Origin of the sequence: Magnetospirillum gryphiswaldense MSR-1 v2, from assembly GCF_000513295.1 — a bacterium.
Taxonomy (GTDB): domain Bacteria; phylum Pseudomonadota; class Alphaproteobacteria; order Rhodospirillales; family Magnetospirillaceae; genus Magnetospirillum; species Magnetospirillum gryphiswaldense.
The window spans coordinates 1759332-1873613 of record NC_023065.1 but is presented as its reverse complement, the minus strand read 5'-3'; the positions used below and the strand labels follow the sequence as shown (position 1 = coordinate 1873613).

The 114282-nt window shown below is 63.6% G+C and carries 102 protein-coding genes, 1 tRNA gene and 1 pseudogene (1 of these 104 cut by a window edge); 63 read left to right on the top strand and 41 right to left on the bottom strand.

Going from position 1 to position 114282, the window contains the following annotated elements:
• From cbiQ to MGMSRV2_RS08755, 22 genes are all read left to right on the top strand, one after another.
• Positions 1 to 286, top strand: the 3' portion of a protein-coding gene (gene cbiQ, locus MGMSRV2_RS08860; RefSeq protein ID WP_024080007.1) for a cobalt ECF transporter T component CbiQ. 440 nt of this gene lie to the left of the window's left edge; only the last 286 of its 726 coding nucleotides appear in the window; the start codon falls outside the window, past its left edge; the stop codon is at positions 284 to 286.
• Positions 277 to 1116: an energy-coupling factor ABC transporter ATP-binding protein gene (locus MGMSRV2_RS08855; RefSeq protein WP_242410729.1), complete on the top strand. Its 840-nt coding sequence runs from the start codon at positions 277 to 279 to the stop codon at positions 1114 to 1116. Before cbiQ ends, MGMSRV2_RS08855 begins: the two co-directional genes overlap by 10 nt.
• Positions 1117 to 1236: 120 nt before the next feature.
• Positions 1237 to 1476 carry a hypothetical protein gene (locus MGMSRV2_RS08850; RefSeq protein WP_024080005.1) on the top strand — a complete coding sequence of 80 codons (240 nt, stop codon included), beginning with the start codon at positions 1237 to 1239 and terminating at the stop codon, positions 1474 to 1476.
• Between the two features lie 149 nt (positions 1477 to 1625).
• Complete coding sequence (locus MGMSRV2_RS08845) at positions 1626 to 2276, top strand: HugZ family pyridoxamine 5'-phosphate oxidase (RefSeq protein ID WP_024080004.1); 651 nt, start codon at positions 1626 to 1628, stop codon at positions 2274 to 2276.
• A gap of 191 nt (positions 2277 to 2467) precedes the next feature.
• Complete coding sequence (locus MGMSRV2_RS08840; RefSeq protein ID WP_024080003.1) at positions 2468 to 4300, top strand: phosphoenolpyruvate carboxykinase (GTP); 1833 nt, start codon at positions 2468 to 2470, stop codon at positions 4298 to 4300.
• A gap of 165 nt (positions 4301 to 4465) precedes the next feature.
• On the top strand, positions 4466 to 5863 hold the full coding sequence (ahcY, locus tag MGMSRV2_RS08835; RefSeq protein ID WP_024080002.1) for an adenosylhomocysteinase: 1398 nt from the start codon (positions 4466 to 4468) through the stop codon (positions 5861 to 5863).
• A gap of 213 nt (positions 5864 to 6076) precedes the next feature.
• Positions 6077 to 6490 (top strand): GAF domain-containing protein, encoded by a 414-nt coding sequence (locus MGMSRV2_RS08830; protein ID WP_041633538.1) that lies wholly within the window; start codon positions 6077 to 6079, stop codon positions 6488 to 6490.
• Between the two features lie 63 nt (positions 6491 to 6553).
• Positions 6554 to 6856 (top strand): 50S ribosomal protein L21, encoded by a 303-nt coding sequence (rplU, locus tag MGMSRV2_RS08825; protein WP_024080000.1) that lies wholly within the window; start codon positions 6554 to 6556, stop codon positions 6854 to 6856.
• A 25-nt stretch (positions 6857 to 6881) separates the two neighbouring features.
• Complete coding sequence (rpmA, locus tag MGMSRV2_RS08820; RefSeq protein WP_024079999.1) at positions 6882 to 7151, top strand: 50S ribosomal protein L27; 270 nt, start codon at positions 6882 to 6884, stop codon at positions 7149 to 7151.
• 82 nt (positions 7152 to 7233) lie between these two features.
• On the top strand, positions 7234 to 8505 hold the full coding sequence (gene obgE / locus MGMSRV2_RS08815) for a GTPase ObgE (protein ID WP_024079998.1): 1272 nt from the start codon (positions 7234 to 7236) through the stop codon (positions 8503 to 8505).
• Entirely contained in the window at positions 8462 to 9601 is a 1140-nt protein-coding gene (gene proB, locus MGMSRV2_RS08810; RefSeq protein ID WP_242410728.1) for a glutamate 5-kinase, read from the top strand. Before obgE ends, proB begins: the two co-directional genes overlap by 44 nt.
• Positions 9602 to 9653: 52 nt before the next feature.
• Positions 9654 to 10916, top strand: a complete 1263-nt coding sequence (locus MGMSRV2_RS08805) for a glutamate-5-semialdehyde dehydrogenase (protein ID WP_024079996.1) — start codon at positions 9654 to 9656, stop codon at positions 10914 to 10916.
• A 3-nt stretch (positions 10917 to 10919) separates the two neighbouring features.
• Positions 10920 to 11528 carry a nicotinate-nucleotide adenylyltransferase gene (locus MGMSRV2_RS08800; protein WP_024079995.1) on the top strand — a complete coding sequence of 203 codons (609 nt, stop codon included), beginning with the start codon at positions 10920 to 10922 and terminating at the stop codon, positions 11526 to 11528.
• Between the two features lie 58 nt (positions 11529 to 11586).
• Positions 11587 to 11901 (top strand): ribosome silencing factor, encoded by a 315-nt coding sequence (rsfS, locus tag MGMSRV2_RS08795; RefSeq protein WP_325012892.1) that lies wholly within the window; start codon positions 11587 to 11589, stop codon positions 11899 to 11901.
• A 9-nt stretch (positions 11902 to 11910) separates the two neighbouring features.
• Positions 11911 to 12369, top strand: coding sequence for a 23S rRNA (pseudouridine(1915)-N(3))-methyltransferase RlmH (gene rlmH / locus MGMSRV2_RS08790; RefSeq protein WP_024079993.1), 459 nt, complete (start codon positions 11911 to 11913; stop codon positions 12367 to 12369).
• An 81-nt stretch (positions 12370 to 12450) separates the two neighbouring features.
• Positions 12451 to 12957, top strand: coding sequence for a hypothetical protein (locus MGMSRV2_RS08785; protein WP_234016320.1), 507 nt, complete (start codon positions 12451 to 12453; stop codon positions 12955 to 12957).
• Positions 12958 to 12973: 16 nt separating this feature from the next.
• Entirely contained in the window at positions 12974 to 13945 is a 972-nt protein-coding gene (locus MGMSRV2_RS08780; protein ID WP_024079991.1) for a LysR family transcriptional regulator, read from the top strand.
• A 141-nt stretch (positions 13946 to 14086) separates the two neighbouring features.
• Complete coding sequence (locus tag MGMSRV2_RS08775) at positions 14087 to 14545, top strand: formate dehydrogenase subunit gamma (protein WP_024079990.1); 459 nt, start codon at positions 14087 to 14089, stop codon at positions 14543 to 14545.
• Positions 14542 to 16077, top strand: a complete 1536-nt coding sequence (locus MGMSRV2_RS08770) for a formate dehydrogenase beta subunit (RefSeq protein WP_024079989.1) — start codon at positions 14542 to 14544, stop codon at positions 16075 to 16077. Before MGMSRV2_RS08775 ends, MGMSRV2_RS08770 begins: the two co-directional genes overlap by 4 nt.
• Before the next feature lie 15 nt (positions 16078 to 16092).
• Positions 16093 to 18879, top strand: a complete 2787-nt coding sequence (gene fdhF / locus MGMSRV2_RS08765) for a formate dehydrogenase subunit alpha (protein WP_024079988.1) — start codon at positions 16093 to 16095, stop codon at positions 18877 to 18879.
• A gap of 9 nt (positions 18880 to 18888) precedes the next feature.
• Positions 18889 to 19719 carry a formate dehydrogenase accessory sulfurtransferase FdhD gene (gene fdhD / locus MGMSRV2_RS08760; RefSeq protein WP_024079987.1) on the top strand — a complete coding sequence of 277 codons (831 nt, stop codon included), beginning with the start codon at positions 18889 to 18891 and terminating at the stop codon, positions 19717 to 19719.
• A gap of 42 nt (positions 19720 to 19761) precedes the next feature.
• A complete protein-coding gene (locus MGMSRV2_RS08755) occupies positions 19762 to 21420 on the top strand; it encodes an OFA family MFS transporter (protein ID WP_024079986.1) in 1659 nt (552 codons plus the stop codon).
• Positions 21421 to 21473: 53 nt separating this feature from the next.
• Here the strand turns inward: MGMSRV2_RS08755 and MGMSRV2_RS08750 are convergent, their stop codons facing one another.
• Positions 21474 to 24245: an ATP-dependent DNA helicase gene (locus tag MGMSRV2_RS08750; protein WP_024079985.1), complete on the bottom strand. Its 2772-nt coding sequence runs from the start codon at positions 24243 to 24245 to the stop codon at positions 21474 to 21476.
• A 101-nt stretch (positions 24246 to 24346) separates the two neighbouring features.
• On the opposite strand from MGMSRV2_RS08750, the gene MGMSRV2_RS08745 reads away from it, so the two are divergent.
• Both MGMSRV2_RS08745 and MGMSRV2_RS08740 read left to right on the top strand, forming a co-directional pair.
• Positions 24347 to 25138: a substrate-binding domain-containing protein gene (locus tag MGMSRV2_RS08745; RefSeq protein ID WP_024079984.1), complete on the top strand. Its 792-nt coding sequence runs from the start codon at positions 24347 to 24349 to the stop codon at positions 25136 to 25138.
• A 7-nt stretch (positions 25139 to 25145) separates the two neighbouring features.
• Positions 25146 to 27908, top strand: coding sequence for a hybrid sensor histidine kinase/response regulator (locus tag MGMSRV2_RS08740; protein ID WP_024079983.1), 2763 nt, complete (start codon positions 25146 to 25148; stop codon positions 27906 to 27908).
• An 83-nt stretch (positions 27909 to 27991) separates the two neighbouring features.
• Here the strand turns inward: MGMSRV2_RS08740 and MGMSRV2_RS08735 are convergent, their stop codons facing one another.
• Positions 27992 to 28366, bottom strand: a complete 375-nt coding sequence (locus MGMSRV2_RS08735) for a c-type cytochrome domain-containing protein (protein WP_024079982.1) — start codon at positions 28364 to 28366, stop codon at positions 27992 to 27994.
• Between the two features lie 238 nt (positions 28367 to 28604).
• Here MGMSRV2_RS08735 and trpB point away from each other — a divergent pair, with 238 nt between their 5' ends.
• From trpB to MGMSRV2_RS08710, 5 genes are all read left to right on the top strand, one after another.
• Positions 28605 to 29825 carry a tryptophan synthase subunit beta gene (gene trpB, locus MGMSRV2_RS08730; protein ID WP_024079981.1) on the top strand — a complete coding sequence of 407 codons (1221 nt, stop codon included), beginning with the start codon at positions 28605 to 28607 and terminating at the stop codon, positions 29823 to 29825.
• A complete protein-coding gene (trpA, locus tag MGMSRV2_RS08725) occupies positions 29825 to 30637 on the top strand; it encodes a tryptophan synthase subunit alpha (protein ID WP_024079980.1) in 813 nt (270 codons plus the stop codon). Before trpB ends, trpA begins: the two co-directional genes overlap by 1 nt.
• Positions 30638 to 30760: 123 nt before the next feature.
• Positions 30761 to 31681: an acetyl-CoA carboxylase, carboxyltransferase subunit beta gene (accD, locus tag MGMSRV2_RS08720; RefSeq protein WP_024079979.1), complete on the top strand. Its 921-nt coding sequence runs from the start codon at positions 30761 to 30763 to the stop codon at positions 31679 to 31681.
• 1 nt (position 31682) lies between these two features.
• Positions 31683 to 32987: a bifunctional folylpolyglutamate synthase/dihydrofolate synthase gene (locus tag MGMSRV2_RS08715; RefSeq protein WP_024079978.1), complete on the top strand. Its 1305-nt coding sequence runs from the start codon at positions 31683 to 31685 to the stop codon at positions 32985 to 32987.
• A 13-nt stretch (positions 32988 to 33000) separates the two neighbouring features.
• Positions 33001 to 33198: a YqaE/Pmp3 family membrane protein gene (locus MGMSRV2_RS08710; RefSeq protein ID WP_024079977.1), complete on the top strand. Its 198-nt coding sequence runs from the start codon at positions 33001 to 33003 to the stop codon at positions 33196 to 33198.
• A gap of 28 nt (positions 33199 to 33226) precedes the next feature.
• On the opposite strand, the gene MGMSRV2_RS08705 is transcribed toward MGMSRV2_RS08710, so the two are convergent.
• Genes MGMSRV2_RS08705 through MGMSRV2_RS08675 form a run of 7 tightly spaced genes read right to left on the bottom strand, consistent with a single transcriptional unit; the run spans position 33227 to position 39736 of the window.
• A complete protein-coding gene (locus MGMSRV2_RS08705) occupies positions 33227 to 34552 on the bottom strand; it encodes a class I SAM-dependent RNA methyltransferase (RefSeq protein WP_024079976.1) in 1326 nt (441 codons plus the stop codon).
• Entirely contained in the window at positions 34549 to 35133 is a 585-nt protein-coding gene (locus tag MGMSRV2_RS08700) for an ABC-type transport auxiliary lipoprotein family protein (protein WP_024079975.1), read from the bottom strand. The genes MGMSRV2_RS08705 and MGMSRV2_RS08700 overlap by 4 nt, the downstream gene beginning before the upstream one ends.
• Positions 35134 to 35147: 14 nt before the next feature.
• The gene (locus tag MGMSRV2_RS08695; RefSeq protein ID WP_024079974.1) at positions 35148 to 36098 is read right to left on the bottom strand and encodes an MlaD family protein; all 951 of its coding nucleotides are present in this window, start codon (positions 36096 to 36098) and stop codon (positions 35148 to 35150) included.
• Entirely contained in the window at positions 36095 to 36931 is an 837-nt protein-coding gene (locus tag MGMSRV2_RS08690; RefSeq protein WP_024079973.1) for an ABC transporter ATP-binding protein, read from the bottom strand. Before MGMSRV2_RS08690 ends, MGMSRV2_RS08695 begins: the two co-directional genes overlap by 4 nt.
• Complete coding sequence (locus MGMSRV2_RS08685; RefSeq protein ID WP_024079972.1) at positions 36928 to 37731, bottom strand: MlaE family ABC transporter permease; 804 nt, start codon at positions 37729 to 37731, stop codon at positions 36928 to 36930. The genes MGMSRV2_RS08690 and MGMSRV2_RS08685 overlap by 4 nt, the downstream gene beginning before the upstream one ends.
• Positions 37731 to 38057, bottom strand: coding sequence for an STAS domain-containing protein (locus MGMSRV2_RS08680; RefSeq protein WP_024079971.1), 327 nt, complete (start codon positions 38055 to 38057; stop codon positions 37731 to 37733). The genes MGMSRV2_RS08685 and MGMSRV2_RS08680 overlap by 1 nt, the downstream gene beginning before the upstream one ends.
• Positions 38054 to 39736 (bottom strand): SpoIIE family protein phosphatase, encoded by a 1683-nt coding sequence (locus tag MGMSRV2_RS08675; protein WP_024079970.1) that lies wholly within the window; start codon positions 39734 to 39736, stop codon positions 38054 to 38056. Before MGMSRV2_RS08675 ends, MGMSRV2_RS08680 begins: the two co-directional genes overlap by 4 nt.
• Positions 39737 to 39925: 189 nt before the next feature.
• Here MGMSRV2_RS08675 and MGMSRV2_RS08670 point away from each other — a divergent pair, with 189 nt between their 5' ends.
• Positions 39926 to 41803, top strand: coding sequence for a bifunctional diguanylate cyclase/phosphodiesterase (locus tag MGMSRV2_RS08670; RefSeq protein WP_024079969.1), 1878 nt, complete (start codon positions 39926 to 39928; stop codon positions 41801 to 41803).
• Here MGMSRV2_RS08670 and MGMSRV2_RS08665 read toward each other — a convergent pair whose 3' ends face one another.
• The 6 genes from MGMSRV2_RS08665 to MGMSRV2_RS08640 form a co-directional block, all read right to left on the bottom strand.
• Positions 41804 to 43435: a tetratricopeptide repeat protein gene (locus MGMSRV2_RS08665; RefSeq protein ID WP_024079968.1), complete on the bottom strand. Its 1632-nt coding sequence runs from the start codon at positions 43433 to 43435 to the stop codon at positions 41804 to 41806.
• A 97-nt stretch (positions 43436 to 43532) separates the two neighbouring features.
• Positions 43533 to 43934 carry a hypothetical protein gene (locus MGMSRV2_RS08660; RefSeq protein ID WP_024079967.1) on the bottom strand — a complete coding sequence of 134 codons (402 nt, stop codon included), beginning with the start codon at positions 43932 to 43934 and terminating at the stop codon, positions 43533 to 43535.
• Positions 43935 to 44023: 89 nt separating this feature from the next.
• Positions 44024 to 44491, bottom strand: a complete 468-nt coding sequence (rpsI, locus tag MGMSRV2_RS08655) for a 30S ribosomal protein S9 (protein WP_024079966.1) — start codon at positions 44489 to 44491, stop codon at positions 44024 to 44026.
• 2 nt (positions 44492 to 44493) lie between these two features.
• The gene (gene rplM, locus MGMSRV2_RS08650; protein WP_024079965.1) at positions 44494 to 44952 is read right to left on the bottom strand and encodes a 50S ribosomal protein L13; all 459 of its coding nucleotides are present in this window, start codon (positions 44950 to 44952) and stop codon (positions 44494 to 44496) included.
• Between the two features lie 218 nt (positions 44953 to 45170).
• On the bottom strand, positions 45171 to 45806 hold the full coding sequence (locus MGMSRV2_RS08645) for a cation efflux transmembrane domain-containing protein (RefSeq protein WP_024079964.1): 636 nt from the start codon (positions 45804 to 45806) through the stop codon (positions 45171 to 45173).
• A gap of 4 nt (positions 45807 to 45810) precedes the next feature.
• Positions 45811 to 46326 (bottom strand): nucleoside 2-deoxyribosyltransferase, encoded by a 516-nt coding sequence (locus MGMSRV2_RS08640; protein WP_024079963.1) that lies wholly within the window; start codon positions 46324 to 46326, stop codon positions 45811 to 45813.
• A gap of 167 nt (positions 46327 to 46493) precedes the next feature.
• Here MGMSRV2_RS08640 and MGMSRV2_RS08635 point away from each other — a divergent pair, with 167 nt between their 5' ends.
• From MGMSRV2_RS08635 to MGMSRV2_RS08600, 8 genes are all read left to right on the top strand, one after another.
• Positions 46494 to 47231: a hypothetical protein gene (locus MGMSRV2_RS08635; protein ID WP_024079962.1), complete on the top strand. Its 738-nt coding sequence runs from the start codon at positions 46494 to 46496 to the stop codon at positions 47229 to 47231.
• A 10-nt stretch (positions 47232 to 47241) separates the two neighbouring features.
• Positions 47242 to 47481 carry a hypothetical protein gene (locus MGMSRV2_RS08630; RefSeq protein WP_024079961.1) on the top strand — a complete coding sequence of 80 codons (240 nt, stop codon included), beginning with the start codon at positions 47242 to 47244 and terminating at the stop codon, positions 47479 to 47481.
• A gap of 31 nt (positions 47482 to 47512) precedes the next feature.
• A complete protein-coding gene (locus tag MGMSRV2_RS08625; protein ID WP_024079960.1) occupies positions 47513 to 47968 on the top strand; it encodes a hypothetical protein in 456 nt (151 codons plus the stop codon).
• Positions 47969 to 48079: 111 nt separating this feature from the next.
• Positions 48080 to 48156 (top strand) — tRNA-Arg (locus MGMSRV2_RS08620).
• A gap of 109 nt (positions 48157 to 48265) precedes the next feature.
• On the top strand, positions 48266 to 49741 hold the full coding sequence (locus MGMSRV2_RS08615; protein WP_024079959.1) for a TolC family protein: 1476 nt from the start codon (positions 48266 to 48268) through the stop codon (positions 49739 to 49741).
• The gene (locus MGMSRV2_RS08610; protein WP_024079958.1) at positions 49716 to 51749 is read left to right on the top strand and encodes an ATP-binding cassette domain-containing protein; all 2034 of its coding nucleotides are present in this window, start codon (positions 49716 to 49718) and stop codon (positions 51747 to 51749) included. The genes MGMSRV2_RS08615 and MGMSRV2_RS08610 overlap by 26 nt, the downstream gene beginning before the upstream one ends.
• A gap of 3 nt (positions 51750 to 51752) precedes the next feature.
• On the top strand, positions 51753 to 53105 hold the full coding sequence (locus MGMSRV2_RS08605; protein WP_024079957.1) for an HlyD family type I secretion periplasmic adaptor subunit: 1353 nt from the start codon (positions 51753 to 51755) through the stop codon (positions 53103 to 53105).
• Positions 53106 to 53132: 27 nt separating this feature from the next.
• Positions 53133 to 56837: a cadherin-like domain-containing protein gene (locus MGMSRV2_RS08600; protein WP_024079956.1), complete on the top strand. Its 3705-nt coding sequence runs from the start codon at positions 53133 to 53135 to the stop codon at positions 56835 to 56837.
• 59 nt (positions 56838 to 56896) lie between these two features.
• Here the strand turns inward: MGMSRV2_RS08600 and irrA are convergent, their stop codons facing one another.
• Both irrA and MGMSRV2_RS08590 read right to left on the bottom strand, forming a co-directional pair.
• Positions 56897 to 57298, bottom strand: coding sequence for an iron response transcriptional regulator IrrA (gene irrA, locus MGMSRV2_RS08595; RefSeq protein WP_024079955.1), 402 nt, complete (start codon positions 57296 to 57298; stop codon positions 56897 to 56899).
• 21 nt (positions 57299 to 57319) lie between these two features.
• A complete protein-coding gene (locus MGMSRV2_RS08590; RefSeq protein ID WP_024079954.1) occupies positions 57320 to 57946 on the bottom strand; it encodes a hypothetical protein in 627 nt (208 codons plus the stop codon).
• 184 nt (positions 57947 to 58130) lie between these two features.
• Here MGMSRV2_RS08590 and MGMSRV2_RS08585 point away from each other — a divergent pair, with 184 nt between their 5' ends.
• A complete protein-coding gene (locus MGMSRV2_RS08585) occupies positions 58131 to 58562 on the top strand; it encodes a bacteriohemerythrin (RefSeq protein WP_024079953.1) in 432 nt (143 codons plus the stop codon).
• Here the strand turns inward: MGMSRV2_RS08585 and MGMSRV2_RS08580 are convergent.
• A complete protein-coding gene (locus MGMSRV2_RS08580) occupies positions 58559 to 58960 on the bottom strand; it encodes a hypothetical protein (RefSeq protein WP_024079952.1) in 402 nt (133 codons plus the stop codon). The genes MGMSRV2_RS08585 and MGMSRV2_RS08580 overlap by 4 nt on opposite strands.
• A gap of 209 nt (positions 58961 to 59169) precedes the next feature.
• Between MGMSRV2_RS08580 and MGMSRV2_RS08575 the strand changes: the two genes are divergently transcribed.
• The 4 genes from MGMSRV2_RS08575 (at position 59170) to MGMSRV2_RS08560 (ending at position 63725) form a co-directional block, all read left to right on the top strand.
• A complete protein-coding gene (locus MGMSRV2_RS08575) occupies positions 59170 to 59619 on the top strand; it encodes a c-type cytochrome (RefSeq protein ID WP_024079951.1) in 450 nt (149 codons plus the stop codon).
• 16 nt (positions 59620 to 59635) lie between these two features.
• Positions 59636 to 60973 (top strand): cbb3-type cytochrome c oxidase subunit I, encoded by a 1338-nt coding sequence (locus MGMSRV2_RS08570; protein ID WP_024079950.1) that lies wholly within the window; start codon positions 59636 to 59638, stop codon positions 60971 to 60973.
• A gap of 65 nt (positions 60974 to 61038) precedes the next feature.
• Complete coding sequence (locus MGMSRV2_RS08565; protein WP_024079949.1) at positions 61039 to 61821, top strand: CbbQ/NirQ/NorQ/GpvN family protein; 783 nt, start codon at positions 61039 to 61041, stop codon at positions 61819 to 61821.
• A gap of 5 nt (positions 61822 to 61826) precedes the next feature.
• Positions 61827 to 63725 carry a nitric oxide reductase activation protein NorD gene (locus MGMSRV2_RS08560; protein ID WP_024079948.1) on the top strand — a complete coding sequence of 633 codons (1899 nt, stop codon included), beginning with the start codon at positions 61827 to 61829 and terminating at the stop codon, positions 63723 to 63725.
• 30 nt (positions 63726 to 63755) lie between these two features.
• Here MGMSRV2_RS08560 and sseA read toward each other — a convergent pair whose 3' ends face one another.
• From sseA to MGMSRV2_RS08525, 7 genes are all read right to left on the bottom strand, one after another.
• A complete protein-coding gene (gene sseA, locus MGMSRV2_RS08555) occupies positions 63756 to 64613 on the bottom strand; it encodes a 3-mercaptopyruvate sulfurtransferase (protein WP_024079947.1) in 858 nt (285 codons plus the stop codon).
• Positions 64614 to 64632: 19 nt separating this feature from the next.
• Positions 64633 to 65637 carry a cysteine synthase A gene (locus MGMSRV2_RS08550; protein ID WP_024079946.1) on the bottom strand — a complete coding sequence of 335 codons (1005 nt, stop codon included), beginning with the start codon at positions 65635 to 65637 and terminating at the stop codon, positions 64633 to 64635.
• A gap of 130 nt (positions 65638 to 65767) precedes the next feature.
• Positions 65768 to 66379, bottom strand: a complete 612-nt coding sequence (locus MGMSRV2_RS08545; protein ID WP_024079945.1) for an NUDIX domain-containing protein — start codon at positions 66377 to 66379, stop codon at positions 65768 to 65770.
• Between the two features lies 1 nt (position 66380).
• Positions 66381 to 66851, bottom strand: a complete 471-nt coding sequence (locus tag MGMSRV2_RS08540; RefSeq protein WP_041634252.1) for a CopD family protein — start codon at positions 66849 to 66851, stop codon at positions 66381 to 66383.
• A gap of 11 nt (positions 66852 to 66862) precedes the next feature.
• Complete coding sequence (gene parA, locus MGMSRV2_RS08535) at positions 66863 to 67504, bottom strand: ParA family partition ATPase (protein WP_024079943.1); 642 nt, start codon at positions 67502 to 67504, stop codon at positions 66863 to 66865.
• Positions 67505 to 67577: 73 nt separating this feature from the next.
• Positions 67578 to 69158: a glycosyltransferase 87 family protein gene (locus MGMSRV2_RS08530; protein ID WP_024079942.1), complete on the bottom strand. Its 1581-nt coding sequence runs from the start codon at positions 69156 to 69158 to the stop codon at positions 67578 to 67580.
• The gene (locus MGMSRV2_RS08525; protein WP_024079941.1) at positions 69155 to 69844 is read right to left on the bottom strand and encodes a class I SAM-dependent methyltransferase; all 690 of its coding nucleotides are present in this window, start codon (positions 69842 to 69844) and stop codon (positions 69155 to 69157) included. The genes MGMSRV2_RS08530 and MGMSRV2_RS08525 overlap by 4 nt, the downstream gene beginning before the upstream one ends.
• Positions 69845 to 69967: 123 nt before the next feature.
• Between MGMSRV2_RS08525 and MGMSRV2_RS08520 the strand changes: the two genes are divergently transcribed.
• Positions 69968 to 70765 carry an undecaprenyl-diphosphate phosphatase gene (locus MGMSRV2_RS08520; RefSeq protein WP_024079940.1) on the top strand — a complete coding sequence of 266 codons (798 nt, stop codon included), beginning with the start codon at positions 69968 to 69970 and terminating at the stop codon, positions 70763 to 70765.
• Here MGMSRV2_RS08520 and MGMSRV2_RS08515 read toward each other — a convergent pair.
• From MGMSRV2_RS08515 to MGMSRV2_RS08500, 4 genes are all read right to left on the bottom strand, one after another.
• Positions 70762 to 71379, bottom strand: coding sequence for a VOC family protein (locus MGMSRV2_RS08515; RefSeq protein ID WP_024079939.1), 618 nt, complete (start codon positions 71377 to 71379; stop codon positions 70762 to 70764). The genes MGMSRV2_RS08520 and MGMSRV2_RS08515 overlap by 4 nt on opposite strands.
• Positions 71363 to 72324, bottom strand: a protein-coding gene (locus MGMSRV2_RS08510) for an IS630 family transposase (protein ID WP_144084247.1) whose coding sequence is annotated in 2 segments (ribosomal slippage) — positions 71363 to 71976 and positions 71976 to 72324 — 963 coding nt in all. Because the reading frame shifts where the segments join, the coding sequence is not laid out codon by codon here. Before MGMSRV2_RS08510 ends, MGMSRV2_RS08515 begins: the two co-directional genes overlap by 17 nt.
• Before the next feature lie 185 nt (positions 72325 to 72509).
• Positions 72510 to 74192 (bottom strand): cation acetate symporter, encoded by a 1683-nt coding sequence (locus MGMSRV2_RS08505; protein WP_024079938.1) that lies wholly within the window; start codon positions 74190 to 74192, stop codon positions 72510 to 72512.
• Complete coding sequence (locus tag MGMSRV2_RS08500) at positions 74192 to 74521, bottom strand: DUF485 domain-containing protein (RefSeq protein WP_024079937.1); 330 nt, start codon at positions 74519 to 74521, stop codon at positions 74192 to 74194. Before MGMSRV2_RS08500 ends, MGMSRV2_RS08505 begins: the two co-directional genes overlap by 1 nt.
• Before the next feature lie 482 nt (positions 74522 to 75003).
• Between MGMSRV2_RS08500 and MGMSRV2_RS08495 the strand changes: the two genes are divergently transcribed.
• The 4 genes from MGMSRV2_RS08495 to MGMSRV2_RS08480 are packed head-to-tail and all read left to right on the top strand — an operon-like array spanning position 75004 to position 78781.
• Positions 75004 to 76443 (top strand): DUF294 nucleotidyltransferase-like domain-containing protein, encoded by a 1440-nt coding sequence (locus MGMSRV2_RS08495; protein WP_024079935.1) that lies wholly within the window; start codon positions 75004 to 75006, stop codon positions 76441 to 76443.
• 3 nt (positions 76444 to 76446) lie between these two features.
• Entirely contained in the window at positions 76447 to 77250 is an 804-nt protein-coding gene (gene thiD / locus MGMSRV2_RS08490; RefSeq protein WP_024079934.1) for a bifunctional hydroxymethylpyrimidine kinase/phosphomethylpyrimidine kinase, read from the top strand.
• Positions 77251 to 77255: 5 nt separating this feature from the next.
• Entirely contained in the window at positions 77256 to 77978 is a 723-nt protein-coding gene (locus MGMSRV2_RS08485; RefSeq protein ID WP_041633534.1) for a glycosyltransferase family 25 protein, read from the top strand.
• A gap of 14 nt (positions 77979 to 77992) precedes the next feature.
• Entirely contained in the window at positions 77993 to 78781 is a 789-nt protein-coding gene (locus tag MGMSRV2_RS08480) for a PhzF family phenazine biosynthesis protein (RefSeq protein WP_024079932.1), read from the top strand.
• Here MGMSRV2_RS08480 and MGMSRV2_RS08475 read toward each other — a convergent pair.
• Positions 78759 to 79514, bottom strand: a complete 756-nt coding sequence (locus tag MGMSRV2_RS08475) for a YkgJ family cysteine cluster protein (protein WP_024079931.1) — start codon at positions 79512 to 79514, stop codon at positions 78759 to 78761. The two genes, MGMSRV2_RS08480 and MGMSRV2_RS08475, sit on opposite strands and share 23 nt — an antisense overlap.
• Positions 79515 to 79654: 140 nt before the next feature.
• Between MGMSRV2_RS08475 and MGMSRV2_RS08470 the strand changes: the two genes are divergently transcribed.
• The 10 genes from MGMSRV2_RS08470 (at position 79655) to fumC (ending at position 95482) form a co-directional block, all read left to right on the top strand.
• Positions 79655 to 81508, top strand: a complete 1854-nt coding sequence (locus tag MGMSRV2_RS08470; RefSeq protein WP_024079930.1) for an SLC13 family permease — start codon at positions 79655 to 79657, stop codon at positions 81506 to 81508.
• Positions 81509 to 81574: 66 nt separating this feature from the next.
• Positions 81575 to 82747 carry a phosphoserine transaminase gene (locus MGMSRV2_RS08465; protein WP_024079929.1) on the top strand — a complete coding sequence of 391 codons (1173 nt, stop codon included), beginning with the start codon at positions 81575 to 81577 and terminating at the stop codon, positions 82745 to 82747.
• 28 nt (positions 82748 to 82775) lie between these two features.
• On the top strand, positions 82776 to 84353 hold the full coding sequence (serA, locus tag MGMSRV2_RS08460; RefSeq protein ID WP_024079928.1) for a phosphoglycerate dehydrogenase: 1578 nt from the start codon (positions 82776 to 82778) through the stop codon (positions 84351 to 84353).
• Positions 84354 to 84544: 191 nt separating this feature from the next.
• The gene (locus MGMSRV2_RS08455) at positions 84545 to 85933 is read left to right on the top strand and encodes a methyl-accepting chemotaxis protein (protein WP_024079927.1); all 1389 of its coding nucleotides are present in this window, start codon (positions 84545 to 84547) and stop codon (positions 85931 to 85933) included.
• A 113-nt stretch (positions 85934 to 86046) separates the two neighbouring features.
• On the top strand, positions 86047 to 87177 hold the full coding sequence (locus MGMSRV2_RS08450) for an ATP phosphoribosyltransferase regulatory subunit (protein WP_024079926.1): 1131 nt from the start codon (positions 86047 to 86049) through the stop codon (positions 87175 to 87177).
• 12 nt (positions 87178 to 87189) lie between these two features.
• A complete protein-coding gene (locus MGMSRV2_RS08445) occupies positions 87190 to 88479 on the top strand; it encodes an adenylosuccinate synthase (protein ID WP_024079925.1) in 1290 nt (429 codons plus the stop codon).
• An 85-nt stretch (positions 88480 to 88564) separates the two neighbouring features.
• The gene (locus tag MGMSRV2_RS08440) at positions 88565 to 90613 is read left to right on the top strand and encodes a protein kinase family protein (RefSeq protein ID WP_024079924.1); all 2049 of its coding nucleotides are present in this window, start codon (positions 88565 to 88567) and stop codon (positions 90611 to 90613) included.
• A 6-nt stretch (positions 90614 to 90619) separates the two neighbouring features.
• Positions 90620 to 91114, top strand: coding sequence for a hypothetical protein (locus MGMSRV2_RS08435; RefSeq protein WP_024079923.1), 495 nt, complete (start codon positions 90620 to 90622; stop codon positions 91112 to 91114).
• Positions 91115 to 91379: 265 nt separating this feature from the next.
• Positions 91380 to 94082, top strand: coding sequence for an aconitate hydratase AcnA (gene acnA, locus MGMSRV2_RS08430; protein ID WP_024079921.1), 2703 nt, complete (start codon positions 91380 to 91382; stop codon positions 94080 to 94082).
• A complete protein-coding gene (gene fumC / locus MGMSRV2_RS08425; protein WP_024079920.1) occupies positions 94079 to 95482 on the top strand; it encodes a class II fumarate hydratase in 1404 nt (467 codons plus the stop codon). The genes acnA and fumC overlap by 4 nt, the downstream gene beginning before the upstream one ends.
• Here fumC and MGMSRV2_RS08420 read toward each other — a convergent pair.
• The 4 genes from MGMSRV2_RS08420 to MGMSRV2_RS22390 all read right to left on the bottom strand — a co-directional run bounded on the left by MGMSRV2_RS08420 (position 95471) and on the right by MGMSRV2_RS22390 (position 99576).
• Positions 95471 to 95983: an isoprenylcysteine carboxyl methyltransferase family protein gene (locus tag MGMSRV2_RS08420; RefSeq protein ID WP_024079919.1), complete on the bottom strand. Its 513-nt coding sequence runs from the start codon at positions 95981 to 95983 to the stop codon at positions 95471 to 95473. The genes fumC and MGMSRV2_RS08420 overlap by 12 nt on opposite strands.
• A complete protein-coding gene (locus tag MGMSRV2_RS08415; protein WP_024079918.1) occupies positions 95980 to 97032 on the bottom strand; it encodes a type III polyketide synthase in 1053 nt (350 codons plus the stop codon). Before MGMSRV2_RS08415 ends, MGMSRV2_RS08420 begins: the two co-directional genes overlap by 4 nt.
• 75 nt (positions 97033 to 97107) lie before the next feature.
• The gene (locus tag MGMSRV2_RS08410; RefSeq protein WP_024079917.1) at positions 97108 to 99195 is read right to left on the bottom strand and encodes a catalase; all 2088 of its coding nucleotides are present in this window, start codon (positions 99193 to 99195) and stop codon (positions 97108 to 97110) included.
• Between the two features lie 90 nt (positions 99196 to 99285).
• Positions 99286 to 99576, bottom strand: coding sequence for a ferritin family protein (locus MGMSRV2_RS22390; protein ID WP_024079915.1), 291 nt, complete (start codon positions 99574 to 99576; stop codon positions 99286 to 99288).
• 205 nt (positions 99577 to 99781) lie between these two features.
• On the opposite strand from MGMSRV2_RS22390, the gene MGMSRV2_RS08400 reads away from it, so the two are divergent.
• Positions 99782 to 100144 carry a phasin family protein gene (locus MGMSRV2_RS08400; RefSeq protein WP_024079914.1) on the top strand — a complete coding sequence of 121 codons (363 nt, stop codon included), beginning with the start codon at positions 99782 to 99784 and terminating at the stop codon, positions 100142 to 100144.
• Positions 100145 to 100270: 126 nt separating this feature from the next.
• Here MGMSRV2_RS08400 and MGMSRV2_RS08395 read toward each other — a convergent pair whose 3' ends face one another.
• The 6 genes and pseudogenes from MGMSRV2_RS08395 to MGMSRV2_RS08370 all read right to left on the bottom strand — a co-directional run bounded on the left by MGMSRV2_RS08395 (position 100271) and on the right by MGMSRV2_RS08370 (position 105264).
• Entirely contained in the window at positions 100271 to 101446 is a 1176-nt protein-coding gene (locus MGMSRV2_RS08395) for a sensor histidine kinase (protein ID WP_024079913.1), read from the bottom strand.
• Positions 101443 to 101715 carry a circadian clock KaiB family protein gene (locus tag MGMSRV2_RS08390; protein WP_024079912.1) on the bottom strand — a complete coding sequence of 91 codons (273 nt, stop codon included), beginning with the start codon at positions 101713 to 101715 and terminating at the stop codon, positions 101443 to 101445. Before MGMSRV2_RS08390 ends, MGMSRV2_RS08395 begins: the two co-directional genes overlap by 4 nt.
• A 7-nt stretch (positions 101716 to 101722) precedes the next feature.
• A complete protein-coding gene (kaiC, locus tag MGMSRV2_RS08385) occupies positions 101723 to 103393 on the bottom strand; it encodes a circadian clock protein KaiC (RefSeq protein ID WP_024079911.1) in 1671 nt (556 codons plus the stop codon).
• 36 nt (positions 103394 to 103429) lie between these two features.
• Positions 103430 to 103981: pseudogene (locus tag MGMSRV2_RS21685) on the bottom strand (methyl-accepting chemotaxis protein); the annotation flags it as partial.
• 94 nt (positions 103982 to 104075) lie between these two features.
• Complete coding sequence (locus tag MGMSRV2_RS21680) at positions 104076 to 104492, bottom strand: hypothetical protein (protein WP_024079908.1); 417 nt, start codon at positions 104490 to 104492, stop codon at positions 104076 to 104078.
• A gap of 115 nt (positions 104493 to 104607) precedes the next feature.
• Positions 104608 to 105264, bottom strand: coding sequence for a response regulator transcription factor (locus tag MGMSRV2_RS08370; protein WP_024079907.1), 657 nt, complete (start codon positions 105262 to 105264; stop codon positions 104608 to 104610).
• A gap of 324 nt (positions 105265 to 105588) precedes the next feature.
• On the opposite strand from MGMSRV2_RS08370, the gene MGMSRV2_RS08365 reads away from it, so the two are divergent.
• From MGMSRV2_RS08365 to MGMSRV2_RS08355, 3 genes are read left to right on the top strand one after another with little or no spacing between them, the layout of a single operon-like run.
• Positions 105589 to 108441, top strand: coding sequence for a VIT domain-containing protein (locus tag MGMSRV2_RS08365; protein ID WP_024079906.1), 2853 nt, complete (start codon positions 105589 to 105591; stop codon positions 108439 to 108441).
• A gap of 18 nt (positions 108442 to 108459) precedes the next feature.
• Positions 108460 to 108876, top strand: coding sequence for a hypothetical protein (locus MGMSRV2_RS08360; protein ID WP_024079905.1), 417 nt, complete (start codon positions 108460 to 108462; stop codon positions 108874 to 108876).
• 12 nt (positions 108877 to 108888) lie between these two features.
• Positions 108889 to 109188 (top strand): hypothetical protein, encoded by a 300-nt coding sequence (locus tag MGMSRV2_RS08355; protein ID WP_144084282.1) that lies wholly within the window; start codon positions 108889 to 108891, stop codon positions 109186 to 109188.
• 108 nt (positions 109189 to 109296) lie between these two features.
• Here MGMSRV2_RS08355 and MGMSRV2_RS08350 read toward each other — a convergent pair whose 3' ends face one another.
• A complete protein-coding gene (locus MGMSRV2_RS08350) occupies positions 109297 to 113610 on the bottom strand; it encodes a chemotaxis protein CheB (protein WP_024079903.1) in 4314 nt (1437 codons plus the stop codon).
• 230 nt (positions 113611 to 113840) lie between these two features.
• Between MGMSRV2_RS08350 and MGMSRV2_RS08345 the strand changes: the two genes are divergently transcribed.
• The gene (locus tag MGMSRV2_RS08345) at positions 113841 to 114206 is read left to right on the top strand and encodes a response regulator (RefSeq protein ID WP_024079902.1); all 366 of its coding nucleotides are present in this window, start codon (positions 113841 to 113843) and stop codon (positions 114204 to 114206) included.
• Positions 114207 to 114282: the final 76 nt, after the last annotated feature.

Sequence of the window (114282 nt, the reverse complement as noted above, 5' to 3'; positions counted from 1 at the left end):
CTTCATTTTCATTTTGCTGGATACGGCTTCGGCCATGCATGCCAGTCAGATGGCCCGGCTGGGTGGGCAAAGCTGGCGCACCCGCATCCGCTCCGCCGGTCTGCTGGCGGCGGCGTTGCTGCCGCGTGCGCTGGATCAGGCGCGGCGGTTGGAGGTGGGATTGCTGGCCCGCGGCTATGACGGCAGCTTACGGACCCTGGCCCCGGCTCCGGCCCCGCGCTTGCGGCGGCTGGCCCTGATCGGCGGCGGGTTGGCGGCGTTGGCGGGGGTAGGCCTGTGGATGTGATCCTGGAAGCACGCAGCCTGGTCCACGCCTATGCCGGTGGCGTCGAGGCGTTGTCGGATTTGTGTCTGACGGTTCCGCGCGGTCAGCGTCTGGCCATTCTCGGCCCCAATGGCGCCGGCAAGACCACCTTGCTGATGCATCTCAACGGCACCTTGCGGCCCAGTGCCGGTCAGGTTCTGCTGGATGGCCAGAAGGTGGGCTATGGCCGTGCCGACCTCAACCGCTGGCGCCGCCGCGTCGGTCTGGTGTTGCAGGAGCCCGACGATCAGTTGTTCGCCGCCAATGTGGCCGAGGATGTGTCGTTCGGCCCCCTGAACCTGGGATTACCCGAGGCCGAGGCGGCCCAGCGGGTGGCCGAGGCGCTGGAATCCTTACGCATTTCCCACTTGGCCGACCGTCCCACCCACATGCTGTCGTTCGGGCAGAAAAAGCGGGTGGCCATCGCCGGTGCCGTGGCCATGCGGCCCGAGGTGTTGTTGCTGGACGAGCCGTCGGCGGGGCTGGATGCCATGGGCACCGCCCATCTGTTGGCCGCGCTCGACAGGTTGCAGGCCATGGGCACCACCTTGGTCTTCACTACCCACGATGTTGATCTGGCCTGGGCTTGGTCGGACGCGGTGGCTCTGTTCCATCAGGGGCGGGTCATCGGCCAGGGAACGGCGGAACAGATCCTGGGCGATGCCGATACCCTGGCCCAGGTCCATCTGAAGCCGCCCTTCGCTCTTGCTTTGGGGTTGAAGGCGCGGCAAATGGGCTGGCTGGACTTTGACCAGGATTTGCCGCGCAGTCGCGCCGATAGCTTGGCTCTGCTCGACCGATTGGGCCGGTAGGTCTCCGTCATTCATACCATTGTAATATATCATTGCGCTGTGCGTTACGTCCGGCGTGAATGGTGTTTTCATTCTCACGCTACATTGGTTCCATTCTAAATCAACCGAATGGAATGAGGCATGAGGGCACTGCGCATTCACTGGACCCAAGCGGAAACCACGGCAGGGCATCACGACACCGTGTCGGTTCCCGATCGGCCCGAGGTCGATCGCGATGAGGCATTGGATCAAGTGTTCGCGCGGATTGCCGCGGCTTTGCCGGACCTTTCCGCTCGTCAGGAATCAATCCAAAGGGATGGGCGTGTCGAGGTCGCCTCCAGCGACATGGTCCTGCTGTTTCGCTGGTTGAACGGTCGCTGACCAGACGCCGCCGGCTCTTTTTCCCGCCCCACGAAAGAGCCGGTGGTCGGGGGCCCCCTTTCCCGCTTCGGCGGGAAAGGGGGGTGACCTTTGCCGGTCACGGCCAGCTCTGCCATGATGACGCCCACGACCAATGTCACGGATGCATCATGGATCAGGCCGCCGCGCAAGACTTGCCCCAGGACAACAAGCTGGCATCGCGCCGGGTGGTGCGGGCGTGCCGCAAGGCAGTCTTGTCCACCTTGCTGGCCGAAGGCGGCGCCCCCTATGGATCGTTGGTGACGGTAGCCCTGGATCACGACCTGTCGCCGATCCTGCTGTTGTCGGCCATGTCCGACCACAGTCGCAACATCGCTGGCGATGCTCGGGTGTCACTGTTGTTCGATGGCACCGATGGCCATCCCAATCCGCAGACCGGACCGCGCGTCACCGTGATGGGGCGGGCTGAGAAAACCGGTGACCCGCGTTTGCGGGCGCGTTTTCTGGCGCGTCATCCGGGGGCGGCCCTTTATGCGGAGTTCGCCGATTTCAGCTTCTGGCGGGTGGTGCCGGAGCGGGCTCACTTTGTCGGCGGTTTCGGGCGGGCGGTATGGTTGCCGGCACCTTTCGGCATCGATCCGACGGTGGCGGCCGCCTTTGCCGTCGCCCCCGAGCCCGCTGGGATCGTCGGGTGGGATTTGGATGGGGTTGATGTGATACGCGGTGATGTGTCGATGCGTATCTCTTTTGACCGTCCCGTCGAAAGTCCGGCAAGCGCGCACAACGCCTGGGAAAACTTGCAATTTCAAGGCCAGAAATGAGCATTCCTCAGGGCAGACATGACAGCAATATTATTGCGTCCTGACCGAGAGGCGAGTATCTTCCCCACCTCTTCAGGCGGTGGTGCGGCCTTATAGCGCCATGCGGGGATGACCCTACAACGCCCGGTCCGGCGGTTCGGACTGGCGATCAGGGCGACTTCCCTAAAAAAAGGGACGGAGAAAGGCAGATTATGAGCAATATCGGTATCCCCGGCGGAACGACGATCAATGCCGGCCTGCTGGCATGGATCGACGAGATGGCGAAGCTGTGCAAACCCGACAGCATTCACATCTGCGATGGTTCCCAGGCGGAATACGATGCCCTGTGCGCCCAGATGGTGGCCGCGGGCACCATGATCAAATTGAACGAGGCCAAGCGCCCCAATTCCTATCTGTGCCGTTCCGACCCGCGCGACGTTGCCCGTGTCGAAGACCGCACCTTCATCTGCTCGGTCTCCAAGGCTGATGCCGGCCCCACCAATAATTGGATGGCCCCGGACGAGATGAAGGTCCGCATGACCAAGCTGTATGACGGCTGCATGAAGGGCCGCACCATGTATGTGGTGCCGTTCTCCATGGGGCCGTTGGGCTCGGATATCGCTCATATCGGCGTGCAGATCACCGATTCGGCCTATGCTGTCGTCAACATGAAGATCATGACCCGTATGGGTCAAAAGGTGCTGGACCTGATCGGCAAGGACGGCGAGTTCGTCAAGTGCCTGCATTCGATCGGCGCCCCGCTGGCCGCCGGTCAGGCTGACGTGCAGTGGCCGTGCAACCCGGACAACATCACCATCAGCCATTTCCCGGAAGAGCGTGCCATCTGGTCGTACGGCTCGGGCTACGGCGGCAACGCGCTGTTGGGCAAGAAGTGCTTCGCGCTCCGCATCGCCTCGACCATGGCCCGCGACGAAGGCTGGCTGGCCGAACACATGCTGATCGTCGGTGTCGAGAATCCGCAGGGTGAAAAGACCTATGTGGGCGCCGCCTTCCCGTCGGCTTGCGGCAAGACCAACTTCGCCATGCTGCAGCCGCCCAAGGGCTTCGACGGCTGGAAGATCTGGACCGTGGGCGACGACATCGCCTGGATCAAGCCCGGTGCCGATGGCAAGTTCTACGCCATCAACCCGGAGGCCGGCTTCTTCGGCGTCGCCCCCGGCACCGGTGCGTCGACCAATGCCAACGCCATGGCCGCTTGCGCTTCCAACTCCATCTTCACCAATGTCGGCCTGACCGATGACGGCGACGTGTGGTGGGAAGGCATGACCGACGAAAAGCCGGCCCATCTGATCGACTGGAAGGGCCGCGACTGGACCCCGGATTCGACCGAACCGGCGGCCCACCCCAATGCCCGCTTCACCGCTCCGGTGTCGCAGTGCCCGTCGGTGGACCCGGATTGGGAAAACCCGGCCGGCGTGCCCATCTCGGCCTTCATCTTCGGCGGTCGTCTGTCCAAGACCATGCCGCTGGTCTACCAGTCGTTCAACTGGGCGCATGGCGTCTATCTGGCCGCCACCATGGGCTCGGAAGCCACCGCCGCCGCAGTCGGCCAGGCCGCCATCCGCCGCGATCCCTTCGCCATGCTGCCGTTCTGCGGCTACAACATGGCCGATTACTTCAGCCACTGGCTGTCCATGGGCCGCAAGGTCGCCAACCCGCCGCCGATCTTCCGCGTCAATTGGTTCCGTAAGGATGCCAACGGCAAGTTCATGTGGCCGGGTTTCGGCGACAACATGCGCGTGCTCAAGTGGATCGTCGACCGTGTCCATGGCCGCGCCCAGGGCGTGGAAAGCCCGTTCGGTCATGTGCCGACCTTCGACGACATCGAATGGAAGGGCTTGGACTATCCCAAGGACAAGTTCCAGGAACTGATGTCCATCGACCGCGAACAAGGTGTGGTCGAGGCGCGCAGCCAGGAGGAACTGTTCGACAAGTTCCTGCATCGCCTGCCGGGCGAGTTCCTGGCCCTGCGCGAATTGCTGAAGGCCCGCCTGTGGCGTTCGCCGGAAAAGTGGGAACTGTAAAAGGTTCCGCCGTGATCAAGACCCCCGCCGGCAACGGCGGGGGTTTTTGTTTGCGTGGGTTAAATCTCATACTGACATAAAGATATCTTTATATGGTGTTGCCTTTTGCCAGGGCTCCTGCTAAAAGCGTGACCATGTAAACCCAGCGAAAGGCAAAAGACCGTCATGACTGATTATAAGGTTGCCGATATCGGCTTGGCCGCTTGGGGCCGCAAGGAACTGGACATCGCCGAATCCGAGATGCCCGGCCTGATGGCCACCCGCGAAGAATTCGGCCCCAGCCAGCCGTTGAAGGGTGCCCGCATCGCCGGTTCCCTGCACATGACCATTCAGACCGGCGTGCTGATCGAGACCTTGCAGGCGCTGGGCGCCGACATCCGCTGGGCGTCGTGCAACATCTTCTCGACCCAGGACCACGCCGCCGCCGCCATCGCCGAAGCGGGCATCCCGGTGTTCGCCGTCAAGGGCGAGAGCTTGGAAGAATACTGGGACTACACCCATCGCATCTTCGAATGGGCCGATGGCGGTTGCCCCAACATGATCCTGGATGATGGCGGCGACGCGACTTTGCTGATCCATCTGGGCATGCGCGCCGAAAAGGACCTTTCGGTCCTGGCCAACCCCACCTGCGAGGAAGAAGAGGTTCTGTTCGCTTCCATCAAGAAGAAGCTGGAAACCGATCCGACCTTCTATACCCGCAACGGCGTTGCCATCCGTGGCGTCACCGAGGAAACCACCACCGGCGTGCATCGCCTGTACGAGATGGAAAAGAAGGGCACCTTGTTGTGGCCGGCCATCAACGTCAACGATTCGGTGACCAAGTCCAAGTTCGACAACAAGTATGGTTGCCGTGAGAGCTTGGTCGACGGCATCCGCCGCGCCACCGACGTCATGCTGGCCGGCAAGGTCGCCGTGGTCGCCGGCTTCGGCGACGTGGGCAAGGGCTCGGCCGAATCTTTGGCGTCCCAGGGCTGCCGCGTCATCGTCACCGAAATCGACCCCATCTGCGCTCTTCAGGCCTGCATGGAAGGCTATGAGGTGTTGACCATGGAAGAAGCCGCGCCGCGCGGCGACATCTTCGTCACCACCACCGGCAATGTGGACGTGATCACCGTCGATCACATGCGCGCCATGAAGGATCGCGCCATCGTCTGCAATATCGGCCACTTCGACAGCGAAATTCAGGTCGCCGGCCTGAAGAACTTCAAGTGGAACAACATCAAGCCGCAGGTCGATGAAATCGGTTTCCCCGATGGCAAGCGCATCCTGCTGCTGGCCGAAGGCCGTCTGGTCAATCTGGGCTGCGCCACCGGTCACCCCAGCTTCGTCATGTCGGCGTCGTTCACCAACCAGGTGCTGGCCCAGATCGAATTGTTCGCCAACAACGCTGACGGCAAGTATGCCAAGAGCGTATATGTGCTGCCCAAGCACCTGGACGAAAAGGTCGCCGCTCTGCATCTGGCCAAGCTGGGCGCCAGCCTGACCAAGCTGAACGCCAAGCAGTCCGAATACATTGGCGTCGCGGTGGAAGGCCCGTTCAAGCCGGAAACCTATCGCTACTGATCGGTCGCAGCGGTTTACCGCAATCAGCCCCCCCCCGTTTCGGGCGGGGGTTTTGCTTTGTGCCGCGGCTTGCGTGTCGCGTTATCGATATATACCATGCGCATATGTCGATACGGTGAGTTAACCATGTCTCGTGTGGCCCGTCTGTCCTGGTTGCTGCGGTCGTCTTTTGCCCATGTACGGCGGTCTCCTGGCTGTGCGGATCTGGCGCGCATGGCGGTGGCCGCGTATGATCCTGTCAGTGATGTGGTTTCGGCCCGCTGTCATGCGGGGCAAGGGCACGAGGTGCTGGACAGTCACGAATTTGTGCTGGCGGAGATGCCCAGTCTGAGCTTGTTGGCGTCGGGGCGGCAGCCCCGGGTGATCCATGACCTGCCCCAGGGGCAGGCGGCGACACCACATATGTTGGCCATGCGGGCGGCGGGACTGCGCTCAAGCTTGACCATGCCGTTGCTGGAATGCGATGAATTGCGCGGCTTTTTGTTCCTGAACGCGCGGGTCAGCCATTTCTTCAACGAGGCGAGATTGCTGCGTCTTGAGCCATTCATGGCCACCTTGCCGGGCCTGATTTTGCGTGAGATGATTCGTGAGTTTGAAGGCTTGACTCTGGCTTCGTCCCGAGTATAGTTGCGCCCTCTCGCGCCGGGTATTTCTTGGCGCGCAAGTTCATTTTTGCGGTAGGAAGTCGTGATGTTCGCAGTCATTCAGACCGGCGGTAAGCAGTACAAGGTCGCCAACGGCGACGTGATCCGCGTCGAAAAGCTGGCCGGTGAGGCCGGTGGTTCGGTTGTGCTTGACCAGGTGCTGATGGTCGGCGAAAAGATCGGTGCCCCGCTGGTGGACGGCGCCAAGGTTGTCGCCGAAGTGGTCGCCCAGGCCCGTGGCCCCAAGCTGATCGTGTTCAAGAAGCGCCGCCGTCAAAGCTCGCGCCGCAAGAACGGCCATCGCCAGGATATCACCATCCTGCGCATCACCGACATCACCGCCGGCTGATCCGGTCTGAGTAAGGAGTAATACCATGGCTCATAAAAAGGCTGGTGGCTCGTCCCGCAACGGTCGCGATTCTGACGGCCAGCGACTGGGCGTAAAGAAGTTTGGCGGCGAAGTCGTGATCCCGGGCAACATCCTGGTCCGTCAGCGCGGCACCAAGTTCTATCCCGGCGCCAATGTCGGCATGGGCAAGGATCACACCTTGTTCGCCAAGGAAACCGGCAAGGTCGTGTTCCGTCACAAGGCCGAAGGCCGCACCTTCGTGTGCGTCGAGCCGCTGCCGGAAGCCGCTGAATAATCAGCCGTTTCCTGCGCACGGGTTTTAGATCAGGGGAACGGTCCGCCGTTCCCCTTTTCGTATTTGCACATCAAGGTCAGCCATGAAGTTTCTCGATCAGGCCAAAATCTTCATCAAAAGCGGCGACGGCGGGGCCGGCGCGGTCAGCTTCCGGCGCGAGAAGCACATGGAGTTCGGCGGCCCCGACGGTGGTGACGGCGGACGCGGCGGCGATGTCATCGTTGAATGCGTGGCCAACCTCAACACCCTGATCGATTACCGTTATCAGCAGCACTTCAAGGCGGCCAAGGGCGACCATGGCATGGGCCAGCAGCGCACCGGTGGCAAGGGCGACGACATCATCTTGAAGGTGCCGGTGGGCACCCAGATCCTGGATGAGGAACGCGACATGGTGGTCGCCGACCTGACCGAGGTCGGCCAGCGCCTGGTCTTGCTCAGGGGCGGCGACGGCGGTTTCGGCAATCTGCATTACAAGACCAGCACCAACCAGGCGCCGCGCCGTGGCGATCCCGGCTGGCCGGGCAAGGAAATGTGGGTGTGGCTGAAGCTGAAGCTGATCGCGGATGCTGGCCTTGTCGGCCTGCCCAATGCCGGCAAGTCGACCTTTTTGGCCGCGGTGTCCCGTGCCCGGCCCAAGATCGCCGATTATCCCTTCACCACCCTGCATCCCAATCTGGGCGTGGTCTATTACGGCCAGGAAGAATTCATCGTCGCCGACATCCCCGGTCTGATCGAGGGCGCTCATGAAGGCGCCGGTATCGGCGACCGTTTCTTGGGCCATATCGAACGCTGCCGGGTTTTGCTGCATCTGGTCGATGGCACCCAGGACGACGTGGCCGAAGCTTATCGCGTGGTGCGCGGCGAGTTGGAAGCCTATGGCGGCGGGCTGGAAAGCAAGCCGGAAGTGGTGGCGCTCAACAAGTGCGACTCGCTGTTGGCCGAGGACATCAAGGACAAGCTGGAAGCGCTGGAGGCCGAATGCGGCCACAAGGTCTATCCGCTGTCCGGCGTCTCGGGTATCGGCCTGAAGGAAATTCTTGGCACCTTGTTGCAGCACATCAAGGATTCCAAGGCGGAAGATCCGGGCGTGGTCCAGGCCTCCAACGCCATCGGCGCCGGCAAGCGCGGCCAGGAAGGCTTCTTCCGTCGCCGCAAGGATGCCGAAGACCCCGATGCCCAGTTCGAGGAAGGCTATTGGGGCGCCAACGGCGAATGGATCTGGTACGAGGACGACGAGGACGAGGAAGAAGTCGCGGCTGAAGTGGACGACGATTCCGTCGATGACGAAGACGAGATCATCGACGAAGAAGATGAAGACGACGAAGATGACGGTGACGACCAACCCAATCAATGAGGCCCGCCGGCTGATCGTCAAGATCGGCTCCAGCCTGCTGGTGGACGAGGCCAGCGGCCATATCCGCCGCGCCTGGATGGACAGCTTGTGCGACGACGTCGCCCGGCTGCGGGCGCGCGGCCAAGAGGTGATCCTGGTGTCGTCGGGGGCGGTGGCGGTGGGCCGTCGCCATCTCGGCCTGACACCGCCGTTGCGGCTGGAAGAAAAGCAGGCGGCGGCGGCGACCGGGCAAATCCGGCTGGCCCATGCCTATCAGGAAGCGTTGGAGCGTCACGGCATCACCGTCGCCCAGGTCTTGTTGACCCTGGCCGATTCCGAGGACCGCCGGCGCTTCCTTAATGCCCGCAACACTTTGGATACCTTGCTGCGCCTGGGCGCGGTGCCGGTGATCAACGAAAACGACACGGTGGCCACCACCGAAATCCGTTTCGGCGATAATGACCGGCTGGCGGCGCGGGTGGCGCAGATGAGCGGCGCCGATGCCTTGGTGCTGTTTTCCGACATCGACGGGTTGTACACCGCCGATCCGCGCAAGAACCCCGATGCCCGTTTCCTGGCCGAAGTCACCGAGATCACCCCGGACATCGAGGCCATGGCCGGCGATCCCGGCTCCAGCGTCGGCACCGGCGGCATGGTCACCAAGCTGGTGGCGGCCAAGATCTGCCTGTCGGCGGGCTGCCGCATGGCCATCTGCAAGGGTGAGCCGCTGCATCCGCTGACCGCCCTGGAAAACGGCGCCCGCGTCACCTGGTTCCTGCCGTCCGCCGGGCCGATGACGGCGCGCAAGCAATGGATCGCCGGTTCCATGTCGCCCATGGGCAGCCTGCATCTGGATGACGGCGCCGCGCGGGCCTTGGCCTCGGGCAAAAGCCTGCTGCCGGCAGGCATCCGCGCCATCGACGGCGAGTTCGACCGCGGCGATTGCGTTTTGGTGCGCGATGGGGCAGGGCGGGTGATCGGGCGTGGCCTGTCGGCCTATGCCGCCGACGATGCCCGTGCCATCATGGGCCGCAAATCCGCCGACATCGAAAGCGTGCTGGGCTATCGCGGTCGTGACGAAATCATCCATCGCGACGATCTGGTGATGGAGGGGTGACCCCTATGAGGTTCAATACGAAACTCACAGTTTCTGTAGTGGAAACAAAAAGATGACCGACATTCAAACCCTGATGTTCGACCTGGGCGATCGTGCCCGTGCCGCCGCCCGTCTGCTGGCCCAGGCCCCGGATGCGGCCAAGGCCGCCGCCTTACGGGAAGCCGCCGCCGCCTTGCGTGCCACCGCGCCGGCCATCGCCGCCGCCAATGGCCAGGATATGGCCGCCGGCGCCGCCAAAGGACTGAGCGCGGCCATGCTGGATCGGCTGATGCTGGACGACAAGCGCATCGAGGCCATGGCCAAGGGGCTGGAGGACGTCGCCGCGCTGCCCGATCCGGTAGGCCGCGTGCTGGCCGAGTGGGATCGCCCCAACGGTCTGCACATCGAGCGCGTCGCCGTGCCTCTGGGGGTCATCGGCATCATCTATGAAAGCCGGCCCAACGTCACCGCCGATGCCGCCGCCCTGTGCCTGAAATCGGGCAATGCCGCCATCTTGCGTGGCGGCTCGGAAAGCATTCATTCCGCCACCGCCATCATGACGGCCCTGCGCGCCGGCATCCGCGCCGCTGACCTGCCCGAGGATTCGGTGCAGATGGTGCCGACTACCGACCGCGCGGCGGTGGGTGTGATGCTGACCATGGACAAACATATCGACGTCATCGTGCCCCGGGGCGGCAAGGGCTTGGTGGCCCGGGTCAAGGCGGAAAGCAAGGTGCCCTTGTTCCAGCATCTGGAAGGCATCTGTCACACCTATGTGGACAAGGATGCTGATCTGGCCATGGCGCTGGACGTGGTCAAGAACGCCAAGCTGCGCCGCACCGGCGTCTGCGGCTCGACCGAGACCTTGCTGGTGGACAAGGCGGTGGCGGCCAGCCATCTGGCACCCTTGGTGACCATGCTGCTGGAGTCCAGCTGCGAGGTGCGCGGCGACGCGGCCACCCAGGAAGTCGATGCCCGCGTCATCGCCGCAACGGCTGCGGATTGGGATACCGAATATCTGGATTCGATCATCTCGGTGAAGCTGGTGGACGGTGTGCAAGGTGCGGTCGAGCATATCAACCGCCATTCCAGTCAGCACACCGAGGCCATCATCACCGCCAACCCGGCGACGGCGGAAGTGTTCCTCAACGGCTGCGATTCGGCCATCGTCTGCTGGAATGCCTCGACCCAGTTCGCCGATGGCGGCGAGTTCGGCATGGGGGCGGAAATCGGCATTTCCACCGGTCGCATGCATGCGCGCGGCCCGGTCGGAATCGAGCAATTGTGCACCTTCAAGTACAAGGTGCTGGGCTCGGGCCAGATCCGGCCCGGCTGAACCATGTTGGCACCCAGCCCCTGGGGGGATAACCGCGCGGTGCGCATCGGTCTGTTGGGCGGGTCGTTCAACCCAGCCCATGCCGGTCATCGCCATGTGGCGGAAATCGCCCTCAAGCGGTTGCGGCTGGATCAGGTGTGGCTGTTGGTCAGTCCGCAGAATCCGTTGAAGCCGGTGGCCGGCATGGCGCCGCAGGCCCAGCGTCTGGATTGGACCAACCGGATTTTGGCCGGCCATCCGCGCCTGATCGGCACCGGCTTGGAAGCGCGCTTGGGCACCACCTATTCCGCCCATACCCTGGTCAAGCTGCGCCAGCGTTTCCCCAAGGCCCGTTTCGTCTGGCTGATGGGGGCCGACAATCTGGCGCAGATGACCCGCTGGCGGCAGTGGAAACGCATCTTTGCCCTGGTACCCATTGCGATTTTGGCGCGCTCTCCCTATTCTCGGAAGGCTTTGGCTGCGCCTGCCGCCCGTTTCATGGCCGCTTATCGACAAAAAGCGACCGGAGCTCGCGGTCTGGCCGCCCATCAACCGCCGGCTTGGGTGTTTTTGCACACCCGCCTGCACCCCGCTTCAGCCACGGCGCTTCGTGCTGCACACTTGAAGGAGTAAACCGATTCTGCCCCGACCTAAATCCGCTGCCTTGACGGCGGAAGAGCTGGTTTCACTGGTGTACACGTCGCTGGACGACGGCAAGGCCGAGGATATCTCGGTAGTGGACCTGCGCGGCAAGACCAGCATGGCCGACCATATGGTCATCGCCACCGGCAATTCCAGCCGCCAAGTGGGAGCCATGGCCGATCACCTGATGGAAAAGCTGAAACATGCCGGCCAACCGGTCGCGGTCGAGGGCATGCCCCAGTGCGATTGGGTGCTGATCGACGCCGGTGACATCATCATCCACCTGTTCCGCCCCGAGGTTCGCGCCTTCTACAATCTGGAAAAGATGTGGGGCGTCGCCCGGCCGGAAGCGCGTCCGCTTTAGGGCACGGTCTTGCGTCTGTGGCTGGCTGCCGTGGGCCGGGTCAAGCCCGGTCCCGAGCTTGACCTGTTCAACCAATATTCCAAACGCCTGAGCGTGCCCATCGCCGTGCGCGAGGTCGAGGAAAAACGCCCGCTGCCCACGCCCGAGCGCATGGCGCGCGAGGCGGATTTGTTGCTGGCCACCCTGCCGCCTCAGGCGGTGGTGGTGGCGCTGGACGAGCGCGGCAAGGCCATGGGGTCGGTGGATTTCGCCACCCGGGTGGGGCGCTGGCGCGACGACGGAACCGCCGATCTGGCTTTTGTCATCGGCGGCGCCGACGGCCACGGCCAAGCGGTGCGCGACCGTGCCGCCCTGCTGCTGTCGTTCGGCGCCATGACTTGGCCGCACATGCTGGTCCGGGCCATGGTGGCGGAACAATTGTGGCGGGCCCAAGCCATCTTGTCGGGCCACCCCTACCATCGGGCCTAGACCAAACAACCAGATTGCTTGAATTGTGACCGACAACAGGCCAGGATGACCCCCACGGGGAGCGCTGGGAGAGGGTATAAGGTGGACAGTGAAATTCCGCCGGATGAATTGACGGGGTTCGAGGAATACCGAGTCAAGGTCGCGGGCACCAATATCAGTTGCCAGACTTTGTTGGCGACCGATTATCTCAATCACTTCAACGAGATCGTCATGCTGCTCGACATGCTGCCGGATATGCCGGACATGATCGAGGAGTGCAAGGCCTGGGCGCCCAAGGACTATAAGTCCCACTTTGCCGATTCCACCTTTTCCGATAAGCAGCTGGCCATCGAGGCCTATGACCGGGTGCCGTCCAAGTACCGCCAGCCGTTCGAGGCTACCATCGGCCAGATCAACGACCTGCTGTTGGACGGCCTTGATCGTCTGGACCACCTGATCGCCGATGGTGCCGAAGCCGAGTTGTTGCAGGAGAACTGCCGAGCCATATCGCGCGCCGCCCAATTGCTGATGGATTGCGCCTCGGGCATCATCCACGGCGGCGACCGGGCCATGGCCCAGGCGGAAATCGACGGCTTGCTGGGACGCTGAACCCTGGGGATTGGCGATGCTGCGCAAATTCCAATATCTGATGGCCCTGGCGCGGGAGCGGCATTTCGGTCGTGCCGCCACGTTTTGCAACGTCGCCCAGCCGACGCTTTCCAACGCCATCCGCCAGTTGGAAGAGGAGTTGCGCGTTCCCATCGTCGAGCGCGGCCACCGTTTCCTCAAATTCACCCCGGAAGGGGAGAAGGTGCTGGAATACGCCCGCCGCATCTGCGGCGATTTCGAGTCCCTGGTGCAGGATCTGGGGGCGCCGGGGCAGGAATTGTCGGGGCAATTGCGCCTGGGCGTCATTCCCACGGCGCTGCCCATGGTCGCCCATCTGGTCTCGCCGTTCACCGCCCGTCATCCCGGTATCCGCGTCTCCATCCTGTCGCTGTCGTCGCGGCAAATCCAGCGCGGCCTGGATAATTTCGAGCTCGATGCCGGTATCACCTATCTGGACAACGAGCCACTCACCGGCGTGCGTATGCAGCCGCTTTATTCCGAGCGCTATTTTCTGCTGACCCACAAGCAAAAGGCCCCCCAGGGCCGGGTCGACATCACCTGGGGCGAGGCGGCGCAGATGCCGTTGTGCCTGCTGACCCCGGACATGCAAAACCGCCGCATCGCCGATGCCGCCTTCCTGATGGCCGGGCACAAGGTGGCCCCGGCGGTGGAAACCAATTCCATGATCAACATCTTCACCGCCGTCCAGCATGGGCCATGGTCGTCCATCGTCCCCGGCCAGTTGCTGGGGCTGATGCGGCTGCCGGAAGAGTTGATAGCTTTTCCCTTGGTAACGCCGGACGTCACTTATGTCGTCGGTATTGTCTATGCCGACCGCTCGCCGGTGGTGCCGGCGGCCAAAGCCCTTGCTGCCATTGCCTCGGCGGAAAAGCTGGCGTCGCGCATTCCCCTGCTGGTCAAGGAGGCGCTGGCCCGCAACGGCATCGTCTGGACCGCCACTCAGGCCACCCGGTCGGGCAGGGTTTGATAGCTATTTGCTATCGCAGCATGGGGATTTTGTATTTGAAACCCCTGCCATGAATGTTTCAGGGTAACGCCAACGATAGTTTGGCGACGCCTGAAGGTGCGCCCGACACAACCAAAGCACCGACAGGGAGTCCCCCGCGCGATGACAGCCATCGACTGGAACGCCGAGCGTGCCCGCGCCATCATTGAGAGCCATCGGGCCTTGCGCGGTGCGCTGTTGCCCATGCTGCACGCCTTGCAAGAAGAGTTCGGCTACGTGGATCAGGCGGCGGTGCCGCTGCTGGCCGCGGCGTTGAACCTGTCGCAGGCGGAAATCCACGGAGTGATCAGCTTCTACCACGAATTCCGCCAGTCGCGCTCCGGTCGCCATGTGGTCAAGGTCTGCGTCGCCGAGGCCTGTCAGGCCCGTGGCTCCGACACTTTGGTCGAACATCTGAAAGCCAAGCTGGGCCTTGATCTGGGCCAGAGCGGCGGTGACGGCGCCTTCACCCTGGAGGCGGTCTATTGCCTGGGCAATTGCGCCCTGGGGCCGTCGGCCCTGGTTGACGACCGTCTGTTGGGCCGCCTGAGCCCAGCCCGTCTGGACGGAGCCCTGGCATGAGCAAGCCCGTCACCCTCTATGTCCCCTGCGATGCCGCCGCCTTGTCGGTGGGCGCCGATGCGGTGGCCGCCGCCATCGCCGCCGAGGCAGAAGCCCGCCGTCTGCCGGTGCAGATCATCCGCAACGGCTCACGCGGCATGCTGTGGTTGGAACCGCTGGTCGAGGTGGTCACCAATCAAGGCCGCGTCGCCTATGGCCCGGTCGCGCCCGATCAGGTGGCGGAGCTGTTCGACGCCGGTTTCCTCGACGGTCAGCCCCATCCGCTGGGTCACGGCTTGACCGAGGAGATTTTCTATTTCAAGCACCAGCAGCGGCTGACCTTCGCCCGTTGTGGCCTGATCGATCCGCTGTCGGTGGCGGATTACCGCGCCCATGGCGGCTTTGCCGGATTAGAGCGCGCCCTGACCCTGAGCCCCTCCGAGATCGTCGAGGAAGTAACGCAATCGGGCCTGCGCGGGCGCGGCGGCGCCGGCTTTCCCACCGGCATCAAGTGGAACACGGTGTTGAACGCCAGCGCGGCGGAAAAATTCGTCTGCTGCAACGCTGACGAGGGCGACAGCGGCACCTTCGCCGACCGCATGATCATCGAGGGCGACCCCTTCCTGCTGATCGAGGGCATGACCATCGCCGCCCTGGCGGTGGGGGCGCGCCAGGGTTACGTCTATCTGCGCTCGGAATATCCGCACGCGGTGGCGACCCTGCGCGAAGCCATCCGCCGCGCCTATGAACAGGATTGGCTGGGCACCAACATCCATGGCTCGGGCCACGACTTCCACCTGGAAGTGCGGGTCGGCGCCGGCTCTTACGTCTGCGGCGAGGAAACCGCCATGCTGGAAAGCCTGGAAGGCAAGCGTGGCATGGTCCGGGCCAAGCCGCCGATTCCGGCCTTGCAGGGCTTGTTCGGCCAGCCGACCATCGTCAACAACGTCCTTACCCTGACCTCGGTGCCGGTGGTGCTGGCCAAGGGGGCGGCGTTTTACCGCGATTTCGGCGCCGGGCGTTCGCACGGAACCCAACCGTTCCAACTGGCCGGCAACATCCAGCGCGGCGGGTTGGTGGAACTGGCTTTCGGCGTCAGTTTGCACGATTTGATCTATCGCTATGGCGGCGGCACCGCCTCGGGCCGTCCGTTGCGCGCCGTGCAGGTGGGCGGCCCCCTGGGTGCCTATGTCCCCGAATCCATGCTGGGGCTGTCGGCGGATTACGAATCCATGGCGGAGGCCGGGGCCATGCTCGGCCATGGCGGCATCGTCGTCTTTGACGATAGCGTGCGCATGGCCCGCATGGCCCGTTTCGCCATGGATTTCTGCGCCGTCGAATCCTGCGGCAAATGCACGCCGTGCCGTATCGGCAGCACCCGTGGGCGCGAGGTGCTCGACAAGATCGTCGCCGGTGAAAACGTCGCCGACAACATGGCCCTGCTCGACGATTTGTGCACGGTGATGAGTGATGGCTCGTTATGCGCCATGGGCGGGCTGACGCCGTTGCCGGTGCAAAGCGCCATCCGCCATTTCCCCGAAGATTTCGCCTGAGCCCCGGAGGCAGCCATGACCCTGCGAAGCAAGGATTTCGGAACCCCGGCGCGCTCGGACGCAGCCTCGGTCAGCGTCACCATCGACGGTCACACGATCAGCGTGCCGGCGGGCACCTCGGTCATGCGCGCCGCGGCCCAAGCCGGCATCATGATCCCCAAATTATGCGCCACCGACCATCTGGAAGCCTTCGGCTCGTGTCGGCTGTGCCTGGTGGAAATCAGCGGGCGCAAGGGCACCCCGGCCTCGTGCACTACCCCGGTGGCCGAGGGCATGAGCGTGTGCACCAACAATCCGCGTCTGGCCGCGTTGCGCAAGGGGGTGATGGAGCTTTACATCTCCGACCACCCGCTCGATTGCCTGACCTGTCCGGCCAATGGTGATTGCGAGCTTCAGGACATGGCCGGGGCGGTGGGGCTGCGCCAGGTGCGCTATGGTTTCGCCGGCGACAACCATCTGGCCGAGGCCAAGGACACCAGCAACCCCTATTTCCAGTACGATCCGGCCAAATGTATCGTCTGCTCGCGCTGTGTGCGCGCCTGCGCCGAGGTTCAGGGCACCTTTGCCCTGAATGTGGCCGGGCGGGGCTTCGAGTCCCGCATCAAGCCTGGCGCGGCGCCTGATTTCATGGGCTCGGAATGCGTGTCGTGCGGCGCCTGCGTCCAGGCCTGTCCCACCGCCACCTTGATCGAAAAGTCGGTGGTGCGCCTGGGCCAACCCGAACACGCGGTGGAAACCACCTGCGCCTATTGCGGCGTCGGCTGCTCGCTGCGGGCCGAGATGCAGGGCGATACCGTGGTGCGCATGGTGCCTTCCAAGCAAGGCGGCGCCAATGCCGGTCATTCTTGCGTCAAGGGCCGCTTCGCCTGGGGCTATGCCAGCCACAAGGACCGGCAGTTGCAGCCGATGATCCGAGATCAAATCACCGATCCGTGGCGGGTGGTGGAGTGGGACGAGGCCATTGCCCATACCGCCCGGCGCTTCCGCGAGGTGCAGGAAAAGCATGGGCCGCGCGCCATCGGCGGCATCACCTCGTCGCGTTGCACCAACGAAGAAATCTACGCGGTGCAAAAGATGATCCGCGCCGGTTTCGGTAACAACAATGTCGATACCTGCGCCCGTGTCTGCCATTCGCCCACCGGCTATGGCCTGAAGCAGACCTACGGCACCTCCGCCGGTACCCAGGATTTCAAAAGCGTCGACAAGGCCGACGTCATCATCGTCATGGGCGCCAATCCCACCGCCGGCCATCCGGTGTTCGCCTCGCGCCTCAAGCGCCGGGTGCGCCAGGGGGCCAAGCTGGTGGTCATCGACCCGCGCGCCATCGATCTGGTCAAAAGCCCGCACGTTTCCGCTGATTATCATCTGCAATTGCAGCCCGGCACCAATGTGGCCATGGTCAACGCCCTGGCCCATGTGGTGGTCACCGAAGGGTTGGTGAAGACCGATTTCGTCGCCCAGCGCTGCGACCCCGCCAATTTCCGCCAATGGGCCGATTTCGTCGCCCAAGACCGCCATTCGCCCGAAGCCTTGGAAAACGTCACCGGGGTGCCGGCGGTCCTGGTCCGCCAAGCCGCCCGGCTTTACGCCACCGGCGGCAATGCCGCCATCTATTACGGTCTTGGCGTCACCGAGCACAGCCAGGGTTCGACCACCGTCATGGGCATCGCCAATCTGGCCATGGCCACCGGCAATGTGGGCCGCGACGGCGTCGGCGTGAACCCGCTGCGCGGTCAGAACAACGTCCAGGGCTCGTGCGACATGGGCTCGTTCCCGCATGAATTTTCCGGCTACCGCGAGGTCAAGGACGATGCCGTCCGCGCCTTGTTCGAGGTGGTGTGGGGGCGCGAGTTGGATGCCGAGCCGGGCTTGCGCATCCCCAACATGTTCGATCAGGCCTTGCACGGCCAGTACAAGGGCATGTTCGTCCATGGCGAGGACATCGCCCAATCCGACCCCAACACAAATCACGTGACGGCGGCGCTGGAGGCCTTGGATTTCCTGGTGGTGCAGGATCTGTTCCTGAACGAGACCGCCGCCTACGCCCACGTCTTCCTGCCCGGCACCTCGTTTTTGGAGAAAGACGGCACCTTCACCAATGCCGAGCGGCGCATCAACCGGGTGCGCCCGGCCATGGCGCCGCGCACCGGCTGGCATGAATGGCAGGTGGCGGCTGCCATCGCTACCGCCATGGGCTATCCCATGCATTGGCAATCGGGCGCTGACATCATGGCGGAAATCGCCCGCGTCACCCCCAGCTTCAAGGGCGTCAGCTTCGACCGGCTGGATAAGGTGGGCAGCCTGCAATGGCCGGTTACCGATCAGGCCCCCGATGGTACTCCGATCATGCATGTGGACGGCTTCGTCCGTGGCAAGGGTAATTTCGTCTTGACCGAGTTCGTGCCGACGACCGAGCAGACCTCGCGCTTCTTCCCGCTGATCCTGACCACCGGGCGGATTTTGTCGCAATACAATGTCGGCGCCCAGACCCGGCGCACCGACAACGTCGCCTGGCACCCCGAGGACGTGTTGGAAATCCACCCTCATGACGCTGAATTGCGCGGCATCGCCTGCGGCGACATGGTGTCGCTGGCCAGCCGCATGGGGGCGACGTCGTTGCGGGCCGAAATCACCGAACGGGTGCCGCAAGGCGTGGTCTACACCACCTTCCACCACCCGGTGACCGGGGCCAACGTGGTCACCACCGACAATTCCGACTGGGCGACCAATTGCCCCGAATACAAGGTCACCGCCGTCCAGGTCAGCATCGCCAACGCGGTGCACACTCTGGTGGCCGAATAGGAGCGCCGCATGAGCACCCGCCCCGTCCCCGATCCCGACCAAGCCCCGGCGGCGGAAGCCGGGCCGCGCGATTGCTCGGTCTCGGTGCGCGGCACCAGCCACCGCACGTTGTCGGTAGCCGAAAGCGTGGAATGGCACTTGCCGGAAGAGGAGCCGACGGCGTTGGTCTATAACCGCCGCTCCTTCGCCGTCATGCTGACCAGCCCCGCCGATCTGGAAGATTTCGGCCTGGGCTTCTCGTTGTCGGAACGCATCATCACCCAGGAATCTGAAATGCAGGAGCTGACGGTCCAGCGCCTGGAGGCCGGATTGTCGGTGCAGATGACCATCCCCAACGGGCGTGCCGCCCAATTGCTGGGCCGCCGCCGCGCCATCGAAGGCCGCTCGGGCTGCGGCATCTGCGGCATCGAAAGCCTGGAGGCGCTGCGCCAGCCGCTTGCCCCGGTCACAGCCCCCGAGGTGGCCCCCGCCGCCATCGCCCGCGCCCTTGGTTCCCTGCGCGATCATCAGCCCATGCGGGCGCGTAATTTTTCCGTCCACGGCGCCGCCTGGAGTGACCGCAACGGCACCATCGTGTTGTCGCGCGAGGATGTGGGGCGGCATTCCGCCCTCGATAAATTGATAGGTGCCATGTCCCGCGCCGGGGTGGACAGAACTGACGGTTTCGTTGTTCTGTCCAGCCGCTGCGGTTTCGAACTGGTTCAGAAAGCGGCGGCGGTGGGCATCGGCCTGCTGGCGTCGGTGTCCGCCCCTACCACCATGGCGTTGTCCATGGCCCGGCAGGCGGGTATGTCCCTGGCGGTTTCCGCCCAGGGAAGCGCGGTTGTGGTGTTGGAGTGACAAGGCCGTCGGCATGAGCGGCCCTTAGGGGAGGTTATAGGCATGAGTACTGCGTCCATTGCCCTGTCGCCGGGAGGTCTGCTGTCGCGCGAGCGCATCATCGCCCGGCCCGGTTTTAATCGCTGGCTGGTTCCGCCGGCGGCGCTGGCCATCCATCTATGCATCGGCATGGCCTATGGCTTTTCCGTGTTCTGGTTGCCGCTGTCGCGCGCGATCGGCATCACCGAAACCGTGGCCTGTTCGAAGGAACTGACCTTCTTCCAGGAAATCTTCGCCACCCATTGCGACTGGAAGATTTCCATGCTGGGGTGGATGTACACCCTGTTCTTCGTCTTCCTGGGGTCATCGGCGGCCATCTGGGGCGGCTGGCTGGAAAAGGCCGGTCCGCGCAAGGCCGGCGTCGTCTCCGCCTGCTGCTGGTGCGGCGGCCTGCTGGTTTCCGCCCTGGGCGTCTATACCCACCAGATCTGGCTGATGTGGCTGGGTTCGGGCGTTATCGGCGGCATCGGTCTGGGCTTGGGCTATATCTCGCCGGTGTCGACCCTGATCAAGTGGTTCCCCGACCGTCGTGGCATGGCCACCGGCATGGCCATCATGGGCTTCGGCGGCGGTGCCATGATCGGCGCCCCCCTGGCCGACAAGCTGATGAAGTTCTTCGCCACCCCCGCCTCGGTCGGCGTTTGGGAAACCTTCGTCTGTCTGGCGGTGATCTATTTCGTCTTCATGATGGCCGGCGCCTTGGGCTATCGCGTGCCCTCGGAAAACTGGAAGCCCGCCGGCTGGACCGCGCCCGACCCGTCCAAGCAGGGCAATTCGCTGATCACCAGCAAGCATGTGCATCTGGATGTGGCGTGGCGGACCAAGCAATTCTGGCTGGTATGGGGGGTGCTGTGCCTGAACGTCACCGCCGGTATCGGCATCCTGGGCATGGCCTCGCCGTTGTTGCAGGAAGTGTTCGCCGGCAAGCTGATCGGCATCGACGCCACCTTCAATGAATTGACCGCCGCGCAAAAGGGCCAGATCGCCGCCGTCGCCGCCGGCTTCACCGGTCTGCTGTCGCTGTTCAACATCGGTGGCCGTTTCTTCTGGGCCTCGCTGTCGGACAAGCTGGGGCGTAAGAACACCTATTTCGTCTTCTTCGCCCTGGGGCTGCTGCTGTACGCCCTGGTGCCGTGGACGGCCTCGACCGGTGCGCTGGTGCTGTTCGTCGCCATCTTCTGCGTCATTCTGTCCATGTATGGCGGCGGCTTCGCCACCGTTCCGGCCTATCTGGCCGACATGTTCGGCACCAAGATGGTCGGTGCCATCCATGGTCGGCTGCTGACCGCGTGGTCGACGGCGGGCGTGCTGGGGCCGGTGCTGGTCAATTACATCCGCGAATATCAGCTCGAGCAGGGCGTTGCCCGTGCCGACGCCTATTCCATGACCATGTACATCCTGGCCGGTCTGTTGGCCTTGGGTTTCGTCTGCAACTGGCTGGTCACCTCGGTGGCGGAAGAACACCACATGTCCGATTCCGAACTGGCCGAGGAAAAGAAGATCGCCGACGATACCCACCAGCATTTCGTCGCCGACGTGGAAGCGCTGGCGGACGAGGCCCGGCATTCCTGGAAAGTCACCCTGGCCTGGGCGGCGGTGTGGATTCCGCTGGGCTGGGGCATCTGGATCACCCTGCAAAAGACCCTGCTGCTGTTTCGGTGATCGCGGTTGACCCGCTGCTGCGACTGGGCCGCCCGATCTTCGGGCGGCCCTTTTCATTCCGGTTGGAGGCCGAGCCCGAGAAAAGCCCGGGTTTCCGCCACCGCTTCGGCCAGACCGACCTTGCGGATGGCAACGCCGGGGGGAAAGGCGCCATGCAGGCGTGACGGCATCATCGGGTCGAGCAGCACGAAAACGCCGTGGTCGCCGGCGCGGCGCACCAGACGGCCAAAGGCCTGTTTCAGCCGCAGCCGGGCGATCATGTCGTCATAGGCCTTGCCGCCGAAGGCGTTGCGGCGGTGCTTGTGCAAGATGTCCGGGCGCGGCCACGGCACCCGGTCGAAGACGATCAGGCGAAGCGACCGTCCCGGCACATCGACGCCGTCGCGCACCGCATCGGTGCCCAGCAGGCACGATTCTTCCTCGGCGCGGAAGATGTCGACCAAGGTGGCGGTGTCCAGAGCGTCGATGTGCTGGGCGTAAAGCGGCAGGCCGGCTTCGTCCAGCGGTTCGGCGATGCGCTTATGCACCGCCTTCAGCCGTGAAATGGCGGTGAACAGCCCCAAGCCGCCGCCACCGGCGGCCAGGAACAATTCACGATAGGCCGCCGCCACCTGGTTGAGATCGTCCTTGCGCACATCCGACACCACCAGCACCCGGGTCTGATTGGGGTAATCGAAGGGCGAGGCCATGGCGGCGCGCACCGGCGGGCTGGGCAGGTGGATGGCGCCGCTGCGCCGTTCGGCGGCCAGCCAGCCCATGTCGGATTCGCCGTCACGCAAGGTGGCCGAGGTGATTAGCAGCCCATGCGCCGGCTCGGCCACGGTCTTGGCGAAGGGCAGGGTGGGGTCGATCCAGTGACGGTGCATGCCGACGTCGAAATCACGACCGTCGATGCGTTCGACGCTGAACCAGTCGACATATCTGTCGACGCCGTCCGCGGTGGGGCTGCGCCCTTCGATCAATTCCTCCAGCATGGCTTTCCAGCCGGCGATGGGCAACAGCGCGCGGCGTTCGATGGAGCGGGTCAGGCCCTCGATGCGCGAGCGGATATTAGTGTCCAACTCGGCGGCATCATCGTCCAGGCACTGCCCCAGCACCCGGGCCAGGATTTGCAACGGCGCCCCCAGCTTGCCCAAGGCATGGGCCAGTTCGGCGGCTGCCTCCAGCAGGCCGTCGATGGGCGGGCGGCATTCGGTTTCCAGGCTATAGGGCGAATCGGCGCCCTGGGTGCGGGCATAGACCTGCTGGCGCACCAAAGCGAGGAAGCGTTCCGCCGCATTGACCGGGGCGCCGTCCTGCAAGCGGTTCTGCCAGCCGGTGGCCGGCAGGGCGTGGGCGGCGGCCAGGGCGGCATCCAAGGCATTGGGGGCCTCGGCGGCCAGACCCAGCAGATCCTCGGCCCGGCGCTTCAGGCCGCGGGCGCGGGATTTGCCGCTGCCTTCCTCGGCGCCCAACAGCCAGCGCCGCACCTCGATGCCTTCCAGCCCCGACAGATGGGCGGAAAAGGCGCCGTCAGCGGCGTCGAAAACGTGATGGCCCTCGTCGAACACATAGCGGGTGGGGGTGGCGCCGTCATCCAGCCCGCCCATGGCCGCCTGGATCATCACCAGCGCATGATTGGCGATGACGATATCGGCGCGCCGGGCCTTGCGCACGGCGCGTTCGATGTAGCACCTGGAATAATGCGGACAGGCGGAGAAAATGCACTCGCCCCGGCGGTCGGCAAGGCCCAGGGTGCGGGCGCGGCCCAGGATATCGCCGAGCCAGGCGGGGAAGTCGCCGCCGACCATGTCGCCGTCGCGCGTCGCCAAGGCCCAGCGCGCCATCAGGCCGGAGGCCACCGCCTCTTGTGGGCGGTTGCGCATCACCTGTTCTTCCAGGTTCAGCAGGCATAGATAGTTTTCACGGCCCTTGCGCACCACCACCTTGCGCGCCTTGGTGCCGGGATCGGGGTACAGGCGGTCCAACTCGTTATCGAGTTGGCGTTGCAGATTGCGGGTATAGGTGGAAATCCATACCGGCGCCCCGTTCTTTTCCGCCCATACCGAGGCGGGGGCGATATAGCCCAGGGTCTTGCCGGTGCCGGTGCCGGCCTCGGCCAGCACCAGCCGGGGCTCGCCCGCCTGTTCACGCGGCTGAAAGGCCGCCGCCGCGGCGGACGCGTAATCGGCCTGGGCCGGGCGTTGTTCCGAATCACTGCCGAGCAGACGGTCCAGGCGTTGGCGCGCTTCGATCGGATCAACGGCGATGGAGCCCGAGGGCGGCTCGGGCGCGTGTTCCGACCATTCCGGCAGGCGTTCCCATACCCGCAGGCCCGAGCCGCGCCCGGCATCGCCGGTCACCCCCAGGGCGGCCAGCACCGAGGTGCCCCAGCCCCAGCCGGCCCGCGCCATGGCCCAGGCGGCGGAACGGGTGTCGGAGGCGCGGGCGGCGGTGTCGGCAAGTGTGCGCTCGCCCACTTCCTGCAACAAGGTACGGGCGGCGCGGATCAGCAATTCCGCCTCGTCCTCGGCATCGGCGGGACGGGCCAGGCCCAGCGACTCGGCCAGGCCCTTGACGGTCGGCAGGCAGAACCGGGCCGGACGGACGAAGGCGAACAATTCCAGCAGGTCCAGGCAGGCAAAGGGCTCGATCCCCAGCCGCGCCGCCACCGCCGTGGCGTGGCACAGCATGGGACATTCGTCACGGGCGCGGCGGCTAGCGGCGGCCAGCGGCAGGTGGTGGAACTCGCCATCGGTGTCCAACAGCACCGCGCCCCGCAACGACACGGTCAAAGCGGGGGCATGGGGCAGCAGCAGACGGGGAGGAGCGGGCGGGGCGGACATGGCCCTACTATAGGCGGAACAAAGCGCGTCCGCATGGACTTTTCCGTGGCGCGGTGGTTGAATGCCCGCCACCCGTTCCGCCGCTCCAAGGGGTTTCGTTCATGACTATGCTGTCCCGCCGCGCCTTGCTTGCCGGTCTGGCCGTCACGCCGCTGTTGCCGTCGCTGGCTGCCGCCCAAGCCAAGAGCGAACTGCTGATCTATTGCGGCATCACCATGGTCAAGCCGATCAAGGACATCGCTGTCCTGATGGAAAGCCGCCACGGCGTCAAGGTGACCGTCAGCCAGGGCGGGTCCGAGGATTTGTACGAGGCGCTGAAACTGTCCAAGGTCGGCGACATCTATTTCCCCGGTTCGTCCAGCTATCGCCAGCAGCATCTGGCCGAAGGGCTGTTGGGCGACGCGGTGCCGGTGGGTTACAACGTCGCCGCCTTGTTCGTGGCCAAGGGCAATCCCAAGAAGGTGGGGGCCGATATCAAGGAATTGCTGCGGCCCGATCTGTCCATGGTGGTGTGCAACCCGGAAACCGGCAGCATCGGCGCCGAAACCAAGAAAATCCTGGATCGTGCCGGGTTGACGGCGCCGGTTCTGGCGCGCTCGGTTTTCCTGGCTACCGATTCCCGTTCACTGGTCCAAGCCATGAAGGCGCAGCAGGCCGATCTGACCCTGAACTGGCGGGCCACCGGCTTTTTCCCGGAAAACCGCGACATCGTCGATATCATCGATCTCGACCCGTCGGTGTCGCAGCCGGCCAAGCTTGAACTCAACCTGCTGACCTTCTCGAAGCAGGCCCAAGCGGCCCGCACGTTCGCCGATCTGGCCGCATCGAGCGAAGGGCAGGCGATTTTCCGCAAGCATGGTTTCCTTGATGCCGCCATGCGCGGCGATTACTGATGCGCCGATGAGCGCTGAAATCCGCCTTAAATCCCTTGCCGGTATTCATCCGCTGGCCCGCATGGGGCTGTTGCTGACCTCGTTTCTGGCAGGCTTTCTCCTGCTGGTCGGGCTTGACCTGTTGTTTTCCCATCTGATCGAGGAACTGGATCGGTCCACCGACAATGAAAAGGCTCGCCTCGCCATCGGCGAGTTGATCATCCAGGATATCGGGCGGATCGAATCGACGCTCTATCAGATGGCCGCCACCCGCAATCCGCGCGGGCTGGAACTGGTGCGCGACGAGGCCAAGCGGCACGTGCTGGCCTTGGGGCGACGCCTGGACGTGTTGGAAGACGGCGGTACGGTGGATGAGGTCATCCGCCTGAACCTGGAAGACCGCGAAGAGATGGTGCGGTCCATCGCCTATCATCCGCCGGCGGATCGCCAGGAATTTTTGCTGGAAATCATCGAGCTTCGGCCCAAGCTGTTCGAGATCGATCTCAAGATCAATCAGCTCAATGCCTTGCTGGTGGAGCGCAACCGTCTGTACGACATCAACGCCGTCGAACCGGGCAAGCTGGTGACGGCGGATGTGCAGATGAGTTTGCGCAAGTTCTCGTCGCTGATGGAGCGTATGCGGGAAAACGCCGGGCGGCTGTTTTATCACGCCACCCAGCGCATGCAGGCGTTGGAAAGCGAGATCGACGAGCGCAAAAGCCGCTATCAGGCCATTCAGATTGCCCTGGCGGTGGTCACCGTGCTGTCGGTGCTGACCTTCGCCGTCCTGGTCGCCAAGCAGATATTGGCCGGCTCGGCCCTGCTGCAGGCCATGGTCGAGGATTTACGCCAGGCCAAGACCGGGGCCGATGCCGCCAACCAGGCCAAGTCGGAATTCCTGGCGACCATGAGCCACGAAATCCGCACCCCCATGAACGGCATCATCGGCATGACCAGCCTGCTGCTGGACACCCGACTTGAGCGCGACCAAGCCCATTTCGCCAATACCGTGCGGGTGTCGGCGGAATCGTTGCTGACCATCATCAACGATATCCTTGATTTCTCCAAGATGGAGGCCGGCAAGCTGGAATTCGAGGAAACCTCGTTCGAGCTGGTACCGCTGATCGAAGGCGTGGTCGATATCTTGGGGCCGCGTCTGCGTGACAAGAATCTGGATTTGTCCTGTTTCATCCCGCCCGCCGCCCATGGCGTCTTTCGCGGCGATGCCGGGCGGTTGCGGCAGGTGCTGCTCAATCTGGCCGGCAATGCCGTCAAGTTCACCAACCAAGGCGGCGTGGTGCTGGAAGTGATGGTGGATGACGGCGATCCCGCTCGAGCGCTGTTGCGCTTTACCATTACCGATACCGGCATCGGCATCCCCGAGGCGGCCAAGGGCAAGCTGTTCGGTACCTTCACCCAGGCCGAGGCCTCGACCGCACGGCGCTTCGGCGGCAGTGGACTGGGGCTGGCCATCTGCAAGCGCATCGTCACCATGATGGGCGGCGACATCGGCTTCGACAGCAACGAAGGTAAGGGCAGCACCTTCTGGTTCCAGGTACCGTTGCCGCGCACCGACGAAATCCCCGCCGATCCGGCCCCGTCCATGCCTTTGGCCGAAGTCCACATCCTGGTGGTGGACGACAATTCCATCAACCGCGAGATTTTTCAGCGCCAGCTCCAGTCCTGGGGTGCCCAGGTCTCCACCGCCTTCAATGGTATGGAAGCTCTGGAAGCCTTGCGTGCCGGTACCCGCTTCCATGTGATGGTGCTTGATCATCTGATGCCCGGTCTGTCGGGCGTCGATCTGGCTGCCATCCTTCGTGGTGACACCGCATTGGCCCATCTGCCCATCCTGATGGCCACGTCGGTGGGTGGCCCTGAGGTGATGCAGCAGGCCCAGGCGGTGGGCATCGGTTCGGTATTGCTGAAGCCGGTGCGGCAAAGCGCGTTGCTGCACGCGCTACTGGCCTTGCTGGGGAAGGGCGATGACACTTCGCCCCATGTTTTGGGCGCGGGGTTGGTTGACGATGAAACGCCGCCAGCCATGCCGCTGCGTATTCTGGTGGCCGAGGACAACGCCATCAACCAGCAGGTGGCGGTGGGTCTGCTGAACAAGCTGGGGCATCGCGCCGACGTCGCTGATGACGGCGCCGAGGCGGTGGAACTGGTCCGCGCCGGTGATTATGATCTGGTGCTGATGGACATGCAGATGCCTCGGGTGGATGGCTTGGCCGCCACCCGGCTGATCCGCCAATTGGCCGAGCCCAAGAACAGAATCGCCATCATCGCCATGACCGCCAACGCCATGGAGGCGGACCGTCAGGCCTGTCTGGCTGCCGGCATGGATGATTTCCTCGCCAAACCCATCGATCGCCGCCGTTTGTCGGCCATTCTTCATCGTTGGAGCGCGTGTCTGCTGGAAAGCCGTGCCTTGCGCGCCCGCCCATCCGAACCCGTCGACCTGCCGCCCTTGATCGACCTCGAGGCGGTGGATGATCTGCGCGACGCCTTGGGCGATGAAAGCTATGACGAATTACGGGCCTCCTTCGTCGCCAAGCTGCCCGATTACATGGCGGCCATCGATACCGCCCTGGCCGGTGATGGCGATGCCGCCATCGCCAGTACCGCCCATTCCCTGAAGGGGGCGGCGGCCAATATGGGGTTTGCCCGCCTATCGGCCAGCGCCGCGACGCTGGAACGTGAAGCCAAGGCCGGAGCCGGCGGTTACGCCCCGTTGGCCGCCGATCTGCACGACGTCCTGGCCGCCAGTCTGAACGCCATCAAGGGCTGAACGAAAAACCCCGCAGCCGGCGGTCTGCCGGCTGCGGGGCTTATCCTTGCCAAAGCCCGTCGGCTGGCGACGGGCGCGGGGCGTCAGTTCTTCTTGGCGCCTTGCTTGATCCACTTGCGGATCAGGTCGCGGTCGCACGAGCTCAGCTTCTTCTTGCCGTGGGGCATCTGCAGCGACTTGTCGGCCTTGCCGTCGATCAGCACCATCAGGTTGCTGGTGACCGGGTCGCCGGCGACGATCATCGCGCCGTGCTTGGTGCCCTTCATCAGGCCTTCATAGGTGGTCAGGTCGAGGCCGCTTTGTTCCAGACCGGCGCCGCCGGCCTGATGGCAGGTACCGCAACGGATTTGCAGGATCGGTTGGATGTCTTCGGCAAAGCTGACCGGCTCTTCCTTGGCGAAAGCGGGCGAGGCCAAGCCCAGCGCCAGGATAGCGGCGGCGAACACATTGATTTTCATCGTGGAAACTCCCCTGTACTTCATTCAGTGAATTACGATCCCTTGCCGTGAGTATAGCCCAGATTGTTGACCTCGTCGCGGGGCAAAGCAACCATGGGGGCTTAAATTCCCAAGTTCAAGTCCCCGGTCGCGGCAATGCGGCAATGCTGGACGGGCATGGGAGCGGGGCTAGAAAATCCTCCCCCCCGAGGACACTTCATGCTTTATTAGCCGCCCTGCCTTGGTTGGATGGATTGGGATGACCAGCTTGAACACCTATCGCGCCGGCCCGGACGAGCGCGGACATTTCGGTATTTTCGGTGGCCGCTATGTGGCCGAGACCCTGATGCCGCTGATCCTGTCGGTGGAACAGGCCTATAATCAGGCCAAGGACGACCCAGCCTTTCAGGCTGAGTTCCGCTCGTGGCTCAAGCAATATGTGGGGCGGCCCAATCCGCTTTACTTCGCCCCGCGCCTGACCGAGACCTGGGGCGGCGCCAAGATTTTCCTGAAGCGGGAAGATCTGAACCATACCGGCGCCCACAAGATCAACAATTGCATCGGCCAGATTCTGCTGGCCCAACGCATGGGCAAGAAACGCATCATCGCCGAGACCGGCGCCGGTCAGCACGGCGTTGCCACCGCCACGGTGTGCGCGCTGTTCGGGTTGAAATGCGTCATCTACATGGGCGCCACCGACATCGAGCGCCAAGCCCCCAATGTCTACCGCATGAAGCTTCTGGGCGCCGAAGTGCGCCCGGTTACCTCGGGCGCGGCGACCTTGAAGGACGCCATGAACGATGCGCTGCGCGACTGGGTCACCAATGTCGCCGATACCTATTATCTGATCGGCACGGTCGCCGGCCCGCATCCGTTTCCGGCCATGGTCCGCGATTTTCAGTCGGTGATCGGCGAGGAAGTGCGGGCCCAGATTCTGGAAGCCGAGGGCCGGTTGCCCGATTCCCTGGTCGCCTGTATCGGCGGCGGTTCCAACGCCATGGGCCTGTTCCATCCGTTCCTGGACGAGCCCAGCGTGCGCATCATCGGCGTCGAGGCCGGCGGCCACGGCCTGGACAAGCTGCACGCGGCGTCGCTCACCGGCGGTCGCCCCGGCGTGCTGCACGGCAATCGCACCTATCTGTTGCAGGATGCCGACGGCCAGATTCAAGAGGCCCATTCCATCTCCGCCGGCCTGGATTATCCCGGCATCGGGCCGGAACATTCGTGGCTGCACGACAGCGGTCGGGTGGAATATGTGTGGGTCACCGATGACGAGGCCCTGGCCGCGTTCCAGCAATGCACCCGTTTGGAAGGCATCATCCCGGCCCTGGAATCCAGCCATGCCATGGCCCATGCCGCCAAGATCGCAGGCAGCCTGCCCAAGGATCACCTGATGGTGCTGAACCTGTCGGGCCGGGGCGACAAGGATGTCAACACCGTCGCCCGCGCGCTTGGCGACGATTTCGGGGGATCGCTGTGATGAGCCGTCTGGCTGCGCGTTTCGCCAAGCTGGCCGCCGAGAACCGGGCGGCGCTGGTGACTTATTCCATGGCCTTCGACCCGGACCGGGCGGCCAGCCAGGAATTGTTGAACGGCCTGCCGGCGGCGGGCGCCGACATCATCGAATTCGGCATGCCGTTCACCGATCCCATGGCCGATGGACCGGCCATCCAGTACGCCGCCCAGCGGGCCTTGGCCTCGGGCGGCACGCTGAAGGGCTGCCTGGAGATGGTGGCGGAATTTCGTCGGACCGACGATGAAACCCCGATCATCCTGATGGGCTATTACAACCCGGTCTATTCCTGGGGGCCGGAAAAGTTTTGTGCCGATGCCGCCAAGGCCGGCATCGACGGCCTGATCCTGGTCGATCTGCCGCCGGAAGAGGCCGATGAATTGCTGCCCCATTGCCGGGCCAACGGCATCGACTTCATTTTCCTGACCACGCCGACCAGCGATGACGCCCGCCTGCCGGTCATCGTCGGCAATGCGTCGGGGTTCGTCTATTACGTCTCCATCGCCGGCATCACCGGCACCGCCTCGGCCAGCGCTTCGGCCATCGGCGACGCGGTGACGCGGATCAAGCGTCATACGGCGTTGCCGGTTTGCGTCGGTTTCGGTATCAAGAGCCCCCAACAGGCGGCCGAGGTTGCGCGGCTGGCCGACGGTGCCGTGGTCGGCTCGGCCATCGTCGCCGCCGCCTTCGAGGCCAAGGAACGCGGTGAAAACCCGGCTCAGGCCGCCTTGGCCCTGGTGCGTGAATTGGCCGCCGGTGTACGCGGGGCGCGCGGCTAGGGATTGTTTTTTGACACGGATGGACACGGATAAACACGGATGATGGATTGCTGGCGGAACTGGCTGTAAGTTCCATCCGTGTCTTCTCGATGAAACCGCCATCTGGCGCTAAGGAATGCTGTCATGAACTGGTTGACCAATTACGTCCGTCCCAAGCTCCAGGCCCTGGTGCGGCCGAAGGAAGTGCCGGATAACCTGTGGCACAAATGCCCCAGCTGCGGTCACATGATCTTCCATCGCGATCTGGAAAAGGCGCTGAACGTCTGTCAGCATTGCGGTCATCACATGCGCCTTGCCGTCAAGAAGCGGCTGGAAATGCTGTTCGACGACGGCAAGTACACCCGCATCGAATTGCCGAAAGTCCCTGACGATCCGCTTAAGTTCAAGGATCAGAAGCGCTACACCGACCGGCTCAAGGACACCCGGGCCAAGACCGGCGAACACGATGCCATCATCGTCGCCCATGGCCGGTGCAGTGGCCAAAACGTGGTCATCGCCGCCTTCAATTTCGACTTCCAGGGCGGCTCCATGGGCATCGCCGTCGGTGAAGGCATCGTCGCTGCCGCCGAATTGGCGGTGTTGCAGGATGCGCCCCTGATCGTCATCCCGGCCTCGGGCGGGGCGCGCATGCAAGAGGGCATCCTGTCCTTGATGCAGATGGCGCGCACCACCGTCGCCGTCGACAAGGTCAAGGAAAAGCGGCTGCCCTATATCGTGCTGCTGACCGATCCCACCACCGGCGGCGTCTCGGCCAGCTTCGCCATGCTGGGCGACATCGCCATTGCCGAGCCGGGTTGCATCATCGGCTTCGCCGGGGCCCGCGTCATCGAAAGCACCATCCGCGAAAAGCTGCCCGAGGGCTTCCAGCGGGCCGAATACCTGCTGGATAAGGGCATGATCGACATGGTCGTGCACCGCAAGGATCTGCGCGACACCCTGGGCCGCATCATTTCCATGCTGCGCAACCGGGCGCCCGCCGGCGACCTGGTCATGCTGCCGGTGGACATTCCCGATTACGACCCCGAATCCGCCGCCCGGCTGTGACATGATCGACGCTGTCCTCGAGCGTCTGACCCGCCTGCACCCCAAGGTCATCGATCTGTCCTTGGACCGGGTGCTGACGCTTCTGGACAAGCTGGGCCACCCGCAGACCCGTTTGCCGCCGGTCATCCATGTGGCCGGCACCAACGGCAAAGGCTCGACCGTGGCCTTTTTGCGCGCCTTCGCCGAGGCCGCCGGGCTGCGCACCCATGTCTATACCTCGCCCCATCTGGTGCGTTTCGCCGAACGCATCCGGGTGGCCGGTCAGATCATCGACGATGCCAGCCTGTTGGCGCTGCTGGAGGAAATCGAGCAGGTCAACGCCAGCGATCCCATCACCTTTTTCGAGATCACCACCGCCGCCGCCTTCCTGGCCTTTTCCCGTACCCCCGCCGATCTGGTCATTCTGGAAACCGGCCTGGGTGGGCGGCTGGACGCCACCAATGTGGTGGAACGCCCGGCGTTGACGGTGATCACCCCCATCGCCATGGATCATGAAAGCTTCCTGGGCGGGCGGATCGAGGCCATCGCGGCGGAAAAAGCCGGCATCATGAAACGCGGCATCGCCTGCATCGTCGCTGATCAGGGCCGCAAGGTGGCCAAGGTGCTGGAAGCCCGTTCGCTGGAAATGGGCGTGCCGCTGCTGAAGGAAGGCAACGATTTCTTCGCCCGCGCTACTCCCGATGGCGGCACCTTGTACAAGGGCGTGTCGCTGGAATTGACCTTGCCGGCCCCGGGTCTGACCGGATCGTTCCAGATGCGCAATGCTGGCCTGGCCCTGGCGGCACTGGAACGGTTGAGCCGAGGGGAAAAGCCGCCGGTTCTGGCGGAAATCCCGCCCGCCGCCTTCGCTTTGGGTATGAAAAGCGTCGAGTGGCCGGCACGGCTGCAACGCCTGACCAAAGGCCCGTTGGTCGAAATGCTGCCCGCCGGTTGGGAACTTTACCTGGACGGCGGCCACAACCCCCATGCCGCCGAGGCCATCGCCCGCCACGCCCGGTCGTGGCGCGACATGCCGTTGATGGGGGTGTTCGGCATCCTCGCCAACAAGGACATCGATGGCTATATGGGCCACATGGCCACGCGCTTTCATTCCTTGCGCACGGTGACCATTCCGGGTGAGCCGTCGGCCTTGCCAGCGGAAGCGGCGGCGGCGTGCGCCACCAAGCATTTCTGCATGGATGCCAAGGCGGTAACCAGCGTCGAGGCGGCTTTGCGCGATTTGGTGGGCGGCCATGCCGGCCCAGCCCGGGTGTTGATTTGCGGGTCGTTGTACCTAGCTGGTACAGTGCTTGCCGACAATTCCTGAGGGCGGGGATCACATGCGTCTGCTTCTGGCTATTCTGCTGCCGTGGTTGCAGTTTTTCACCATCGGTCGTCCGTTCGCCGGCCTTATCTGCCTGATCTTGCAGATCACCTTGATCGGCTGGATTCCGGCGATGATCTGGTCGGTCTATGCGCTGTCGCAATACAAGACCGACGAGAAAATCCGTCAGGCCATGGGTGGCCCGCGGGTCTGATCGCGGCTTGGATCGACTTTCGACTATTCTATTTCCGCAAGACCGCCACCGCTTCCAGGTGGGTGGAATGGGGGAATTGGTCGATGGGGGTGATGCTTTCCACCCGATAGCCGCCTTTGACCAGGATTTGCAGATCGCGGGCCAAGGTGGCCGGGTTGCATGACACCGCCACCACAATGGCCGGTGCCGCCTGGGCCAGATATTCCGCCTGCGACTGGGCGCCGGCGCGCGGCGGGTCGAACACCACCGCCTGATATTTCTTCAATTCCTGCGGCAACAATGGGCGGCGGGCGAGGTCGCGGGTTTCCGTGGTGATCTTGAGCCCGGCCATGTTGGCGGCGGCTTCCAGGGCGCGGATGGGGGCTTCGTCGCCTTCCACCGCGTGTACGGCGGCACCGCTGGCGGCCAGCGGAAAGGTGAAGCTGCCGCAGCCGCAATAAAGGTCGGCCACCGCCTTGACCTTGCCGATTCCCGTGCACACCAATTGGGCGATGGCTTTTTCCCCGGCCTCGGTGGGTTGCAGGAAATTGCCGGGCGGCGGTTCGACGGCGATGCCGGCGAAATGCACCAAGGCACCACGACGGCGCGAGATGGGCTCGATGAAGCCGGCACCGGGACGGCGCCAGGACAGCCGGGCCAGATCGTGGGAATCGGCGAAGGCCGCCAGTTTTTCCCGGTCGAACAGATCCAGGCGGGCATCGGCTTCCACCAGGATGTCCAGCCCCCCGGCGGTCAGGGCGACGGTGACGTCGCCGTCTTCGCTGTCGGGTACGGTTTCGGTCAGGATGTGCCGCAAGGGCGCGATGATGGCGGCCAGGGCGCGGTCCAGCAGCAGGCAATCATCCAGGTCGATGATGGTGTGACTGGCGCGGGCGTTGAAGCCGAACACGGTCGAGCCCTTGCGCCGATGAAAGGCGAAGGTGGCGCGGCGGCGCTGACCGGCGGCGACGCGGATCATGGCGCCGACCGGGGCATCGCCCAGGCCGTGACGGGACAATTGGGTCAGCAGCAAGCCGCTTTTCCACTGGGCGTAGACGTCGTCATCCAGGTGTTGCAGCGAACAGCCGCCGCAACGGCCATAATGCGGGCAGGGGGGCAAGCTGCGCCCCGGTCCTTCTCGGGTGACCTCGATCAGGGCGGCGGCCAGACCGTCGCCGCGCCGGCCCTCGATGCGGGCGACGACGCGGTCGCCGGGCACGGTGAAAGGGACGAACACCAGATCGTCGCCCAATTGGGCGATACCGTCGCCGCGCGCGCCGATTTCGGTGATCTCCACCTCGACGTTGCGCGGCGGCGGGCTTTGGCGCGGCTTGCCGCGACCGGCGGCGGAAGAGGGACGCTTGCGCAAGCTCATGGCTTGGCGACCCGACCGAGATCGGCGATGAAGGCAGTGATGATGTCGCCGCTGGCCTGGGTCAGGGCGGCGGCCTCGGCCTCGGGGCCGGCGGCGCTGGGTACTTCAACCTGATAGGTTTTCAACAGCAGCAACGAACCGTCACGGGACGACACCACCGCCAGCTCGACATTTGCCACCACCTTGCCGGCCCCGGCCAGCATCTCGAACCGGTTCAGCCGTCCGCGGACCATCCAATCGGGCGGTACCCGGGTCTCCGGGGTGATGACGGTGTGAGAGATGCCCGACAGGCGCAGCGAGTCCACCAGGGCGTTTTGCAAGAGCGCGGTCGGCGGTTCGGCCCACAGATCATAACGATAGCGGCCCAAAGTGCCGTCACCGTCCTGATAGGCCAGCGGGCGTTCAGACAACACGCCGTCGGTGGTGGGGCGGCTGACCTCGATCACGCCCAAGGCTGGGGCGGCGAAGCGGGCGGCCACCGGCGGGGTTTCCAGGCGATAGAAGCGGTCCTTGGGCGGTGCTTGCTGGGCGCAGGCGGCCAAGGTGACGGCCAGGGCGGCGATAAGCGACAGGTTACGCATGGTTGAAATTCCCCTCAACGCCGTCCCGGCCCGTCTTCGGCGCCCTTGGTGCCACCGATCAGCACACCGGGATTGTCCCGGATCTGGCGGCTGAATTCATGCACGTTGCGGCTGGTGCCTTCAAGGTTATAGGCGATGGAATCGATGTTTCTGGCCAGGGCCTGCAAGGTATGGCGCAGATCCTTCATGGATTGGTCGATCTGGCCCTTGTTGCCGTCGATGGTGGCGACCACGTTGTCCAGTTTCTTGCGGGTTTCCACCAGTCCAGCGGTGAGGTCGGCGGTGTTGGCCAGCGATTGGGCGATGGCGTCGGCGTTCTTGTCGTTGATTACCTGGGTCGACAAGGTGCCGGTGATTTTTTGCACGTCGCTGGTGATGCGCGGGGCCTTGACGGCCAGATCGTTGGACAGGGTGACCAGATTGGCCATCAGTTCCGGCGCCTGCTTTTGCATGATCAGGCCCAAGGCCTCCACCTGGGTGTTGACGGTGGCCATCAGCGGCAGCAATCCCTGGTCGGTCAGCTTGCTGACTTCGCCGGCCATGGCGTTCATGGTGGCGAAAATGTTGGCGGCGGCACCGCCGGGAATGTCCGATCCGGGCGGCAGCAGCTTGTCCGAGGCGCCGCCCTTGATGTCGAGCGTCGGCGCTGCCAGGATACCTGGCGCGGTGATGCGGGCCAGCGACCCTTCCGGGATGGCCCAGCCTTCCTGGACGCCCATGGTGACACGGAACCAGGTGCGGTTGTCCTTTTGCAGGCCTTCGATGCCTTCGACCTGACCGACGACAAAGCCTTCATAGGTCACCTTGCTGCCGTATTTGATGCCGGTGACGTTGGGTAATTGGGTGGTGTAGAGATCATTTGATCCGGTCTTGCCGGTCAAAAGTGCCACCGACACGATCAGGGCCGCCAGCATGGCCAGCACGAAGGCGCCGACGACGATGTAATTGGTGCGTGCGTCCCTCATAACCCGTTCCTTCTGCTTTCCGGCTTGTCCCGAAGTTTTTCTTTTTCCCCCAACAGACGGCGCAAATAGGCGTCGGGGTCGATTTCCGCCTCTTCGGTACGGCGGTTCAGCAGGTTCTGGATGCGCTCGTTGGGCGAATTGCGGATGGCGTCGACCGTATCGAGCGCCAGCACCTCACCCTTGTCCAGCACGCAGATGCGGTCGGCGATCTTGAAGGTGCTGTCCAGGTCGTGGGTGACGACGATGATGCTCATGCCCATGGCGTCGCGCAGACGCAGGATCAGATCGTCGATGGAAGACGCCACCACCGGGTCGAGCCCCGCCGACGGTTCGTCGCAGAACAACAGGCGCGGGTCCATGACGATGGCGCGGGCGAAGGCGGCGCGCTTGATCATGCCGCCCGACAGTTCCGACGGCATCAGGTACTCGAAGCCGGCCAGCGACACCACCTCCAGCTTCAAACGAGTGACGATGCCGATGGTGGTTTCATCCAGATTGGTATGTTCGCGCAGGGGCAGGGCGATGTTGTCTCCCACACTCATGCTTGAAAACAACGCGCCCGACTGGAAGGCCACGCCCATGCGGGTGCGCAAATCCTGCATTTCCAGCGCCGACAGGGCGTTGATTTCCTGCCCCAGGATGCGAATGGTGCCGGAACTGGGGCGCAGCAGGCCCAAGAGATGGTTCAAAAGCGTGGTCTTGCCCGAGCCCGAACCGCCCATGATGACGAAGATTTCGCCGGGCTTGACGGTCAGCGACACGTTCTTCAGCACCTGACGGTCGCCGTAATGGGTGTTGAGGTCGATGACCTCGACGCTGGGAGTTTCACTCATCTGGTCACCAGGAAGACGAAGATCATGTCGGTGATGACGATGGCCGAGATGGCATGGACCACCGAGCGGGTGGTCATGCGGCCGACGCCCTCGGCCCCGCCCGACACCGAGGCGCCGTTGACGACGCCGACGATAGTCACCAGGACGCCGAAGATGGCGCTTTTGGCCAGGCCGTGCAGCAGGTCGTTCAGCTTCAGCAGCGACAACACCTCGTCGGCATAGCCGGCCATGGTGCCTTGCAATTCGATGGAGATGTAAAGGCCGGCGGCGAACAGGCCGACCAGATCGGCCCACAGGGTCAGAAGCGGCATCAGGATCATCATGGCGGCCAAGGGCGGCGCCACCAGGAACCGTACCGGGTTGATGCCCATGACGGTGAGCGAATCGATTTCCTGGTTGATGCGCATGGTGCCCAGTCGTGCCGCCAGGGCCGAGCCGGACCGTCCGGCCACCAGGATGCCGGTGATCAGGGGGGCGAATTCGCGCACCACCGACAGCGCCACCCCCAAGGTGACGCGGCTTTCGGCGCCGAAGGTTTTCAGCGTGTAGATGCCCTGGATGGCCAGCATCAGGCCGATGGTGGTGGACAGCACGGTGATGATGGGCAGGGCGGCGATGCCGATATCCATGGCTTGGGCGGCGACCGAGGCGGCGCGCACCGGCTGGCGGCGCCAATGCCCCAGCACCAGCCAATAAAGCGACTGCCCCAGCAGCGTGGCGGCGAAGCCGAACTCGGACAGGCCGCGGGCGGCGGCGCGGCCCAGGCGTTCCAGGAGTGCCGAGGGATTGGGGGTGGGCATCAGGCCTGCAACCCGGCCTCGACCGTGTCGGCGAGGGCGAAGACCTTGTCCAGCCGGGCCAGTTGCAAGACCCGCATGGCCGGAGCGCTGATCGCCGCCAGGATGAAGCGGGTGCCGTTCTTGCGGGCCATCTGATAGGCCTCGACCAACGACGCGATACCCGACGAATCGATGTAATCGACCGAGGCCATGTCGACCACCACCGGGCGGCGCTCGAACATCAGATCCATCAGGTGCTTGCGCACCGACGGCGAGTGCTGCAAATCCACTTCCCCGGACAGCGCCACCACGACGGCACCGTCGATTTCTCGGCTTTCGATTTTCATGGCCCACCCATACCCATACGTTTTGCCAGTCTTAATAGATTGCCTGCTCCGGGCGGCGGTGCCAAGAACTCTACCTCATCCATCACCGATCGGATGAAATGAGTTCCCAATCCGCCGGGCCGGATGTCATCAAGGTCGCGCGGGCAGACCATGGCCGGATTGATCGGTGGGGCGAAGTCGATCAGCCGGATATCCAGCATCTCGGAATCGCCCCGGACCTGTATGATGAGCTCGCCCTCGCCGCCGCCATAAGCGTGGCGGATGATGTTCTGGCAGGCTTCGTCCACCGCCAGCACCACGTCGGGCACCACCTGCGATGGACAGCCCAGGCGTTCCAACGCCGGAGTCAAGGCGCGGCGGATGGCCGCCAGACTGGCCGGGCGGGCTTGGTATTGGCGGTTCATCACCGGGGCGGTGCGGCAATCCTCGACCACCACCATGGTCAGGTCGTCCTTCAGCGCCATGCCGTCTTCGACGATGCCGCCAACCAGGGCGCGCAGGCGGTCGGGGGCCGGGCGCATGCGGTGCGGAGTCAGGCGGGCGGCGACGCCGTCGGCCCCCAGCATGCTGTCGGTGCCGCCGGCCTCGGTCAGGCCGTCGGTGAACAGATAAAGCGCGCCGCCGTTCAACTGAAGCGTGGTTTCCGGGCAGCCTTGGGCGAACAACTCGGGGACGATACCCAAGGGCGGCATGCCGTCGTCGATGCGGTCCATCTTGGCGCCGCAGCACAACAGCGGTGGTTCGTGCCCGGCATTGGCCAAGGTGACGGTGCCGGTGGCCGGGTCCAGCACGCCGGCGATCATGGTGACGAACATGCCGGCTGAACTGGTTTCCGCCAGTTCGGCATCGATGGCCGCCAACACCGCGCCCGGCCCATCCAGGCGCTTGGCCAGACAGCGGAACAGGCTGGCGGTCTTGGCCATCAACAAGGCCGCGTTCATGCCCTTGCCCGACACGTCGGCGATGGCGAAGGCCAGCTTGCCGTCTTTCAGCTCGACCACGTCGAAAAAGTCGCCCGATACACCGCGCGCCGCCAGATTGATGCCGTGGATGGGAAATTCCGGCGGTCGTGCCGGCGGCAGCATGGCGCGTTGGATGTCGGCGGCCAGGGCCAGTTCGCGCTTCAGCGCCTGTTGTTCGGCCATGGCGGTGGCCTGGCGGGCGTTGATCAGGGCCAGGGCGGCCGAGGCGGCCAGGGCCTGCAACACCCGGCGATCGTCGCCGTCGAACGAGCCGCCGCCCTTTTTGTTGAACAATTCGATGGCGCCCAGGCGTTCGTCACGCACCGACATGGGGGCGCACAGGATGGACCGGGTGATGAAGCCGGTATTGGCATCCACCTTGTGGGAGAAATCGGGGTCGTCGCTGGTGTCCTTGACCAACTCGGTGGCATTGCGGTTAACGGCGCGCCAGACGATGCCCTGACCCTTGGGCAGGCGCAGACCGCTGACGTCGGTCGGTCCCCAACAGGCCCGGCATACCAGATCGCCGGTTTCCGGCTCCATCAGGAAGATGGAGGCAGCCTCGGCCTCCATACGGGTGCTGATATGGGCAATCCCGATGCGCAGCGTTTCCTCGATGTCCAGCGAACGGGCGAAATCGGCGGTCATCTCGGCGATCAGGTCAAGATCGTCGGCGAGGCTTGCCGGCAATGTATTGGGACGCTCGAGGATACGCATGGAGCGATGATGCCTTGTAATGAGGTGTGGGTAAAACCACTTTTCGCCGAATGGTTACGGGTGATGAAAAAAGCGTGAAATTACAGAAGGTTGTTTGGTGAATTTTTTGTTGCCGAACGTGGGCTTGATTGACTTGCGGATGGGGATGGGCACAATCCGCCATGCCGCAACCGACTTGGGAAAACGCATATGTTCACCTTGGCCAATGCCCTGGGCGAAACGCCCAAGCCGTCTGCGTCGCATGCTCGAGCCGCATTGCGCGATCATCGCCCCTTTCCCTTGCCCGGGCGTCCGTCGGCGCAGCCTTCCGACGATCATTGGAACGAGATTCTGCTTACCCTGGATGTGGCCTTCCAACCCATCGTCAACATCCATACCGGCGCCTGCTACGGCTACGAGGCCTTGCTGCGCAACACCACCGAGGCCGGTTTCGAATCCATCGCCGATTTCTTCGATACCTGCCATGCCTTGGGTGTGCTGATCGACGTCGAGATGGCGCTTCGGGAAAAAGCGGTGGTCAAGTTCCTGCACATGGAACATTGGCGGCAATCCAAGTTGTTTCTCAACCTGGACAATCGCGGACTGGAACTGGAAGGCGACCTGCCGGCGCGCACCCGCAAGATGCTGGAACGCTATGGCATCGAGGAAAGCCAGGTGGTGTTCGAGATTTCCGAACAGCACCCCATCGGTCAGCCCAACCATGCGGCGGCCATCTTCAACCACTACAAGCGCAACAATTTCCGCCTGGCGGTGGATGATTTCGGCACCGGTTTTTCTGGCCTGCAATTGCTGTATTTCGCCGCCCCCGACTTCCTCAAGATCGACCGCTTTTTCGTCTCCGACATCGCCAGCGATTCCAAGAAGAAGCTGTTCCTGTCGCAGATCGTCAACATCGCCCATCTGTTGGGGGTGGTGGTGCTGGCCGAGGGGGTGGAGACCGAGCGCGAATATTTCGTCTGCAAGGATATCGGCTGCGATTTGATTCAGGGCTATCTGGTGCAGCGACCTGACCGCGACATGGCCCAGATGCAGCCCCATTACGACCATATCGAGCGGCTGTCGCGGCGCGAACGCCGGGTGGCGGTGTCGGACCAAAAGCTGATCGCCGATCAGATCGCCGCCATCGACCCCATCCACCTGGACAGCACCATGGAAGAGGTGTTCGAGCGCTTCCGTGCCGACAAATCGGTGACCTTCTTCCCGGTGGTCGATGCGGCGGGCGAGCCGGTGGGCATCGTGCGCGAAACCGAGTTGAAGGACTACACCTATTCGCTTTACGGCAAGGCTTTGATTTCAAACAAGACCTTGGGTCGGCGGCTGAAGGATTTCGTCACCCGCTGCCCCATGGCCGACATCAACACCCGGGCCGAGCATATCTTGCAGGCCTATTCTGCGGTGGAGAAATCGGAAGGCATCATCATCGTCGACGACATGAAATATGCCGGCTTCCTGTCCGCCCACTCGCTGCTTCGCGTCATCAACGAAAAGAATTTGGCCGCCGCGCGCGACCAGAATCCGCTGACCAAGCTGGCCGGCAACAATCTGATCCACGAATACGTGTCGGAAGCTCTGGGCGCCGCCGATTGCGAATATGTGCTGGCCTATTTCGACTTCGACAATTTCAAGCCGTTCAATGATAAATACGGCTTCCGCCTGGGTGATCGCGCCATCTTGCTGTTCGCCGAATTGCTGGCCAAGGCCTTGCCGCGCGATACCTGCTTTCCTGCCCATGTGGGCGGCGACGATTTCTTCGGCGGCTTCCGCCGCACCGATTTCGACGAAGCCCTGCGGGTTTCCGCCAATCTGTGTGCGTCGTTCTCCCGCGATGTGGAAAGCTTCTACGACGATGAAACCCGCCGTCTCGGCCATATCGTCGGCCAGGACCGGGTCGGCAATATCGTGCGCTTTCCGTTGATGACGGTATCGGCGGCCATCGTCCACCTGCCGGTGGGGCGCCACGTCTACAGCGTCGATGATGTCAGTCAGTTGATCGCCGAATTGAAGAAAGAGGCCAAAAAGTCGCCCGATCACGTGGCCTCGGCGGCGTTGATCTGCCCGAGTAACTGATCAATCGCCCTTGCGGCCCTGCTTGCGCAACACCGCCACCATACCGGGAACGTCCACGCCGCCGTCCTTGCGGGTCACCGCGTCTTCCAGCAGTGCGACGGTGAAACCGGCGAAATCGGCCTGACGGCGGATGTAATCGGCGGCATGGGCGTAACGGTGCTTGGCTCCCAGCATGTAACTGTCGCAGTTTTCGGCTTTTTCCACGGTAAAGGCCAAAATACCGTCGTCGCGCAAGGCACCGCGGGCGGCATTCAGCACCGGGGTCAGGTCGCCCAGATAGACCATGACGTCGGCGGCGGCGATCAGGTCGTATTCGGCCCGTCGTCCGGCCAGGAACTGCTCCAACTCGGCTTCGTGCAGGCTGTCGTAAATGCCGCGGTCCCGCGCCTTGCTCACCATGGCCGGGGACAGGTCCAGCCCATCCAGGGTGGCGGCCAAGGGCCGCAGAACCGGCGCAGCCAGCCCAGTGCCGCAGCCGGCATCAAGGACAGCCAGATCGCGGCGCTCGTCCAGGCAGCGGTTGAGGGCATCGGCCAGCAGCGCCGGACCGCGATAGTCCAGCGCCCCGACCAGGGCGGAATCGAAGCGGTCGGCGTATTCGTCGAACAATTGTCGCACATAGGCCTGCGGCGCCCGTTGCGGCGTGTCGGCGCCGCCGGTCAAGGCCAGCCCCAGGCCGGCGCCGTGGGAATCGTCGGGGTCCAGCGTCAGGCAGTGGCGATAGGCCTGGGCGGCGCGGTCGGTCTGACCGATGGCCCGGCAGGATTCGGCCAGGCAGAACCACGGCTTGATCTGGTCGGGGGCAATGGCGGTGGCGCGGTCGAAAGCCGAGGCGGCACCGTCCTCGTGGCCCTGAGCCTGACGGATCAGGCCCAACTCGACCCAGGAATCGCTATCGCGTGGGGCCAGCTTGACGGCTTTTTCCGCCTGTTCGCGTGCCCGATCCAACTTGCCCATGGCGCGCAGCACCGAGGCCAAGTTGGTGCGGGTGCCGGCATGGTCGGGGCGAATATCCACCGCCCCTTCCAAAATGGCCGCGGCCTCGGCCAGATTGCCGCATTCCTTCAGCGCCAAGCCGAAATTATTGAGGGCGGTCGGCCAGACCGGGCGCAGTTGCAGGGCGCGGCGCAGACATTGTGCCGCCTCGCGCGGGTCGCCTTGTTGCTGCAACAGGGCGCCCAGGGTGTTCCAGGCTTCGGCATGGCCGGGATCGGCGGTCACTGCGTGTCGGCAATGGCTGATCGCCTCGTCCACCCGGCCTTGCTGGCGCAACAGGTGGCCCAGGCGGGCATGAGCCTCGGCATGGTGGGGATGGATGTTGAGCACGGTGCGGAAGTGCAAGGAGGCCTCGGCCACCTCGTTGCCCATTTCCAGGGCCCGGCCCATGGCCAGATGCAAGGCCGACTGGCCGGGGGTGATGGCGATGGCGGTGGCCAGATAGCCGGCGGCGCGCTTACCTTGCCCCTGGTCCAGGGCCAACAGGCCAAGCAGGTAATGGGCACCGCCGAAACTGGGGGCGGATTCCACCAACTGACGGGCCAGGCGGCGGGCGTCGGCGGGTTTGCCGTCCTCATAGGCGCGCATGGCCTCGGTGAAGACCGTGGCAGTGGATTTAACCGTCTTGGCGCGCATGTGGGTCAGGCTCCCCCCCGCTGAACGATACCGTAGCAACCCCCCACGCCGATAATGATAAACCCAAGGGTGGGTCCGGGCAACGGCGCTGCCCGCATTACCGCAATGCGTTGCTGATCAGGTATTTGGCGATGTCGACGGGCTTGACCTTGAAGTTCTTGGGCGGCTCCTTGCCATCAAGGGCCAGGGCCACCAGCATGGAATTCTCGACGCTGTTGATGGCCACCTTGAACAGGCCCTTGGCGCCGCGCAGCTTGGGATAATAATTGGGGTCGACGGGCTTTTCCTTGCGGGCCAGACGCTCCAGCGCCTCGTCCTCGCTAAGCTCGGTTTCGTCCGTCTTCAGGATCTTCCAGTCGCTTTGCCCGGCCAATCCAGCCAGATCCTGTTCGGTCACGCTGTCGGCGCTGACGCCGAGTTTGTACAGGTTCTTGCCCAGGCCCACATCGGCGCCCCATTCCTGGTTGGCCTTGCTGGTGGCGACATAGATGATCGGCATGATGGATTCCACAAAACAGGCGGAGAGGGCGGACAAATGGAAAAGGGCCGCCGAAGCGACCCTCTCCACAATCCCACATCGAAAGCGGATTAGCGCTTCGAGAACTGGGTCGAACGACGAGCCTTGTGCTTGCCGTACTTCTTACGCTCGACGACGCGCGGGTCGCGGGTCAGGAAGCCGCCGGCCTTCAGCGCCGGGCGCATGGCCGGGTCGAAGAAGGTCAAAGCGCGGCTGATGCCGTGACGCAGGGCGCCGGCCTGACCGGACAAGCCACCGCCATTGACGGTGCACATGACGTCGAACTGGCCTTCGCAACGGGCGGTCTGGAACGGCTGATTGATCAGCATGCGCAGAACCGGACGGGCGAAATAGGTGGTGACGTCGCGGCCGTTGACCACGATCTTGCCGCTGCCGGGCTTGACCCAGACGCGAGCAATGGCGTTCTTGCGCTTGCCGGTGGCGTAGGCGCGGCCCTGAGCGTCAACCTTACGCTCGTACACGGGCCGAACCTGCGGAACGGCGGCCTGAAGATCGGCCAGACTGGAGAGATCGGCCATGACTACCTCTTGTTCTTCGGGTTCATGGAAGCCACGTCCAGCACTTCAGGCTGCTGCGCTTCATGGGGATGGTTCGGGCCGGCATAGACGCGCAGATTCTTCATCTGAGCGCGTCCCAGCGGACCACGGGTGATCATGCGTTCGACCGCCTTTTCGATGACCCGGTTGGGGAAGCGGCCCGAAAGCAGCTCGCCCACGGTACGGCCCTTGATGCCGCCGGGATGGCCGGTGTGCCAGTAGAAGGTCTTGTCGGCCAGCTTGTTGCCGGTCAACTTCACCTTCTCGGCGTTGATCACGATCACATTGTCGCCCATGTCGACATTGGGGGTGAAGGTGGGGAGGTGCTTGCCCCGCAAGCGCATCGAGATGACGCTGGCGAGACGGCCCAGAACGACGCCGTCCGCGTCGACCACGACCCACTTCTTCTGCACTTCGGACGGTTTGACGTTCAAGGTCTTCATGTCACCCACGGCAAAACCAGTTGGGAACACCGGGACACCCCGGCATTCGAGGGGGCGGAGTATGCCACGGAGAGCGATAGAGTCAACAGGAAATAAATCGTTTAAAATCAATATGTTACAGTAAGGGTATCATAGTACCTCATTGGAGGGCCGCCTGGGCAAAGGGTTTGCCGATGGTCGCGATGACCGGGATGTGATGAGAACGCGCCGGTTTGGGGTCAATCCGCTCCGCCGGCGGCGGCTCGCCATTCCTGCCGCGCCCGGCGGATCACCTGGACGGCGCCGCTGAGATTGAGGCCGCCAATGATGGCGGCGACGGCGATGTCGGGCCAATGGGTGGCGGTGACGAAAACGCCGCTGGCGGCGATGATGACGGCGATGTTGGCGATGGAATCGTTGCGCGAGCATAGCCACACCGACCGCATGTTGGCATCGCCCTGGCGATAGGCGTAAAGCAGGGCGGTGACGGTGCCGTTGGCGGCCAGGGCCAAGAGGCCGATAGCGCCCATGATCTCGGCCCGGGGCAGGGTGCCCGACCAGGCGTGCCAAGCGGTGCTGCCCATCACCCACAACCCGAAGATCGCCATGGTGCCGCCCTTGAACAAGGCGGCGCCGGCACGGACCCGCACTCCCGATGCCAGAACGAACAGGCTGATGCCGTAATTGGCGGCGTCGCCGAAGAAATCCAGCGCGTCAGCCTGCAAGGCGGTGGACCCGGCCAGCCAGCCGGAAACGATCTCGACGAAAAACATGGTCAGGTTGATGGCGAAAGCCACCATCAGGATGCGGCGATAGCGCCCATCCACCGCCATCGGGGCGGGCGGGGTGCAACCGCCGCTGCAACAGGCCGACATGGGCTTAGCCCTTCAATTCAGCCGCCGCCTGTTTGATCACCTGATCGAACTCGGGCAGCGGCGGGAAACGTCCGGCGGTCAGCATCAAATTATCCACCAGACCGAAATCCTCGACGATCATGCCGTGTTGCTGGCAAAAACAGCGGCCATCGTCGTCGCGCTGATGTTCGACCCGCTCAAGATAGGGTCTGGTTTCTTCGCACCAGGAAAACACCTTCTTGCCCAAGGCTTCGGCGAAGCCCATCTCCCACGCGGTGCCGGCATCGGCACCGGGGCCGCGAAACGGCGAGATACAGGCGATCACCGCGTCGCAGGCGCGGATCAGATCGATATTGGCCTGACGGATGGCCGCCGCCTGCTGCTCTTGCGGCAAGTTCTGCCATTTGCCCTCGCCATCCAGGGGCGAGACGCCCTCAAGCCCGTTTTCAGCGCAGATTTCCTTGAGATATTGGAACAACGCCTTGGCCGCCGGATGGAACACCGCCGGGCCGGCGAGATAAAGGGTGGGCTTGCGCGACATGGTCCGCCTTGCTGCTATGATGGCGTCCATGCTGCCGTAAGCCGAGGCGGGTGCCAAGAGGCACGATCTCGGTATTTGATAAATAAGTGGCATGATGAAATCCGCGCTTGATTTGCTTGCGTCCCTGCCATTCCTAGTCGGAGTAGAAGTTGAAAAAGGGGGGGATCATGAAGATGCATGTGCTGCCTTTGGTCGTGGCGTTGATGGCGACACCGCTTTACGTCTCGGCTGCCGACGCGCCCAAGCCGGTGGGGCAGCAAATCCTGGTCAAGGTCGAGCCTCAGCCGTGGCAGACCCGTCGAGCTGTGTTCGCCGATACCATCGACGCCCTGGGCGCCAGTCAGGGCAAGGACGCGGTCGCCATGGCCCGCTTCGATGGCATGCTGACCGATTTCGAGAAGAACCCGCTGTCGCTGACCCCCATGGAGGCGATGGATTATTACGGCATCTTCTATGTGCCGCGTGAAGGTGCTACCCACACGCCGCAAATCCTGCAGATGGTCAGTTTTTTCACCACCTTGGGCTGGTACGACGCGCTGCGCTTCGCCGATGACAGCGGGCGGGCGGAAATCATCGACAACGAATTCTTCTTCAACCGCGCCTATCGCCTGGGCGGGCAGCAGCAAATTCAATTGCTGTCGGATTTTCTGACCACGCAGCCGCAACAAGCGGCGCAAGCGGTCCAGGCCGGTATCGCCATGGCCCGCAACGCCCGCGCCAGAGGGGATAAATACGACGAACACTGGCCCACCGCTTATGGCTTGCAGCGCATGATGTGCGGCCTGGAAGGCAAAAAAGACTGCCCGAAGCCGCCGGCCATGCCCCAAGCCCAGTGGGATGGCGCCTTTGCCAAAGCCGTTGCCACGGTCGAGAATTATTACCGCGACAACAGCGGGCGCAAATAAAGAGGAGGGCATGATGGCCTGTAAAATCTGCGGCGCGGTGACGGACGAGGCCGATTATTGCAGCGAACATTGCCGCCTGAAGCTTGAATGCCAGCGCATCGCCTGGGACCGCGCCGCCCGCATGGTCGGCGTCAACGGCTATTACGACCGCCGTTACCGCGAACACATGCGCAACCACAACACCCGTGGCGCCAAGGTCATGCGCAAGGAATGGGACGCTGCCTTGGCCAAGCTGGGGGAAAGGCCGTAGCTGTTCAGGCGCGAGCAACGAAAGGAAGAAAATGCAAAAGGTGCTCAAGGGGCTCAAGTTTGCCGGCTGGGTCGTGATTATCGGCGGCATGCTGATTTCCGCCGTACGGGTGTTTCTGACGCTGAAGGCCCAGGCTTTCGACCAAGTGGCGGGGGCTGGCGTATACGCTTTGGTCGGGCTGGCCGGCGGTGGCCTGACGGTGGCCCTGGCCCGCTTTCTCGAAGACCTTCGCGCCAACCGGGCCCTGGCATGCCGGGTGGTGGGGGATGCGCTGCCGTCCCACCCGGTGAGTGCCCTTGGCCTGTTGGTGGTTTTGGCCGGCCTTGCTTATATCGCCACCGTGGTGTGGACTTTTGTGCTGGGCGATGATCGCACCCTGGCCGCCTGGAGCGTTGTCGCCGCCGGTCCCGGCCTGCTGATGGTGTTGGGCGGCATTGTCCTGATGCTGATCGGTGGTGTGGTCAAATCACCGAGACGCGGTCGGTAGGTGGGACACGACGGTTGCCGGTGGAATGGACCCGCAACTTCCCCCCTTGCCGCGCCCCATGCCCTTACGCTATAACCCGCCTTCCGCACCCCGCTGTGCGGCATCCGGCCTGCACCCGTAGCTCAGCTGGATAGAGCGCTGCCCTCCGAAGGCAGAGGTCACAAGTTCGAATCTTGTCGGGTGCGCCAACTTTCTCCCTCCCCCTGGTTTCCCCACCCATGCTTTGTGCGTTGGGTTAAACCTCTCGTTAAGCGGTTTGATTTAAATAATGAAAGCTGTTGTCAGAAGGACATCGGCGTGAGCATGCGGAAAACCCTTAAAACCGGCCTTGTCGTCGCCACCGTGGCGGTGTCGCTGTCGGCTTGTGCGCTTGAGCCCGAGGCCTTGGGGGAAATCCGTGCCGATCTCAAACGTCACGCCGAAACCCTGCCCCAGGAAACCCTGTCGCAGCCGCTGACGGTGGATGATGCCATCGCCCTGGCGGTGGCCCATAATCTGGATTCCCGCGTCAAGCTGCTGGAAGAAGTGTTGGCCCAGGGCAAGGCCGATCTGTCCATCTTCGCCCTGTTGCCGGAAATGGCCGCCAAGGGTGGTCTCAGCCGCCGCGGTCCGCGCAAGGCGACCACGTCCAAGGATTTGTCCGCCGGCACCACCGGCAATTATTCCACCAGTGACGACGTCATCAGCCGGACCGGCGATTTGACCGCCACCTGGAACCTGATGGATTTCGGCATCGCCATGCTGCGCGCCGACCAGGAATCCGACCGCATCACGCTGGCTCAGGAAAAGCGCCGCCGGGCGCTGCATCTGCTGATCCAGGACGTGCAGGCCGCCTATTGGAAGGCGGTCATCAACGAATACGCCGAGAGAAAATACAACGCCCTGGAATTGCGTCTGATCCGTTCGGTCAAGGATGCCGAGGAAGCCGAGCGCAGTCAGGTCGGCGACCCCATGCAGATGCTGGCGCATCAGCGCGCCATCGTCGACACCATGCGCCAGATCGCCGAGATGCAGCGTCAGACCGCCACCGCGCGGGCCGATCTGGCCGGTTTGATGGGAGTGCAGTCCCACACCGCCTTCCAACTGGCCGAGTTGAAGGAAGGCGGCACCCTGGTGGTCGATCCGCCCGCCGCCGATGTCGAGGCGTTGCAGCAAGTCGCCCTGGACAATCGCCCCGAGCTGCGCGTCGAGGAAGCCCAGTTTCGCATCGACGTCCAGGAAATCTATACCGAGCTGTTGAAGTCTCTTCCCGGCATCGGTCCCTTCATTGGTGGCCATTACGATGCCAATTCGTATCTCAAATACAATGCCTGGGCTGATGCCGGCGTGCAGGTGGCGTGGAATTTGGTGGATGTGCTGAGCGCCCCCAAGCGCATCGGCCAAGCCCAGAACGTGGCGGAAGTCACCCGTGCCCGCCGCTTGGCCCTGGGCATGGCGGTGGTCACCCAGGTGCGGGTGGCCGATATCCAGTATCGCCACGCCATGAAGGAATTCCGCCTGACCGAACAGATGGCCGGTATCGACCGCCGCATCACCTCGCTGGCCGGCAAGTCGCGCTCGGCCGGCAGCGGCAGCGCCATGGAGGAAATCAAGGCCGAGGCGGCGGGCATGCTGTCCACCTTGCGCCGCTTCATCCTGTATTCCGACCTGCAAGCGGCCAAGGCACGGCTGAATGCGGCCATGGGCCTGGACCCGCAACCGCCCATGCCGGAAACCAGGCCGACCGCTGCTCTGGAGGTCTCTCCTCGTGTCGTCGCCCACCTCACCCGCTGATCCGGCGGCACTGGAAGCCGAGGCCAAGGCGATATCCGCCTGTCTGCGCGCCATGGGCCATGTGGTCGCGGCGTCGGCCCTGCTTGATTCATGGCGCATGGCCGAAGCCGAGGCGGCGGCCGCGCCGTGGATCACCGCCCTGGGCCGCCATGGCTTCGCCGCTCATTTCGAGCCCCAGACCAAGCTTGCTGTGCTTGCCGCCGATCTGTTGCCCTGCGTGGTGCTGGCCGGCTTGTCCTCGCGTTCGCTCAACCTGCCTGCGCCGGTGGCCGAGACGGCACCGGTCCTGTTCATCCGCCCGCGGCTGGATACGGCGGAAAGCGCCATTCCCACCTCGTGGCCGGCCTTGCTGGCCTCGTGGAAACCCATGGTGGTGCGCGCCGCCCTGGCCGGGGCCTTGGCCAATGTGCTGGCCTTGGCGGCACCGTTGTTTTCGGCTCAGGTTTACGACCGGGTGTTGCCGCACGGCTTGCTCGATTCGCTGGCCGCCCTGGCCGCTTTGTTCCTGGCCGCCGCCTTGTTCGAGCAGGTGTTTCGCCGCCTGCGCGCCTTGTTCGTGGAAGATGCCTTGCATGACGGCAATGTGCGGCTGGCCATGGACATGCATCGCCGCATCCTGGAAACCCGCTTCGATGGCGCCGCAGCGCCCTCGGGCCATTTGATGCGCATGTTGCAGGATTTCGATTCCATCCGCGACGGCTTCGGCGCTGCCGCCGTGTCGTTGCTGGCCGATCTGCCGTTCATGGCATTGTTTCTGTTCGGCCTGTTCTTATGCGATCCGATGATCGCCTTGGCCGTTTTCGCTCTCAATGTCGTGGTCAGTCTGTCCACCTTCATCGCCTTGCACCGGCAGAAGCTGCTGCACCGCGAATTGTCGCGCGCCGCCAGCTTCCGCGCCCAGGCGGCGCAGGAATCCTTCAGCGACCCGGAAACCGTGCGCCGCGTCGGCGCCCAGACCTATTTGCAGGGGCGCTTTCGCCAGGGCACGGTGTTGTACGCCACCGCCGCGCGGGCCATCCGCACCGTGGCGGCGGCACGCGGCAATCTGTCCATGCTGGCGCAGAACCTGTCCATGCTGATTGCCATCGGCCTGGGCGGCTGGCGGGCGGTGGAAGGCGACATGAGCGCCGGTGTCATCCTGGCCGCCACCATGCTGGCCACCCGCTTTACCGGCGCCACCATGCAATTGGTGGCGGTGGTGCCGCAGACCCTGGCGGCGCTGGCCTCGCTGGAAGCCTTGCGCACGGTGACCGGACGCCCGACCGAGCGGCCCCTGGGGGCGGCGTTGATTCATCGCCCGGTGGCGCAGGGGCAGTTGATTGTGGACGGCGTGGTGGCCCGCTATCCCGGTGCCTCCCATCCGGTGCTGGACGGCATTGATCTGATGGTGGCCGCCGGCCAGCGTCTGGCGGTGGTGGGGCCATCGGGATCGGGCAAGACCACCTTGGAAAAGGTACTGACCGGCATCATCCGCCCGCAAAGCGGACGGGTCATGCTGGACGGCGTCGATATCGCCCTGATCGATCCCGCCGATCTGCGCCGCCATCTGGCGGTATGCCCGCAAAACCCGCCGCTTTATTCCGGCACCTTGCGCACCAATCTGTCGTTGAACGGGCTGGTGTCCGATGACGACATGGTGGCCATGCTCAACGGCTTGGGCGCGGGTGGGGTGATGCCGGTGGGCATGGGCCTGGATTTCGAGGTGATGGAAGGCGGACGCAATCTTTCCGGCGGTCAGCGGCAATTGGTCGCCCTGGCCCGCGCCTTGTTGCAAGCGGCACCGGTGACCATCTTGGATGAACCCACCGCCGCCCTGGACGAGGCGACCGAGCGCCGGGCCATCGCCGGCATTCACAAAAGCATCGGCCAGCGCACCTTGGTGGTGATCTCGCACCGGGCGGCGGTGACCGCCCTGGCCCAGCGCGTCGCCACCATGGATCGCGGCAAGATCGTGCGGGTGGCCGAACGGGCGCAGCCCGCTGCCGCTGTTCCGCCCCGGGGGGCCTGAGCCATGGCCGAAAAATCCCTTGATCCCGGCCTGGACGCCTTTCGCAGCCCTATTCACGGCATTGCCCCCAAGCTGACGCCGCCTTCGGCCAATTGGCTGCTGGGCTGGTGCGTCACCGCCTTTGTCGGCCTGACCGCGGCGGCGGCGGTGCTGGAACTGGACGAGGTGGTGACGGCGCCCGCCCGCATCGAGCCGTCGGGTCAAGTGCGTCGGGTCCAGCATTTCGAGGGCGGCACCATCCAGGAAGTGCTGGTACGCGAAGGTGCCTTCGTCGCCGAGGGCGAAGTGCTGGTGCGGCTGGTCAATTCGCAAGGGGCGCAGGATCTGGCCGACCGTCGCGCCCGCTGGTCGGCCTTTCATGCTCGCGCGGCACGACTGAAAGCCGATTTGTCCGGGGCCAAGGACATCGTCTGGCCCGCAGGCGTTGATATCGACGCAGACACCAAGCGCCGGGAAACCAGCATTCACGGCGAGCGTTTGGCCCACCGGGCCCAACAAGTGACGGTGATCCAGCGCGAAATGGAGCGACGCCGGCGCGAGGTGGTCGAGACCGAGACCCGCCATGCCGGTCTGGCTCGGGCCCAGTCCAAGGGCGCCGAGGAAATGCACATCAAGAGAAAGGCTTATGAGGTCGGCGTCGTCGGCAATCAGGAAATCGTCAAGCTGGAACGCGAACAGCTGATGCTGGATACCGAGGTGTCCACCGCGCGCGACACCATCTCGCGCTTGCAGGCGCAACTGGCGGAAGCCGATGCCAAGCTCAACGAGTTCGAGAAGGGCTGGCGCACCGAGGTGCTGGAGGAAATCAGCAAGGCCGAGGCGGAAATCGCCGCGCTGAAGGCGACCATGGAGGTGGCCACCGATCGCGAGTCGCGCTCGGAAGTACGCTCGCCGGTGCGCGGCGTGGTCAAGATGGCGGCGATCACCAGCGTCGGTCAGGTGGCCAAGCCCGGCGATACCTTGATGGATATCGTCCCCCTGGATGACGCCCTGGTGGTGGAAGCCAAGGTGCCGCCCCAGGATATCGGCCATCTGCGCGAGGGATTGGCCGCCCGCATCCGCCTGTCCGCCTATGATCCATTCCGCTACGGTCAATTGCCGGGGCGGGTGCTGGCGGTGGGCGCCGATTCCATCGAGGAAGCCCAGGGCAATACCGTCAACACCTATTACAAGGTGGTGATCCAGTCGGATCAGGCGGTGCTCACCGATGGCAAGGGCCAAGTCCATGCGGTGCGCTCGGGCATGGCCGGCACCGCCTCCATCATCATCGGCCGCAAATCCATCTTGCGCATGGTTTTCGATCCGCTGTTGCGCAATGAAGTGATTTTTTCACTGAATTGGTTCAAACTATCCTGATCCGTCATTCCCAGAAAGGTGAATGCCATGCCCATCATGACCGCTCCGGTCGCCGCGCCAAAGTTGCCGGTGATAGAGGTCGCCGCAGGCAAGACCGCCCAGGTCATCGGCAAGGTCGCCCAGGTCCAGGGTGAAGCCTGGATCATCCGCGACGGCCAAAAGATTGTCGCCGCCAAGGATGCGCCGTTGCTGAAGGGCGACGAGGTGGAAACCGCCCCGGCGGCGGAAATCTCGCTGGTCTTCGCCGACCGCTCCACCTTCGTGCTCAAGGATCGCGGTCTGATCGGGCTGGACGAATTCAGCTATGACCCGGCGACCAAGACCGGATCGGAAAGCATCCTGGTGGCCCAGGGCGCCTTTTCCTTCGTCTCCGGCGACATCGCCAAATCAGCGCCGGGCGCCGCCCGGCTGGCCACCCCGGCCATGTCCGTCGGCGTGCGCGGCACCACCGTGGTTGGCAGCGTCGGCAGCGGCGGCGAGACCTCGGTGGCGCTGCAACCCGATCCCGGTTCCGGTTTCGTCGGTGAAATCGCCTTGAGCCGGCCCGGCAGCGGTGACGCGCCGCTGGTGATCAGCGATGCCGGCGCCGGTGTGCTGGGGGCGACCTTCGGCAGCAGCTTCACCCAATCCAGCAATGCCGGCGCGGTGGTCAGCGCCGTTGCCCCGACACCATCGGCGCCGCCTGCGGTGGCGCCGTCTTTGCCGGCGGCCCCGGCGGCAAATGGCGCCTCGTCCGGTGGTGACGGCCCGGCCAATACCGGCGGCGGCGATGGGGATTCTGTTGGCAATGGCAACGGAGCTGGGGGCGTTGATCCCATCACGCTGCCGCCACCGCCTCCTCCTCCGCCGCCTCCGCCGCCTCCGCCGCCACCGCCGCCGCCACCGCCGCCACCGCCTCCGCCGCCACCGCCACCACCGCCGCCACCGACGCCGCCGCCGCCGCCCGTCAACGACCCGCCGGTGGGGTCGGGCGCGGCTTTGACCGCTCCGGGGACGGAAGGGACGCCATACACCATCACCGCCGCCGAGCTGCTGGCCAAGGTCAGCGATCCCAATGGCGACGTCCTGACCTTGACGGGGCCGGTGACCGCCGATCACGGCAGCGTCACCGACAATCTGGATGGGACCTTTACCCTGACCCCCGATGCCGATTTCCACGGGCCGATGGTCATCAGCTATGGGGTCAGCGACGGTAGCGTTACCATCACCGCCACCACATTGGCCAATTTCGCCAATACACCCGATGCTCCGGTAGCGGGCAGCGTCACCCTGCCGGCCACCAGCGAGGATACCGGTCTGGTGCTGAGTTTGGCGCAATTGCTGGGCAGCGCCACCGACGCCGATGGCGATCCCTTGGCCATCACCAATCTGTCGGCCAGTAATGGCGCCAGCTTCACCGACAACGGCAACGGCACCTTCACCATCACTCCGGCGGCCAATTACAGCGGCACGATCAGCCTGACTTATGACATCGATGACGGCACCGGCAACCAAGTCGCCACCAGCGCCAGCGTGGTGGTCAACGCCGTCAACGATGCGCCGACCATGTCCAGCTATGTGGGCATGTCGTCACCGAACGAGGATGGGCCGTTCCCCGGCGAAACCGTGTATGCCCTGTTCAATACCGGATTCAGCGATACCGCCGACCTTGGCACCCTGGCCGGCGTGGCGGTGATCGGCAACAACACCGTATCGCCCGATGGCGCTTGGCAATATTCCTCCGATGGTGGCACCACCTGGGTGGATGTGGGCGGCGTCAACGACAACAGCTCCGCCCTGGCCTTGTCGGCTTCGACCAAGCTGCGCTTCAACGCCGCCCCCGATTTCCACGGTACGGCACCGTCGCTTTATGTGCGCGGCCTGGATAACAGTTATGCCGGCGGCTGGTCGTCCAGCACCGGCAGCGCGGTCTATACCAACACGTCATCACCGGGCGGCTCTTCCGCCATTGCCGCCACGGCCACCGAATTGTCCACCGACGTCAACGCCGTCAACGACGCACCCACGTCCAGTGCGGTGACCCTGACGGCGGGGGTGGAAAACGTGCTGTACACCTTCACCGAGACTCAATTGCTGGCCAATGCGGTGGATGTGGACGGCGACACCCTGACCATCTCTTCGTTTACCCCCAGTACCGGGACGGTCAACAATCTGGGGGGCGGCAATTACTCGTGGCTGTTGCCGGCGGATTACAACGGCACCGCCAGTTTGGCCTATATCATCAGCGACGGTCAGGGCGGCACCGTCACTGGCAGCGCCGATGTGTCCATCGCCGCCATGGTAACCACGGCGGGGGTTGATACCTTGACCGCCGGCGATGGCGACCACGCCTATCGGGTCGATGCAGGCACCTTCGCCGCCGGCGATTCCATCATCGATACCGGCAATCCCGCCGACGCGGACGTCATCAGGGTGATTTCGGCGGGTACGGTGGATCTGGCCGCCGGTTCGGTCACCGGCATCGAGAGCATCGCGATCGAGGCTTCCGGCGCCACCACCATCGTGCTGGGCGGCGGGGCCGATCCGCAGCAATTCCAGTTCATCGGCGGCGGTCCCGGTTCGGACACGGTACGGCTGGCCGATAGCGGTTCCACCTTGGATTTGACCGGCATCGTCCTGACCTCCATCGACAGCGTTTCCACCGGTGCCGGCAACGACACCATCAGTTTCGATGATGTCAACTTTCCCAGCATCGGCATCGTTGTCGATGGCGATGCCAGTGCGGTCGATAGCGATAAGGTGATCATTTACCAAACCCAGGCGGGAACCCTGGATGTCAGCGCCAGCGTGTTCAGCAATATCGAAACGGTGGCGTTGGTTGCCGCCACCAGTGCGGACGTGGTGTTGATCGGCAACAGCCTGAACAACAGTCTGGTCGGCGGGGCCGGTAGCGATAAACTGACCGGCGGTACCGGGGCCGACACCTTGACCGGCGGGGCCGGCAGTGATGTCTTCGTCTATACCACCCCGACGGAATCGGCCAATGCCCTGGCCAATCGCGACACCATCACCGATTTCACCTCGGGCACCGACCACATACAGATTTCGGTCAGTGGCGCGCATGTGGATGTGTCGGGCTTTGAATCGGTGGGCAGCTATAACCTGGGCCAAGCCTCGCTGACCGGCGGTGTGGCCCGTACCGGTGGCGTCATCGGCGACTGTTTCTATGCCGGGGGTGTCGATCAGGCGCTTTACGTCTGGGTCGGCAATTCAAGTTCCAACATCAACACCGATGGCGGCTATGTCATCGCCAGCCCTACGGCCATTGCCGCCGCCGATCTGGATTTCAACATCAGCGGCACCGCCGGTACCGACACCCTGGTCGGCGGTGCCGGCAACGATACCCTGATCGCTTCCCTCGGCGGCGACAGCCTGACCGGCAATGGCGGTACCGACAGCTTTGTTTTGGCTGACAACAGCAATACCACCATCACCGACTTCACCGTCGGCACCGACACTGTCACCTTGTCCAATACCGAGTTCGCTCTGGGCAGTTCCGGGACTTTGGCGGTGTCGGATTATGCGGAAGGTGCCACCGCCATGTCGGGCACCGCTTTTGATTACGGCGCCACCGGCGATGGTCTGGTCGCCATCCAAAGCGGTGCGGACGTGCAATTGTGGAGCACCACCGCCATGGAGGCGGCGACGACGGCCAATTCAGTGCTGGTGGGGACGCTCAACAACGTCAACACATCGGCGCTGGATAACACCAGCTTCCATTTGGGGGTTTAGGCGGGGTTTGCCCCGCCTAAACTTGGCGATCCTAAGCCGCCCGGCGTAGTTGGGCGATTTTACGATGCCCGGCGCAAGCGGACGATGACGTCGATGCCGGCCACTTCCATGCCCTCGGGGGCGTCGGGCAGGCCCATCACCTGCGGCTGGCAGCCGGGGATGTCCTCGATGCGGCCGGTGGCTTCATGGTAGAAATGGTGGTGCTCGGCGGTGTTGGTGCAAAACCAGCTGCGTTCGCCCATGGGCACGCGCTTGACCAGACCGGCGGCGGCGAATTCGTTCAGCGTGTTGTAGACGGTGGCCAGGGACAGGCGCATGCCCTGGGTCAGCGCCTCCTGGTGCAGGCTGTCCGGGGTCAAGTGGCGGCTGCCGCCATCCTCGATCAGCCGACCAATGGTCAGGCGCTGGCGGGTGGGGCGGATTCCGGCGCCTCGCAGCGTCGCTTCGTCGATACGCAGCACGTCTAAGCCTCGTGAAAAACCCTAATTTGAAATGCAGTTTATGCGCATTCCATTGGCAGAACAACCATCTCCTGGTGTCTGACTGTTGCTGATGGTTAACATGCGTCGCAACAAGTCCAGGTCGCGGCGCAGCGAGTCGGTGTGATGGTCGCTCCACATGCGGCCAAAGCAGCCCGGGGCGTTGCAGGCGGCGCATGTCTGCGGGCGCCCGGCCAGTTCACGGGCGTGAATTTCGATCAGATCGGTCAGGTGGCTGACGCGGTCCTCTTCCGGCGCCAGATCGAGGAAGGCCAGTTTCAGCCGCAACCCGACCTGACCCAAGGGCGTGGTCGGGCGGTCCACCGGCAGGGCCAGCATCATGGCCAGGATACCGCGCCCCTGGGGGGTGATGGTGAACAGGCTGTAGCGACCGTCATGGCTGAAATCAAGATGCCGGGCCCGGGCCATTTCATCCAGGCAGTCGCAGATCAGCTGCGGCGACGGCGCCCATTGTCCCGAGGCCACGGTGTCGATGCAGGCGCACACCGCTTCCGCCGTGGTCGCCCCGCGTGCGGCGCAGCCCAGCGCGGTCAGCCAGATGAAGTCTCCCGGCCCCATGGGGCGGCTGGAACCGGTAAAGACGATGGCGGCGGGGCGGGAATGGGTCATGATGGACCTTATATGCAAGTGAAACTCATTCGCAAATTAATCGGCGCCGCGCCATCTTGTCAACCGTTTCCCGGTCCATAAAAATTCGGTAAAAAAGATACTATTATTAACCGTTGCTGTTGCACCGCCCCCTGCCGTAACGTTCACAAAAGCCACACAATCGGCGTATCGGGGACGAAACAAGATGCCCATGGCCAGCCCACAAACCCTGTCCACCGGGGTGCGCGACATTGATCGCGGGACCGAAGGCTTGTGTTATGTCATGGGCCGGCTGTTCGAGCCGGGGGTGGAATGTCGCCGCCAACTGAATGGCCATTGTGACCGCACCGCATGCACACGGTTGGCGGCGCTGACCAAGTTTATGGACCGCACCTTCCGGCAACAGGAAAGCCTGATGGCCGAGGCGGCCTATCCCCATGAAGATCACCATCGCCGCGAACATTGGCGCATCATCGAGCAATTGCGCCACATGCGCGATGCCAATGTCTGCGCCGATCTGGACCGTCAGGTGGTGCGCGAGGTGGTGGCGCAATGGGTGTCTGAACATATCCCCGAATGCGACCGCCGCCTGGGCAATTGGGCGCTGACCCGCCGGGTACGCGACCCGGGGCGTTAATCCCCCCAGGCGATCAGCGTGATGATGCCGCCCAGCAGCCATAGCGGCAGGGGCGCGTTGACCAGTGGAAAATACCAGCCGCATTCGCGAAAGGTCAGGCGGTCAAGGAGGCTGGCCGGGGTGACGCTGATCCCACCCGCTGGGTTGACCCAGCGGTAATGGCTGGTGCGCAGGCGGCGGATCAAATCCAGGCCGCCGATGCAGGCCGGGCCGATCTTGGCCGCCAGACTGGCCGGCCCCCAACCGATCTCATCGGCGAACGCGCCCAATCCCAGCACCACCACCAGATAGACGATGACCAGCGGCAGCCATCGCATCAGCCCAAACCCCGCCGGTCCCACCATCAGCGGGATGACGCTGTCGTCCTGACCGGTACGGCTGTGCCATGGCTTGCGCATGGGCGGCATTTTCGCCGGTGACGCGCGCTTTGTCTCGGTCTTTCGACACCAGCTTGACCAACGTTAAAGCTGACCAATCGTCTGGGTCATAGGGTCAGGGTGACGGGGGAGCCCAAGGTTCCCGCGTGTGAGTTCAGGGTGCGACCACCGGCGGGGGGAGTTTCCGCGGTGGGTTGATCTCAAACCCTTGGAAACCCTTAGGAGCGACCATGTCCGAGACACTGACGAAAGCCGCTGCCCGCAATATCTTTTATGGCGGTACGGCATTTTTCTTCGCGGTGTTCGTTGCCTTGACCGTGCACAGCGTGTCCAAAGCCAACGCCATCGCCGCCGCCAATCCCGTCACCCCATCGGTGGCGGCGGGCAAGCATGTGTGGGAAAAGCATTCCTGCATCAACTGCCACACCCTGATGGGTGAAGGCGCTTATTACGCCCCGGAACTGGGCAATGTCTGGGTCCGCTTCGGCGGTAAGGAAGACGCCAGCGGTGCCCGTGAGGCACTGAAGGCGTGGATGAAGGGCCAGCCGTCCGGCGTCGAAGGCCGCCGGCAGATGCCCCAATTTAACCTGACCGAGACCGAACTGGACAACCTGGCCGACTTCTTCAAGTGGACCAGTGAAGTCGACACCCAGAACTGGCCGCCCAAGGTCAGCGGCTAACCGGGAAGGTGACATCATGAAATACCAATCGCAAAAGGTCGCGCTTTATTACTTTGCCGGCGCGCTGGCCTTGTTCGTCGCCCAGGTGCTGTTCGGCACCCTGCTGGGCACCGTGGTGGTCGCGCCCAATTTCCTGGCCGATCTGGTGCCCTTCAACATTCTGCGCATGATCCACACCAACGCCCTGATCGTCTGGCTGTTGATGGGCTTCTTCGGCTGCGCCTATTACCTGATCCCGGAAGAAGCGGAAACCGAGCTGCACAGCCCCAAGCTGGCGGTGATACAGTTCTGGCTGTTCCTGTTCGGGGCCGCCGCCGCCGTTGTCGGCTATCTGTTCAAGATTCACGAAGGACGTGAATTCCTGGAACAGCCCTTGTGGATCAAGCTGGCCATCGTCGTCGTCGCCCTGATGTTCCTCTACAACGTCACCATGACGGTGTTGAAGGGCCGCAAGACCGCCATCACCAACATCTTGTTGCTGGGGCTGTGGGGCATCGCCATCTTCTTCCTGTTCTCGCTCTACAACCCGAACAATCTGGTCCTCGACAAGATGTTCTGGTGGTGGGTCGTCCATCTGTGGGTCGAAGGCGTGTGGGAACTGGTCATGGCCTCGGTGTTGGCCTTCCTGATGATCAAGCTGACCGGCGTCGACCGTGAAATCGTCGAGAAGTGGCTGTACGTCATCGTCGCCATGTCGCTGTTCACCGGCATCTTGGGCACCGGCCACCATTACTACTGGATCGGCACCCCGGCCTATTGGCAGTGGATCGGCTCGATCTTCTCGACGCTGGAAGTGCTGCCGTTCTTCGCCATGGTGGTGTTCACCTTCTACATGGTGTGGAAGGGTGGTCGTAGCCATCCGAACAAGGCCGCTCTGCTGTGGGCCTTGGGCTGCTCGGCCTTCGCCTTCTTCGGTGCCGGCGTGTGGGGTTTCCTGCACACCCTGGCCCCCATCAACTACTACACCCACGGTACCCAGGTCACCGCCGCCCATGGTCACCTGGCCTTCTACGGCGCCTATGTCATGCTGAACATCGCCATGTTCACCTATGCCATGCCGCTGATCCTGAAGCGCGAACCCTATAACCAGTTGCTCAACATGTGGGGCTTCTGGATCACTTCGGGTGCGGTGTCGTTCATGACCTTCGCGCTCACCTTCGCCGGCGTGGTGCAGACCCATCTGCAACGCGTCCTGGGCATGAGCTTCATGGAAGTTCAGGACCAGTTGCAGTTGTTCTACCAGTTCCGCCTGGGCGCCGGCCTGTTCACCCTGCTGGGTGTGGTGCTGATCGTCTGGTCGCTGGTGGTTCCCGGTAAGGCCAAGCAGGCCGCCGGTTATCAGGCTGCTGAATAACTTTAAAAAACTGCCTGGGGGGGTGGTTGCCAGCGGGCGGCCACCCCCTTTTTCTTGGAGTGATGATGGTCATGGATATTCCGTTCTACCTGCCGGTGGGCAATGAATGCGCCCTGTTCGAACTGGCCTTCCGCCACAAGCTGCCTTTGCTGCTGAAAGGGCCGACCGGCTGCGGCAAGACCCGTTTCGTCGCCCATATGGCGGCCAAGCTGCAAAAGCAGCTGCACACCGTATCTTGCCATGACGATCTGACCGCCGCCGATTTGACCGGGCGTTATCTGCTGAAGGGCGGCGATACCGTGTGGACCGACGGCCCCCTGACCAACTCGGTGCGCCACGGCGGCATCTGTTATCTGGACGAAGTGGTTGAGGCGCGCAAGGACGTCACCGTCGTGCTGCATCCGCTCACCGATGATCGCCGCCTGTTGCCCTTGGATCGTACCGGCGAATTGCTGGAAGCACCCGATGATTTCATGTTGGTGGTGTCTTATAACCCCGGCTACCAGAACGTGTTGAAGCAGTTGAAGCCGTCGACCCGGCAGCGCTTCATCGCCATCGAATTCGATTTCCCGCCGCCCGAGGTGGAATGCAAGGTGGTGGCCGAGGAAAGCGGACTGGACGGCGAACGGGTGGCGCAATTGGTGCGGCTGGCCGGGCGCCTGCGCGCCATGAAGGGCCATGACCTGGAAGAGGGCGTCTCCACCCGCCTGCTGGTCTATTGCGCTACCCTGATCCAGGCCGGCCTGCCGCTTGGCCAAGCAGTGCAGACGGCGATGATCGAGCCCCTGACCGACGATCAGGACGTGAAAAAGGGTCTGGACGAAGTGGTCCTCGCGGTCTTCGGATAAAAGTCATGTCCATTCTGGAAAACCTGGAACTGGAAGAAAAAGTCGGGCGCCTGTGGCACCGTCTGGTCGGCGACAAGCATTCGTGGCCGCGATACCCGGATGCCGCCGTGCCGCTGGATCAGGTGCGCGGCGCGCTGTCGGTGTTCTTTCGCGGTCTTGGGGGGGATGCCGGCATCAGCATCAGCAGCGCCAGCCTGAAGACCTCGACCCATCGCTTGAGCTGGAAACAACGCATCGGCATGGATGACGAGCGCATGGCGGTATCCAGCCGTGATGAAGTGTCGTTGTCCTTGCCCGATACGGTCGATGTCTTCGCCGATGCGACGCTTAACCGCGATCTGTATTTCTGGCTGGCCGCCTATTTCGCCGTGTTGCCGGGGGTGGGGGAGCTTCCCACCGATGCGTTGGCGGCCGACATCGCCTATCTGCGCCGCGCCGATGCTGCCACCCGGACGGCGTTGGAATTGTTCCTCGGTCTCAGGCGCCGCCATGGCGCGCTTTGTGCGGCCTTGCTGGCGGCACGGCCCAAGCGACCCTTGAACGGGGCGGAAGTCCAAGTGGAAGCCATGGTCATCGCCCTGTTGCAAGGCGAGCCGTTGCCGGCCTTGCCCGCTGGTCCGGCGCCGCATGGTTATCGCCCCTTCCTGCCGGTGCCGTTGTGGGGCGAGGCGTTGCACCGCGAACCGCAGCCGCGCAGTGAAGACGCCGAGGACAGCCAAGCGGGATCGAAGAAGGAAGAGCAGGAAGACAACCCCGACAAACGTCGCCGGGCCGAGCGCAAGCAACAGGACAATGCCGACCGCAAGGACCCGCTGATCCTCAACCGCTTCGAGAAGATTTTGGCCTTCGCCGACATGGTCAACGTCAATCGCGGCGCCGATGACCCGGACGAGGAAGAGGCGAAGAAGGCGGCGGACGAGATGGACAAGATCACCATCTCCAGTCACGGCAAGAAGGCGGCGACCAAGCTTAAATTCGATCTCGACCTGCCGCCCGAGGCCACCGACGTAACCCGCCTGTCCGGCACCCATCTGTACCCGGAATGGGATCACCGCGCCGCCTGCTACCACAAGGACCATTGCAAGGTGATCGTGGGGATGGCGGCCGAGGATGGTGACGATATCTGGCGCCCCGACACCCAGGCCAAGCGACGCATCCGTCAGGTCAAACGCCAGTTCGAGGCGCTGCGGACCAAGGCGCAGATCCTGCGCGCCCAGGTGGATGGCGGTGAATTGGACATGGAAGCCTTGGTGCGGGCACGCTCGGACCTGATCGCCTCGGGCCAGGGATCGGATCGGGTGTACATGCAGCGCCGCCCGATGGAGCGCGATCTGGCGGTGGCGGTGCTGGTGGATGCCAGTCTGTCCACCGATGCCTGGATCGAGAACCGCCGGGTGCTGGATGTGGAGAAAGAGGCGCTGGCGGTGTTCAGCCACGGCTTGGCCGCCTGCGACGACAGCTTCGCCATCTACACCTTCACCTCAAGGAAGCGCGCCTGGGTCAAGGTGGACACGGTCAAAAGCTTCGACGAGGAATTCGGCGATAAGGTCATGCGCCGCATCGGCGCGGTCAAGCCGGGCTATTACACCCGTATCGGCACCGCCATCCGCCATGTCACCGCCGAGTTGGAAAAGCGCCCCAATCGCCACCGCCTGCTGCTGGTGATCACCGACGGCAAGCCTAACGACATCGATCATTACGAGGGCCGCTACGGCATCGAGGACACGGCAAAATCCATCCACGAGGCGCGGGCCAAGGGGGTGGCGGTGTTCGGCGTCACCATCGACAAGAAGGCCCAGGCCTATTTCCCCCGCCTGTTCGGGCGCGGTTCCTACGCCATCGTCCATCATTTGGCGCAACTGACGGCGGCCTTGCCGCGCATCTATCGGCATCTGGTGGGATAAAAAGGGCCGCTTTTCAGCGGCCCTTCGCGTTCAGTCCTGCACCACCGGCGCGTCGTCGCGGTTGCCCCATTCCGACCACGAGCCGTCATAGACGGCGACATCCTTGTGCCCCATCAGGTACAGGCCCAGGGCGACAACGCAGGCGGTGACGCCCGAGCCGCAGGTGGTGGCGATGGGCTTGGACATATCCACGCCCGCCGCGTCGAAGATGGCCTTCAGCTCGGCGGCCGGCTTCATGGTGCGTTCGCGTTCGTCGATCAGGCTTTGCACCGGCACGTTCAGCGCGCCGGGCATATGGCCGACCTGCTTGACCGGCCACGGCTCGCCATCGGTGCCCTTGAAACGGCCGGGGGCGCGGGCATCGACGATCTGTTCGCGGCCCGTTTCGATAGTGGCCTTCATGTGGTCGAAATCGCGCACCAGCGAGTGGTTGACGTGGGGGATGAAGTGGCGGTCGCGCGGGATCGGCGGCAAATCCTCGGTGGCGCGCTGTTCGCGCAGCCATTTGGGCAGGCCGCCATCGAGCACGCAGACGTCGCGGTGGCCGAACACGCGGAACATCCACCACACGCGGGCGGCGGCGCTGCCGAAGCCGGTGCCGTCATAGATGACGATCTTGTTGCCGTTGCCCAAGCCCATCTTGCGGACCTTGCTGGCGAACTTTTCCGGCGCCGGCAGCATATGCGGCAGCGGGTTGGCGGAATCCGCCACCTCGTCGATGTCGAAGAACACGGCACCGGGGATGTGCTCGTTATCGTATTCCTCGCGCCCGTTGCGGTTGGCGCTGGGCGGATACCAACTGGCATCGACGATACGTACATCCGGGGCCTTCAAGTGATCGGCAAGCCATTGGGTGCTGACGATGGCATCCGGATTAACGTAGGTCATGGCGGCGCTTCCCTTATGGTTATGCCAGCCATTCCGGTACGGGTAGGTTCTTTTCCCGCAGGAAGGCCGGGTTGAACAATTTACTTTGATAGCGCGTACCATAATCGCACAGCACTGTCACCACCGTATGCCCCGGACCGAGGTCGCGGGCGACCTTGATGGCGGCCATGATGTTGATGCCGCTCGACCCGCCGACCACCAAACCCTCTTCCTTGATCAGGTCGAAAATCACCGGCAAGGCTTCCTCGTCGGTCACCTGGACTTGACCGTCGATGGGGGCACCCACCAGATTTTGGGTGATGCGGCCCTGGCCGATGCCTTCGGTGATGGACGTTCCCTCGGCCTTCAATTCGCCATTGGCATAGTAATTGTAAAGCGCAGAGCCCATGGGGTCGGCCAGAACGATACGGATATCCTTGTTGCGCTCCTTCAGCGCCAACCCGATGCCGGCCAGGGTGCCGCCGGTGCCCACCGCGCAGGTGAAGGCATCGACCTTGCCGTCGGTCTGCTCCCAGATTTCCGGTCCCGTCGTGCGATAATGGCCCATACGGTTGGCCGTGTTGTCGAACTGGTTGGCCCACAACACCCCCGCCGGCTCATTGGCCGCCAGTTCCTTGGCCAGGGTTTCCGAATAGCGCACGTAATTGCCGGGATTGGCGTAGGGCAGGGCGGGGACCAGCCGCAGATCGGCGCCCACCAGCCGCAGCATGTCCTTTTTTTCCTGACTTTGGGTTTCCGGCATGACGATGACGGTGCGATAGCCGCGCGCATTGGCGACCAGGGCCAGGCCGATGCCGGTATTGCCCGCCGTGCCCTCGACGATCACCCCGCCGGGCTTCAGCAGGCCTTTGTCCTCGGCGTCGGTGATGATGGCCAAGGCGGCGCGGTCCTTGACCGAACCGCCGGGATTGAGGAATTCCGCCTTGCCCAGGATGGTGCAACCGGTGATCTCCGACGCCCGCTTCAGCTTGATCAGGGGGGTGTTGCCGATGGTGTCGTTGAAATCGGCACGAATCTTGGCCATTTGCTTGCATCCTGGAATAAATAACACTTGAGAAAAGCATATATGACGCATGACGTTTTAATCAATGGTTCTTTAGTGTGAAATCAAGGTAAAAAACAACCCGCCGGGTGGGCGGGCTGTAAAAGGGGGGTTAAGCCAGCCAGCGGGCGCGGATATGATCGCGTTCCAGCATCAGCCATTGGACCGCCAGCACCGCCATGGAATTGCAGATGCGGCCATCCTTGGTCATGGCATAGGCGTCGTCGGTGGGCAGGGTGAAGACGCGGATATCCTCGCCCTCGTGCTCCAACCCATGCAGGCCGTCGATCCGCGACGAATCGACGCGGGCGCAGAACAGGGCACAGCTTTCCGACGAACCGCCGGCGGTGACCAGATATTTGCCCACCTCGATCATGTCGGTGGGTTCGGCGCCGGCTTCCTCGGCACTTTCGCGGCGGGCGACGCTTTCCGGGGTTTCGCCCTCCTCGATGATGCCGGCGACGCATTCCACCAGCCACGGGTACCAGCCGGCAGCCAGGGCGCCGGGGCGGAACTGCTCGATCATCGCCACCCGGTCGCGCTCGGGATCATACAGCAGCACCACCGAGGCATGGCCGCGCTCGAAGATTTCGCGGACGATTTCCTGGGTCCAACCGCCATCGAAGCGGCGATGGCGCAGCCGATAGCGATCGATCTGGAAATAGCCCTTGAACATCGTGTCCTTGGCGATGACCTGGACGTCGTCGTCGCTGAAGCGCTTCATCTCAGTAAGCCCACAAGGTGCCGGTGGCGCCGATGGCGGTGGTGAACAGACCCAGGATCAAGTTGATGGCGACGATGTGGCGGATGCGGTTCAGCGATCCGGCGGCCTTGACGTGATCCTCGGTGTCGACGCGGCGCTTGAATGCCTGGAACGGACCGAAATACAGATAGATGAAATTGGCGATCATGATCAGACCGGTGATCTGCATGATATCGATATGCACGGCGCCGCCGGTGAAGCCGCCGCGATACCCCAGGAACAAAACGCCATAACCGGTGAGCAGCAGGGCGATGATCGATCCCCAGACCACGGCGAAAAAGCGCGGCAGCACCCGGCGCCACAGAGCCAGACGCAGGGGCAGGGCCATATCGGCCATGGCCGGGCGCAAGATCAGATGGGCGAAGATCATACCGCCGACCCAGGCCAGGGTGGCCAGGGCGTGGATGGCCAGGGCAAGCGTGTAAGACAGCATGGGCTTTTCCTTCAAATCCCTAGTTTCGCGCCGATTTCGATGGCCAATGCCTTGATTTCCTTGGTGGCGGTGTGGCGCGGATTGCTTTCCGCCACGCCTTTGCCTTCCATCATCGAGGCGGCGAAGGCGACCCGGTTGCCCAGTACGGATTCGGCCACCGGCATGTCGGCTTGCAGGATTTTGGCTTTCACCGCGTCCACCAGCTTACCCTTGGGCGGGGTGCGGTTGAAGACGACGATGGCGGTACTTTTTTCCTTTTTCGCCAGATCCAAGGTGGGCTGGGTCGCCCACAAATCCAACGGTGTCGGCTGCATGGGCACCAGGATCAGATCGGCGGCGCGCACGGCGATGCGCACGTCGGTTTCGGCGTGCGGCGGGCTGTCGACCAAGATGACGTCCAAATCGCGTTTCATGCGGTCCAATTCGGTGGACAGGCGCCAGCCCGAGGCCTGCAAGAAGGTGATGCCGGCGCCGGCGGGATCGACCAGCATCTTGCGCACCTCGAACCACATGGCCAGTGAGCCCTGTGGGTCGATATCGACCACCCCCACGCGCATGCCGGCCTGGGCGAAAGTGACCGCCAATTGGGCAGTGATGGTGCTTTTGCCGGCGCCGCCTTTTTGCTGGGCAACGGTAATGGTCTTGGCCGACATGCGCTTATATCCCCTGGAATTGCTTTGGGTTCAGGCTATCGGGTTTAAGCCATTTTGCAAGAGCGAGAACGTTTCAGGGCCGTTGCACTGGGCTTCCGTCGCACAAGATGCCCTTGGTGAACACATCTTCCTCGCCCGCCTTGCAATTGTCATCAAAGGCGAAGCCGGGAATTTCCTTCTTCACCCTTGGCGGCAGGGTCCAGGGTTGGCTGCCGCGGAACACGGCGCAGCCGCCGTGGCGGCGCAAAATCTCGGCGAGTGCGATCTTCTGATTCCACCACACCAACCCCTCATCCCACCACGAATGCTTGTTGGTGAACCAGGTATATTCGTCCTTGGGCATCCAGGTGGCCAGAAGCGGCGAATAACGCCCCTGGGAATTCATGTCGCCGCGTTGCATGGCATAGGACAGGGCCGAGGACGAGTCGAAATAGATCTTGGCGCAGCCGCCATAGCGGCTCATGTCAAAGCTTTGGGCTTCACGCGTCCATTGCCGCAATTCCATGGTCTGCGACCATGATGCCGGAATAGTCAGGAGGACCAGCAGCGTCGCCACCCCTTGCCAAGCCCGCCGGTGCCACAATGGATCGGTGGCCTGGGCGGTGATATGCCACAACACCGCCAGGGTCGGCCCGGTCAGCATCAGCGCCGGGATCAGGTAATGGGCGGCGGATTGCTTGGCGACGACGATGACCGTCAGCACCTGCGCCAAAACCATGCCCACGGCCAGTCGGGCCAGCGGATTGGCGGCCATCGCGCCGCGCCGGCGCATGCGCACATAGGCGGCCAGCACCACCAGCATGGCGATGATGGTGATTGTGAAGATGATCTTGGAGCCGAAAATCTTCATCACCGTGCGCGGGAACTTGCCCGGGTCGATGACGCTGGCCTCGCCGGTGCCATAGGCGCCGGAATGGGTCAGCACCCGCGTCCACCAGTCGAGGAAGATTTCATAGGACGGCAAGGCCGGGGCGACGAAGACGAAAAAGGCGGCGATGGTGGCGGCGGGATAGATCAAAAACAGCCGGCGCCGGTCCAGCAGTAACAGCGGCACCACGCCAAGGACGGCGAATTGCAGCTTGATGGCGATGCCGAAGCCCATGGCCACGCCTAGCCAGATGGCATGGCGGTCGCCCTGCTTTTGGGTCCGCGCCACCGCCAGAGCCGCCGCCACCAGGAAACAGGCGGCGACGATCAGGAATGGCTCGGGTTTGGGGTGCAGGGAAAACTTGGGGATGATCATGGACAGAAACGGCGTGGATTGCGCCAGCAGGGCAGGCCACAGCGAGCCGGTGGCCCGATAAAAGGCGCGCCCCAGTACGAACAAAGCCGCCGCGACGAAGGGGTAGATGGCCAGGGTCGCCACCAGCAGATGGTGTTCCGGCTGGTGCAGCACGGTATCGATGATCTGCTCGGTCGGGGTGAAGGGATGCATCAGTCGCAGCACGGCGCCGATCAACACCTGGACCGGCGTGCCCGGATGGCCCAGATCGGTCGGTGCCCGTCCTTCCAGAACCAACAGACCGTTGAACAGGTAATAATAATCGGGGTCCAGGTTGAACACCTGCCACAATGGCAGGCTGGCCGCCAGCATGGCGCCCAGCAGGGCGACAAAGGTCAGCGGCAGAAACCACAGGATTGACGCTGTCTTCATCGCGGGACCAGGACGGCGTACATGTTGGCGCTCCAGAATTCAGGTGGTGTCAGCAAGGCCCAGGATAAAAAACGGTGCACCAGCATATCGGTGATCATGCGGCGACGCGACCCTTGACGCTGGGCGTAGACGCGCAGCACGTCATAGCCGGCGGCGTCGGCCAATTGGCGTATGGATTGCGGCGTAAAGGCGGTGCGATGGGTCAGGTCGCCGAACTGATATTGCAAGGCCCAGGGACAGGCGGCATTGGGCACCTTGAGGATGATGCGGGCATCGGGGGTGAGACGCGGAATCAGGGCTTTCAGCAGCCGCAAGGCCTCGTCGGGGCTGAAATGTTCGAGGACGTCGAACAGAGCCACGCGGTCGAAGCGACCCAAGTCGTCATCGGCCAGGGCCGACCAGATATCCGTGCAGACGAAGCTGGCACGGACGTTGGCGGGGATGATCTCGGCCAGGGCCGGGTCGTGATCGACGCCGATGCTGCCGCGGATTCCCTTAGTGTCGAGATAGGCGAGAAAGGCGCCGGTGCCGCAGCCCAATTCCAATACCCGGCAGGCCGGGGTGAATTGAGCGGGATACCAAACCTCGGCGTCGAAACGTGCGATCTGCTTGCGCCCGGTCTGTGGTGTCTCGTAGCCTTTATATGAGGCATAAGATTGGTAGAAGTCCGGAACTTCGTTGCTCACCCTGGCCTCCCTCGTGTTGTTCGGGTTTAACCCATGGCAGAGCGCAGAGCAAGAGACGGCAATACTTGCGCCGCTTCAGGCACGGGAGCATGATCCGCCCGCCTGAACCGAATGGCGGAGATCATGGAAACCATTCTGCACGCTTTGTTGTTGGGAATCGTCGAGGGTCTGACCGAGTTCCTGCCAGTATCATCCACTGGGCATCTGATCTTGCTCGGCGATCTGCTGGGGTTTCAGGGGCCGCCGGGCAAAACCTTCGAGATCGTCATTCAGCTTGGCGCCATCCTGGCGGTTTGCGTGGTGTATTGGCGGCGGCTGTCGGGGGCGGCCATCGGCATGTTCACCAATGATCGCGACATGTTTTTCGTCCGCAACATCCTGATCGGCTTTCTTCCGGCCATGCTGGTGGGCGTGGTCGCCTATAAGCATATTCGCGCGCTTTTGGATTCCCCCATCATCGTCGCCATCGCCCTGGTGGTGGGCGGCGTGGTGATCCTGGTGCTGGAACGGGTCAACAAGCATCCGCGCTTTCACGCGGTCGAGGACTTTCCGGTGTCGCTGTCGGTCAAGATCGGCCTGTTCCAGTGTCTGGCCATGGTGCCGGGCGTCTCGCGTTCGGGCGCCACCATCATGGGAGCGCTGCTGGTCGGCGCCGATCGCAAGGCGGCGGCCGAGTTTTCCTTCTTCCTGGCCATTCCCACCATGCTGGGGGCCACCGCCTATTCGCTTTACAAGAACTGGTCCGAGTTGTCCTTCGACAATATGGGGCTGATCGCACTGGGCTTCGCCGCCGCCTTCATCGCCGCCCTGGTGGTGGTGCGCGCGGCCATCGGCCTGATCCTGCGCTATGGCTTCACCCCGTTCGCCTGGTACCGCATCGTTTTCGGCGGTGCCATGCTGGTGTTTTTGCTGGGGCGCTAGCTCAGTTCCACCACTTTTCCGGCCACCAGGATTTCGGCGCGCAAGGCGGCGCCGTTGCCGGCCAGTTGCACCCGCTCGGCCAGACCCAGCCGGGTCAGTTCGTTATGCAGGTGGCCGCTATCGGCATAAGACAAGGTCAGCCGTTTGAGCCGCAGGCCGTGATCGGGCAGGCGGTTACACGGATGGCCGCCATCTTGCCATTGGATCAGCGCCGGCACCGTGCCGCCCAAGCGGGGCTGACCATCGAAGGGGGCGGCGAAGCGCCAGCGGAAATCGCCGCGCTGCATGTCCAGTGCCGGTTCATCCGGCTGGCGCAGCCTGTCGATGGATTGGGTCCGGGCAACCCAGTTAACCAGACGGGGAATACCGGTAAAGCGATCCAGGCCGAACCAGCGCGGGCCTTCCGGCGCTGATGCCTCGGGGTCGATGCTGATCACTTCCAGATAGCAATCCGGTCCCAGCGACAGTAAGGCATTGTGGGTGCCCATGCGGGCGTGCTTGCCGCCCAAGGTCGGGGCAACGCCAAGGCGTTGGGCGATGTGGCCGATTCCTTCCCCCAAGGAGCGGGCGGCGACGACCAGATGATCTAGAGCATTTTCACATCGAGCGTCCATATCCGTCGTGGGCGAAGAAATTGGCGCATTCCTCGGGCGGAAACAGGTCGATGAGTTTTCCGATCACGTCCCATAAGGTGTTGATGGTGCGGGCTTGCGCCTTTCGCAGCAGGCTCTTGAGCTTGGCGAAGGCGAGCTCGATGGGATTGAGGTCTGGGGAGTAGGGCGGCAGATACCGCAGGGTGGCCCCTCGGGCTTCGATGAGTTGCTTGACCCCTGCCACCTTGTGGGCGGGCAGATTGTCCATTACGACGATGTCGCCGGGCCGCAAGGTCGGAGCCAGGACCTGCTCGACATAGGCCAGGAAGATCGCGCCATTCATCGCCTTGTCGATGACGAAGGGGGCGGAGATTCCGTCATGCCGGAGCGCCCCGACGAAGGTGGTCATTTTCCAATGACCGTGCGGCACCGCAGCCAGCAGCCGCTGACCGCGCGGCGCCCGTCCGTAGCGCCGGGTCATGTTGGTCGATGCCCCGGTTTCATCAAGGAAGACCAAGCGGGTTGGGTCCAGCGCCGGCTGCTCGGCTCGCCAGGCGATGCGTCCTTCGGCTACGTCGGGACGTTCCTGCTCGGCAGCATGCGCACTCTTTTTTTCAGACTGAGGTCGAGCCGCTCAAGCGTGTTCCACAGGCCGCCGACGCTGATCGACACGCCCAATTCGGCCAGAACCCAGGCGCGCAACTCAGCCAGCGTGGCATCGGGCTCGACCTTGATCTGCGCCTGCAACGCCTCAAGGTGAGCCGCCAGCTTCTGTCCTGGCCGCCCAGGCCGTGGCTTCACCGTCGTCTCGCCGGTGGCCCGGCGGCGGCCTTGGGCCTTGTAGATGTACGAAACGCTCACCCGGAACAGCGGCGCCACCTCGTAGGCGCTCATGCCGCTGTCCACAGCCGCCAAAACTCTATCGCGCAAGTCCTGAGAATAGGACTGCCCTGAGCGCCACGTCATCGCATCATCCTCGGGAGCGTTGTTACCGAAGATGTTGAATCACAAAATGACCTCAGGGGGAATCCTCTACCGATTCCGCTCGGCGTGAAACCGCTCTAATTGGCATGTCATCGCCACAGCATAAAAGAAAAAGGCCGCCGGGGGGAACCCGGCGGCCAAGTTTTTCGACGGTATTGTCGCAGCCCTTAGTGGGCGGCGGCACCTTCGGCGCCCAGACCGGTTTCGGACCGGATCGCCATGGCTTCGTACTGCGCCCGTTCGGCATTGCCCTGGTCACTGTTGTCCATGATGGAGAACAACCAGCAGCAGAGGAAAGCGGCCGGCATGGTGAACAGGGTCGGGTACACGAACGGGAAGATGGGCTCGGCGAAGCCGAAGCTCGACACCCAGACGACCTTGGACAGGATCACGCAGCCAACCGACCCGAACAGGCCGATGTAACCGCCGATGACCGCACCCTTGGTGGTCAGCGACTTCGAGAACATGGCCATGACCAGCACCGGGAAGGTGGCGGACGCGGCGATGGAGAAGGTCAAGGCGACGATGAACGCCACGTTCTGCTTTTCGAAGATGACGCCCAGGATCACGGCGATGACGCCCAGACCCAAGGAAGCGAACTTCGAGACACGCACTTCGCCAGCTTCGGTGGTGCGCCCACGGGCGAACACGTTGGCATAGAGATCATGCGAGATGGCAGAGGCGCCGGCCAGGGTCAGACCCGACACCACCGCGAGGATGGTGGCGAAGGCCACGGCCGAGATGAAGCCCAGGAACAGGTTGCCGCCGATGGCATGAGCCAGCCAGATGGCGGGCATGTTGCCGCCGCCCTTCAGGTTCAGGCCGCCCTTGGCGACGTCCAGGTACTGCGGATCGGTGGCCACCAGGGTGATGGCGCCGAAACCGATGATGAAGGTCAGGATGTAGAAGTAACCGATGAAGCCGGTGGCGTAGAAGACCGACTTGCGGGCTTCCTTGGCGTTCGGCACGGTGAAGAAGCGCATCAGGATGTGCGGCAAACCGGCGGTGCCGAACATCAGGGTCAGGCCCAGCGAGATGGCGTCGACCGGGTTGGTCACCAGCGAGCCGGGGGCCATGATGGCGGCCTTCTTCGGGTGGACTTCAATGGCCTTGGCGAACAAAGCCTCGAACGAGAAGCCGAAATGCGACAGCACGCCCAAAGCGATGAAGGTGGCGCCGCCCAACAGCAGGCAGGCCTTGATGATCTGCACCCAGGTGGTGGCGGTCATGCCACCGAAGGTCACGTAGACCATCATCAGCGCACCGACGACGATGACGGCGAGGAGGTAGTCGAGACCGAACAGCAGCTTGAGCAGCTGGCCGGCGCCGACCATCTGGCCGATCAGGTAGAAGATGACGACGATCAGCGCGCCGGAAGCGGCGAAGATGCGGACCGGGCCCTGGGCCAGACGATAGCTGGCAACGTCGGCGAAGGTGAACTTGCCCAGGTTACGCAGACGTTCGGCGATCAGGAACAGGATGATCGGCCAACCGACCAGCCAACCGACCGAGAAGATCAGGCCGTCGAAGCCCGAGCCGTACACCAGGGCGGAAATACCCAGGAACGACGCGGCCGACATGTAGTCACCGGCGATGGCCAGACCGTTCTGGAAGCCGGTGATGCCGCCACCAGCCGCATAGAAGTCAGCGGCGGTCTTGTTCTTGCGGGCGGCCCAATAGGTGATGCCCAGGGTGCCGCCAACGAAGATGGCGAACATGACGATGGCGTGCCAGTTGGTGGCTTGCTTTTCCGCGTTGCCCATATCGGCGCCGGCGGCGTAGGCAGCGGTGGCGACCAGGGTCCCGCCGATGGCGAGAGCGGCCGCGAGTGCGAACTTGGTAATGTTCATCAGCGGGCTTCCTCGAGAATCTGGCGGTTCAGTTCGTCGAACTCGGTATTGGCGCGACGGACATAGATACCGGTCAGCACGATGGCCGACAGGATCACGCCCACGCCGATGGGGAAGCCGACGGTGGTGACGCCGCCCGACAACGACTGACCCAGGAAGGTCTTGCCGTAGGCGATCAGCAGGATGAAGCCGAAATAAATGCTCAGCATGACGGCCGACAGCAGCCAGGCAAACGCACGGCGCTTGCTGACCAGCTCTTGGAACTTGGGATTGTTGCGAATGTGCTCATGCGCGACGGCATGAATGTTCGCTTTGGGTGATTCTGCCACTTTGACCCTCCGCTATTTTACCGCCCCATCGGGGTCGGCTTTGTTGTTTTCTGGACCGTTGTCCGGTCGGCTTTTTGTTACCCTGCGCGTTGCTAAGGGCACCCATGCGATCACGGAATGCCCCCGACCCTTGCAGGGAGGTTCCGACGTCATTAACATCCGCCTACATTGCCGTCAACCGTGCTTGCGGGTCAGGGTTGAATTATTTGCATGGCGGCGTCCGGCACCAAAAGCTGCGCTAGTTTAGAATTTTCCTTCCTTTTCAGACGGCAAGTGCATCTTGGTCTAAGTTTCCAAGACCCCATCAAGGTTGCTGCTGTCGACTTGGGATTGCCACTGGCAATGGCTTTATATTTTATTATTATTCGATGCCGGGTTTTCTCTGGCGACACTTTCGGGTAGGCTTCGCCGCGTTGGTGTGACCTTGTGCCACCGCATCAGTTATAGTCTTCCGAGCTATTCGGAATTTGGATGAATTTGCAATGAATGACATCGCTGCCCTGGCGCGTATCGACAGTTTTCCCTATCGCCATCGTCTGCATGAGGTGATGAGCACGCCGGTTCTGACCGGGACGGAAGACCTGTCGCTGACCGATGCCATTCATCGCATGTACGAGGCGCGGGCGTCGTCCATCGTCGGCGTCGATGGTCAGGGACGCGCCATCGGCATTCTGACCGAACGCGACCTGTTGCGGCTGTTGTCGACCCAAGGCGCCGCCGGTCTGGACACCACCTTGGGTCAGATCATGACCCGACCGGTGGCGGCGGTGCCCAGCGATGCCTTCGTTTACGTGGCCCTGGGCAAGATGACCCGGCTGGGCCTGCGGCATCTGGTTGTCGTCGACCGCGACCGCAAGCCTTTGGGTATGGTCACCGGGCGGGCGCTGTTGAAGGTGCGTGCCAACGACGCCCTGGTCATTGGTGATTCGGTGCACGAAGCCAACGGTCCCGAGGACATGGAAGCCGCCATGGCGGCCTTGCCCAAACTGGCCCGCTCGTTGTTGGCCGAGGGGGTGACGGCGCGCGGCATTTCCTCGGTGATCGCCCTGGTTATCCGTGATTTGACGGCGCGGGCCACCGAACTGGCGGAAAAGTCCATGGCCGAGGATGGTTGGGGCGGCGCTCCGGCGGCTTATGCCATGCTGGTGTTGGGTTCGGGCGGTCGCGGCGAAAGTCTGCTGGTGTTCGACCAGGACAACGCCATCGTTCATCGCGGCAGCCCCGCCGACGACGTGTGGTTCGCTGAATTGGGCCGCCGCGTCAACGAGATGCTCAATCAGGCCGGCATTCCGTTCTGTGACGGCGGCGTCATGGCGCGCGAGCCGAAATGGCGCAAGAGCCTGGAGGAATGGAAGGACGAGATTCATTCCTGGGTGTTCTCGCTGGAAAACCAGACGGTGATGTATTGCGACATCTTTTTCGACTTCCAGCCGGTGTGGGGCGACGCCGATCTGGCCGAGGAGCTGCGCGGCTGGGCCATCGAGAAAGCCTCGCAATCGGGTTTCTTCATGCAATACCTGGCCCAGCACGTGGCCAAGATGGATGTGTCCTTGACCCTGTGGGGCGGTTTCGTCACCAAGAACGGACGGCTGAACGCCAAGAAGTTCGGCCTGCTGCCTTTGGTGTCGGCGGCGCGTTTCCGCGCCATCCGCGCCCATGTCCAGGCCACCGGCACCGACGAGCGTTATACCGCCATCAAGGATTTGGAACTGCTGCACGAGGATGATTGGCGCGATTTCCTGGAAATCCGCGAAATCGTCTTCCGCGTCATGCTCGATCAGCAATTGGCCGATCTGGCCGCCGGCATCCCGCCTTCGGCCAGCATCGACCCCAAGCGTCTGCCGACCCAACTGCGTGAACGGCTGCGCTGGGCCTTCAAACGCCTGCGCACGCTGAAATACATCTGCGGCGTGGCGGGCTAGGTCATGCTTGGGCGGGTTCTGATCGTCGCCGGTTCCGATTCCGGCGGTGGCGCCGGTATCCAGGCCGACATCAAGGCGGTCAGCGCCCTGGGCGGCTTCGCCGCCACCGCCATCACCGCGCTGACGGCGCAGAACACCCAAGGCGTGTTCGGTATCCACCCGGTGCCGCCGGCCTTTGTCCGCCAGCAGATGGAATTGGTGCTCGACGATATCGGCGCCGATTGCATCAAGACCGGCATGCTGGCCAGCGTTTCCATCATCGAGGCGGTGGCCGCCAGCCTGGACAGTCACGGCAGAGATATTCCCCTGGTGGTCGATCCGGTGATGGTGGCCAAGGGCGGCGCGCCGCTGTTGGCCGACGATGCCGCCCGCGCCCTGATCGCGCTTTTGGTCCGTCGGGCCGCCATCATCACCCCCAACATTCCCGAAGCCGAGGTGCTGCTGGACCGCCCCATCGCCGGCATCGCCGACATGGACCGGGCCGCCCTTGATCTGCTGTCCTTAGGCTGTGGCGCCGTGCTGTTGAAGGGCGGTCATCTGGAGGGCGACGATCTGGTCGACGTTCTGGCCCGACCCAGCGGCCTGACCCGCTTTGCCGGTCGCCGTATCGCCACCGCCTCGACCCATGGCACCGGTTGCACCATGGCGTCCGCCATCGCCTGCGGCATCGCCCAGGGATTGGACCTGGAGCAAGCGGTTACCCGCGCCCGCGTCTTCGTCCGCCGTTCCATCGAAACCGCGCCCGGCCTGGGCCACGGTCACGGGCCGCTGAACCATCTGCATGCCATCGCCCCCTATGAATGGTAGGCACAGTGCTGTCCGGCCACGTCATCAATCTGCGGCGGCGGGCTGACCGCAAGGCACGCTTTCTTGATTGGAATGGCGGTCATGCCGTCCACTGGGTGTGGCACGACGCGGTCGAGCCCGATCAGGTCGATCGCGCCGACCGGGCTGTGGTCGGTGCCGACATCGACGCCAGCGATGCCGAGATCGCCACGGCGTTATCCCATCGCCGCCAATGGCTGGCCTGCGTCGACAGTGGCCAGCCCCGCCTGATTTTCGAGGATGATTGCTGCCTGCGTCATGGGGCCGAGGCCACGCTGGCCGCCGCCTTGGCGGAAAGCGACATGGTCTTCCTGGGCTGCAACGCCGATGCGGCGGTGGTGCTGGAACTGCCCGACCGTCTGTTCGCCTATGTCACCTATGGCAATACCGCCCATGGCCAGCCGGGCTATTTCGACCATTTCGCCCATCAGGCCCCACCGGTTCCGCCGCCGCATCTGCACCGGACCTATCTGATCTGGGGCTTGCTGGCTTATGCGCTGTCGCCGACGGGGGCGGCAAAATTGCTGGCCGAGTGTTTTCCGCTGCGACGACAAAGCGTCGCTTTGTTCCAGCAGGGGCGGACCGTGCAAAGCTGCGCGGTGGACGCTATGGTTAATGCCGCGCTGCAACGCGGCAGCGTGCGGGCCTTGGCCTGTTTTCCGCCGGTAGCGGCGGGGCCTAATGGTGATTCGGACTTGGCTCCGGGATAAAAGGAGAGGCGCTGATGAAAGCCAGATTCTGGCAGGTGGATGCCTTTGCCGAGCGGCGTTTCGCCGGTAATCCGGCGGCGGTGATGGTGTTGCCGCACTGGCCCGAAGACGCGGTGATGCAGCAGGTGGCGGCGGAAAACAATCTGTCGGAAACCGCCTTCCTGGTGCGCGAGGAGACGGGCTGGCACATCCGCTGGTTCACCCCCAAGGTCGAGGTCGATCTGTGCGGTCATGCCACCCTGGCCGCTGGCTGGGTGGTGCTCAATCAGGTGGAGCCGGCGGAGCGGCTGGTGTTCGCCTCGAAAAGCGGTGATCTGCCGGTGGTCCGCGACGGCGATACCCTGGTGCTGGACTTTCCCGCCAAGCCGCCGCGCTCGGCGGTGTTCCCCGATGGCATCGACCGTATCCTGGCCAAGCCGGTGCGCGAGGTTTTGACCACCGCCGACCATCTGCTGTGCGTGCTCGACAGTGCCGATGCGGTGCGCACGCTGGTGCCCGACATGGCGGGCATCGCCGGCTTGTCCAAATGGGCGGTGATGGTCACCGCCCCGGCTGATCCGGGCAGCGATTGCGATTTCGTCTCGCGCTTCTTCGCCCCGCGCAAGGGGGTGATCGAAGACCCGGTGACCGGCTCGGCCCATTGCGTGCTGACGCCGTTCTGGGCCAAGCGTCTGGGCAAGAACGCGCTGGTCGCCCGTCAGCTGTCGGCGCGTGGCGGCATCTTGCGGGTGGAAATGCGGGGCGACCGGGTGGCCATCGCCGGCACGGTCATCGGCTATGTCAACGGCGAGGCCGAGATTTAGTCTTTTGCTTGGCTTTCGGCTTGGGGAACCAGTCCACCACCGTCTCGGGCGGAAACGGGCTGTGGCCCGCCCACCAGTCCTGCGCCGCCTCGGGGCGGTCGATAATGGCTTGCAGGGCCGGCATCAGTTCCAGCCCCGGACAATCGTGCCCGGCCTTGATCAGGGGCAGGGCCAAGCCTTTCAGCGCCCCTTCATAGACCATCTTGGGTTCGCTCTGGAAGGCTGGGTTGGCCTGGGCGCCCATCACCGGCAGCCCGGCATATTTGGCCATGCAATGGCGTACGTCCACATGCCACAAGGACCGGCATTTCAGCGGGCGGATGTCGTAGATGGCGCAGGCGCCGTCTTGCAGGAAGGCGCAGGGCAGGCCGGGGTGCCAACCGGCCAGCATGGCCCGTTGCTGTGGGCGGTCGGCCAAGGCACGGGCGATGGCCAGAACCTCGATGGCGGCGGCGCCGACTTTTTGATGGCAGCACCAGCCGCAACCGCGCCGGCAGGCGGCCGGGGCCGTGCCCAGGGCAAAGGCTGGGGTGGCGCGGATGGCGTCGAAAATACGGTCGGCCCGCTGCCAGGTTTTGACCGCCGCGTCCATCATCGCTTCCACCCCCTGGGGCAGGGCTTGGACCACGGCGCTGTGGGCGGCATCGAAGGCGGCCTGTTCCAAAGGTGGCGGCGGTATGGGCTGGGATTGGCCGCGCAAGGCCGCCATGGGGTCGAAAGTGTTTCGGCTCATGCGGCAAGTGTAGCAGGATAGGACAAGAGCTTCAAAATACGAGATGATAGTGTTGTATATATGTAACTTACATATATATTGTTGTGAATATCTGGCGGTGGTATTGCTGCTATCCGCGAGCTGACGAAACGGAGGGGCCGGTGCTGGGTGAATTGGCGGTGACCCCACAGATGTTGGTGACTTTGGGCCTGTTGGTGCTGGCCCTGGGCCTGTACATCTGGGAACGCATCCCGGTCGAGGTGGTGTCCATCGGCCTGTTGTCGGTAATGATGGTGGCCTTCCACCTGTTGCCAGTGTTGGGCGCCGATGGCCGCAACCTGCTGTCGCCCGACGTGTTGCTGTCCGGTTTCGGCAATCCCGCCCTGTTGACGGTGATGGCGCTTCTGGTGGTGGCCGAGGGCCTCAACCGCACCGGCGCCCTCGACCGTCTGGCCGACGGCGTCGGCCATCTGCGGCTGTCGCCGCGGGTGCTGGCGGCCTTGGCCCTGGCGGTGGTGACGGTGACCAGCGCCTTCATCAACGACACGCCCGTGGTGGTGATGTTTTTGCCGGTGTTCCAGGCCTTGGCCATGCGCGCCGGCCAGTCGTCGTCGCAATTGATGATGCCCTTGTCCTTTGCCGCCATCTTGGGCGGCATGACCACCCTGATCGGCTCGTCCACCAATCTGCTGGTGTCGTCGGCGTTGATTTCCCAGGGCGTGCCGGGGCTGGATTTCTTTCAGCAGACCCCCATGGGCGTGTGGGTGGCCTCTATCGGCTTCGTCTATCTGATCTTCGTCATGCCGCATCTGCTGCCCAAGGGGCAGGGCGGCAGCCTGATGGGCAGCGGTGCCGGCAAGCAATTCGTGTCGCAATGCGTGGTCGCCGCCGGTTCGGCCCTGGACGGCGCCCAGGCCCAGGCCGGCACCTTCCGTCAATTGCCCGACATCACCGTGCATCTGATCGTGCGCAATGGCGAATCGGTGTTTCCGCCCTATGACGACGTGGTCTTGGCCGCCGGCGACGTGCTGATGGTGGCCGGCTCGCGCAAGGCGCTGACCGAGACGGCGGCGCGCTTCCCCGGTCTGTTGTCGGTGCCGGAAATTCACGACGATGACGACGAGGACCAGCCCAACCCGCGCCCGCCGGTCTCCATGGTCGAGCAGGTGCTGGTCGAGGCCATGGTGCCGCCGACCTCGCGCTTCACCGGTTTCTCGGTCGAGCAATTGGGGCTCAACCGCTATCACAATCTGGTGGTGCTGGGGCTGGAGCGGCGGGCGCGGATGATGCGCGGTCCCACCGCCGGCCTGCGCCTGCAAGCCGGTGACGTCTTGTTGCTGATGGGCCGCGACAAGGATGTGGAAACCCTGCGCCAGGATCGCGATCTGGTGGTGATCTCCGGCAGTGCCGGATTGTTGCCGCGTGTCCATCACGCCAAGACGGCCGGGATTTTGTTTCTGGCCATGCTGGGGTTGTCGGCCACCGGCGTGCTGCCCATCGCCGTGTCGGCCATCGCCGTGGCGGTCGCCCTGGTCGCTCTGGGGGCCTTGACCTCGCGTCAGGCTATCGGCGCCATCGATGCCAAGGTGGTGTTGCTGGTCGGCAACGCCCTGGCCCTGGGCGAGGCGATGGAGGCCACCGGTGCCGCCGGTTTTCTCGCCAAGCTGTTGCTGTCGGTGATGGGGGATGTGGGGCCATGGACGGCCATGGTGGCATTCTTCGGTCTGGTCGCCGCCGTCACCAATGTGCTGTCCAACAACGCCACTGCCGTTTTGTTCACGCCCATCGCCATTGGGCTGGCGCGGCAATTGGGGGTCGAGCCGCATCTGTTCGCCATCGCCGTCATCATCGCCTCCAATTGTTCCTTCGCCACCCCCATCGGTTATCAGACCAATCTGCTGGTCATGGGGCCGGGGCATTACCGTTTCGTCGATTACGTCAAGGCCGGGCTGCCGCTGACGCTTTTGCTGTGGGCAGCCTTCGCCATCGGCGCCAAGGTGGTGTGGGGATTGTAAAGTCTTGCCTGCGTGGGGCGCCCTGCTAAACTCCGCCCCTGTCGCCAGCCAAGGATTCTTTTCGACATGTCACAATCGGCGCGGCCCCCGGTTCGGCCCCTCAATCCCAATTTCTCTTCCGGTCCCTGCGCCAAACGCCCCGGCTGGTCGGTGGAATGCCTGTCCGATGCCCCGTTCGGGCGCTCGCACCGCGCCAAAATCGGCAAGGCCAAGCTGCAAGAGGTGATTACCCGCAGCACCGAGATGCTGGGCCTGCCCAAGGGCTGGCGCCTGGGTATCGTGCCGGCGTCGGATACCGGTGCGGTGGAGATGGCGCTGTGGTCGCTGTTGGGGGCGCGCGGTGTCGACATGTTCGCGTGGGAGACCTTCGGCGACACCTGGGTCGCCGACGTGACCAAGCAGTTGAAGCTGGACGATCTGCGGGTGTTCACCGCCCCCTATGGCCACTTGCCCGATCTGACACAGGCCGATTTCGACCGCGACGTGGTGTTCACCTGGAACGGCACCACCGCCGGCGTGCGGGTGCCGGGCGGTGACTGGATCGCTGACGACCGCAAGGGTCTGACCATCTGCGACGCCACCAGTGCCGTCTTCGCCATGGACCTGCCGTGGCACAAGCTGGATGTGGTCACGTGGTCGTGGCAGAAGGTGCTGGGCGGCGAGGGTGCGCATGGCATGCTGGTGTTGAGCCCGCGTGCGGTCGAGCGGCTGGAAAGCTATACGCCGCCCTGGCCGTTGCCCAAGATTTTCCGTCTGACCTCGGGCGGCAAGCTGATCGAAGGCATTTTTGTCGGCGACACCATCAACACGCCGTCCATGTTGGCGGTGGAAGACCAGATCGACGCCCTGCGCTGGGCCGAAAGCATCGGCGGCCTGCCGGCGCTGGTGGCGCGCTGCGATGCCAATCTGGCCGCCATCCAGTCGTGGCTGGATTCCTCCGATTGGGCGGTCAATCTGGCCGCCGATCCGGCCTTGCGCTCGACCACTTCGGTGTGTCTGACGCTCAAGCACGGGTGTTTCACCCGCCTGTCCGCCGAGGACCGCGCCGCTTTCGCCAAGAAAATGGTGTCGTTGTTGGACAAGGAGGGGGTGGGCTATGATCTCGGCTCGTACCGCGATGCCCCCGCTGGCCTGCGCATCTGGGCCGGGGCGACGGTGGAACTGGCCGATATCCACGCCCTGCTGCCTTGGCTGGACTGGGCTTTCGCCCAGGTCCAAGCCGAATTCGCCAGTATTTAAAGCCGTTCGTTCAAAGGGAAGTGCCGTCATGCCCAAGGTTTTGATTAGCGACAGGTTCAGCCAGGCTGCCCAGCAGGCCTTCATCCTGCGCGGCATCGAAGTGGACGTGCGTCCCGGCCTGTCCACCGACGAGTTGAAGGCGATCATCGGCGGGTACGACGGTTTGGCGGTGCGTTCCGGCACCAAGGTCAGCGCCGACTTGCTGGCCGCCGCCACCCGCCTGAAGGTGATCGGTCGCGCCGGTATCGGCACCGAGAACATCGATCTGGCCGCCGCCACCGACCAAGGGGTGGTGGTGATGAACACGCCGTTCGGCAATTCGGTGACCACCGCCGAACACGCCATCGCCCTGATGTTTTCCCTGGCCCGGCAAATCCCCGCCGCCAATGCCTCGACCCATCTGGGCAAGTGGGAGAAATCCCGCTTCATGGGGGTCGAGCTGACCGGCAAGACCCTGGGCATCATCGGCAGCGGCAATATCGGTGCCGTCGTCGCCGACCGCGCCTTGGGCCTGAACATGCGCGTGGTCGCCTTCGACCCCTTCTTGTCGGAAGAGCGGGCCAAGGACATGTGCATCGAAAAGGTCGATCTGCCGACCCTGTTCGCCCGGGCCGATTTCATCAGCCTGCACACGCCCCTGACCGAAGCCACCCGTAATCTGATCTGCACCGATTCCATCGCCCTGATGAAGGATGGCGTGCGCATCATCAACTGCGCTCGCGGCGGCTTGATCAACGAAGCCGATTTGCGCGCCGCCATCGTCTCGGGCAAGGTGGCGGGGGCGGCGCTTGACGTCTATCAGACCGAACCGGCCACCGAAAACTGCCTGTTCGGGCTGGAGCAGGTGGTGTGTACCCCGCACCTGGGCGCCTCCACCGCCGAGGCCCAGGAAAACCAGGCCTTGCAGGTGGCCGAGCAGATGTCCGACTTCCTGCTGTCGGGCATCGTCGCCAACGCCCTCAACATGGTGCCGGTATCGGCCGAGGACGCGCCCAAGCTCAAGCCCTACATGAAGCTGGCCGGCCAGTTGGGCAGCTTCGCCGGGCAATTGACCGAGCACGCCATCAAGGCGGTCCGGATCGAATACGAAGGTCACGTGGCCGGTCTCAACACCAAGCCGCTCACCGCCATCGTGCTGGAAAGCCTGCTCAGGCCGATGATGGTGTCGGTCAACATGGTCAACGCCCCCCTGGTGGCCAAGGCCCGCGGCATTGAGGTGTCCGAGGTGACCTGTGAGCGCAAGGGCGATTACAACACCTTGCTGCGGGTCATCGTCACCACCGAGCAACGCACCCGCGAAGTGGCCGGCACCCTGTTCGGCGGCGACAAGCCGCGCGTGGTCGCCATCAAGGGTATTCCCATCGAGGCGGAACTGGGCAGCCACATGCTGTATGTCACCAACCAGGACAAGCCCGGCTTCATCGGCGCCCTGGGCAGTCTGCTGGGGGCCAGGGGGGTCAATATCGCCACTTTCCATCTGGGCCGGTCGGAAGCTGGCGGCGACGCCATCTTGCTGACCCAGGTGGATCAGCCCTTGACCGATGCCATCCTGGACGAGGTGAAGGCGTTGCCCCATGTGGTTCAGGCCAAGGCCCTGAATTTCTGATCCGCCCCCGCATTTGCAGGCAAAGCCCTTCCCGGCAACGGGAAGGGCTTTTTTCGTGGCGGATAGTGCTTGCTTAAATTACGTCCTAAGGAGTATAGGCCTCATCCTAAAGTTTGCGTAAATTATCAATTTGTGAACTTTTGTATTGATATTGATCGATCATTGAGCGCGCCCATCCCGAAGGAAAAGCCATGTTCTCTGCCCGCAACAAGCCGCAACAGCAAGCCGTCGTCACCCAGACCCGCCCGGACGAGGTGTTGACCGCGGAACGGCTGGCGCTGATCGACGAGATGCTGGATATGATCCTGGCCGGGCGTTACCACTCGGTGCCCGAGGGGCAGTGCAGTGTCGGCAAGAAGATCAAGGAAATGGCTTGCCAACTCGAGGCACGGGCCTTGAATGAGTTGAAGCGCAACGTGGAAATGTCCATTTCCATCAACGAGGCGGTAACCGAAACCGCCGGCATGATGCGCGCCGTGAGCGAGGCCGACCGCCGCAGCCAGACCATCGCCGCGGCAGCCGAGCAATTGGTGACCAGCGTCGGCCAGATCGCCGAGAATTCCAACGGCGCCGCCACCGATGCCCAGGCCGCCGAAATCACCGCCCTGGCCGGGCAGCGGGCCGCCGATCAGGCGGTGGACAGCATGCAATCCATCGCCAATGCGGTGAACGCCGCCGTCACCAAGGTGGAAAGCCTGGGCCAGGCCTCGGCCCAGATCGGCGACATCGCCAACCAGATCGAGGCTATCGCCCGGCAAACCAACCTGTTGGCCCTGAATGCCACCATCGAGGCGGCCCGCGCCGGCGAGGCCGGCAAGGGTTTCGCCGTCGTCGCCAACGAGGTCAAGCATTTGGCCAACCAGACAGCCAAGGCGACCATCGACATCCGCTCGCGCATTGAAACTCTGCGCCAGGAAATGTCGGAAATCGTCATCACCATGGAAGATGGTGTCCGCGCCGTCGATGATGGCAGCCAGGTGATTCGCAGCAGCGGCGACAACATGCGCCAGGTTTCGGCCCAGGTGGCCGGGGTCACGGCCCGCATGCAGGGCATCGCCTCGATCCTGACCCAGCAGAAGGCGGCGTCGGAAGAGGTGTCGCATGGCGTCGGCATCATCGCCGAGATGTCGGGCCGCAACGTCGCCACCATCGGGCAGGTGGCCGAGGAAATGGACAAGGCCTCCAAGGTCATCGCCCGCACCCTGGCCGACATGGCGACCCTGGAAATCGAGGACCTGACCATCCACGTGGCCAAGTCCGATCATATGATCTGGCGCAAGCGGTTGGCCGACATGCTGGTGGGCCGTGAAACCCTGCGCCCCGAGGAATTGTCCGACCACACCCAGTGTCGTTTGGGCAAGTGGTGCGCCAAGGTCGACGACCCGTCCATCCGCAACCACCCGGCCTTCACCGCCTTGGAAGGCCCGCATCGTCTGGTGCACCAGCATGGCATCGAGGCGGCGCGGCTTTATCAGGCCGGCGACATCGACGGTGCCCTGGAATGCGTGCAATTGGCCGCCCAGGCGTCGCAAGGGGTAATGCAGGCGCTGGACGATCTGGGCCGTCGCGGCAAGTTCTAACCGGGCCTTGACGGTTTTCCGTTTGCCCCTATCGTTCAAACGCGATAAACCGGGCAGTCCCCGTGGCTGGAAACGGTCACGGGTTTCCGCCACCATGCGATTTGCCGAATTCCATGAATGACTTCGCCAAAAGCGCGCTGCTGCCCAACGGCCTGCGTGACATTCTTCCCCTGGATGCCGAATACGAGGCGGACGTGGTCAGCCGCGTCACCGCCCATTTTGCCGCCCAAGGGTACGACCGGGTCAAGCCGCCGCTGATCGAGTTCGAGGATACGCTGCTGGACGGTGCCGGTGCCGCCATGGTCAAGCAATGTTTCCGTGTCATGGACCCGGTGACCCAACGGATGATGGCGCTGCGCGCCGACATGACGCCGCAGGTGGCTCGCATCGCCCGCACCCGTCTGGCCGGAATGCCGCGTCCGCTGCGTCTGTCCTATGCCGGTCAGGTGCTGCGGGTGAAGGGCAGCCAGTTGCGGCCTGAGCGTCAGTTCGGTCAGGCCGGTATCGAACTGATCGGTGCCGATTGCCCCGAGGCCGACGCCGAAGTGGCCATCCTGGCCGCCGAGGCCCTGGTCGCCCTGGGCGTCCCCGGTGTCTCTGTCGACCTGTCGCTGCCCACCCTGGTGCCCGCCATTCTGGCCGGGCTCGACGTTGCCGACGAATCCTTGCGCAGCTCGCTCGACCACAAGGACGCCGCCGCCGTGCTGGCTTTGGGCGGTGTGGCGGCGCCGTTGCTGTCGGCCTTGCTGAAGGCCGCCGGCCCGGCGGAGCGGGCGCTTGATATTCTGAACGGTCTGGATCTGCCGGCCCAGGCGGCGGCGGAGCGTGACCGTCTGGCCAAGGTGGTGGCGTTGATCGAACACGCGGCGCCGGACGTGACCCTGACCATCGACCCGGTGGAAAATCGCGGTTTTGAATACCATACCGGCATTTCCTTCACCTTGTTCGCCCAGAACATTTCCGGCGAATTGGGGCGCGGTGGGCGCTATCTGGCCGGCGGCAATGAGCCGGCCACCGGCGCCACCTTGTTCCTCGATACCGTGCTGGCGGCCTTGCCCGGCCCGGTGACGGCCAAGCGCACCTTCGTGCCCGCCGGCGCCCCGCGCGCGCTGGCCCAGGCACTGCGCGCCCAAGGCTGGATTACGGTGGCGGGATTGGCGCCGGTGGCTGATAATGCCGCCGAGGCAAAGCGTTTGGGATGCGGCCACGTCTTGCTGGCCGATGGCATAAAGTCTGTGGAATAGGGATTTCGTAAGATGGCGAATGTTGCGGTGGTCGGCGCCCAGTGGGGCGACGAGGGCAAGGGCAAGGTCGTCGACTGGCTGTCCGAGCGGGCCGACGTGGTGGTGCGTTTCCAGGGCGGGCACAATGCCGGCCATACCCTGGTCATCAATGGCGTGACCTACAAGCTGTCGCTGCTGCCTTCGGGCGTGGTGCGCGGCAAGCTGTCGATCATCGGCAACGGCGTCGTCGTCGATCCGTGGGCGCTGCTCGATGAGATCAAGCGTATCCAGGACCAGGGTGTCAACATCACCCCCGACGTGTTGAAGATCGCCGAAAACGCCTGCTTGATCCTGCCGCTGCACGGTCATCTGGACCGCGCGCGCGAGGAGGCCTCGGGCTCGGCCAAGATCGGCACCACCGGTCGCGGCATCGGCCCGGCCTATGAGGATCGCGTCGGTCGTCGCGCCATCCGCGTCTGCGATCTGGCCGACAATGCCGTGCTGGAAGCCAAGCTGGACAAGCTGTTGGCCCACCACAACGCGCTGCTGGCCGGTTTGGGCGCCAAGCCGCTGGACGGCCAAGAGGTGCTGCGCCAGATCAAGGACGTGGCGCCGAAGATTCTGCCTTTCGCCGATGTGGTGTGGCAGCGTCTGGACGAAATCCGTCACACCCGGAAGCGCGTGCTGTTCGAGGGCGCCCAAGGCGCCATGCTCGACGTCGATCACGGCACCTATCCCTTCGTCACCTCGTCGTCGACGGTGTCGGGCAATGCCGGTACCGGCTCGGGCGTCGGCCCCGGTCAGGTCGGCTATGTGCTGGGCATCTGCAAGGCCTACACCACCCGTGTCGGCGCCGGTCCGTTTCCGACCGAGCAGGACAACGATATCGGTCACCTGATCGGTGATCGCGGCCATGAATTCGGCACCGTCACCGGCCGCCGCCGCCGGTGCGGCTGGTTCGACGCGGTTCTGGTGCGCCAAGCCATCAAGGTCGGCGGTGTCAACGGTATCGCCCTGACCAAGCTCGACGTGCTCGATGGCATTGAGGAACTGAAGATCTGCACCGCCTACCGCTACAAGGGCGAGATCATCAACCATCTGCCGGCGTCGCAAAGCGCCCAGGCCGAGGTCGAGCCCATCTACGAGACCATCGAAGGCTGGACCCAGTCCACCCGTGGGGCGCGGTCGTGGGTCGATCTGCCGGCAACCGCCATCAAGTATATCCGCCGCATCGAGGAATTGATCGAGGCGCCGGTATCCATGCTGTCCACCAGCCCCGAGCGTGAAGACACCATCTTGGTCACGGATCCTTTCGCCTCCTGACCGTGATGACGCTTGAGCCCGCGCCCCGAGACCCTTACAAAGGTCGGTGGCGCGGGCAGCAAAGCTGACAGGGACGGACGCGAGAATGGCGGAAGCCGCCGAGGCGAATGAGGGTGTACAGGAAAGCGTGGCAGTCGCCGGGCCGCCCGGCGTGCTGCGCGAACGTTATACCATCCGTTCCAACCAGCCCATTCCCGAACTGTCGACGCCTAATGCCGAGGCCTTCGTCGCCGAGGACAAGCGCGATGCCAATCGTCAGCTTTATGCCCTGATCTGCCGGCCGGAACTGCCGCCCCGCGTCAATGTCATGCGGGCGCTGAAGGGGTTACAGGCCCCCGGTCTGGTGCAGTTGGTGGAATGGGGGGCAATGAACTGGCCGCCCTTGGGCCGCCAGTGCATGACCGTGGTCTACGAACGTCCCATCGGCAAGCGGATGATGACCAGCCTGCGCCAGGAATTCCGCCGTATCGACGAATACGATATCGGGCGCAAGGTGATCGAGCCGTTGATGGCGGCGATCAAAGAACTGACCAACCGCGGCATCACCCACCGCGCCATCCGCGCCACCAATCTGTTCTACATGGACGACGCCGGCGAGCGTCTGGCCCTGGGCGATTGCGTGTCGACGCCGCCGGCCTTCGACCAGCCCTTGGTGTTTGAAAGCGTCGAGGCCGGCATGGCCAATCCGGTGGCACGCGGTTCGGGCACCTATTCCGACGATCTTTATGCCCTGGGCGTCACCATCATCTTCGTCTATCTGGGCCGCAATCCAGTCGCCCACATGGACGAGGACACCTTGCTGAAGATGAAAATCCAGCAAGGCTCCTACGCCACCTTGGTCGGTGACGAGCGGTTGCCGTTGGCCTTGGTGGAATTGCTGCGTGGTCTTCTGTGCGACGACCCTGACCAGCGCTGGAATATCGAGGCGCTGGATTTGTGGCTGTCGGGTCGCCGTCTGTCGCCATTGCAGCAGCGGGTGGAAAAGCGCGCGGCGCGTGGCTTTCCCTTCAACGGCAAGGAATATTTCAACTGCCGTGAACTGTCCCAGGCCATGGCCAAGAACTGGGAAGCGGCCATTCCGCCGATCTTGGAAGGCAAGCTGGAATTATGGCTGCGCCGTGCCGTCGAGGACAAGGACCGCGCCCAGGTGGTGTCCGATGTGGTGCGCATGGCGCTTACCGGGTCGGGCGACAAGCGCTCGGCCTCGGATCTGATGCTGTGCAAGGTGTTGAACATCTTGGACCCCACCGCGCCGATCCGCTACAAGGGCTTCAACGCCATGCCCGACGGCTTCGGCTCGGCCCTGGCGGCGGTGATGGCACAAAAGGGCGACACCCGGTTGCTGGTGGAAATCATCCTGCGCGAAGTGCCGCGCCTGTGGTTCGAGGCCCGGCATTCCTATCTGCCCGACAATTCGCTGATGGAAGGCAATTTCCGCGAGTTGAAGAATTATCTATCGCAGACCGGCATGGGGTTCGGTCTGGAACGCTGTCTTTATGAACTCAACGACGCGCTGCCCTGCCAAAGCCCGCTCTTGGGCGAGGATTACGTGGTCGAGTTGAAGGAATTGCTGCCCGCCCTCAACGCCGCCGCCGCCAAGCGCAGCGATTCCAAGCAGCCGCCGGTGGATCGTCATATCGCCGCTTTCATGGGGGCACGGGCGCGCAGCGATATCGACCGCAATCTGACCGGCCTCAACGATCCCGAGCCGTCCAAGTCGTTGGTGGCCTTGCTCAACATGTATGCGGTGTTTCAGTACCGGCTGGGGCCGGAATCCCTGCCCGGTCTGGCGGCATGGTGCGGCGCCCTGGCCGGGCCGGTGGTCGGCGCCTTCCATTCCCGCGACAGGCGCAAGGAATTGGAAAAGGAACTGCCCAAGATCATCCGTCGCGGCTCCGTCGTCGAAATCTACAACCTGTTGGAAAATCAGGAAGCCCGGGAAAAGGACCACAACGAATTCGCCTGGGCCCAGGCCCAGTATCAGGCGGCCGAGGACGAGATCAAACGGGTGCAGACAGATATCGATGAGCGCCACGACGAAGGCGACCGGGCCGGGCGTCAGGCAGCGGCGGTGATCGGCATCCTGATCGCCATGATCACTACCACCATCGTCGTCATCCTCAGGGTCTGGTAGGCGGCCATGGCGAAAAAGGCATCGGCGGTAAAACAGGCACAGGCAGCGGCCAAAGCCAAGAAGGGCGGTGGCGGCGGCGGTGCCAACAAGATCGTCGTCTTGATGATTTTGGCGGCGCTGATTCCGTTTTCGCTGCCCACGGTGACCGTGCTGTTCTTCTGCGGCTTGCCCACTTTGGGTGCCTGGGCCGGGGAAAAGGGTAAGCACAAATACGCTTGGCTGTGCGTGGGCGGGCTGAACTTCGCCGGCATCATCCCTTATCTGTTCGATCTGTGGTTTGGCGTCCACACTCTGGACGAGGCCTTCAACATGCTGTCGGATGCCAGTGTCCTGTTATGGGCCTATGGTGCCTCGGCCATCGGTTGGGTGCTGTACATGGCCACCCCGCCCATCGTCAAAAGCTGGCTGGCCTTCACCACCGACCGCCGCGTCTCCGCTTTGAAATCGGCGCAAAAGCGCCTGATCGAGGAATGGGGGCCGGAAGTCACCAAGAAGGGGTGAGGTCAGCCCGGGGCCGCCATGCTGATCAGACCATAAAGCAGGCTGATGGACTTGCCCGGGAAGAGTGGAGAGTGTTTCACGGTTTATGCGGCTTCGGCTTCGAAGCGGCATGGGCTTTTATATCCCAAGGCGGAATGCCGCCCGACTTCGATGCCGCCTTCCAGTCGTTCCACTTTGAAGCCCCCCACACTGTCAATTCCCTTGGCAGTCCCCATGTAAGTAATGGCTGTCGGATATCCCGACAGGAGCATGGAGGACATGACCAGTGCCCATCACCGGTTGTGACACGCTTGAAACCCGTCGGACCCTTGATGTCGACGGACGGCGCTACGACTATTTCAGTCTCGCTGCCGCTGAAGGCAGCCTGGGGCCGCTGTCGCGCCTTCCCTTCTCCCTGAAGGTGCTGCTGGAGAACCTGCTGCGCTGGGAGGATGGACGCTCCGTCACCGTCAATGACATCAAGGCGGTCGCCGCCTGGCTTGGGGATCAGGGCAAGGCCGAGCGGGAGATCGCCTACCGTCCGGCCCGCGTGTTGATGCAGGATTTCACCGGTGTTCCGGCGGTGGTTGATCTGGCGGCCATGCGCGATGCTGTTGTGGCGCGCGGTGGTGATCCGTCCAGCATCAATCCGCTGATTCCGGTGGATCTGGTCATCGATCATTCGGTGATGGTGGATTTCTACGGCACTCAGACCGCCCTGGGTCAGAACATGGGGCTGGAGTTTCTGCGCAACGGCGAGCGCTACGCCTTCCTGCGCTGGGGCCAGCACGCCTTCAATAATTTCCGGGTGGTGCCGCCGGGCACCGGCATCTGCCATCAGGTCAATTGCGAGTATCTGGCCCAGGTGGTGTGGACAAGCCGGGACGGTGATACTGAACTGGCCTATCCCGATACTCTGGTCGGCACTGATTCCCACACCACCATGGTCAACGGGTTGGCGGTGCTGGGGTGGGGCGTCGGCGGCATCGAGGCCGAGGCGGCCATGCTGGGTCAGCCCATTTCCATGCTGATCCCCGAGGTGGTGGGGGTGCGGCTGACCGGCTCCACCCGGGAAGGCATCACCGCCACCGACGTGGTGTTGACGGTGACCCAGATCCTGCGCGAGGCGGGAGTGGTGGGCAAGTTCGTGGAATTTTTCGGCCCGGGAATCGACGCGCTGGCCCTGGCCGACCGGTTGACCATCGCCAACATGGCGCCGGAATACGGCGCCACCTGCGGTTTCTTTCCCATCGATGCAGAGACCATCGGCTATCTCACCTTCACCGGTCGAGATGAGGCTCAGGTCAAGCTGGTCGAGGCCTATGCCAAGGCGCAGGGTCTGTGGCGCGACGGCTCCACTCCCGATCCGGTATTCACCGCCATTGTGGAACTGGACCTGGGATCGGTCGAGCCCTCGTTGGCCGGTCCCAAACGACCGCAGGACCGGGTCGCCCTGGGGGCGGCGCGGCAAGGTTTCGCCGAGGCATTGCCGGGGCTGAAAGCCGGAGCCGACCTTGCCGCCAAGGTCAGGCTGTCCGACGGACGGGGGGATATCGGTCATGGCGATGTGGTGATCGCCGCCATCACATCGTGCACCAACACCTCCAACCCCAGTGTCATGATCGCCGCCGGGCTGCTGGCGCAAAAGGCGGTGGAGAAGGGGCTGACCCGCAAGCCATGGGTCAAGACCTCGCTGGCCCCCGGCTCCCAGGTGGTGGAGGACTATCTCAAGGCCGCCGGACTCCAGGCGTCGTTGGATGCCCTGGGCTTCACCGTGGCCGGGTTCGGCTGCACCACCTGCATCGGCAATTCCGGACCGCTGGACGAGCCGGTCAGCCGGGCCATCGACGACAACGATCTGGTGGTCGCGGCGGTACTGTCGGGCAACCGCAATTTCGAGGGCCGCATCAGCCCGCAGGTCAAGGCCAACTATCTGGCCAGCCCGCCGCTGGTGGTCGCCTATGCCCTGGCCGGGACCATGAATCTGGATCTGGCCACCGAACCTTTGGGAACCGGCACGGACGGCACCGCCATCACCCTTAAGGATATCTGGCCCAGCGCCGCCGAAATCAAGGCGGCGGTCGCCACCTTCCTGACCCGCGACATGTTCCGGCGGCGCTACGCCCATGTCTTCGACGGCGGGCCGCAATGGCAGGCGGTGACGTTCCCGCTGGGGCAGACCTATGCCTGGGACAGCGCCTCCACCTATATCAAGAACCCGCCCTATTTCGTCGGCATGGCGGCGGCCCCGCCCGAAGATCTCGCCAATATCACCGGCGCCCGTCTGCTGGCGGTGCTGGGCGATTCCATTACCACCGACCACATCAGCCCGGCCGGCAACATCAAGAAGACCAGCCCGGCCGGCGTTTTCCTGCTGGGGCGCGGCATCGCTCAGGCCGACTTCAACTCCTATGGCTCGCGGCGCGGCAACGACGACGTCATGACCCGGGGCACCTTCGCCAATGTGCGCCTAAAGAACGAGATGGCGTCGGGCACCGAGGGCGGGATGACCCGGCTTCAGCCCTCGGGCGAGCTGATGTCCATCTTTGATGCCGCCATGGCTTATCAGGCCGCGGGCGTGCCCCTGGTGGTGGTGGCGGGCAAGGAATACGGCACCGGCTCGTCCCGCGACTGGGCGGCCAAGGGCACCAAGTTGCTGGGGGTCAAGGTGGTGATCGCTGAAAGCTTCGAACGCATCCACCGTTCCAATCTGGTCGGCATGGGCATCCTGCCTCTGCAATTCCCCGAGGGCATCACCCGCAAGACCCTGGAACTGAACGGAGCCGAGACCTTCGACATTGCGGGTCTGTCCGGCGGGCTGGTGCCACGGCAGCAAATCCCGGTCAAGATCACCCGCAACGACGGGTCTTGCCTGACGGTTGCGCTGCTGTGCCGCATCGATACCATGGATGAGCTCGACTATTACCGCCATGGCGGTATCCTGCATGCGGTTCTGCGCGACATGGCGGGGAGACCGAACGAGCCATGAGGGCGACACGGACGGAACACGATTCTTTCGGCACCATCGAGGTTCCCGCCGACCGGCTGTGGGGCGCCCAGACCCAGCGCTCGCTTGAACACTTCGCCATTTCGACCGAGCGCATGCCGGCTGAGATCATCCTGGCCCTGGCCTCGGTGAAATCCGCCTGTGCCCGCGTCAACCGCGACCTTGGCCTGTTGCCCGGGGACAAGGCGGAAGCTATCGCCGCCGCCGCCCAAGAGGTGCTTTCCGGGCGGCACGCCGACGAGTTCCCCCTGTCGGTCTGGCAGACCGGCTCCGGCACGCAAACCAACATGAACATGAACGAGGTGCTGGCCAACCGGGCCTCGGAACTGCTTGGCGGTGAACGGGGGCGAAACCGCCTCGTCCACCCCAATGACGAGGTCAATCTGGGACAGTCGTCCAACGACGTCTTCCCCACCGCCATGCATCTGGCCGCCGCACTCGGCATCGTTTGCAGGCTGCTGCCGGCGCTGGCCCGGCTGCGCCAGACCTTGGCGGCAAAATCCACCGCCTTCGCCGATATCGTCAAGATTGGCCGCACCCATTTGCAGGACGCCACACCGCTGACCCTGGGCCAGGAATTTTCCGGCTACGTCGCCCAGTTGGAGCTTGCCGAGACGGTCATCACTTCGTTGCTGTCCTGTCTCTATCCGCTCGCCATCGGCGGCACCGCAATCGGCACCGGCCTCAACACCCATCCCCAATTCGGCGACCGGGTGGCGGCGGGGTTGGCCCGAAGCAGCGGGCTCCCCTTTACCGCCGCCGCCAACAAATTCGCCGCGCTGGCCGCCCATGACGGCTTGGTCGCCACCCATGGCGCGCTCAAGACACTGGCGGTCGCCCTGACCAAGATCGCCAACGACATCCGTTGGCTGGCCTCGGGTCCACGCTCGGGGCTGGGGGAAATTTCGATCCCCGAGAACGAGCCCGGCAGCTCGATCATGCCGGGCAAGGTCAACCCGACCCAGTGCGAAGCCTTGACCATGCTCTGTTGCCAAGTCATGGCCAACGACGTCGCCATCACCATGGGCGGTGCCGCGGGCAATTTCGAATTGAACGTCACCAAACCGCTGATCGCCCATAACCTGCTGCAGAGTGTGCGCTTGCTGGCCGATGGCATGAGTAGTTTCGAGACCCATTGCGGGCGCGGTATCGAACCCAACCGACAGCGTATAGCCGTTTTGCTGGATCGCTCGCTGATGCTGGTGACGGCACTGGCGCCCCATATCGGCTATGACCGCGCCGCCGAAATCGCCAAGCTGGCACATCACGACGACATCACGCTCCGTCAGGCGGCACTGGCATTGGGCCATGTCAGCGCCGAGCAATTCGACGCTTGGGTCAAGCCGGAGGACATGATCGGCTCGGCCAAGCTAGAGCCGTGACGTGCCGGCACGGCGCAACTCGCCCAATGCCACATTCTCCGACCGGATACGAATGGCGAGAATTGCCGCATTGGCGGCGGAGAACGCCAAGGCATACCAGGGCAGGCCCAGGCAGAGCGGCAGGACGGCGATCTCGCCGATGACGATGACGTAGTTTGGGTGGGCCAGATAGCGATAGGGACCGGCACTCACCAGCGGGGCGCCGGGGACAATGATGATGCGGGTGGTCCAGCGTCGTCCCAGCGACATCAGCACCCAGACCCGCAACCCTTGCAGCACCAGGAAGATCAGCAGCCACGCCAGGTTGAGCGGATTTGACCAGCCCAGCAGCCACAAACCGCCGAGCCACAGGGCATGCAGCAGGACGATGACCCGATAATGTTCGGGCGCGACCTCGAACGCCCCCTGGGCCAACAGCATGCGGGTATTGCGGTGGGCCAGCCATAATTCCGCCAGCCGTTCGATGGTGACCATGGCCAGCAGGATGACGGCCGGGTTCATGCCGCTCTCTTCAGCGAGGCGCAGGTGGCGGTGAAGCCCGGCCCCATGGCCGTCACCAATGTCCGCGGCGGCAACCCGGCCCGGATGACCCGTTCCAGTACGAACAAGGCGGTGGGAGCCGACATGTTGCCATATTCGGCCAAGATTTCCCGTTCGTGGTTCAGTGAACCCTGGCCGAGGGAAAAGGCCCGTTCCAGGGCATTCACGACCTTGGTTCCGCCGGGATGGAAGGTGAAGCGGTCGATGTCGTCCACCCCCAGCCCGGCCCGTTCCAGGATGCCGACAATGGCCGGTTTCATGTTGGCCTCGGCGAAAGGCGGAATGTCGCGGTCGAAAATCACGCCGAAGCCCTGGGGGTCAATGGACCAGCCCATGATGTCGAGGGTGTCGGGCCAGATATGTTGGCCGCTCATCTCCAATGCGGCAAGGCCGTCCGCCCCGGTGCGCAGGACACACGCTGCGGCACCGTCGCCGAACAGGGCGGTGGCGACGATATTGGCCTTAGTCAGTTCGTCAAGCCGAAAGGCCAGGGTACACAGTTCGATGGCGACCATCAGCACGACGCTGCCGGGACGAGACTGGGCCAGACGCGACGCGATGGACAGGCCGGTGACGCCGCCGGCACAGCCGAGGCCGAAGACGGGAACCCGCTCGATATCGGCACGAAACCCCATTCGCCCGGCGACGCGCGCTTCCAGGCTGGGGGTGGCGATGCCGGTGGATGAGATGGTGACCACGGTGTCGACCTGGGCGGCGGTCAGTCCGGCACGGTCCAGTGCCTTGGTCGTCGCGTCCATGAACAATTGAACACCGCCGTCAAGATAGGCCTTGCTGCGTTCGGGCCAGCCCAACGGCTCGAAATACCATTCGAGCGGGCGCACCGCGTAGCGTCGGAGAATTCCCGAACTCAAAAACACCGCCGACAAACGCTCGAAATCGTCGAAGCGCCCGGCGAAGCCGCGATGGGCCGCAGCGGCAACATCACGCTGCTCGAAGCAAAAAGGCGGAACGGCGGTGGCGATGGAAACCAGTTGGGCGGGTGGGAGCATTGTTTCTCTCCGACAGAAATCCCCCCAACGTCACCGTCGCGTCAGGCTCGGGATAGGGGCGCTGAATTCACCCATTCAGGCCAGCGTTCGGATGTGCCTTTCCCGGTCCCACTGGCGGGTTTTGGCGGCGGCGATGAAGTCGTCCCCAGCCTGCGCATCCACGATTCCCCTATCGACACCGACATTGGCCGCGTTCAACAGCATCCGTCCGCCGGCGTCGGCGGCAATGGCCTTGAGATGAGCGAAAGCATCGCGAACGAAATCGATGGCGGTACTGTCAGAGGACAGTGTCTTGGCGCCGTCTTCTGACAAGATGACGGCGACGGCGTCGAACAGAACCGACGGCGAGCCGGCAAGCTGCCCGTCAGCCTTGCGCAGGGAGCCATCGGCCAACCGGGCGCCGCCCAGCTTGGGCGCGATGATCTTGACCGTCGCTCCGGCATCGGTGGCCGCCGTCTTGATCGCCTTGATGGTATCAAGGTCCGAACCATCCGTGATCAGGATGGCGATGGAACGTCCGTCAAGCGTGTCATGCATTTTGCCGATAAGCCGCAATGCCGGTGAAAGCGCCATGTCCTGTACTGGCGCCGCGGTGCAGGGGGCATCTGGCATGTGCTCAAGACCAAGCCCGTCGGCAACCCGATGGGCCAGCCTTTCGTCAACATGCCGCAGATGCCCGATCATGGCTTCGCGCACGTGGGGGTGTTCGACCTTGGAAAGCTCAAACACCAGGGCCGAAGCCATATGCGCCTGCTCAGGGTGGGATTGGCTGAGATAGAACTGCCGCGCTTGGCTGTAGTGATCGGCGAAGCTTTCGGCCCGGATGCGGCCTTTCTCGCCGGTCTCCATGATCGCCGCGTGATGAAAGCTGTCCACCGCCGTTTCCCGCGGCGAATCCGTGGACAGGGAATTGGGCTCATAGGCCACGCGGCCTGACGGCTGGTCCATCTGCATATGCCCGTCGCGCTGATGGTTGGCGAACGGGCATTGGGGGGCGTTTACCGGAATTTGATGGAAATTGGCCGAGCCCAGCCGCGAAAGTTGGGTATCGATATAGGAAAACAGGCGGCCTTGCAGCAACGGGTCATTGGAGAAATCGATGCCTGGCACCACGTTGGCCGGGCAATAGGCCACCTGTTCGGTTTCCGCGAAGAAGTTGTCGGGCCAGCGATCAAGAACCATGCGGCCGATCACCTTCAGGGGGATCAGTTCCTCGGGAATCAGCTTGGTCGCGTCCAGATGATCGAAGGGGAAGGTATCGGCCTGTTTCTGAGTGAACAGCTGAACCGCGAAATCCCACTCGGGAAACTGCCCGGTCGAAACGGCTTCGAACATGTCGCGGCGATGAAAATCCTGATCCGCACCGGCGATCTTGACGGCCTCATCCCAAACGGTGGATTGCAGGCCGAGCCGGGGGCGCCAATGGAATTTGACGAAGGTGGTTTCGCCCGCGTCGTTTATCAGGCGGAAGCTGTGCACACCGAAGCCCTCGATCATCCGCAGCGACCGGGGTAGTGTGCGGTCCGACATGATCCACATCACCATGTGCATGGATTCCGGGGTCAGTGAAATAAAGTCCCAGAAGGTGTCATGGGCGCTTGCCGATTGTGGAAAGCCGCGATCGGGCTCCATCTTCACGGCGTGGATGAGATCGGGAAACTTGATGGCGTCCTGGATGAAGAAAACCGGGACATTGTTGCCGACGAGATCCCAATTACCGTCCTTGGTGTAGAACTTGACGGCAAATCCGCGAACATCGCGCGGCGTATCGACCGACCCGGCGCCGCCGGCCACCGTGGATATGCGCGTGAAGACCGGGGTCTTTGCCCCGGTCTCGGTCAGAACCAGGGCGGAGGTGTATTTCTTGAGCGAATGGGTCAGTTCAAAGAACCCATGCACGCCAGTGCCGCGGGCGTGGACAATGCGCTCGGGAATACGCTCGTGATCGAAATGGGTGATCTTTTCGCGAAGAATGAAGTCTTCCAGCAAGGTCGGCCCGCGCGGATTGGCCCGCAGCGAATTCTGATTGTCGCTGAGCGCAACGCCCTGGTTGGTGGTCAGCGCGGGATGCTCCCCCTGCCGGGTCTGGTGCAGTTCACCACCGCGGGCCAGCTTGGAATCACCGTAGGGGGGTGGGCTGTTGCTTGTCTTATCTTTTTTCATTTCCGCCTCACAGGCTGAATTATCTGAAAAGGAAATAGATGAGGATCAGGACTGGGATGGGAACGCCAACCAGCCAGAGAAGGCCGTATTTCATTTCCTACCTCGCTGTTCTGCCGGTGTGTCATGGGGCAATGGAGCCGTCCTGATACAAGAATCCTTCCGGTGATCGTCCACAGCCCCATCGTGACGGCGCAGCCATTCCAACAGCATGGCGGCGTGCGTCTGCCTCTCGTCGTGGCTGTAGGTCAGAATCGCCTGTAGTTCAGGATCGTCCATCGTCTCCTGTTCCTCGGTGATGGAGAGGGCCGCCCGATGCCGATCAAGGGTGTCAGGCCCCAGCCGTGCCGGGTCTTCATGCAATGTCGCGCTTGATGCCGCCATCTCGCACCCTCTGTTCGTGGAACCGTCCCCGAGGAGACCATGAGGAACCGTAGCGGGTGGGATGATCCGGCGGCAGGGTCGGAAAATCCCCTGGAGGTCAACGGTCTGAGCAGCTTCCACCGTGACTGAGTAGATTCCGCCTCTCCATCGCCAGGGATGGCGAGAGTAGATTTACTTTCCTACGAGTAATCCAGGAGAAGGTGTTATGGCTGCAACCACCATCGATCATGTGACTGCGACGGCTAAAGGCAACGTCGAGAAGATCTCAAGTGATGCCAAATACAATGCCAAGGCCATATCCAAGAGCGGAGCCATCGCCTTGGACGGCTTCCAGGAACTGGCCAGGGCTTATCAGGAGCTGGCCGCCCGGAATGTCGAAAAAATGGGTGACGCCCTCAAGGAGATGTCCACCGTGAAGACTCCGGCGGAGTTCTTCGAAGTACAGCAGAGGCTGATCAAGGAAAGCTTCGACGCTGCGGTGTCCGACAGCCGAGCCATCGCTGAACTCACCGCCTCCGTCCTTTCCGCTTCGACCGAGCCGATGCAGAAACGGCTCCAGGAGGTCTAGGTCCTCCCCGTTCTAGGCTTGCGCGGCGACGATTCTCGGGTCATGGGGATCGTCGCCGCCATGTCGGCGGGCGGATTTCGCAGTAATGCTCTGCAATCAGGGGAACGGGTCGCCCCCCACTTTTACCTATGGGCTGTCCCCGCTCGGTAGGACAGGCGTTGGTCGTGACCACGCCGATATCATCCCGGCAGGCAGCGAGAACAGGAAGGTGCTGCCGTGACCCTCGGTCGATTCGACCCAGATGCGACCGCCGTAGCTCTCGACAATTCGCTGGGCAATGGTCAGCCCGATGCCGGTACCGTCGCGGCCGTCGTGGGGGAAGAGGCGCTCGAACATCTCGAACACCTTGTCATGGTAGGCAGGATCGATGCCGATGCCGTTGTCAGCCACCGTTATGGTCAGCATGTCGCCGTCGTTGACGGCAAAAATTTCGATCTGGGCCCGCCGGTCGGGGTGGCGGTACTTGATGGCGTTGCTGATCAAGTTCTGCAGCAGGCTGGCCAACCGGATCGGATCAGCCAGCACGGTCGGCAGGGGGTGAACGACGATGTTCGACTTAGTTTCAGCCACCAGGGTGTCCAGCCCCCGCAGCACGTCAAGGACGACATGGCCGAGATCAACCTCCGCCACATGGTAGTGGGCGCCAGTCAGGCGCGAATAACTGAGGAGATCCTGGATCAGCGCCGACATCCGTTTGGCGCCATTCACCGCGAAATCGATGATTTCATCGGCGTCGGGGTCGAGCCGGCCCTTGTAGCGGCGCGCCAGCAACTGGACGAAACTGGCGACGGTCCGCAGTGGTTCCTGCAGATCGTGCGAGGCGACATAAACGAACCGCTGGAGTTCGCGGTTGATGTCCTCAAGGTTGACTTTCTGCTCAAGCAGGTCGTCGCTGAGGCGGTGCTGCTGGGTGATGTCGATATGCATGGCCACCGCACCGTCGAACGAGCCTCGGTCCACCGGTAGAATCTGCACCCGCTGCCATCTGCTGCCGAAGATATCGACCGCCACTTCTACCTCTTCCTGAAACATGTCCCGGCGACCGGCCAGCACATCGGCCAGACCCGCCTCGACCTGGGCGGCGGTGGCGGCATTCCACAAGCCGCTCTTCTCGGCCAGAGACGGATAGCGCTCGGTCAATGGCCATGGATGGTCCCCAACGACCATGCGTTTCCATTCGGCATTGATGACCACCGGGCGTCCGCCGCCGTCGAGCAGGGCGACAGCGGCGGGAAGGGCGTCGAGCAGTACATTCCACGTCGCCAACAACATGTCGGGGGATGGGAGCTTGGGAAGGCTCATGGCGTATCCGCCGGTCTGATGAAGGCCAGAAGCACCTCATGGTCCGTCAAGGTGCCGAGCAGCATACCCACCGGCTTGGGCTGGCGTCGCACCAAAGCCGGAGTCAGCAGGATGCCGGCGGCCAAGGCCCGCTTGGGGTCGGCGAGGACGTCGATAACCTCGACTTCGCCGCCGCCATTCATCCGTGCCATCGCTGTTTCCAGGTTTCGCCGCGCTGTCTGAGAATTGATTGCCCCCCCGGCGACATAAAGCTCGAATTTCCCGCTCATGTCCTTCTCATCTCCCGTCGGCGGAGCGCGAGACCAGCACGGAACCGGCAGCGGCAACCTCACGCTCGGCCATCACCCGGTCGAAATCATCCAACCCCATCTGCTCTGCTTGTTTGGCCCCCATTTCGGCGGTCAGAAGGGCGATGCGGGCCTTCAGTTCGTCCAACTGGGCGCTCACCCGGACGCGTTCGTGTTGGCGGCGGAAGCGGCTGCGCAATTGTTCCGCCATGTCGGCGTTTTCACGTTCCAGGCGGGCGGTGCCCATCAGCACATGGCCGCCGGAGGAATAGACATCCTTCAGCGTCGGCCCGCGATCGGTCAGGATCAATTCGCGAACCTGCGAGGAATGCGCCGAACCGCGTGACTTGACCACCGAAAGGGCGCGGTTGCGTTCGCCGCCATGGGCGACGAAGGTGAGGTGCAGCCAGGTATCGGCCATGGTCGAGACGTGGGTTTGGGTGATTTCGCGCTCGGGGTCGGCCCCTTCGATCAACGCGGTGAAGATGGTGGTAATGCCCTGTGACTTGACAAAATCGACCAGCATTTCGACCAGCGAGTCGGCGATCACTTTGCCGCCGCCCTTGACCAGGGCCGAGATCGGATCGATCACCAGCATGGCCGGCTGGAACTCTTCCGCCACCGTGCGCAGGCGATGGATATGCTGCTGCGCCGAGGCCGAGGCCGAACGCATGCTCACCATGCGCAGCAGGCCGGACTGGCGATGATGACCGAGGTCGAGCGAAACCGAGGCCAGGTTACGCACGATCTGATCCTCGGCCTCGTCAAAGCTGACGAACAAGGCCCGATCTCCGCGGCGGCAGGCGGCATCGACCATGGCCCCGGCCAGAGTGGTCTTGGCGGTACCGGGGGCGCCGGAAATCAGCGCCGTCGTACCGCGATATAACCCGCCCCCCATCATGGTGTCGAGGCGCTCGACCCCCGAGGACACGCGATCGGAGAAGACCTGATGAGCGCTATTGACGTCCTGATAGAGTAATTCGAGGCCCGCTTCGGTGATCGCCAGAGGGAAGCGGTTGGTGGTCACCGGTGCGCCGCGCGCCTTGATCACCCGCAGTGTCGCCACCGAAACATCGCCTTCCAGGCGACGTTCCAGCGCCAGGACGCAATCGACGATATATTGAGCCGCATCCACCGGCAGATTGCCGCCGAGTCCGTCCGTCTTGATGGTCAATATGGTGGTCAGCTTCAAATTTCGGAGAGTGCCCACCAGACGAAACAATTGCTGTAGCAGACGACCGCGATCGGGCTGCATGGCCAGCAGCAGGTCGATGCCGTCGAGGACCAGCCGCGTGGCACCGAAGGCCTGGGCTTGGGCTGCCATCATGCCGAGGAAGCCGTCGAGTTCGATGCTTCCGGTCATCTCTGTGTCGATACCCAGGCGAGCATCGATGATGGTGATCAGACCGTCGGCCACCAACTGGGAGAGGCCCCAACCGAAGCCTTGCAGGTGAGCGATCAGATCGTCCGGGGCTTCCTCGAAGCTGACGAACAAGCCGCGCTCGTTATCGCCTATTGCCGCGTTGGCCAGCATCTGCATGGCCAGCACCGTCTTGCCGGCACCCGGTCCGCCCAGAACCAAGGTCGCCCGGTCGACCGGAATGCCGCCGCAGAGAATGGCGTCCAGGCCCCGGGTCCCGGTTGGTTTGCGCTCTATCATGAGATGGGCTTTCCAATCGACTGGTTGTTGGCTCGTTCAAAACATCTCAATTGACGTTCCTCCGGTTTGCCCCTGAGCCGTGAAATCACGACTGCCTTTGAGTTCGGCAATGGCCGACGTTACCGTTTGCTCGAGATGGGATTGCACCAGTCCATTCATCTCGGCCAAGGACGTGCTGGCTGCCACATCGGCGTCGGTTGTCGCGATAACCTCGGAAATGTGGTCGGAGCAGCGGTTGAGCGCCTCCAGCCGCTGCTTGACGACATCCTGGAACTGGATAGAGCCGATCATCCGCATGATCGGCTCGCCGAGCCGTTCGTTCTCGTACTGGACTTTGGTCATGGTGTCGCGTTGTTGGGCGATGAGGATCTGCAAGCTTTCGGTCAACTCGCCGACGGCCTCGGAAATCACCGTCAGACTGCTTTCTTCCTTGCGGTTGCGCTCGCCGATGACAGTGTTCAGGCTCGCCCCGACCGTTTTTTCCAGATTTTCGATGCCGGCACCGATTTCGACCGCCGCTTGGTCCGATTGCAGGGACAAGGCCTTGACCTCGGAGGCGACGATGGCGAATCCCTTCCCCTGATCTGCTCGAGCGCATTCATCTGCTCGCGGCTCTGCTTGCCGGCTTCAACCGAGCCCATGACACCGTCGATCAACCCGTCGATGCCCTTTATGCTGGCGGTTATCCGCTCGGCGGTGACCTCGGCCTTGGCAAGCGCATCGGCGGCATTGGTATTCGACAATTGCGCCGCCCGCTCGACCTCGGCAATGGCGGCCGAGGATTGCGGATCAGGCCGGCGCCGTGATCGACCGCCTTCTGCGATTCCTGGGCCGCGCCCGCCGCCTCTTCGGCGCCCTGGGCGATCTGCTCGGAAGCCTTGCGCAGTTCCTCGGCGGCAGAGGCCGATTCGGCGATGCCGCTGGCCAATTGCGAGGTGGCGGCGGCAATGCGCTCGGCCGCTTTTTGTTGACGGGCGAAGGTGCGCGCCTTGCGCTTCTGTGCCTCGGCCAAGAGCTTGCTGCCGCTGGCGACGGCGCCATCCTCGTCAGCCTTTATCGCGACCTGCCCGCTGATCTGGTTCTTTTTGACGAGAGCCATTGCCGATTCCCTTCGCTGCGCATCTACAAGTCTAAAGATATAGCCGGGCATCCTGGGCGCATCGCGTGCTGGCGGTAACCCTATCCTATGGACCGAAGGGCATATCGAAAGATAGTTACCCGGATCGTGCCTGGCCTAAAGACAGCAACCCCCACACCGCTTGGGCGCGATTGGTGGCGCCGATCTTCTTGTAGACACCGCGCAGACGGGCCTTGGTGGCGGCCTCGTCGATGCCGAGGTGTTGGGCGATGAGCTTATTGGGTAATCCATCCAATAAGAGGGGGATCACCTCGGTCTCGGCTGGCGAGAAATGAATGCCGTGGCACTTGAAAACCGGCAATTGCCCCCCCGGCAACGGCAGATTGTTCGAACGCGCCAGCGCCATGATGACGTTTGGGGGCAGATAGCATTCGCCGGCCAGGATCAACCGCAGGGCATGCTGCATGCCGCGACCGGACATGGTCTTGGAGATGACCCCGTGGGCTCCGGCATCGACCGCCCCCAGCACCGTGGCGGAATCGGCGGTGGCGGTCAGCAAAACCACCTTGGCTGACGGAAACTTCTCGGCGAAGACGCGAATGCCGGCCACACTGTCCATGCCTGGCATGGTGTGCCCCAGCAGCGCCAGATCGCAGCCCCCCCGGTCGGCGACGAAAATCGATTGCTCAAGCGAATCGGCGTCGAAAATCTCGACCTTCGTTCCCAATTTGACAAGAAAGGGACGAACGCCATCACGCAACAGCCTTTGATGATGGGCGATCAATACATGCATTTAATGCCTTTGGGGCAGAGCTGGATGTCTAATACCCGAGTTATAGAAGGCAACCTATTGGTGGTAATAGGCAACGCTATCCTTCGATAGAAATCGCTTCATTTGCCGATTTGTGTTTCGATCGGCCATGCGCGGCTGGCGACGTCTCTTTTCCTATATATGGTGCGTAGCAGCACTTTGGCCGCCGATTTTTTACCCTCGTCCCAGAATCGATTTACAACACTTTCCATGTATTTTAAGACGGGCTAAGCTTGGTCCTCCAGGCGGCGATCATGTGATTCGCGCGGCGGGGCCCGCGATGTCTGGATCGGGGGGGAATCCAAGATGCGTACGTGGTTCACGGTCACCGCGCTTTTCGTGCTGGCTTTTTGGCAGCCGGCGGCGGCACAGACGGCCAACCCGATCATCAAGACCAACGGCCAAGCGGTCGAGGTCTGCGGCATCTGGATCAAGCCCCGACTATACGCCCGCACCGTGGTGACCCAGACCGAAATCTGTCTGGAAAATCCCAATACCGTACCGCTTGAAGGCGAGTTGCGCTTTCCGTTGCGGGAAAGTCAGACGGTTACCGGCTTCACGCTGTCGCCGGCGGTCGAGGGCGGACCGGTCATGCAGGCGGTGCCGGTACCCAAGGCCAAGGGAACCAAGGTCTTCGAGGCCATCGAACGGACCATGGCCGATCCGGCCCTGATGGAGCGGGCCGAGGGCAACATCTATTCCTTGCGGGTTTATCCCTTGATGCCCAAGGTCAAGCGCGTCGTGACCGTGGCCACCACCGAGCCGATCGTCGCCGACGCCAAGGGGATGAACCGCTTCGATCCGACGCTGGCCTTCGCCGCCATCCGGGGCGGCAAGAACACCGTGCTGTCCGTCGAGGGTGACACCGCCGGCATTCCGGTCGGGGCGTTGCGCTTCGATCCCGGCTACAAGCGCACCGGCTTCGTGCGCACCTCGCCCGAGGGCACCACGTTTTCCGGCTTCCTGCCGCTGGACAAGCCGCGCACCGGCTTGCGCATCGACTGGACGGCTCCGGGTGGTGACAGCGTGATCGGCTCGTGGTTCGAGCGGCGGTCCTACTTCACCGCTGACGTGGCGATTTCGGGCGCATCGGTGCCGCGTCCGGCCCCCGCCGCCGTGGCGCTGATCTGGGATGCCTCGGGGTCGGGCGCCATGCGCGACCATGCCCGTGAATTCGCCGTGCTCGACGCCTATTTCCGCAAGCTGGGCCGAACCGAGGTGACGCTGGTGCTCGCTCGTGACCGCGCCGAGGCGCCTCGATCATTCGCCGTTGCCGATGGTGATTGGTCGGACCTGCGCAAGGTTCTGGAAGCCACGCCCTATGACGGTGCCAGTAATCCGGCAGCCTGGATGGTGCCCCAGGGCTTCGGCGGCGATACCTCGGTGGCGCTGTTGGTGTCCGATGGCTTGGCCAATTGGGGGGCGGCCGCGGCCCGTTTCCCGGTGACCTTGTTCACCCTCAACACCTCGCCGCAAGCCGATGCCGGGCGGCTGCGACACATGGCCGAGGCGGCCAATGGTCACTATCTCGACCTGACGATCCTGTCGACCGAGCAGGCTCTGGCCGATCTTACCACTCTCCGGCCCCGATTGGTGGCGCTGACCGGCGACGCGGTCGATGATCTGGTCGCCGCTTCGGTCCACCCCGAATCCGGTCGGCTGGCCCTGGCCGGCGTAGTGACCGGGCCGAAGGCTTCGGTGACGGTGGAAACCGTCGATGGCGCTGGCAAGGTCAGTCGCAAGCTTCTCTCCGTCCCCTTGACCGAGGATCGGGACTCGGACGGCTTTGCCGCCAAGCGTTGGGCCAGCCTGCGGATAGCCAGTCTGCAAAGCGATGGCAACCGGCATCGCGCCGAGATTTTGCGTCTGGGCGAGACGTTCGGTGTGATTTCGGACGAGACGTCGCTGCTGGCGCTGGAGCGGTTGGAAGACTTCCTGCGTTACAAGGTCATGCCGCCTCCGGGGGACATGCGCGTCGCCTACCTGAACCGCGCCCCGTCCGACCCCTTGAGCCCGAAGACCGACACGGCCCAGATCGAGGGTTTGGTGCGCCGGTTCGGCGAACTGACGGCATGGTGGGAGCGCGACTTCCCCAAAGGAGAAAAGCCGAAGCCCAAGCCTGAACCAGAGGGTGATCGCGCCGTCGCCACCGGCGCCGCCGTGATGGCACCGGCGCCGGTGGCAAAGTCCTCGGCGGTGTCGTCGGGCCCGCCGTCCAGCACGGCCAAGCCCGCCGCGGTGGAAATCCATCTGCGCAAGTGGGAACCAAACGCCCCCTATCTGAGCAGCATCAAGGAGGCGGCGGCGGAGCAGCGCTACGACGCCTACCTCGCCCAGCGTGCCGCCTATGCCAACAGTACCGCCTTCTTCATCGACGCCGCCGATATCTTCTTCGCCGCGGGGCAGGACGAAGCGGCGGTGCGGGTTCTGTCCAACGTGGCCGAACTGGGGTGGAGCAACCGCTCGTTGCTGCGCATCCTGGCCTATCGGCTGTTGCAGTCCGGGCGCCCCGACCTGGCGATGACGCCGCTGACCCGCGTCCGCGATCTGGCCCCCGAAGAGCCGCAATCATGGCGGGATCTCGGCCTGGCCCACGCCGCCGCCGGCGATACCCAGGAGGCCGTCAATTTCCTGTGGCACGTTGCCTCGCACCCATGGGATTGGCGCTTCGCCGACATCGACCTGATCTCGCTGGGAGAGTTGAACGCCCTGGCCGCCCGCGCCAAGACGGTCGATTTGTCTGGCATCGATCCCCGCTTGCTGCGCAACTTGCCGGTGGATTTGCGCACCGTACTGACCTGGGACGCCGACAACACCGACATGGATTTGTGGGTCACCGATTCCAACGGCGAGGCGGCCTTTTACGGTAATCGCCTGACCTATCAGGGCGGGCACATGTCGCGGGACTTCACCGGCGGCCTCGGCCCCGAGGAATTCATGCTGAAACGGGCCAAGGCCGGCACTTACGAGGTTCGGGTTAAATTCTATGGCCATAACCAACAGGTGCTGTCGCCCTATACCACCGTGATGATGAAATTCTCGAGCGGCTTCGGCACCGACGGCCAGAAGGACCAGGACATCGTCTTGCGTCTGTCCGGTCGGGGAGAATCGGTCTTCGTCGGCACCTTCGAGGTCAAGGGCGACGGCTCCGGGCAGTGACCCGGTCGGGGGGGCATCATGCTGCGGATGGTTGCGGTTATTGCGTTGGGGGTGGCCAGCGCGTCATGGGCGGGGGGCGTCAGCGCCGCCGATCGGCTGTCTTGCCGGTCGGCCAGCATGGTCGAGTGCCGTGCCGCCGGCTGCGAGCGCCAGGATCTGCATTCCGACCTGACCGTCGATCCGGGCCGTAAGAGCATCAGGTATTGCGCCGGCGCGGATTGCTTTGATGCTCGCGTCGCCCTGGTCAAGGCTGAGGATGGTTCGGTGTCCTTCGCCTTCGATGCCAGGTCCGAACCGGGGCGGCGTGGCGGGCGGGTCGATCGGCTGGTCACCCTTCATTCCGGTGGCAAGACGGCGACAATTGGCGCTTTCCTGGCGGATGGCACGGTGCTGTTCAGTCCGATGGAGTGCCGGGCTGCCGAGCTTGATCAATAGAGGCGTATGCAGATGACTCAGCGCGCCTTGACCATGGCGATCAACAAAATCCTGCGCGACGAGTCGCGATACGCGACGGGGCTCGAGAAGGGGGGCGATTTCGGGCGCGCCAAGCTGGTCTGGGCGGCCATCGACGGGGTCAGACGGGCGATGAAAACGGCGGCCGCCGACGAAACTGGCTTCGGCGAGGCCTTGCGCCAAGCGCTCATCGAACGACGCGAGGACTATCGCCAGGATTGGGACGACCCGGATGGGATGGGCAGCTCGACTTTCTTTCGCGTTCTGAACCACGTTGAAGGCGAGTTGCCGTGATCATTTGCCGGCGTCCTTGCAGCCCCCTCTCCCGTCATGCGCGGGCATGACGGGCCGAGAGAAATGACGCGGTCGCAGAGTTTTTCCGCAGCCAGTTAACGTTCGCTATCAGCCGTCGATTGCGGCCAGGGCCAGTCGGGCCAGGGCCGGCAACGATTTGCTGCCGGTCTTGCGCATGATGGCGGCACGGTGGTTTTCGACGGTGCGCTGGCTGATGCCCAGGTCGGCGGCGATGTTCTTGCTGGGGTGGCCGGCCAGGACCATGTCCATGATCTGACGTTGGCGGGGGGTCAACCGGGCCAAGTTTTTGGCCGCATCCTGATGCCAGACGAAGGCCTTGGTGGTGTCGCGCGATTGTTCCAAGGCCCGCCATACGCTGGTCAGCAACTCGTCACGTCCCACCGGCTTCTCGATGAAGTCGGTGGCCCCCGCCTTTATGGCCTGAACCGCCATGGGCACGTCGCCGTTGCCGGTGATCATGATGGCCGGCAACCGGTGGCCGCAATCCGTCAGCCGTTGCAGCAGGTCCAGCCCGCTCATGCCCGGCAATGCGGCGTCGATCAGCAGGCAGGATTCACCGCCGGGGCGATAGGCGTCGAGGAACGCCTCGGCCGTGGCGAAATCGGCGACGCTCAGCCCCGCTTCCTCCAGCACCTCACGCAACACTTCACGAATATGGGGATCATCATCGACGACATGGATCACTGGATTGCCTGTCCTTATCATGGCGATTTCCGCCGGGGGCATTGCGGTGGTGCGAGGCAGCAGGCGGTCTAGCGCCTGCCGCAATTCCTTGATTCTTACCGGCTTGTTGAGCTGGGCACAGTCGCCCAGGGCGATGTCGCGGGCTGCGGCGGTCGAGATGTCGCCGGTCAGGATCAGAGCCGGGATCGGGCGGCGAAGCCGTGCCCGCGCCTGGGTGGTGAATTCAAGCCCATCCATACCGCCGGGCAGGTTGTAATCGGACAGGATCAGGTCGGGGGGCTGCGTCCCGGCGGTGAGCAGTTCCAACGCTGCCGGTCCATCGGCAGCGCATATCGTGCGGTGCCCGTCCTCGGTCAGCAAGTCGCCCAGCAATTGCCGCAGTTCCGGATCGTCCTCGACCACCAGGATACGACCGGTGCGAAGAGCGCCGTCGGGCAGGGTGGAGCCGTCGGTGGGGTGGGGTGAGGGCGGGGGCAGGGGCAGCGTATTCGACGGCATGGCGATCTCGATGGCGAACATCGAGCCCAGACCCAAGCGCGATCGGACCTCGACGCGGTGCCCCAGCAAGGCCCCCAGGCGCTGGACGATGGACAGGCCCAGCCCCAGGCCGCGGCTGCGTTCGCGGGCGGAATTGTCGAGCTGATGGTATTCGGTGAACACCGCTTCCAATTCGCTGGCGGGGATGCCGATGCCGGTATCCCAGACCTCGAGGCGCAGCAGGTCGCGGCGGCGGCGGCAGCCCAGCAGGATGGTACCCGAGCGCGTATATTTCAAGGCGTTGGACAACAGGTTGCGCAGCATCTGTTCCAACAGACGCGGGTCGCTGTCGATGGACAGGCCGCAGGGGACCACGCGCAAATCCAGGTTTTGCGCCTGGGCCTGATAGGAGAATTCCTCGCCCAAGCGTTCCAGCACTTGGTTGATGGGAAAGTGTTCGATGTCGGGGCAGACGGTGCCGGCATCGATGTGATTGATGTCGAGCAAGGTGTTGAGCATGCCGGCCATGGCCCCCAGGGTCTCGTCGAGGCGGGAAACCAGTTTGTGGGCTTTTTCCCCCTCGACCGCCCGGGCCAGCAGGGCCTGCAACAAGGTCAGGGTCTGCAGCGGCTGGCGCAGGTCGTGACTGGCGGCGGCGAGAAAGCGTGATTTCGCCACATTGGCCGATTGCGCCTTGCGTTCCGCCGCTTCCAGCGCGTCGGCGATGTGGCGGCGTTCGGTGGTGTCGGTAAAAGTGATGACGACGCCCTCGATGCCCGCATCGGGGGTTTGGTATGGCAAGACCCGACGGATGAACCAGGCGCCGTTTTCCGCCCTGACCTCGCGTTCGATCGGCGTGGGATGGCGCAGGACGGCCCGCGCATCGTTCAGCAGTTCGGCATCGGCGGCCAACGAGCGAAGATCGGCCAGCGGTCGACCGATATCGCTGGGGATGACGCGGAACAAGGCGGCGGTGGCCGGGGTGAAGAAACGGATATTCAGGCCGGTGTCGAGAAACAGCGTCGCCACATCGGTGCTGCGCAGGATGTTTTCCAGATCGTTAGCGGTGGTGCGTTGCCGTTCCAAGGTTTCCTGAAGCTGGCTGTTGAGCGCGGTCAGCTCTTCGTTCAGCGATTGCAATTCCTCTTTCGAGGTCAGCAATTCCTCGTTGGTGGATTGGTATTCCTCGTTGACCGACAAGGCCTCTTCGTTGACCGCCTTTTGCTCTTCGCTCAGGCTTTCCAGGCTGTGAATGGCCCCCTGCAGCTCGGTGCGGGTGGTCACCAGTTCCCGTTCCAGCGCGGCGACCTCGGGGTCATTGTGTGACGTTTCCGCCAGTTTGGCGGACGGCACGGATGTCGTTTGGTCCTGGGGCAGATCGACGAAACACACCAACAACAGGTCTTCACCCTCGTTGGTGACGGGATGGATGTGGAGGTCGAAGCTGAGTGAACCATCGTCCTTGCCGATGCGGCCGCCGGAGGTGATGATCCGGGTGTTTTCCTCGCCGGCGCGGCGGATGGCCGCGCGCAGCTTTATGCGCAGGTCGGAGCGTGCCATGGCCAGGATGTCATGACTGGGGTGGCCGGGGGCCAAGCGCAGGTAGCGGCCCACCGGACCCAGGGAATAAAGGCACTCGTTGCGGTGGTTGATCAGCACCGCCGCCGGGGCATAGGTGTCCATCACCGTCCGACGGCAAAGTTCGGCCCAGGTGGCCTGGGGCGTCGGCGTGGCTCCGGCCCCGGGACTCGACGAGGTCCGAACGCCGTCGTCCCCACCGACGAGAAAGCCGAATTCACCCAAACGGCGCTTGCCCACATGGTGGAAAATCCGTTCCGGCTTTGAAACGACCTCGAAGCGGTCTTCGGCGTTGCCGACGGTCTCGGAACTGCCCAACACCAGGATGCCGCCCGGACGCAGGGCGAAGTGAAAGACCGCGATCGCCCTGGCCTGGGCCTCGGGGCGCAAATAGATCAAGAGGTTGCGGCACGACACCAGATCCAGGCGGGAAAACGGCGGGTCGGTCAGCACGTCCTGGACGGTGAAGACCACCAGGGCCCGCAATTCGGGCGTTACCCGGTAGCCATGGCTGTCCTTGGTGAAAAAGCGGGCCAGACGCTGCGGCGAAACCTCGGCGGCGATGCTGTCCGGGTAAAGTCCTTCGCGGGCGGTGGCGATGGCATCGGCATCCACGTCGGAGGCGAACAGCTTAAGCTTGACGTCGCGCCGGGTGGCTTCGATTTCCTCGCAAAACAGCATGGCGAGGGAATAGGCCTCTTCGCCGCTGCTGCATCCGGCACTCCACAGGCGCAGCGCCTCATTGGGCGCCTGCTTGCCGACTAGTTGCGGGACGATGGTTTGCGCCAGGTTATCGAATACCTTGGGATCGCGAAAGAAACTGGTGACATTGATCAGCAGGTCTTTGGCCAGCAGTTCCAGTTCGGTGCCGTCGCCGCTTTTCAGCAGGGCGATATAGCGGTCCATCTCGTTGGTCTCGATCGAGGCCATGCCCATGCGCCGCTCGATGCGGCGCTGCAAGGTGCCGTGCTTGTATGAGGTGAAATCGTGAGCAGTCCTGGCACGTAGCAGGTCGATGATTTCCGCAAGGCGGTCCTCAACCGGCGGCGGTGCGGTCGTCTCGGTCGCCGGGCTTTGATCCAGGTGCCTGATGTGTTGGTCAAGGGCCGCGGCCATGTCGGCCACCGGCAGCACCAGGTCGACCGCCCCGGTTTGGATAGCGTTGCGCGGCATATCGTCATAACCGGCCTCGTCCGGACTCTGAGCGATGACCAGCCCTGATTTTTGCTTGATCGCCAGCAATCCCTGGCTGCCATCGGCACCAGTGCCCGACAGGACGATGCAGGCGGTGCGGGGACCATATTCCTGCGCCAGGCTGCGCAACAGAAAGTCGAAGGGCAGGCGGGTGCCATGCCGGGCTTTGGGCGGCGACAGATGCAAGGCGCCGCCGCCAGCGGACAAGGATTGTCCGGGGGGGATCAGGTAAAGGTGTTCGGGCTCGATCCTCATGCCCTCGGCGGCTTCCAACACGGTCATGGCGGTGTGGTCGGCCAGCAATTCCACCATCATGCTGTCATGGGTGGGATCAAGGTGCTGGACCAGGATGAAGGCCATGCCGCGACCGACCGGCAATGCGCCGAGCAGTTTGCGGCAGGCCTCGAGACCACCGGCTGAAGCGCCGATTGCAACGGTCAGGAGGCGCGAATCACTGTCATTCATCATCGACGTGCTCGCGTGTAACTGCTTCCGGTTGAAAGCAGTGTGGCAACCTATCACAATTTGGTCGAAATGGGGGCGGTGGAATATACCTGCCCTTGAGGGTGGGGTGAGTAGTTTCCGCTCCTGTGAGCTTGTCCATCCCGTCGTTATGGTGAGGCTTGGCGGACGGGACTACCCCCGGTTCCGCTTTATCCGCATTTGGCGCCAACGCGCCTGGAAAACTGGAAAAATCCATGCAGCCGCTTCATGTCCTTGTGGTCGAGGACGACGCTATGATCAGTACCGTGCTGGCCGAGATGCTGACGGAAATGGGGCATGCGGTGGATGGGATCGAAAGTACCGAGGCGACGGCCATCGCCGCCGCTCACCGTTTGAAGCCGCAACTTATGATTGTTGATGTCGGTCTGCTCGAGGGCAGCGGCGTCGCCGCCATGGAAGTGATCCTGCGGGCCGGCCCGCAGCCCCATGTGTTCATGAGTGGTGACATTTCTCGGGTCAAGGCGTTGCGACCGGGGGCGGTGACCCTGCAAAAACCCTTCCGCGAATTGGACCTGTACCGGGCGATCCGCCGTGCCGTCGGCGCTGAAACCGTCTGGTGAGAGGTTTGGGTAGTTTCCGACGCTTACCGCCCCCTGGCTCGGCGTCTACCGTTCACTCGATCGGGCCGATTGGGCC

Coding starts and splice junctions, on each gene's coding strand:
- MGMSRV2_RS08630 (WP_024079961.1), top strand. CDS start 47,242: ATGATGGCCTGTAAAATCTGCGGCGCGGTGACGGACGAGGCCGATTAT.
- MGMSRV2_RS08570 (WP_024079950.1), top strand. CDS start 59,636: ATGAAATACCAATCGCAAAAGGTCGCGCTTTATTACTTTGCCGGCGCG.
- MGMSRV2_RS08530 (WP_024079942.1), bottom strand. CDS start 69,158: ATGAAGACAGCGTCAATCCTGTGGTTTCTGCCGCTGACCTTTGTCGCC.
- MGMSRV2_RS22390 (WP_024079915.1), bottom strand. CDS start 99,576: ATGGCGGCATCAAGCGCGACATTGCATGAAGACCCGGCACGGCTGGGG.
- MGMSRV2_RS08635 (WP_024079962.1), top strand. CDS start 46,494: ATGAAGATGCATGTGCTGCCTTTGGTCGTGGCGTTGATGGCGACACCG.
- MGMSRV2_RS08495 (WP_024079935.1), top strand. CDS start 75,004: ATGAATGACATCGCTGCCCTGGCGCGTATCGACAGTTTTCCCTATCGC.
- MGMSRV2_RS08350 (WP_024079903.1), bottom strand. CDS start 113,610: ATGATGAATGACAGTGATTCGCGCCTCCTGACCGTTGCAATCGGCGCT.
- MGMSRV2_RS08850 (WP_024080005.1), top strand. CDS start 1,237: ATGAGGGCACTGCGCATTCACTGGACCCAAGCGGAAACCACGGCAGGG.
- thiD (WP_024079934.1), top strand. CDS start 76,447: ATGCTTGGGCGGGTTCTGATCGTCGCCGGTTCCGATTCCGGCGGTGGC.
- rpsI (WP_024079966.1), bottom strand. CDS start 44,491: ATGGCCGATCTCTCCAGTCTGGCCGATCTTCAGGCCGCCGTTCCGCAG.
- rplU (WP_024080000.1), top strand. CDS start 6,554: ATGTTCGCAGTCATTCAGACCGGCGGTAAGCAGTACAAGGTCGCCAAC.
- MGMSRV2_RS08800 (WP_024079995.1), top strand. CDS start 10,920: ATGTTGGCACCCAGCCCCTGGGGGGATAACCGCGCGGTGCGCATCGGT.
- MGMSRV2_RS08690 (WP_024079973.1), bottom strand. CDS start 36,931: ATGAGTGAAACTCCCAGCGTCGAGGTCATCGACCTCAACACCCATTAC.
- MGMSRV2_RS21680 (WP_024079908.1), bottom strand. CDS start 104,492: ATGGCTCTCGTCAAAAAGAACCAGATCAGCGGGCAGGTCGCGATAAAG.
- obgE (WP_024079998.1), top strand. CDS start 7,234: ATGAAGTTTCTCGATCAGGCCAAAATCTTCATCAAAAGCGGCGACGGC.
- MGMSRV2_RS08565 (WP_024079949.1), top strand. CDS start 61,039: ATGGTCATGGATATTCCGTTCTACCTGCCGGTGGGCAATGAATGCGCC.
- MGMSRV2_RS08645 (WP_024079964.1), bottom strand. CDS start 45,806: ATGTCGGCCTGTTGCAGCGGCGGTTGCACCCCGCCCGCCCCGATGGCG.
- parA (WP_024079943.1), bottom strand. CDS start 67,504: ATGTCGGCCAAGACCATTACCGTTGCCCAGCAAAAAGGCGGCGCCGGC.
- MGMSRV2_RS08435 (WP_024079923.1), top strand. CDS start 90,620: ATGGCGAAAAAGGCATCGGCGGTAAAACAGGCACAGGCAGCGGCCAAA.
- MGMSRV2_RS08700 (WP_024079975.1), bottom strand. CDS start 35,133: ATGCGTAACCTGTCGCTTATCGCCGCCCTGGCCGTCACCTTGGCCGCC.
- MGMSRV2_RS08705 (WP_024079976.1), bottom strand. CDS start 34,552: ATGAGCTTGCGCAAGCGTCCCTCTTCCGCCGCCGGTCGCGGCAAGCCG.
- proB (WP_242410728.1), top strand. CDS start 8,462: ATGAAGACGACGAAGATGACGGTGACGACCAACCCAATCAATGAGGCC.
- MGMSRV2_RS08805 (WP_024079996.1), top strand. CDS start 9,654: ATGACCGACATTCAAACCCTGATGTTCGACCTGGGCGATCGTGCCCGT.
- accD (WP_024079979.1), top strand. CDS start 30,761: ATGAACTGGTTGACCAATTACGTCCGTCCCAAGCTCCAGGCCCTGGTG.
- MGMSRV2_RS08585 (WP_024079953.1), top strand. CDS start 58,131: ATGCCCATGGCCAGCCCACAAACCCTGTCCACCGGGGTGCGCGACATT.
- MGMSRV2_RS08370 (WP_024079907.1), bottom strand. CDS start 105,264: ATGCATGTATTGATCGCCCATCATCAAAGGCTGTTGCGTGATGGCGTT.
- MGMSRV2_RS08695 (WP_024079974.1), bottom strand. CDS start 36,098: ATGAGGGACGCACGCACCAATTACATCGTCGTCGGCGCCTTCGTGCTG.
- MGMSRV2_RS08355 (WP_144084282.1), top strand. CDS start 108,889: ATGACTCAGCGCGCCTTGACCATGGCGATCAACAAAATCCTGCGCGAC.
- MGMSRV2_RS08360 (WP_024079905.1), top strand. CDS start 108,460: ATGCTGCGGATGGTTGCGGTTATTGCGTTGGGGGTGGCCAGCGCGTCA.
- MGMSRV2_RS08515 (WP_024079939.1), bottom strand. CDS start 71,379: ATGGACGCTCGATGTGAAAATGCTCTAGATCATCTGGTCGTCGCCGCC.
- trpB (WP_024079981.1), top strand. CDS start 28,605: ATGACCAGCTTGAACACCTATCGCGCCGGCCCGGACGAGCGCGGACAT.
- MGMSRV2_RS08680 (WP_024079971.1), bottom strand. CDS start 38,057: ATGAAAATCGAAAGCCGAGAAATCGACGGTGCCGTCGTGGTGGCGCTG.
- MGMSRV2_RS08475 (WP_024079931.1), bottom strand. CDS start 79,514: ATGAGCCGAAACACTTTCGACCCCATGGCGGCCTTGCGCGGCCAATCC.
- fdhF (WP_024079988.1), top strand. CDS start 16,093: ATGACCCTGCGAAGCAAGGATTTCGGAACCCCGGCGCGCTCGGACGCA.
- MGMSRV2_RS08710 (WP_024079977.1), top strand. CDS start 33,001: ATGCGTCTGCTTCTGGCTATTCTGCTGCCGTGGTTGCAGTTTTTCACC.
- MGMSRV2_RS08550 (WP_024079946.1), bottom strand. CDS start 65,637: ATGGCCAAGATTCGTGCCGATTTCAACGACACCATCGGCAACACCCCC.
- MGMSRV2_RS08845 (WP_024080004.1), top strand. CDS start 1,626: ATGGATCAGGCCGCCGCGCAAGACTTGCCCCAGGACAACAAGCTGGCA.
- kaiC (WP_024079911.1), bottom strand. CDS start 103,393: ATGATAGAGCGCAAACCAACCGGGACCCGGGGCCTGGACGCCATTCTC.
- rpmA (WP_024079999.1), top strand. CDS start 6,882: ATGGCTCATAAAAAGGCTGGTGGCTCGTCCCGCAACGGTCGCGATTCT.
- MGMSRV2_RS08605 (WP_024079957.1), top strand. CDS start 51,753: ATGGCCGAAAAATCCCTTGATCCCGGCCTGGACGCCTTTCGCAGCCCT.
- MGMSRV2_RS08750 (WP_024079985.1), bottom strand. CDS start 24,245: ATGTCCGCCCCGCCCGCTCCTCCCCGTCTGCTGCTGCCCCATGCCCCC.
- MGMSRV2_RS08445 (WP_024079925.1), top strand. CDS start 87,190: ATGGCGAATGTTGCGGTGGTCGGCGCCCAGTGGGGCGACGAGGGCAAG.
- MGMSRV2_RS08545 (WP_024079945.1), bottom strand. CDS start 66,379: ATGAAGCGCTTCAGCGACGACGACGTCCAGGTCATCGCCAAGGACACG.
- MGMSRV2_RS08675 (WP_024079970.1), bottom strand. CDS start 39,736: ATGCGTATCCTCGAGCGTCCCAATACATTGCCGGCAAGCCTCGCCGAC.
- MGMSRV2_RS08400 (WP_024079914.1), top strand. CDS start 99,782: ATGGCTGCAACCACCATCGATCATGTGACTGCGACGGCTAAAGGCAAC.
- MGMSRV2_RS08450 (WP_024079926.1), top strand. CDS start 86,047: ATGAATGACTTCGCCAAAAGCGCGCTGCTGCCCAACGGCCTGCGTGAC.
- MGMSRV2_RS08735 (WP_024079982.1), bottom strand. CDS start 28,366: ATGAAAATCAATGTGTTCGCCGCCGCTATCCTGGCGCTGGGCTTGGCC.
- MGMSRV2_RS08670 (WP_024079969.1), top strand. CDS start 39,926: ATGTTCACCTTGGCCAATGCCCTGGGCGAAACGCCCAAGCCGTCTGCG.
- MGMSRV2_RS08780 (WP_024079991.1), top strand. CDS start 12,974: ATGCTGCGCAAATTCCAATATCTGATGGCCCTGGCGCGGGAGCGGCAT.
- MGMSRV2_RS08775 (WP_024079990.1), top strand. CDS start 14,087: ATGACAGCCATCGACTGGAACGCCGAGCGTGCCCGCGCCATCATTGAG.
- MGMSRV2_RS08770 (WP_024079989.1), top strand. CDS start 14,542: ATGAGCAAGCCCGTCACCCTCTATGTCCCCTGCGATGCCGCCGCCTTG.
- MGMSRV2_RS08715 (WP_024079978.1), top strand. CDS start 31,683: ATGATCGACGCTGTCCTCGAGCGTCTGACCCGCCTGCACCCCAAGGTC.
- MGMSRV2_RS08625 (WP_024079960.1), top strand. CDS start 47,513: ATGCAAAAGGTGCTCAAGGGGCTCAAGTTTGCCGGCTGGGTCGTGATT.
- MGMSRV2_RS08665 (WP_024079968.1), bottom strand. CDS start 43,435: ATGCGCGCCAAGACGGTTAAATCCACTGCCACGGTCTTCACCGAGGCC.
- MGMSRV2_RS08455 (WP_024079927.1), top strand. CDS start 84,545: ATGTTCTCTGCCCGCAACAAGCCGCAACAGCAAGCCGTCGTCACCCAG.
- serA (WP_024079928.1), top strand. CDS start 82,776: ATGCCCAAGGTTTTGATTAGCGACAGGTTCAGCCAGGCTGCCCAGCAG.
- MGMSRV2_RS08840 (WP_024080003.1), top strand. CDS start 2,468: ATGAGCAATATCGGTATCCCCGGCGGAACGACGATCAATGCCGGCCTG.
- MGMSRV2_RS08560 (WP_024079948.1), top strand. CDS start 61,827: ATGTCCATTCTGGAAAACCTGGAACTGGAAGAAAAAGTCGGGCGCCTG.
- MGMSRV2_RS08520 (WP_024079940.1), top strand. CDS start 69,968: ATGGAAACCATTCTGCACGCTTTGTTGTTGGGAATCGTCGAGGGTCTG.
- MGMSRV2_RS08390 (WP_024079912.1), bottom strand. CDS start 101,715: ATGAGCGGGAAATTCGAGCTTTATGTCGCCGGGGGGGCAATCAATTCT.
- MGMSRV2_RS08685 (WP_024079972.1), bottom strand. CDS start 37,731: ATGCCCACCCCCAATCCCTCGGCACTCCTGGAACGCCTGGGCCGCGCC.
- MGMSRV2_RS08600 (WP_024079956.1), top strand. CDS start 53,133: ATGCCCATCATGACCGCTCCGGTCGCCGCGCCAAAGTTGCCGGTGATA.
- ahcY (WP_024080002.1), top strand. CDS start 4,466: ATGACTGATTATAAGGTTGCCGATATCGGCTTGGCCGCTTGGGGCCGC.
- sseA (WP_024079947.1), bottom strand. CDS start 64,613: ATGACCTACGTTAATCCGGATGCCATCGTCAGCACCCAATGGCTTGCC.
- MGMSRV2_RS08590 (WP_024079954.1), bottom strand. CDS start 57,946: ATGACCCATTCCCGCCCCGCCGCCATCGTCTTTACCGGTTCCAGCCGC.
- MGMSRV2_RS08415 (WP_024079918.1), bottom strand. CDS start 97,032: ATGCTCCCACCCGCCCAACTGGTTTCCATCGCCACCGCCGTTCCGCCT.
- MGMSRV2_RS08395 (WP_024079913.1), bottom strand. CDS start 101,446: ATGAGCCTTCCCAAGCTCCCATCCCCCGACATGTTGTTGGCGACGTGG.
- fdhD (WP_024079987.1), top strand. CDS start 18,889: ATGAGCACCCGCCCCGTCCCCGATCCCGACCAAGCCCCGGCGGCGGAA.
- MGMSRV2_RS08660 (WP_024079967.1), bottom strand. CDS start 43,934: ATGCCGATCATCTATGTCGCCACCAGCAAGGCCAACCAGGAATGGGGC.
- MGMSRV2_RS08420 (WP_024079919.1), bottom strand. CDS start 95,983: ATGAACCCGGCCGTCATCCTGCTGGCCATGGTCACCATCGAACGGCTG.
- MGMSRV2_RS08755 (WP_024079986.1), top strand. CDS start 19,762: ATGAGTACTGCGTCCATTGCCCTGTCGCCGGGAGGTCTGCTGTCGCGC.
- MGMSRV2_RS08505 (WP_024079938.1), bottom strand. CDS start 74,192: ATGAACATTACCAAGTTCGCACTCGCGGCCGCTCTCGCCATCGGCGGG.
- rplM (WP_024079965.1), bottom strand. CDS start 44,952: ATGAAGACCTTGAACGTCAAACCGTCCGAAGTGCAGAAGAAGTGGGTC.
- MGMSRV2_RS08465 (WP_024079929.1), top strand. CDS start 81,575: ATGTCACAATCGGCGCGGCCCCCGGTTCGGCCCCTCAATCCCAATTTC.
- MGMSRV2_RS08740 (WP_024079983.1), top strand. CDS start 25,146: ATGAGCGCTGAAATCCGCCTTAAATCCCTTGCCGGTATTCATCCGCTG.
- trpA (WP_024079980.1), top strand. CDS start 29,825: ATGAGCCGTCTGGCTGCGCGTTTCGCCAAGCTGGCCGCCGAGAACCGG.
- fumC (WP_024079920.1), top strand. CDS start 94,079: ATGAGGGCGACACGGACGGAACACGATTCTTTCGGCACCATCGAGGTT.
- MGMSRV2_RS08440 (WP_024079924.1), top strand. CDS start 88,565: ATGGCGGAAGCCGCCGAGGCGAATGAGGGTGTACAGGAAAGCGTGGCA.
- MGMSRV2_RS08540 (WP_041634252.1), bottom strand. CDS start 66,851: ATGCTGTCTTACACGCTTGCCCTGGCCATCCACGCCCTGGCCACCCTG.
- MGMSRV2_RS08410 (WP_024079917.1), bottom strand. CDS start 99,195: ATGAAAAAAGATAAGACAAGCAACAGCCCACCCCCCTACGGTGATTCC.
- MGMSRV2_RS08365 (WP_024079906.1), top strand. CDS start 105,589: ATGCGTACGTGGTTCACGGTCACCGCGCTTTTCGTGCTGGCTTTTTGG.
- MGMSRV2_RS08575 (WP_024079951.1), top strand. CDS start 59,170: ATGTCCGAGACACTGACGAAAGCCGCTGCCCGCAATATCTTTTATGGC.
- MGMSRV2_RS08640 (WP_024079963.1), bottom strand. CDS start 46,326: ATGTCGCGCAAGCCCACCCTTTATCTCGCCGGCCCGGCGGTGTTCCAT.
- MGMSRV2_RS08830 (WP_041633538.1), top strand. CDS start 6,077: ATGGCGGTGGCCGCGTATGATCCTGTCAGTGATGTGGTTTCGGCCCGC.
- MGMSRV2_RS08745 (WP_024079984.1), top strand. CDS start 24,347: ATGACTATGCTGTCCCGCCGCGCCTTGCTTGCCGGTCTGGCCGTCACG.
- MGMSRV2_RS08480 (WP_024079932.1), top strand. CDS start 77,993: ATGAAAGCCAGATTCTGGCAGGTGGATGCCTTTGCCGAGCGGCGTTTC.
- MGMSRV2_RS08580 (WP_024079952.1), bottom strand. CDS start 58,960: ATGCGCAAGCCATGGCACAGCCGTACCGGTCAGGACGACAGCGTCATC.
- MGMSRV2_RS08345 (WP_024079902.1), top strand. CDS start 113,841: ATGCAGCCGCTTCATGTCCTTGTGGTCGAGGACGACGCTATGATCAGT.